This window comes from Actinomadura sp. NPDC049382, assembly GCF_040677125.1.
Taxonomy (GTDB): domain Bacteria; phylum Actinomycetota; class Actinomycetes; order Streptosporangiales; family Streptosporangiaceae; genus Spirillospora; species Spirillospora geliboluensis.
Genome location: NZ_JBFARO010000022.1, coordinates 1 through 99,980 on the forward strand (window position 1 = coordinate 1; position 99,980 = coordinate 99,980).

Genomic DNA, 99,980 nt, shown 5'->3' on the forward strand with positions numbered 1-99,980 from the left:
GCCGTCTAACAGGGGCTTCTTCGCTTCACCGGCCGAACGCCAGCATCGCGATCACTTCGTGATCACCATCTCCCCAGACCGATGAAAAAGGGTCACGGTAGTCTTCGAGGCGAAGGCCTCCAGGATCTCCCGGCGCACCCAATCGCTCTCGTCGCGCAGCCGGGGGTCGCGAGCCCAGTCGGGACCTATGATGGCCAGGAGGACCACGCTGTTGTATACGGCGTTGAGGAGTCTTTCCGGGTAAGCCTGGCCGGGCTGGATGGACGTGGTGGCGCGGAAGATCCGCTCCTTGCCGAACCGGTGGGACAGTCCCTGTTCCAGTATTGCGGCCGCCTCGTCGCCGTCGCCAGTGCGGTAGTTGATGAACACTCCCTGCATCGCGGTCTCCTCATTTGCGGGTGGTCGTCCCTAATGCGGTACCGAGTTCGGGTGCCAGTGCGCGCACCGATCGGTTCTTGGGGTGGCGAGACAGCGTGCGCGCGAGAGCACGCAGATCGGTGGCGACGGTCGCCGAGCCGATCGTGGTGGCCCTTGGCAGCAGTTCCTGGGTGAGCCGGCAAGCATGGTCGATCTCGCCGTCCGCTGCGTGGGCGAGCGCCCGCCGTAGGCCGAAGCGGACTTGCGTACGCACTGCCTGTTCGGGCACCTGTGCTAGCTGTGTTTCGATGATCTGCGCGGCGGCCCGTGGCCGCCCCAGGTCGTACAGGCACCAGCCCCTGACCATCTCGGCGGGATCGGTCAGGTTCGTGGTTCCGATGACCGGGGCGCCCGAGCCCTCCCCTGAGCAAGCGAGCAGGGCGCGGGCCTGCTCCAGGCTCCGCATGCAAGCGTGGTAATCGCCGGCGAGAGCGTGTCCTTGTGCTTCCCGTTGTGCCGCCAGGCCACGGATCCGCGGCGTCACATCGCTGCTCTGCGCCTGCCGGGCCAGCCCGATCGTTCGCCCGGGGTCGCCGCGGTAGAGCGTGACGAGTGCGCGCCGGACCAGTGAGTAGGCGGCGAGATGGTGATCACCACCGGCGTCGGCAAGGTCGACGGCGCGCTGGGTCCACCACAGCGCGCCATGCTCGTCGCCGGTTTCCTGCACCAGCCAGCCGATGTACTCGGCGTAACGGGACCCGAGCCGTAACAACGCCTGGCGCGTACGTGCACCGGCAGTCTTGGACAGTTCTTGGAGGGCGTGGGTCTGTGCGATGAGAACGGGTAGCAGCAGCCCGGGGCTGGTGGTCTGACCGAGCTGCCGATATTGATCGAACAAAGATCGGAATGTCCCGACAAGCGTCGTGTCCTCGACGTTGGTGGAAATAGCAGGCAGGCCGATGCTCACACCCGCGATTGACGCGGCGCCAGCCGCGACCGCCTGTCGTCGGCTCATGGGCTGGAACCGGCTTTGGCCTTGTGAGGACAACTGCATCAGCCACACCTCCTCATCACCATCTGCATCTACGGTGACTCCAATCCCGGAAGGGTTCTCGGGGACCAGCGCTGCGAGCGCTCCATCGGCGGCGAGCGCGGCATCGCAGAGGCGAGCCAACTCGCGGCTGGGCTTCTTGATGCCTCGCTCGACCTTGCTCAGCTGGGCCTTGCTGTAATGGACCCGCTGGGCCAGTCCCGTCAGCGTCATGTCGGATTCCAGGCGCCGTCGTCGAAGTTCTGCTCCGAAGTCAGTGGGCTGCTGGACCACATCAACCTCCGTCACCGCCTGTCCGAACAGCCGGGAGTCACCGCCAGTAAGACTGCGGGCCCTCGGGCCGGGAGGCAAGACGATACGGGCGTTTCCCGTTTCCTCTTCGAGGTAATAGGACGTAGCCGCCTTTGTCGATAAGTGGAGACCTGATCGGCGCTGATGTTGGTTCCGTCCGTGCCACACGGCCGGGCCGGGCGGCCATCAAGATGCGCGGGGGGTATCTCTCTTGGAGCGAGAGATACCCCGTTACTTTGTAATGCGCGAGTTCGCTGGGGTACAGCTACCGCGGCTACCGAGTGGCTGACCTGCTCCGAGTCTTAGCGGGGGCCTCTAGGGCTGTTTCGTCGGCGTCGGGGAGGGTGTGTAGGTAACGCTCGGTTGTTGAGATCGAGGCGTGGCCGAGGCGTTCCTTGACTACCTGGAGGTCGGCGCCGCCGTTGAGGAGCCAGGAGGCGTGGGCATGGCGCAGGTCGCGCATGGTGGGTCTGAAGTTGAGGCCGGCGGCGGCCCGGGCGGGGTACCAGATCTTGCGGCGAAACCAGTCGTTGGGGATGTGACCGTCGGTTTCGCGGACGCGTCGGGGGCGCGGGTTGTCCTTGCCGTTCGCGCGGCGGGCGGCTCGGTAGAGGGTGAAGGCGCCTCGGCAGTAGTCGCAGCGGCAGCGGCCGGCGGTGTGCCCGCTCAGGGTGCCGTGGTTGTAAGTGCGGCCCTTCTCGTTCGGTTCCGTGCGGCCGAGGGTGGGTGGGTCTGGGATCTCGGTGATGCGGGCTCGGGGCTTGTCCTGAGGTGGCATCTGGAAGAGGAGGTCGTCTTGGGTCAGGTTGGCTGCTCGGATGTGCTCCTCTAGCTTCTCGGTGGTCTGGGTGCTGAGTTTGAAGCGGCGGTACTCCTTGTCCTTCGGGTAGTCCTTGACCAGGAAGTGGCGGCCTTCCGGGTGGAACTTCGGGTTCAACTCGACGAGCGTGCGGCTGACCGTGAGGATGCGGGTTCTGAGGTTGACCGTCCTTCACTCGCAGCTCGCTGAGCTCGCCCCAGCGGAGGTCGCTCTCGATCTCGGTTTCGGCGAGGAGTCGGAAGGTGCCTTCGGGGAGGGCGTGGTAGACGTCGTCGAACTGCTCGGGAGTGATGATCTCGAGGGGCTTGCGGACGACCGGGGGCGTCCGTACTCCGCGGCAGGGGTGGATGAAGGTGACCTGGTCGTCCATCGCGGTGGTGAAGATGGCGCTGAGGATGATCTTCTGGTAGCGGATGGTCACCGGCTTCATGCCCTGGTTCTTGAGGGCCGTGATCCACGCGCGGACGTGCTCGGGGAGGACGTCGGCATGATGTGCTTGTAGATCGCGTACGTGTAGCCCTCACGGGTGGTGGCCTCGACCTGGTGGTTCGGGAGCTAGACCTGCTCGACGTAATCCTTGAACCGCTGCTTTCCGCGGCCTGGATCTCCCGTTCGGCCCCTGGAGACCTCGACCTCTGCTCGTTGCCATGCCTTGTCCGTGTCAACGGCGCGCGAATTCTGACCCCCTGCCGACGTCTGAAAGTTGACCCCCTGGTGGTGTTGTTTGCTGCGGGTTGTTACTGATGGTCGTTGTTGGTCTGGGCGGCGGGGACGCGGCCCAGGTCGCGGTTCTTGAGGCGGTAGCTGTCTCCCTTCAGGCTGATGACCTCGGCGTGGTGAACGAGGCGGTCGATCATGGCTGCGGCCACGATGTCGTCGCCGAACACCTCGCCCCAGCGTCCGAACGGCTTGTTGCTGGTCACGATCAGCGAGGCGCGTTCGTAGCGGCTGGAGACCAGTTGGAAGAACAGGTTCGCCGCTTCGGGCTCGAAGGGGATGTAGCCGACCTCATCGACCACCAGCACCGGGATGCGGGCGAGTTTGACCAGCTCTTCCTGCAGTTTCCCGGCGGTGTGGGCGTCGGCCAGGCGGGCGACCCATGCGGCCGCGGTGGCGAACGCGACGCGGTGCCCGGCCTGGCAGGCGCGCATCCCCCAGGCCGATCGACAGGTGGGTCTTGCCGGTGCCCGGCGGCCCCAGGAACACCACGTTCTCGCGGGCGGCGACGAAGTCCAGAGTGCCCAGATGGGCGATGACCTCACGCTTGAGGGACCGCTGGTGGTCGAAGTCGAAGTCCTCCAGTCCCTTGCGGGCAGGGAACCGCGCTGCACGGATGCGGGCCTCACCGCCGTGGGATTCGCGGGCGGCGACCTCGCGTTGCAGGCAGGCTGCCAGGAACTCCTCATGGCTCCAGGACTCGGCCCGTGCTCGTTCGGCGAGCCGCTCGACCGACGCGGCCAGGGACGGAGCCTTGAGCACCCGGGTCAGATAGGCCAGTTCGGCGGCGAGGTTGCGGCCACTGCCGGTCTTAGCAGAAGCCATCAGGCCACCACCCCGTCAACGCCCAGCAGTGCGTCGTAGTCACTGAGCCGGCGTTGCTCGACCTGGGTGTCGGCCGGAGCGGTCACGGCCTGGATCCTCGAGCGGCGCAGTGCGGCCGCGGCCTGGGCGTGGGCCGGGTCAGTGATGCTCTGATGAGCGGCCCAGCACCGCTCATGCCGGGCGACAAGTTGGCCGCCGCAGGTCACGGTGACCTGCTCGGGATCGGCGACCACCTCGACCAGTCGCCCGATCACCGACGGGTGCACCGAATAGTCGTTGGAGGCGATCCGGACGTAGTGGTCGCGGGCCAGCCGCGTCGAGGTCCGCCACCCGACCGCCGGAGCGACCGGCGGCAGCCCCACCATCGCTGCCCGATCGACCTCGATCCGGTCGGCCGGACGGCACCCGATCCGCCGATGGTGGCGGGTGTTGGCCCGCGCCAGCCACTGAGTGAGCTGGACGTTGAAGTCGCAGGGGCCGGTGAAGGCGCGGCCGGGCATGAAGGAGGTCTCCAGATACCCGTTCGCCCGCTCCACCAACCCCTTGGCCTCGGGGTCGGTCGGCCGGCACTGGCGGATCGCGATCCCCAGCATCCCGCGGAACGCGTTGGCCTCGGTGGTCAGCTGCGGGCGGCCGCCCCGCCACTGCCCGATCGCGCCCTTGTCACCGGGGGGAGAAGAGGAACGAGCTCGACTTCAACGCTCAGTGGGAGGGCAGAGCTGCCTGGCATGCAGAAGGGGCAGAAGCTGCGGAGCAAGAGCAGGGAGGGGTCGAGCAGTTTCACAGGACGCACCAGCTGAGTGCGAGCACGCCCAAGCTATGCGGGCAGCGCAGGGAACACGACCACTGAGCCGTCCTTGTCGCGGGCGATCTCGATCGCCACGTCCGTCGGGCGGCTGTTGAACGTAACGCCGTCGCTCAGCTTGCGAATCCTGTGCGCCGCGCGCATCAGGCGCTCGACTTCACTGGTCGTGAAAACGGGACGCAAACCGGACGGGCGTGCCAGCTCCAACGCCGACAGGCGGACGAGGACGCCGGCGATGCCCGACTCCAGGTCGTCGAGGCGCTGCTGGTGGTCCTTCAGGTTGCGAATGAAGTTCTCGAACGGATTGCCGGGGTCGCTCTGAGCATGCTCGACGGCCTGGAGGACGATGACCCGCCGCTCCAGCGCGATCGCCAGCGCGGCGAGTTCGAGGTGGGCGCGGAACATGCCGCCACGGTCGTCTGCGAGGCCGGGGAATGGCTTTCTCAGCGTGCTGATCTCGACGGGCGTGTCGTCGGGCAGCGTGTCGAGGGCGCTCCGCCATTTGACGAGGCGACGCTCGGCGGCGACCAGCGCCGTGCTGATGGCGTATGACGCGGAGTCCAACCCCAGCGAGACACCGAGCTTGCCCTGGTCGAGCAGGATGGCGGTGGCTTTGTCGATGGCGTCGCGGCAGCCGTCGAGTTGGCTGCGCTCTCTCTCGAAATTGTCTTCCTGCAGTTGCTCCAGCAGTTCTGTGATGTGCTCGATGGCCTGCTGGCGTTTGGAGTCGGCGTACGCGCTTACCCCCACCGCTACGGCCATGAGTACGAGCGGCGCGGCCACGGTGAGCGCCACGCTGCCCGCGGCCGCGACGCCGGCAGTGGTGCCGGCTCCACCGGCTGCGCCCGCTGCTGCCGCCTTACCGACTGGCACGAACGTCGCGCCGCCGACGATGCCCGTTGAGGTCACGAGGGGACCGCGGATTCCACCGGCCACCGTCTTCGCCGCCATCGGGCGAACGATGCCCTGACCGAACTGGGCGGCGAACTTCGCCGGAACCACCATGCGATACAAGCCTTCGCCGGAGGCGGTCGCCGTGGCCGCCGCAGAGGAACGCTGCGCTGATTGCGTGATGAGCTGCGACAGATGCTGTGCCAGGGGACTCGCTGCATCCAGTGGGATACCTGGGCTGCGGTCGAGTTTGTCGGGCAGTGGATGCACCTCGAGTGTGGCGATTGGCTCGTCGACCAGCACGGCCAGCACGCCGCGCAGTTCAGCCAGTCGCTCAGCCGTCATCGGCTCGTCCCCAGCCAGAGTGGGCACCCGGACGTCACCAGTCGCCAGCGTCCACACCGGAACTATTGCCGTGCTGTCGTCAGTCATCGTCTCCCCTTGTTCCAACGAGAGCCTAATGCCTGTTCCGCTTGCTTTCAGGCGAGTAACCTATCCGGGAAGATCGTTGGCACAAACAGGCCAGGCGGCAACTGTGGAGCGGTGAACAACCTCTGGCCTCCAGGCCGTTCGTTGGACCTGCTGCAATCAGCAGAGCATCACCCACGCCGCGAGTTCATGAGCCACGTCCACAGAACAAACAGAAGCCCCCGACAAGGGCGAGGGCTGCCAACGTCCAGTCAGGCTTTGATTGTCATTGTCAGCGAATGGTGACGGGTCCACCTCCGCCGCAGTCTCTCTTTTCTCCGTTTCAGAGCAGGTGGACTATGGCGTTTTTCGTTTGCGAGTTTGGGTCACAATCTTACTCTCCTGGCATTGCCCACACGCGAGCTGAAGGCCCGCTCCGAGAAGGGCAGCGCTCCACTCGGCCCGCAACAGCTATCACCGCATGCGCCCTTACGGTGTGCTCATAGCCGAGGGTTACCAGGTAGATCCGCTTGACGTCTATGCGCGTGACCGGTGGACCTGCCAGTTGGGGCATGTGGCGATCGACCCCGCCGTTGATTGGGCCCCATCCGTGGTTAGCAACCCTCGACCACATCAAGTCGGCCTCGCTGGCCGGCAAGCACGTGCTGGAGAACCGCCAAGCCGCCCACTGGATCTGCAACGTCCGCCAGGGAGACGCCTGGGGGCGGGGACGGCCACCCCTTGGTGCTGACGACGCGAAGCGCCGCTAGATCAGCGGTGTACTCGGCTCGGCTGCTCGCCGCGCTGCGAATCGTCATGTTGGGACAACGGCTCGAGGTAGATACGCCCAAGTCGGCTTCGATGTGTTTGACCGTTCTCGGCGTTCTGCAATCCGCTAGGTCTCGTGAGCCGGCAGACGAGTTCAACCGCGACCACGCCCTCAAATCGGGCATATCATACCCGTATGGATCTATCGGTGATCACGCGTGAGGCCGTCCTCGATTCGATCGCCGAGTTCGACCAGCTTGGACGTGGCCGCTTCCTGCAGAAGTACGGTTTCGACCAGGCCCGTCAATACTTCATGCACCACGATGGCGTGTACTACGACTCCAAAGCCATAGTCGGGGTTGCTTATGGCTACGTCACAGGCCGTCCACTGACTGCGGGCCAGTTCTCCGGCGGGCGGCAGACCATCGGCCGACTGCTCACACGTTTGGGGTTCGAGGTAGTCGTCGATGAGCCTGCCTCGCCTCGGCGGCGCCTGCTTGACCTTCTCGGCGATCTACGTGCCGCCAGCACACCCGATGGGCCCGCTCGGCATCAGCCCATAACCCTTCTCTGGGCGCTGGGCAGGGCAGCGCAGCGCCATCCAAGGCTGGCGCCCTGGCGAGCGGCCCATGCAGAGTTGTGCGGCCTCATGCGTGAGTACGGGCAACCCAGTTCCAGGCCGACGCCTGAGTTTCCCATAATCGCGCTGGCACATACCGATCTTTGGGAATTGACTGGACATGGCGGAGCCGTCCCGGCGGCGCATGGCAAGCCGATCACCTGGCTTGAAGAACAAGATCCTCACTGCGGCCTCACGGCTTGGGCGTATGAACTCGTCGCAACCAGCCGATCAGCGCGTTTCGAGGCCGTCACGATACTCGGCACGCGATTTTTCGGAGGTGCCACTCCCGAAAAATTGCTGGTGGAGGTTGGTCTGCAATCCGCGGGACCAACTGCTACATCGACGTCTCCCCACTCAAGCCCGCTGGAGCTTTACCGGCGTCTCTGCTGGACGGTCGAGACGGCCGAAGCGCGCGGCGACCACGACCGCACCTCGACCACCGTGCGAGAGGAGCCCGTACGCTCAGCAGCCGCCGTCGAAGCGGTGCTCGTCCGAAGCGCCGGGCACTGCGAGAACCCTCTGTGTACCGGTCAGCCCAACGACGTGACCAGGAACGGCGATCCGATTCTCGAGGTCGACCATGTCCAGGACCGCGCACGGTGGGGCCGCGACCACCCGGTTCAGATGATCGCTCTCTGCCCCAACTGCCACGCCGTCAAGACAAGGGGTCGAACTGGCGAGCAGCTGCGGAAGACCCTTCTGAAGGAAGCTCGGGCGAGACACATTACTTGGGTCGGGCAAGTCTGACTTCCCATTGTTCGCAACGGCCTTCCATCAGCAACTTCCTGACTTGCGTCGCACAGTTGGTCATGTGGACGGGTGCGGATGTGGTCGAGCAGCCGGCGCCTCGTCGCGCGGGCCCAGGGGTTACACATCCCTTTCTCCTGACGCAAAACGTCATCCATATGTGCAAAAATGGCGAATCGCGGCCGCTTTCGATCGAACGAAGTTCATTGACAGTAATTCGCTCGCGCTGCAAGCATTGCGGTTCTTGACGGGGGTCTTGGTTCGACAATTGCTTGGAGGTAGTGCATGGGACAGCAGCATCGGGGGTCCGCCGGAGGGCTGAGGCGGAAGCTGACCGTCGTGGGGGTCGTGGCCGTCATGGGTGTCGTCGGCAACGCGGTGACGGCGGAGGCTGCGGAGGCGTCTGCCCGTCCGCCGATACCGGGTAAGTCCACCGTCGACTTCTCGGCCCATTCCAAGGCTCACAGCGCCAGGGTCATCCACTGCGAGATCCGGTTCATCGGGGCACACGGCGGCATCCCGCACAAGTCCGGTCACGTGCACGGGACCATCAACGTCCGTACCGGTGTGACCTGCACTCAGCCGATCCGGATGATCCGGGGGAAGGTCGGCCTCTTCAGCAACCGCGGGAGCAAGATCAAGGCGTTCGGCAGCACCGGGGCACGTACGGCCAAGGGCAACGCGGCGCTCGTCTGCAGGACCGGCAGGTATCACGGCGAAGCGGTCGCAACGCTTTATGCGCCCCCTGGATACTCTCCTAGGGTCGTCACCGTCGGGAAGAAGACTCCGACGGTGTCCATCCACTGCTGACCCGTATTACCGGTTGACCTCGTCGCTGTCCGCCCACACCGGGTCGGTCACCTCGGCCGGGAGTGCCTCCAAGCGCTCGTCCGCCAGTATCTCGGCGATGAGCGCTGCGGTTCCTCCGAGGTAGGTGGAGTCCAGATCCGTTTCCGTCGTGACACACCAGGCTCGGTCATCGGGCCAGAACAGGTTGGGTGACTGCGGAAAGAGCGGCGTCGTGAGTTCCCCGGCAGCGTCAAGAGGGCCCTCGAGTAGGAGATATGCGCGTTCCGGCAACTCCACTCGGGGGCCTTCGGCGATCTCTGGCGGGATAGCCGGCGAAAGCACGTCGGGCTCCTCCCACTCCTCACCTGCGTCCGCGTCCGCGTCCGCCGTGAATGTAGCGGTCGCTCCCTCGTGCGCTGGTTCGTACACGTCCGAGACGCAGAACCAGCAGCGGCCAGGTGTTCTGGTGTGCCTGGCTAGGACGTCACAGAGCGCGGTCAAGAGCGTCGGAGTCAGCGATCCCGGGTCGGGTTCCTCCGCCCACGGACGTACGGTGCCCGAACGCGGTACGGGGCCGACAAGTGCCTGGAACTGCACGCGCGGGTGCACCGCCCCGCCCGACCATGCGGCCACCCGCGCCCACGTCACCGGGCTCCCGTCCGCCGCGTAGGCCGGGTGCAGGATCCGGGCGTACGCCTCGAAGCCGTGGGGCACCAGCCCGCCCACCCCGGACCCGAACGGCCCTACGCCCGCGACCACCCAATCGGCCGGCCGCACGTCACCGCACGGAGAAAGCCGTGAACGCCGAGCCATCACCTGGCCTCCGATCCAGCATCTCCCCGCCCCCGTCCCGCACACTACCCATGCGCGCGCAGCTTCTACCAGGAACGACGCCACCGCCTCCCACAGCTGCACCGGCGTAAAAGCCGGTCGCCGACAAAGAGCCCTTACGTAACAGCTTGCCCACGGACGCAGCCTGTTCGAGCTACCCCTACTTGAAGGCAGGCCTTCGGGAGCTACCTGGGAGGTCGGCGGAGCGGTACCGAACCCAGCGGACACGTGGTGCAGGTTGACCGGCTCAGTGAGATTCCGTGGGCGCCTTGCGGGCGGTTTCATGAGGCGGCCCAGGCTCGAATCGCTTGGGCGGTCTCGGGGGTGACGTCGGAGTCGGTCAGGTCGGTGGGGTGGAGCCATCGGTAGGCAGTGTGTTCTCTGCTCAGGGCGATGGGCTGGCCTTGGTGGGGTACGGCGAAGATGTATTGACGGGTTTTGCGGCCGGATCCGGAGATGTAGTCGAAGTGGGTAACGAAGCCTGGATCGAGGGTGAGTGCTCCGGACCAGGCGATTTCTTCTGTGAGTTCGCGTTCCAGCGCGGTGAGCAGGTTCTCGCCCGGCTCGACGGCGCCTGAGGGGAGTTCTTCGATGCCGGCCATGAAGTCGTCCTCGGCGGAGCGGCGCAGGACGAGCACTCGGCCATCGGCATGGAGGATGGCGCCGGCCACGAGCCTGGTGATGCCGTCGCGATCGGCGTCGTTGTGCAACTGCAGGATGTCGATGCTCGGTGGGGTGGTCACGCGCGCAGCGTAGTTCGTGGGGCGTGCGGCGGCCGTCTCGTGTCGCAGGTGGCGTTTTCGCCATATCCGAACTGCCGGACTGGTTGGGGTCTGGGGCGAAGAAGTCATTGGCCCCAAATTCCCTTCCTTCACCCACCACTTGCATCATGAGGCGGACCATGAGACTTGACGGGCGGGCGGTGAATCTGTCAGGTGATTTACATGCTTCTCACGATTCTGCTACCAGGTGATTACTGTCCGCCATAGACTGCGGGTGTGACGAACAGGCCAACTCCCGACCAGTTCTTTGATGGCGACATGTACCGGGCCATTTGGCCCATGGGGTCGGAGAAGATTGAACTCCTCTCCGGGCATCCCCTGTTCTACGGCTCGTTCAATCAGGCCGACGCCGAGGCTGCCGAGCGCGCGTTTCCAGGCCGTCGAGCCACGATCGAGCCCTGGTATGGCGAGCTCGGCAACCTCATCCTGCACGCTTCCACCTGCACTCCGGAAACCTGCTCCGAGTGGCCCGTCGAGGAAGTCTGACCCTCGGCGCCGTCCGACCCCCCTTGCTCGAATCCCGGCATCGTCCCAGGATCGAGCGGTTCTCCCTACTGCCCCACGTGACATGCGAGGACTCGTATGAGGTCGGTGCATGTTGATCGTCCTGGGGAGTGCTCGTGGCACAGTATGTGATCACGCGAACGGTCCGCGGGTGGACGGCACCGAGTACTTGGTCAGTTGGTTGGGAATGATTTGGCGACTGCGAGGCTGTCCTCGTACATGTGGTGGCGTGTGATGCGGACGTCTTCGATGGTGAGGCGTAGCGCGAAGGTCCTGGTGAAGCGGTTGCCGGTGTCCTTCAGGCGTTGCCTGCTTGTGCCGATCAGTACGGCGTCGGGTCCGTCGATTAGTGCTTCGTCGATCGATACGCGGCCCTCGGCAGGTAGGCAGTGCTCAGCGAATGTGCGGAAGTGGTCGGCGGCGTCGGCCCGGGTGGAGCGGGGGCGGATCCACGGCACTGCCGGGTGCTCCTCGACCGGCCAGTTCACTCGCCAGGAGACCTCGGGCGCGTAGAGGTCCGCGATGTGGTCGGGGTCGCCTTGCCGGCTCCTGCGCAGGAACTTGTGGACGACGGCTCGCGTCGTCGGCTGAGGCTGCTCGGGCACTACGGGAGGCGGCGGGTTTCCGAACTGGTAGTCCTTATGGATTCGCCCGTCATCGCCGAGTCGGGCGAAGACGAAGCCGGTCCAGGCTGCCTCAGCGCCTGCGGCGGGGGTCATGTAGGTGGTGAAGCGGACGGTGCCGTGGTGCCCTACGGCGTCTCTAGCGGCCCGGAAGGTGAAGCCGCCCTGCTTCACCAGGTGCTCGTGGGCTTCGGCGATCCGGGCCTCGATGGCTGGGAGCCCGCGGTATTCGGCGGAGTCGGTGAACTCCACGGCCTCGTCGTCCCAGAGGGCGGCGATCAGGTTGTGGCGGACGTCGGGGTCCGGCTCGTTCCACACGGCGATGTAGTGGTTGCCGAACTCGTCGATGTCGAAGTCCATGCCGGGACGGTAAGGACGGTCCACTGACATCGACTGTCAGTGGACTCTGGAGGTCTTTCCGGCATGCGCGCGAGCCGGCTGGTGTCGATTCTGCTGCTCCTGCAGACCCGTGAACGGATAACCGCGCGGGAACTGGCCGCGCGGTTGGAGGTCTCCGAGCGGACCGTCTACCGGGACGTCCAGTCGCTGAGCGCGGCCGGCATCCCGTTGTACGACGAGGCCGGTCATGAGGGCGGATATCGGCTGTTCGGCGGCTATCGCACCCGGCTGACCGGGTTGACCGCCGCCGAAGCCGAGTCGCTCGTCCTGACCGGGCTGCCCGTCGCCGCCGCGGATCTCGGCCTCGGCGAGGCCATAGCCATGGCCGAGGCGCAGTTGAAGTTGATGGCCGCACTGCCGCCCGAGTCGCGCGACAGGGCAGCTCGGCTGAGAGAGCGGGTCCGCCTCGACGCGCGGGCCTGGTATCAGGACGCCGACGCCGCTCCGCATCTGGCAGTGGTCGCCGAGGCGGTGTGGCATCAGCGTTGTGTGCGCCTTCGCTACCTGCGTTGGGAGGCCCCGCACGAGGTCACGCGGACGGTTGAGCCGTACGGCGTGGCGCTGAAGAGCGGCAGTTGGTATCTCGTGGCTCGCCGGGCTGGGCGGTCCCGCATCTACCGAATCTCGCGGATCCTCGCTGCGGACGTCGTCGACCAGGGCTTCGAGCGAGCGGCCGACTTTGACTTGAGCCGCTACTGGCAGGACTACCTCGACGACTATGACGCCCGACGAACCAAGGGCCGGGCTGTGCTGCGCCTGTCGCACGATGGCATGCATCGGCTGCCGCACCTGGCCGAGCCGGCCGTTGTGAGCGAAGTTCAGAAGACCGCGGTTACCGAGCCAGATAGCTGGACGCGCGTCACCGTGCCGGTCGAGTCCCACGACCAGGCGGTCCGGGAACTCCTGCGTCTGGGCGCGGACGTCCAGGTTCTCGCTGCGGCCGAGTTCCGCTCTCGAATGGCCGGAACTGTGGCCGCGATGAGCCGTCACTACAACCGGGGGAATGCGGTCGGGCGGGGCCAGGCGGCCCGAGGGCGGGGGACGGGGGGACGGCTGAACCAGAAATGATCTTGCGGGGCCGGACATCTCCTCCATGAGGCCCGTGTGGTGTGCGGGTTTGTTCTCATGGAGGGAGACCCCTTGGCGGGGAAGAGGAGCCTGGTCGTGGGCGCTACTGCGGTCACGGCCGTCGTGGCGGGGGCGCTGGGTGCAGGGGTGCTGAGCGGTCCGGAGCGGGTGAGCGCAGGTCAGGTCGCGGCTACCGCACAGGTGGCGTCGCAGATTTCGCAGGACGTTCGGGAGCGGTATCCGCACGGGCTGCGTGGTGAGGCCGTGAGCAAGGGGGTGCCCCGTCCGGCGAAGGCACGACGGCTGAACGCCGAAGCGGGGGTCCGGGTCACGTTCGATGTGCTTGATCGACATGGCAAGCCGGCCAGCGAGACGGGTGTTCTGCTGTACCCGCTCACCGGAGACGAGCCGTTCTACGCCGATCTGGTGGACGGCCACGCCGAAGGCGAGGTCCCGGCGGGTCAGTATGCCGTGCTCACCCGTATCGGCACGGTCGAAGCGAATGGTGAGACATCGTCGGCCCTCGTCTACCGGCCCAAGGTGACGATCAACGAGGCCACCGAGATCCTGCTCGACGCGCGCCACGCAAAGCCCATCACGGCAACGGTCGATCGCACCGATGCCGACCTCCTCGATGGGGACGTGCGGATCGTCCAGGACATCGCGGGCCAGCCCGTCGTCACGTCGGCGATGATGTCGATAAAGAACGCCTACATCACGCCTACCGGCTCCATGCCGGGATTGGCGCTCGATCTCCAAGCCGTCTTCACCCGTAAGGGCGCCGAGAGCGGCAGCCCGTACGTCTACAACGTGGCGAGCCGGATCTCGGACGGGGTGCCGCAGAAGCCGGCACTGAAAGTGCGCACCAAGGACATGGCCGCGGTGAAGACCGCGTACGGCACCGAGGGAAGTCCGGCATGCGTCGGCGGTCATGCCATGCCGTCCTGGCCGGACGGCGGCATCACCATGGGCTTCTTCACCGGAGTGGGTGCCGCACCCGGCACCCGTACCGAGTACTACTCGCCCGGCATCGCGTGGGACATCGACTGGATGAACACCGAGCCAGGCTGCGGCTTCGAGGAAGGCACCACGGAGATCTGGACGCGCGGTGAGCGCTTCGCTAAGCCGGGCTCGTACCAGCGTCGCCTGACCCCCGCCCCGTTCAGTCCCCGCAGCGGACGCGTCATTTGGGGCGAGTACGAGGGCGGGGAACCGGCGCTGACCATCGGGATGCATTCGACGGGCGCGGGCAGGAGCTTCATGGCGCCGTACCCCGGGGCGTCCGGTACCTCCGTCCTGCGGGACGCCAACGGGAAGACGGTCTACTCCTACGACGCCCCAGGCGCCGCCTGGGGATGGCCCGTGCCGAAGCCGGGCAAGTACAGCCTCACCGTGGATGAGAAGCGTGCCTCCCCCCTCTCGCCGCTCGCCGCTCGCCAGCACGCCGTCTGGCACTTCACCGTCCGGGACGACAAGGTCATCGCCTTGCCGTCCCTCAGTTTCCGCACTCCGCTCGACGCGCAGTCGAGGGCCAGGGCAGGGGCTCGCCAGCAGATCACCATGACGACCGACCACACGGGCACCGCCAAGCCGAAGCTGTGGGCTTCGTCCGATGACGGCAAGACCTGGAAGGCCATCGAGGTGACACGCAAGGGCAATGCATGGGCGGCGACCTTGACCAATCCGAAGGCGGGCTTCGTCTCTCTGCGGACGGCCGTCGCGGGTGTCGTCGACCAGACCGTGATCCGGGCCTACGCCGTCCACAGGTAGCGACGTCGCGCCAAAAGTCTCCGGTTCAGGACGGCTCGTGAGCCCTACCGCAACGGATTACGAGCCGTCCTGACGCTGGAGGACGGGCGGGTTGAAGCGGGAAGAAACGGCGTCGCTCCAACGAAGGGGAACGGCGCCGGCGATCTCGATGACGTCGGTGACGGTGAATTCGACCAGTCGTTCAGCGCCCGGCACGGCGGCGGCGTTCTCGGGATCCCAGTCGGTGCGGGCCGTGCCGGTCAGGTGCAGGACGGCACCCGTGCGCCAGTCGGGAAGCAGGAGCCCGGCCCGCGGATTGACCTCCAGATTGCCCAGCGTGTTGAACATGGCGTTGCCGACGTAGTCGGGCCAGCGCAGCACTGTCGGCGACACCACCTCGATGAATCCCGGGTTGCCGCCGCGGTGGGAGGCGTCGGCGTTGCCCTCTCCTTCGGAGGTGGCGATGAAGAACGTGTCCGCACCGCCGATCCACCGCTGCTGGTCGCTGGTGAGGGTTCCAGAACGTTGAGGACGCCCAGGGGCAGTGGCCGGCTCCCACTGGTGCTCCCGTTTCTGGATGTACTTGGGGCAGTTCGAGTACACCTGGTCGAGCTTGACGTGCAAGCCGTGCTCAGTAGGTACGGCCTGCCCGTTCAGCCGCATCCGGCGATGCCGGGACGGTTCGATCGCGAGCATCCCGACCGGCGCAGGCGTGCGAAGTCGTTCATAGAGCGGGTCGCCAACACCGGGGCGGGCATCGATGGTGAGCGTGCCGGCGTCCTCGGCGTGCAGGAAGCCGGGCTGCCCGGTGAGCAGCGTCGCCCATAGCCGTCCGTCGGTGTCGGCGGCGCCGAGCACCAGCATCGGCTGCTGGAGCAGGAACTTCCGCGCCACTTCAGGGATCTCTGAACGGATGGCGCGTGCGGAGAACCCGCCCTGGTCGAGCAGACCGGCGCGCCGCTGGGCGGCCCGTTCGCCCTCGTGGTAGACGTCGACCGCCACAGCGGCCTCCTTCCGGGTGAGTGGTTAGAAGAAACCGCAGGTCGGGGCGGCCCCGCTGGGCGCGGGGGCGGTGTCGGCGCCGGTGGGCGCGTAGATCTCCAGGCGCGTCCCGTCGGGGTCGGTGAAGAAGATCCCGCCGGACGAGACGCCCTCGCCGTGCGGGACGACGCCGTCGTGGACGAGTTCGGCGCCCAGGTCGCGCAGCACCCGTTCGGCGGCCTTCACCTCGTCGATCGTTTCGACCTGGAACGACAGGTGGTGCAGGCCCGCGGAGCGGGTCGCGAACGTGGTGTCGCTCTGCTCCCACAGGGTCAGGACCAGCCGGCCGTCCCGTCCGAGGAAGGCCCAGCGGCGGCTCGGGTCCTTGCTCTCCGCCTGGACCTCGAATCCGAAAACGCGCAGGTAGAAGGGCAGCGACCGGTCCAGGTCGTTCACGTTCAGCCCGACGTGTCCCGTTTGCAGCGCCTTGATGGCGGCTGTCTCCATGACGCACCTCACTAACCCCCGGGCGGCCACGCCCAGGCTCGACTAACTGTCTATCGGAACATAGACGGTTAGAAAATGATCGTCAACCGGCTAAGGCGCGTTAGGTGGGTAGAATCCGTACCGTGCAGCAGGAACGCGGTGTGCAGCGGCAGGAGAGCGCGGACCCTCGACTGCTGGTCGGGGAGCCGCTCAGCCTGGACCTCGTCAACACCCTGTGGGTGGACGATCGCGTCCATCGCGACCTGCTCGACTCCACCGACGGCCTGGCCATCTGGCTGCGTTCGGCAGGGCTGGACGATCGAGCTGTGGCCGACCGGGCGACGCTCGACGCCACGATGGAGACGCGCGAGATTCTTCACGCGCTCCTCGCCGAAAACCCGTCCCCGGAAACGGTGGACGCGTTCAACCGCGTCCTCGATCGCGGAGCCTTGCACTACCGGCTAGGCCCCAACGGACGGGAAGAGCATCCGCGGACCGACGACCCCGCATGGCTGCCGGCCTGGCTGGCCGCCACCGACTACCTCCGGCTCACGACCGAGGCCCCCGCACGCGTCAAGCACTGCGCGCATCCCGACTGCGTGCTGTACTTCTTCGACGCGACCAAGAGCGGCACCCGCCGCTGGTGCTCGATGGCCATCTGCGGCAACCGCGCCAAAGCCGCCCGCCACTACGAACGCGCCAAGACCAGCCGCTGACAGGCCGCTGACCCGGCCGGACGAATCACAAGGCCGCACTCAACCGACCAAAAACCGGCTTCTGATCGCCAGAGTGATGTCGAGGACGCCTGGGGCGCTCCGACCTACTCGGGAGGGCGCCGTCCGCCGACGGCCGACGGCCTCCACAACGCACCCGAACGGGGAAGGACCGACATGTCACGCAACACCGACACCGTCACCAGGTACATCGACGGCTTCCGCAAGAACGATCACGCGCAGATCCTGTCCTGCCTGACCGACGACATCGAGTGGACGGTCTTCGGCGGCTTCCACCTGACCGGAAAGGACGCCTACGACAAGGCCATCGACGGGCCGCCGGAGTTCGTCAACCCTCCGCACCTGGAGGTCGTGCGGATGGTCGAGCAGGACGACGTCGTCATGGCGGAGATGACCGGGACGGTGAAGCGGGCCGCGGGCGGCGAGATGCGCATGTCCATGGCGGAGGTGTTCGTCATGCGCGACGGCAAGATCGCCGAACGCCGCGCCTGGGTCGTCGAGCTGAAGGAGAACCACTACCGCTGACACGAGGGCGGCTCGGTCGACGGCAACGACGCCCGAGCCGTCCCACCGCTGACCTGCGGCGCTCAGAGGGTGGCGGCCCAGGCCAGAGCAAGGGTTGCGGTCGCCGCGATCAGCCAGGTCGTGTAGTCGCCGATGCTGCCGCTGTGGACGGTCTTCACCGCGATGATCGGTGGCCTGATACATGCCCGTAGCGGCTTTTGTAGGCGGGTCGGAAGGCGTTGCCACCAGAGACCGACCGCCGCGAGTAGGAAGGCCCCCGCGAAGGAGAGCGCCCCGTAAAGCCAGTCGCGCAAGGGGATGCCGTGTTCGGGGAGAGGACGAGGCGGCGGTGCGATGCCTTGGGTCACCAGGCGGGCATGGGACGCGTGGTCGTGCAGGTCGGCTGCCGCCTTTATCGCGTGAGCAGGCAGGTCGGGAGCGAAGGCCAGGAAGTAGCCGGTGGCTGCCAGGAGCAAGGGCGCGATCAAAGGCCATAGGCGGTGGTGGCCGTCGACACGATGGGGTTCGGTTTCCTGGCTGGTCAGGGTCGGATCCTCAGCGGGACCCCAGCCCAGGAAGATGCGGGCCGCCGCACGCAGTACCGCCGCCGCGCTGATCGCTATGCAGACGGCCAGAACGGGCGCCACCCACGCATAGCCGGCGCTTGCCAGCGCGTCGTAAACAAGAGTCGCGGATTGGAACGGCCCGAAGCCGGGAGGAGTGGCCAAGCCCGCGGCACAAATGGTCAGGAGCACTGCCAGCGCAAAAGGGCCCGCGCGGCCACGGCCATGCAAAACCGTTTCGTCCGACGAGCCCAGCCGCACGATCAGCATGCCCAGGCACAGCATCAGTGCGCCCCGCAACAGCCCGGCGGTGATGATGTACATGACCGAGCCCGCCAGCCCCTCAGCCGTAAGCGTCGCAATGCCCGCCAGGACCACACCCCCATTGCTGACGGTCATGAACGCCAACTGCCGTTTCAGGTCCGCTTCCAGGAAGCACATGACGGCACCCAGGACCGCGCTGAGCAGCGCCAGGCCCAGCAACGCGTGGCGTACGGCGTCGTCGTCGCCGAGCGTCGGGGCGAAGACGGTGGCGTGGACGCGGGAGTACACGTCGTACGCCAGGTCGCTCATCACGGCGGTGAAGATGGCGGCCGCCGGGGCGGTGGCCACGCTGTAGGCGTCCGTCAGCCAGAAGTGGAAGGGGACGGTCCCCGCCTTCACCAGGAATCCGACCGTGATGAAGGTGAGCGCAAGCACCAACAGCCCGGACGGGTGATGCTGCTCCAGCGCCGTGCCGATGCCGACCAGGTTGAGGTTGCCGGTCCGCCCGTAGAGGACGCCGATCCCCATCAGCAGGGTCAGCGTCCCGATGGTGTTGAGGATGGCGAAGTCCAGTGCGCCCTGCAGCACTTCCGGACGCTTCACGTGGTAGCCGCTGAGCGCGTACGCGGCGACGCTCATCAGCTCCAGGAACACGAAGATGTTGAACAGGTCCCCGGACAGGACGAACCCCACCATGCCGGCAAGGAAGGCCAACATCAGCGAGTAGAAGAGATGGCGGATGTTCTCGAAATGCCCCCACGAGAACACCAGCGCACCGAGGACGGCCGCCGCCGCCAGGGTCGCCTCCGCAGCGGCCAGCGGGTCGACGACGAAGCCGATCCCCCAGGGAAACCCGCCCTGGACCGGAGACCAGCCCCCGAACCAGTAGACGATCGTGCCGTCGGTCGAGTGCAGGGTGAGGACGAGGCTCAGGCCGGTCACGGCAGCGGCGCAGGCGATGGCGATCGCGTCCGGGAGCAGGCGGGGCAGGTGCTGCCCCACGGCGGCCAGTAGCGCGGCGCAGACCAGCGGCAGCGCGACGACGAGAGGAACGAACTGGTTCATCCGCGGGTCGGACGCATCTCTTCCGGGTCCACCGTCCCGGCGTGCCGGTGTGCCTGCAGGGCCAGGGACAGGACGAGCGCGAGGACGACGACGCTGACCACGATGTCGGTGAGGGTGAGGGCCTGGACCACCGGGTCGGTGAGCGGCGTGCCCGGTGCCTGCCCCTTGGTGACGGGCGGCGACGCCCCGCTGCGGTAGCCGACCGCCAGCAGCAGCAGGTACGTGGACGACTGCATGATGTTCAGGCACACGCCGAGGTGGATGTAGCTGCGGCTGGTCGCCACCCCGTACAGGCCGGCGACGAACAGCACCCCGGCGACCACGTACGGGTAATAGATCACTGGTCCGCCCTGGCGTCGGACGGCTGCGTGTACTCCTCGATGAACTCGCGGTAGATGAGGACGAAGGCGGCGGTGACCTCGACACCGGCGGCCCAGTTCAGCGCGGCGGTCGTACCGCCGGAGGCGAGGGTCCCGGCCGATCCCAGGGGGAGGGTGTTCGTCAGGAAGGCGGCGCCTGCGGTCAGCCCCAGGAAACCCAGTGCCACGTAGGCGGCGGCACCCAGCCCCTCGGTCGCGTCGAGCAGCGTGGTCGGCGCAAGGCGGCGGAAATGGCGGTGGCCGCCTGCCAGCCACAGCAGCAGCGCGCCGCCGGACGCGAGCACGCCGCCCTGGAACCCGCCGCCCGGAGTGATGTACCCGAAGCTGATCACCCACAGGCCGAACAGGAGCAGCACGGGAGCGAGCACACCGCCGACGGTGCGGACGGCGTCGCTGGTGACGTTGTCGGGGGGCGGACGTCCGGTGGCGGCTTCGCGGCTCGACCGCAGCAGCAGGACGAGGCCCATCACGGCCGTGAAGAGGATGAACTCCTCGATCATCGTGTCCATGCCGCGGTAGTCGAACATCACGGCGGTCACGAAGTTGGTGATGTGGCGCTGCCCCTGGGCGTTCTGGTTGATGAGACGGCCGTACTCCCCGATTCGGGCGCCGAAGTCCGGAAGGCCGGTGTAGCCCCAGATGAGGACGCTGAGGATCGCCGCGAGCGGGGGCAGCACCAGCACCCGCCGCCACCGCGCCTTCATCCCTTTCCCCCGCCATGGGTCTTGTAGATGACGGGCAGCAGCACCATCGGGACGCCGATCGACGACACCGCGATCTCCGCGATCGCCACGTCCGGCGCCATCAGCAGCGCGAACACCATGACGAGCGACAGCCCGAACAGGCTGAAGACGACGACCTGGCGCAGCGGGTCGCGGACCAGCACCGTCCCCACGGCCAGGACGCCGGCGAGGGTGAGCGCGATCGCCTGCAGGACGGTCGTGAGCGCCGCGGCGGTCATGAGCCGGCCTCGCGGTCGTGCAGCATGCGCCGCGCCGCTCGTCCGACCGCGTGGGTGACCACTGGGCTGAGCAGCAGGAGTACGGCGGCCGCGGTGACGACCTCGACCGTGCTGGACACCGATCCCGCGCCGCCGGTCACCACCACGGACGTGCCGATGAGCGCCGGTCCGACGGTGGCGGACGCGGCGGTGTAGTGCAGCCGGTCGAAGACGTCGCGCATCCACCAGACGCCGACGCAGCACGCGAGCTGGGCGGCCACCCCGGCCCAGAGCAGCACCTGCGCGGCGAGTTCGGCGGCGCTCACGGCAGCCGGTCCAGGAAGCGGGCGAAGACCAGGCCGCTGACGACGACGCAGACGGCGGTGATCAGCGCGAGGGAGGAGAAGGACGACTGCTGCAGCCCGGTGGTGAGGCAGATCAGCACCAGCGTCGCCTGCGCTCCGACCGTCTGGAGGGCGGCCACGCCGTCGATCGCCTTGGCGCGGAGGCCGACGACCAGCAGCGGCAGCCATCCGGCGAGGAGGACGGCCGCCGCGAGGAGGAACAGGGGCCGGGTCATGGTCACGACGGAAGCTCCGATCGCCGGTCCGGTCGCAGGTCGTGGAGCAATCGCCGTCCTGTTTCGGGTGAGATGTCGAGGACGTAGCAGTTCGGCGACCAGGTGGCCACGAGCTGCACCCAGGCCCGGCGTCCCGAGGGCACGGGGCCGTGGCCGGCCTCGCTCGCGTCCTCCCGGAAGGTGCCCACTTCGCGCCGTCCGGTGGCGACGGACGCGGCGAGCACGCGGACGACGATCGAGAAGTCCACGACCATCGCGACCGTGGCCGCGCCGAGCTCGCGGCACCAGGCCCAGCGTCCGCGCGCGTCCAGCAGCCCTTCCTCGGTGACCAGCAAGGCGCTTACCGCGGCTACGAGTGCCATGGCCGCTCCCCACACGGCGTTCAGCCAGGACCATTCACCGACGAACAGCGTCCAGAGGGCGAAGAGGGGCGGCCACCAGAGCAGTAGCCGGAGCACGCGAACCCTTGGCGTCGTCCCCTCCGACTGGCCGGCCATGTGGCGCCTCCCCGAAACCGGCGGCCGCCCGTCGCCGAGGCAGGCCGTCCTTCCCCACCTGCCCGCCCGACCCTCTTCGTAATCATCTGTTCACTGTTCGTACTCAAGAGGGCGCTCGCCCCCACACTTCCCGTCACGCCTGCTCCAAAGGCGTATCCAGCCGTTCCAGATGAAAGCCGGGGACAAGGGGCCTAGGCTCTCGTGTCACGTTCTGAATCCGTATGGAGGCCGACCGTGGACATCATCAGCCGGAAGGAGTGGGGAGCCCGCGCTCCGCGGTCCCGCTCGACGGTCTCGTGGGGGGCCCGCACCGAGTTCGTCGTCCATTACTCCGAAGGCCCCACCACGCAGACGGTGCGGTCCATCCAGGACTTCCACATGGACGGCAACGGCTGGGCCGACATCGGCTACAACTTCCTGGTCGACGTCAAGGGCCGGATCTACGAGGGGCGCGGCTGGCTGACGGTCGGCGCGCACGCGCCGGGCCACAACTCGTCCGGCATCGGCGTCTGCATGATCGGACGGGACGGCGACGCGACCGCGGCGGCCAAGCGGTCCATCCGGGCGGTCTACGACGAGGCGGTCCGCCGCAAGGGCGGCGGCCTGAAGAAGCTCGGGCACCGGGACGTGTACGCCACGAGCTGCCCCGGCGACCAGCTGTACGCGTGGGTGCGGGCCGGGATGCCCGCCTCCGGTTCCGGCGGCGGCTCCGGCGACGGCTCCGGCGACGGCGACGCGCCGGACTACGTGTCCGTCGGGATGGCCGCGGCGCAGGACCTGCCGCCCGGCGAGTGGGTGACGGTCCGCTGGGACGACGAGTACTCCGACTCGGCGCACCACCACCGGAACGCGGGCGGACCGTCCTTCATCGAAGGGCCCGCCCAGTACGCCCTCGTCGCGAACGTCCGCGTCGAGGGGCTGGCGCGGGGCACGCGGCTCCAGGCGCGGGTGATCGAGCGCGCCGACTCCGACGGCAGCGTCGAGGTCGGGTCGACCTCCGAGCACGTCGCCTTCGACGGGGCGACGTTCCTGCACCACGACGTGGCGGCGGACGTCGTGGGCAACGGCCGCCGGGTCCGGTTCCAGGTCATCCAGCACGGCACCGGCACGGGACGGGTCACCGGAGGCAGCGCCAAGGGCCTTATCTGGTCCATCTGAGACCTCGCCCAACGCCCGCCTGAGGTCACCCCGGAGAAGCGCGGCCGCCCCACCGGATCGGTCAAGGCCGGTGATTTCGCCGATGCGTGCGGCGCCGCGCCGGGTCACAGTTCAGGGGTTCGGTTCCCCCCACCCCTGGAGGCTTCATGAAACGGGTCCTCGGGTCGCTCATCGCGCTCTGCGCGGCGCTGGCGACGTTCGGGCTCGGCCTCGCGGCACCGGCCAACGCCGCCGGACCGCGGCCCGTCGTCTTCGTGCACGGCTACACCGGCAGTGCGTCCAACTGGGTCACGGCCATGTCGGTGTTCCGCGCCGCCGGCTACAGCAGCGACCAGCTGTTCGCCTACGAGTACAACTCCTACGGCGACAACAAGCAGAACGCCGCCGGGCTGGCGTCGTACGTGAACCAGGTGAAGTCGCGGACCGGCGCGTCGCAGGTCGACATCGTCAACCACTCCATGGGCGGCCTGGTCAGCCAGTACTACCTGAAGGTCCTGAACGGCAACCCGAACGTGGCGCACCTGGCGTCGATCGCGGGCGCCAACCACGGGACGACGTACGCCACCGCGTGCACCATCTTCGAGACGTGCCGCCAGATGCTCCCGGGCTCGTCCTTCATCCAGCAGATCAGCGCGGGGGACGAGACGCCCGGCAGCACGCAGTACGCCACCTGGTACTCGCCGTGCGACGGCATCATCATCCCCTACACCAGCACCCGCCTGGACGGCGCGAACAACCACTACGTCCCCTGCCAGACCCACATCGGCTTCCTCGCCGACGCGGTGGTCCTCGGCGCCATCGCCCAGTTCACCAAGAGCTAGCCGGCACCGACGAGCACACGTGGCGGGACGTCCTCGGGGGGACGTCCCGCTTCGTCGTCCCAAGCGCGCGCGAGCCGACACAGAACTGACCTGCCAATCCGGAACGAACCCGCACGGTTACTCTGAGTGCATCAGGGCGAGCAGGTCATCGGGGGAGGCGGGCTTGTGCGGTGGTTCGGGAGCGGCCTCGTGGCCGGGATGGCGCTGAGCGTCGGGTTGGTGCTGGCCGGGTGCGGCGGAGGGTCGGACAACGGGACGTCCGGCGAAGGAACGCCGGGGACCGGCACACCGACGGGCGGGACGCCGAAGACGAGCGCGCCCGGCACCCGTGCCGCGTCGCCGGTGAGCGGGAAGGTGATCGTGCTCGACCCCGGTCACAACGGCGGCAACGCGTCCCATCCGGAGGTGATCAACAAGCAGGTCTTCATCGGGAACGGCCGCAAGCCGTGCAACACGGTCGGGACGAGCACGCCCGATGGCTACGCCGAGCATGCCTTCACCTGGGACGTGGCGAACCGGCTCGCGCGCAGGCTGCGGGACGAGGGCGCGAAGGTCACGCTGACCCGCGAGAACGACACCGGCGTCGGGCCGTGCATCACGGAGCGCGCGGCGATCGCCAACCGGGCGCGCGCGGACGCGGCGCTGTCGATCCACGCCGACGGCGCCGCCGCGTCCGGGCACGGGTTCCATGTGATCGTTCCGGCGCCGGTCGGCGAGAACAAGGGCATCGTGGACGCGTCCCGCCGGCTGGGCCTGGACATCCGCGACGCCTTCCACGCCGGGACGGGCCTCCCCTTCGCCACCTACGTCGGGAAGGAGGGCCTGGACCGGCGCGACGACCTCGGCGGGCTGAACCTGTCCACGGTCCCGGCCGCGTTCATCGAGTGCGGCAACATGGCGAACGCGGGCGACGCGGCCAAGATGTCCAGTGCCTCGTTCCGGCAGCGCATGGCCGACTCCCTCGCGCAGGGTTTCGATAGGTACTTCCAGTGAGACGCGTACTTCCAGTGAGACACGCGCTTCCGGCGAGAAGGGTGCTGTTTGCCGTTCACTGGGCTTAAAGGGCCGCTTGTCCGGCTACACGAGCGGTCGACGGGGACGCCACCGGACGAACGGACGATGACCATGGCCCGTAGACGGGGACACAGCGCACCGCTCAACTGGGAGATGCTCCTGGGGTTGGCGGCGTTCGGATTCATCCTCTATGTGTGGGTGTGGGCGGCAACGCAGGGCGGCCCGCCCTGGTGACCGCCCTCGTTCGCGAAACTCTGGGCGCCGCCGGGTCTCCGGCGACGACCGGCACGGGCCGCGCCCGGCGCTGATCGTTCAGACCTGCACCGGGCGCGGCCCGTGCTCGACGTCCGGGCGCTGCGACGCCGCCCGGACGTCCTAGCGGGCCATCAGCGCGCGAAGGGACTTCGCGATCTCCGCCGGGTCCTCCTCGGCCATGAAGTGACCGCAGGTCACGGTGGCGTGGTGGAGGTCGGACGCCCAGGCGCGCCAGAGGGCCACGGCGTCGTAGCCGAGCGCGGCGCCCCAGTCCTGCTGGAGGACGGTGACGGGCATCCGCAGCCGGTTGCCGGCGTCGCGGTCGGCCGTGTCCTGGTCGACGTCGATCGTGGCGGACGCGCGGTAGTCGGCGACGATCGACGGGATCGCGGCGCGGCAGGCGTCCAGGTAGGCGGCGCGGACGTCCGGCGGGATCGCGGACGGGTCGTTCGCCCACAGGTCGAGGAAGTGGCCGAAGAACGCGTCCGGGGCGCCGGCGATCAGCTGCTCGGGGAGGCCGGGCGGCTGGGCCATCAGGTAGAGGTGGAAGCCGACGGCGGCGGTGGTGCCGTGCATGACGTCCCACATGTCCAGGGTGGGCAGGACGTCCAGGATGGCCAGGTGGGTGATGGTGTCGGGGTGGTCGAGACCGGCACGGAAGGCGACGAGGGCGCCGCGGTCGTGCCCGGCCAGCGCGAACCGCTCGTGGCCCAGGGCGCGGGCCAAGGCGACGATGTCGGCGGCCATGGTCCGCTTGGAGTAGTCGGCGTCGGCGCCTTCCGGCTTGTCGCTCTCCCCGTATCCACGGAGGTCGGGGACGATGACGGTGTGGTCGGCGGCAAGGTCGCGGGCGACGTGCCGCCACATCAGGTGGGTCTGCGGGAAGCCGTGCAGAAGGACGATAGGCGAGCCCGACCCGCCGACGGCCACGTTCAGGGAGACGCCGTCCGCGACGGGGACGCGCTTGTATTCGAATCCGTTGATGTTTGCCATGACCTCAGGTTGCCCGCCGCCAATGAGCATCCGATGAGCGCGCTATACGGTGGCTTGGGTGGACGTCCTGTTCGGGGTACTCGGGCCGGTCACGGCCTGGGACGGCGACGGGAACACCATCGCCTTGAAGGGGCCGCGGCACCGCGCCGTCCTGGCCCGGCTGATCATCGCGCGCGGACGCGTCGTCCCGGTGTCCCTTCTGGTGGACGACCTGTGGATCGATCCCCCTTCGGACGGGGTCGGGGCGGTCCGTACCTTCGTGGCGGCGCTGCGGCGCGTCCTGGAACCCGGCCGTCCGCCCCGGACGCCGTCCCGGCTGCTGGTGACCGAGGGCCCCGGGTACGCGCTGCGCCCCGGCCCGGACGGGGTGGACGCCTGGCGCTTCGAGGACGCCGTGACCGAGACCGGCCGTCCCGCGAACGGCCGATCCGCGAACGGCCGTCCCCCGGCCGACCGTCCCGCGTCCGAGTTGCTCGCCGCGCTGGACGAGGCGCTCGGCTGGTGGCGCGGCCCCGCCTACGCCGAGTTCGCCGAGGAGCCGTGGGCGCGCGCGGAGCGGTCCCGGCTGGCGGAGCTGCGGCTGCGCGCGGCCGAGCGGCGGGCGGAGGCGCTGCTGGCCCTGGGCCTCGCCGCCGACGCCGTCCCGGATCTTGACGCGCACGTCGCCGAGCACCCTTGGCGGGAGGACGCGTGGCGCCTGCTGGCCCTGGCCCTCTACCGCACCGGCCGTCAGGGCGACGCGCTCGCAGTGCTTCGCCGAGCGCGCGGCCTTCTCGTAGAGCAACTGGGGGTCGACCCAGGCCCGGAGTTGCGTCGCCTAGAGGAGGACATCCTCCGCCAGGCCGACCGCCTGGACCCCGCCCAGGACGCGGCGACGCGCGTATGGGCGAAGGCGGCCGAGACGTACGACCGCACGGTGGCGACCGGAGCGCGGGCCCGGCTGGAGTCGACCGTGGGCATCCTGCGCAACCTCGCGATGACCGGCGGCGGGGGCCTGGAGGCGGCGCGCGAGCAGCGGCTGCCGGCGATCCTGGCGGCGGAGGAGCTCGGCGACGCCGACCTCACGGCGCGGGTCATCGGTGCGTACGACGTCCCGGCGAACTGGACCCGGTCGGACGACCCGCGGCAGGCCGCCCAGGTCGCGGCGGCGGCCGAGCGGACCCTCGCCGCGCTCCCGCCGGGCCGCGCCGCCGCGCGGGCCCGGCTGCTGGCCACGATCGCGCTGGAGTCGCGCGGCACCGGCACGCCGCGGGCGCGCGAGGCGGCCCGGGAGGCGGAGGCGATCGCCCGCGGCCTGGACGACCCGGCGCTGCTCGCCTTCGCGCTCAACGGCGTCTACATGCAGACCTTCGAGCGCGCCAGCCTGGCTTCCCGGCGGGACGCGATCGGCGCCGAGCTGGTCGAGCTGTCCGCCCGGCACGACCTCGCGACCTACGAGGTCCTCGGGCACCTCATCCGGCTCCAGGCGCGCGGCGCGCTCGCCGACTTCGCCGCCGCCGACGAGCACGCGGCCACCGCCGGGCGGCTGGCCGAGCACCATGAACGTCCGCTGGTGGGCGTGTTCACCACCTGGTACCGGGCGATGCGGCTCGCCGCGTCCGGCGCCCCCATGGCCGAGGCCGAGGCGGCCTACCGGGACGCGGCCGAACGCATGCGGGGCTCCGGCATGCCCGGCCTGGAAGACGGTCTCCTGCCGCTGGCGCTCCTCTGCCTGCGCGTCCAGCACCGGCAGCCCGCCCAGACCGACCCGGCCGACTGGGGGCCTTACGAGCCGTGGGCCCGTCCCCTGGTGCTGCTGGCGCGCGGCCGTCCGGACGAGTCTGCGGCCGCACTCCGGGACGTCCCGGACCCGCCGCACGACCTGCTGTTCGAGGCCCTGTGGTGCCTGATCGCCACCGCCGCCCTCGCCGTGGACGACCATGAAACGATGCGGCGCGCCCACGACGCCCTGGCCCCTGCCGCCGGTGAACTGGCGGGCGCAGGCAGCGGCGTCATCACCCTCGGCCCGGTCTCCCGCTACCTGGACGACCTCACCGCCTCCCTCCGCGCCTGACCGGCCGGGCTCACGCGGGCGGCGGCCCCGGGTCGCCGCCCAGGACGACGGCGGTCCCCATCAGCGCGTAGCGGTCCACCATCACGTGGCTGGAGAAGGTCGCGAACCGCAGCCCGACAACGGCATGCGCACCTCGCGAGACCGCCGACATGGCGAGCGACTCAAGCCCCTGCCCGATGTCCGTCGCCACGGTCCAGACGGGCCAGGCATGCGTCACCGGCGGGCTCCCGTCGATGGGAACCGAGTCGGTCGTGTAAATGGGGATCACCGGCCACATCCTCGCCACGGCCCTGAGCCATGGCAAACCCCCTGGCACACCCCGGCCTGGGCCCGCTGTCGAGCGGGGACGGCGTGATCCCGGGGTTTACCTGTTACGGGCCGTTCAATTGCTCCTTTTCGGGTAGGTGCGCACCCGAAGCAGTGGTGGAGAGGAGAGAGCGCGTCGTGACGGACGTATCGAGCATGGGGCCGCAGCCGGGGGACGATCGTCCGGTACTGACCAACCGGCAGGGCCACCCGGTCTACGACAACCAGAACCAGCGGACGGTCGGATCCCGGGGCCCGGCCACGCTGGAGAACTACCAGTTCCTGGAGAAGATCAGCCACTTCGACCGGGAGCGGATCCCGGAAAGGGTCGTCCACGCGCGCGGCGTGACGTCCTACGGCTTCTTCGAGGCGTACGGGAAATGGGGCGATGAGCCCATCGAGACCTACACCCGCGCGAAGCTGTTCCAGGGCGCCGGGAAGCGCACCCCCATCGCGCTGCGCTTCTCCACGGTCATCGGCGGCCGGGACTCCGCGGAAACGGCCCGCGACCCGCGCGGATTCGCCATCAAGTTCTACACGGAGGACGGCAACTGGGACCTCGTCGGCAACAACCTGGCGGTGTTCTTCATCCGGGACGCCATCAAGTTCCCCGACGTCATCCACGCCCTCAAGCCGGACCCGGTGACGTTCCGGCAGGAGCCGGCGCGCATCTTCGACTTCATGTCGCAGACGCCCGAGTCGATGCACATGCTCGTCAACCTGTTCAGCCCGCGCGGCATCCCGGCCGACTACCGGCACATGCAGGGCTTCGGCGTGAACACCTACAAGTGGGTGAACGCGACGGGCGAGACGAAGCTCGTCAAGTACCACTGGATCCCGAAGCAGGGCGTGCGGAGCATGACCGGGGAGGACGCGGCCAACGTGCAGGCCGGCGACCTCGGGCACGCCACGAAGGACCTGCACGACGCCATCGACCGCGGCGACTTCCCGGAATGGGAGCTGGTCGTGCAGATGATGGACGACCACGAGCATCCGGAACTCGACTTCGACCCGCTCGACGACACCAAGGTGTGGCCGGAGAACGACTTCCCGCCGAAGCCGGTGGGCCGGATCGTCCTGGACCGGAACGTCGACAACAACTTCGCCGAGAACGAGCAGATCTCCTTCGGCACCGGGGTCCTGGTGGACGGCCTCGACTTCTCCGACGACAAGATGCTCGTCGGGCGGACGTTCTCCTACAGCGACACCCAGCGCCACCGCGTCGGCCCCAACTACCTGCAACTGCCCGTCAACCAGGCCAAGGGCGCGAAGGTGCGGACGAACCAGCGCGACGGCGAGATGGCGTACTACGTGGACGGCGGCGGGGAGAACCCGCACGTGAACTACGAGCCGTCCATCACGGGCGGGCTGCGCGAGGGCCAGTACCCGACCCATGACGAGCAGGGCCCGGAGATCCGGGGCCGGCTGACCCGCATGCGCATCGCGCGGGCGAACGACTACAAGCAGGCCGGCCAGCGCTACTGCCTCATGGAGGAATGGGAGCGCGACGACCTCGTCCACAATTTCGTGGATCTCATCTCGCAGTGCGCGCGTCCGGTCCAGGAGCGGATGGTGTGGCATTTCCTGCTCGTCGATGACGACCTCGGGCTGCGCGTCGGCGAGGGCCTCGGCATCAAGCCGGAGGACGTCGAGCACCTGGACCCGCTGCCCGGCCAGACCCTCACCGACGAGGACGGGCAGCGGCTCGCGAACCTCGGCAAGAACGGGTCCCGCGACGTCAGCGGCCTGAAGATGACCCACTGCGTCCCGAACGAGCGGGCCGTCGTGCACCGCTGACCGCGAAAGGACGACATCCCTGACTGGGCCGTGGCTCACACGCCCAGTCAGGGAGGTCGTCGCGCGGCTAGTTGTCGCTGAGCAGCGGGTAGAGGCGGCGCGCCACGGCGGGGCGCGTCGCGCGGCGGTGGCCGTCGATCGCGGCCTCGACAATCGCGCTCTCGGCGGTGAACGCGGTCCGCATGACCGCGATGAACTCGGCCGTCGGCGGGTAGAGGCGGGACGCCGCGCCGGCCGTCCGGCGGACGAGCACGCGCGCGGCGGTGCGCAGCGCCGACTCGAAGTGGCGGACGTCGTGCCCGGCGCACGCCTCGCCGGCGCCGAGCGCGCGGAACACCGGCAGCACGGCGCGCGCCTCGCGGGCGCCGGAGTAGACCGCGATGGCCTCCGTGACGAGGTTCGCGATCTCGTCCGGGCCCAGCCGGGTGTAGGCGGGGACGCGGGCGGCGACCTCGCCGGCCACCTCGGCGGTGATCTCGTCGGCCCGGTCGGCGAGGAACCGGTACAGCGCCGCCCGACCGTCGTTCGTCCCTGGCACCGTGCGACCCCCTCACGACTCGCTCCCAGTCCTGACTGGGACTGTTGGCCGAGAGTAACCAATCCCGCGGGGCTGCGGTAGGGGTATGTTACCGGCGCGTAGGCCGGATTCGCTGCCCGATTTCCGAAATGTCCTTGGTCAGCCGGCGGTCCATCGCGCGGGCGAGATGCTCGTCGGCGACGGTCCTGGCGATCGGGCGCAGCCGCGCCACGAGCTCGGCGAGCCGGTCCAGGTCCGCCGGGGACGGATCGCCGTCCCGCCGGTCCAGGAGATGCCCCCTGACCAGCTGGACGAAACCGAACGCCATCCGGTCGAACGCCGCCTCCAGCTCCCAGCTCATGGCGAGGATCGCGGGCAGCGGGATCCCGGCGCGCACCAGCTGGACGGCCGCGTCGAACAGCCGCGGGCTGTTGATCACGACCCGGTCCCCGGCCACTGTGAGGTGCCCCAGCTCGACCGCCTCCGCGATGTGCTCCGGCGCCAGCCGGCCCTCGAAGGCCGCGGTCAGCTCGTCCATGGCGATCTCGGCCCGCGCCCGGTCCGCCCAGGGGGTGGCGGCCGCCCACGCGAAGCCGAGCAGCTCGGTGACCCCGCGCCCCGCGTCCGCCGCGGCGAGCAGCTCCCCGATGCCGCTCAGCCGGTGCCCGCGGTCGAGCAGGTCCGCGATCAGGCGCAGCCGCTCCAGGTGGGAGTCGTCGTAGAGGGCGATCCGGCCCTGCCTGCGCGGCATGGGCAGCAGCCGCCGCTCCTGGTAGTAGCGCAGCGTCCGGACCGGCACGCCCGCCTCGGCCGCCAGCTCCTCGACCCGGTACTCGCGCCCGCGCCCGTCCGCCCGGCCGCGCCCGTCCTCGCCCATGTCGCGCTCACCTTAACAATCCGCACTGTAACCATCGGCACTGTCAGCATCGCTGCATCGTGAGGCGCTCGGGGGAGAACGTCTCTCGTCGGCACGGGACCCGGCATCTGGTCATCTCGATCGGATGCCGCCGCATCCGTCGCCTCGGGCGTCCCATGGACTCTGCTTCGTCCTCGAAACGCCCGAGCACCGTACGGATGCCTACGCGCGCCCGCTCGCCAACCGCTCAACGACAGAGCACGCTACAAAGGTCCAGGCCGACTCTCCAGGCCGACTCCGGACACCGGCTGGACGCCGGCCAGGCGCTGGTTAGATGCGGGCCAGGCGTCGCACCCTTCTGGGCACCAGTCTGTAGTCGTGCGCGGCGGGCCGGTGACGGTGTGCCCCGCGGTGGCGCCGGCCCCGATGCCGGCGGGATGCGGCGGCGGCCAGCCCGAGCGCGAGCGCCAGGACCAGCGCCCACCGCATGGGTGACCGCGCGACCTCGTCCGGGGGTTCGTGCTCCTTCCGAGCACGCCGAGATAGCCTCATGAGCAACGCCCTTCTCTTGCGTCGACTGCTGGGACGGGCCAGGGCGGCCTCCTGTCTGATCCACGGGAGGCCGCCCACATCTGTCTTGACGACCCTTCGGTCAGGGCCGTCGAATCGTCGCAATCCTCCTGCATCGTTCGTGCATCCGCAAGGCACTCTGCACGTGCATGCATTGCCCGATTGTTCAAATGCACGTGCATCTGCACGCGTGAAGCGGTTTCCGGCGTAGGATGCTCGGTGCGCGGCGCCCACGTCCGCCCTGGCAGCAGTCCGTCCGAGAGCTTGGAGCCGCATTGACCGCAGGGCAGGGCAGGGAGCCGCCGACCGGCCTCGTCCGGGGGCCGATGGCCCGCCGCCTGCTCCTCGGCACCGAACTGCGCAGGCTCCGCGTGCTGAGCGGCGTCACCCGCGAGGACGCCGGATACCTCATCCGGGGCAGCGCCTCGAAGATCAGCCGGATGGAGCTCGGGCGCGCGGCGGTCAAGGAGCGGGACGTCGCCGACCTGCTGGCCCTGTACGGCGTCGCCGAGGACGAGCGCGAACCCCTCCTCCGGCTCGCCCGGGAGGCCGCCGAGCGCGCGTCGTGGCGGCGCTACGGCGACATGGTCCCGTCCTGGCGGCACCGCTACCTGGACATGGAGGAGGACGCCGACCACGTTCGGGCGTACAGCCCCGGCGGCATCCCCGAAGCGCTGCAGACCGAGGAGTACGCGCGCGCCTGCCTGCGCAGCAGGAGCCAGCAGGCCGGCGCCTCCGAGATCGACGAGAGGCTCTACGTCCGCCTCATGAACCGCCGGTTCGACCGCGCCGTCCACCGGACGTTCACGGCCGTGGTCGACGAGGCGGCGCTGCGGCGGCTGACGGGCGACCGGGACACCGTCCGCGGCCAATTGGAACGCCTGGCGGCCGCGAACGAGCCGGCGGGGAGCAAGCTGAGGGTCATCCCCCTCGGCAGCCCGGCGGCGCCGATCGTCCAGCAGCCCTTCACCATGCTGCTGTTCGAGAAGGCGGAGATCCCGGACGTCGTCTACGTCGAGTTCCTGACGACCGCTCTCTACCTCTCCAGGGCCATAGAGACCGCCGCCTACGAGAACACCTGGGACCGCCTCCACGCAGCGTCCCTCTCCCCTGAGGACAGCCGAACCCTCGTAGACGGCCTACTGGAAAGAAGCTGACACCACGCACCTCCCATGCCCGGTCAGGGCAGGGAAGGGTTTGCGGCTCGCCCCTCGGTGTTCAGCAGGACGACGGTCTCGGTGTGCTCAGGGGCAAGGTGGCGGCGGTGGGGCGAGGCTAGGGCGATACGGGTTCCTGCTAGGGAAGCTGCGCCGCACGGGCCCGCAGACAGGCCGAGGGCAGCGAGGTCCTGCGCGGCGCGGGCCGTTTCCGGGTCAGTGACGGTCACAGCCGCGTCCAAGCCCGACCGTAGGACGGGCCAGGCCAGGCTGGACGGCGTCGCACAGTTGAGGCCCGCCATGGCGGTCGAGCCCGTCTCGATGGTCAGCGGCCCGCCGTGGTGAAGGCTCGTCAGGACGCAGGGCGCGGCGTCGGGCTCCACGGAGAGGACGGTGGGCCGGGCCGGGCCCGACCTGTAGTGGGTCACGGCCGCCTGTGCCAGCGAGCCAACGCCCACTGGAACGGCCACCAGGCCCGCCGGTGCGGCGCCCACCTCGGCCAGTTGCTCGTCGATCTCGGTGAACAGCGTGGAGTAGCCCTCGACGATCCACCCGGGTACGCGTTCGTAGCCCGGCCAGGCCGTGTCCTGGACGAGCAGGGCCGACGGGTCGGCGGCGGCCTCCTCAGCGGCGACCCGCACCGCCTCGTCGTAGGGGCCGGGGACCTCGGTCAGGCCCGCGCCCGCCGCCTTGATCGCGGCCATCGCCGCGGGGTGCACGCCGTACGGGACGTAGACGTCGGCCGGCGCGCCGAGGAGCCGCGCCATCTCGGCCACGGCGCGGCCGTGGTTGCCGTCCGTCGCCGTGATGAGCCGGACGGGCCCCTGCGCGCGCAGCCGCTCCAGCGAGGCGTCCGGGAGCCGGTGCCTGTCGCGGAGCGCCCGCGCGATCCCCCACGAGGCGCCGAGGATCTTGAAGGCGGGGAGGCCGAGGCGGGACGACTCGTCCTTCACGAAGAGCCGGCGGACGCCCAGGGCGGCGGCCAGCGACGGCAGTTCCACGAGCGGCGTCGGAGCATGGCCGGGGAGCGTCCGGTGGAAGGCGGCTACGCCGTGCGGCGCGGGCGGGCAGGTCCAGGCGCGGGCGGCGGGACGGGTGAACCGGCGGGCCGGGGCGGGAGCGGTGACCATGGGACCCACGCTTCCGCAGCGGTCTATGGTCGGTCCAGCGAATGTTTTCGAGCGATATTCATCAGTCAAGTCGATGAATGGGGCTGCCTTGCTGGATCTGCACCGGCTGCGCCTGCTGCGCGAGCTGAAGCACCGGGGGACGCTCGCCGCCGTGGCGGAGGCCCTGTCGTACAGCCCGTCGTCGATCTCGCAGCAGCTCTCCGTCCTGGAGCGGGAGGCGGGGGTGCGGCTACTGGAGCCGGTGGGACGCCGGGTCCGGCTGACCGCGCAGGCGGAGATCCTCGTCGCGCACACCGAGGCGGTGCTGGAGCGGCTCGAACGCGCGGAGGCCGACCTCGCGGCGTCGCTGGAGGGCCTCACGGGCGTGCTGCGGGTCGCCGCGTTCCAGACCGCGGCGCTCGCGCTCGTCCCGGACGCGCTGACCCGGCTCCGCGCCGCCCACCCGCGGCTGCGCATCGAGATCACCCAGCGGGAGCCGGAGAGCGCGCTCCCCGCCCTGCTCGCACGGGACTTCGATCTCGTGCTCACCGAGGAGTACCCGGGGGAGCCGGGACCGCGCCCGGCGGGCGTCGAGTACGAGGAGCTCGGCGAGGACGAGATCCACCTCGCCCTCCCCGCCGACGGCGCCGGAGCGGGAGACGGCGGGTTGCGGGAGGCGGCGGGGGTGCCGTGGGTCCTGGAGCCGCCCGGGACGGCGTCGCGGCACTGGGCGACGCGGCTGTGCCGGGAGGCCGGTTTCGAGCCGGACGTACGGTTCGAGTCGACCGACCTGCTGCTCCACCTGCGGCTGGTGGAGCACGGCCACGCGGCGGCGCTGCTGCCCGGACTGGTGTGGGCGGGGCATCCGCCGACGGTGCCGGTCGTCCGGCTGCCGGCGCGGCAGCGGACCCGGCGGCTGTTCACCGCGTCCCGGCGGGGCGGCGGCGGCCACCCGGCCGTGCGCGCGTTCCGGACGGCACTCGGCCGCGGATTCGCGGACCGGAACCCCCGGATCGGGGGATGACCCCACCGCGGTTAGGGGTTTTCCCCTATGGCGATTACTTCGCGCTGGAGGCAGAGTCGTATCCGGCAGCAGGGGACCGAGGCTCCTCCCCGGGAAGAAGGCACACGATGTCGAACACGCCGACCCTCACCTCGATGACCACCTCCGACCTGGCCGAAGTCCTGTTCTGCTGCGGGCTGCAGGAGTCCGACCGCCCCACCGCCGAGCAGGTCCGCGCGGCGATCCGCGACCGGATCGGCGCCTGCGGCGGGGACAGCTCCGGCTGCGTCGCCCTCGTCGCGCAGGAGGCGGGCGACCACCCCGAGATCTACCGCGCCCGGATGCGCTGGGCGCTCAGCACCGTGTCCCGGGCGTACCGGGGGCTCGGCACCGCCGCGGCCTGATCCCGGACGGCAACCGCTCACCAGGGAGATTCCGATGCGTTCACCGCTCATCGACCGGCGCAGGGACACCCTTCCCCGATCGGACATCCTGCCGCGTTCGCTGCGCGACCTGATCGCCGCCGAGGCGGGCGCCCAGGTCGCGGACGAGAGGCGGCGGCACCGGCAGCGCAGGGTCAGGGCCGCCCGGCGGGCCCCCTAGCCCTCGACAAGGCCGATGTGTGCCCGGCCCTCAGCAGGCTTCTAGCGAGGAATCCCGGTCCTTTGGGCTGGGAGGAATCACTCCCCTCGCGCGCGGCGCGTCCAGCGCCGCCAGGGTCCACCCCACACCAACCGATAGACTGTAATGATACAGTCACAGACTGTGAAATTGGTGGTGCAGGTCAAGCTCCTGCCGACGCCCGAGCAGGCGACGGTGCTGGCCGACACCCTCCACCTGGTCAACACCGCCGCCAACCACGTGGCGGTCGTGGCTTTCGAGGAGTTCGGGCTGCGCGGCCGTGAACTGCCCTTGCGGAGGCTGTGCTACGGCGACCTCAAAGCCGCCGGGCTCGGCGCCCAGGCCGCCCAGCACGTGATCAAACGAGTCGTGGACGCCTACACCACCCTCCGGGCCACCATCCGCAACGGCCGCCTCGGCAGCCCGGCATCCGCGCGGCGCCGCAAGGCCGAGTCCAAACCGATCGTGTTCCGCCCGGACGCCGCGCACACCTTCGATGACCGGTGCCTGTCGTGGCAGTTGGACGCGGGCACCGTCAGCATCTGGACGGTGGCCGGGCGGTGCAAGAACCTCAGGTTCGCCTGCTCCCCCGACCAGGCCAAGATGCTGGCCGCGCACCGCAAAGGCGAGTCGGACCTGGTCCACCGGGACGGGAAGTGGTTTCTGCTCGCCACCTGCGAGGTTCCCGAACCGGACGTCTACGAGCCCGCCGACTGGATCGGGGTGGACCGCGGCATCGTCAACCTGGCCACCACCAGCGACGGCGACAACCACCAGGGCCGCCGCCTTTCCCGGTACCGGCGCTGGCAGGCCCGCAAACGCGCCGAACTCCAGGCCAAACGCACCCGCGCGGCGGCCCGGCTGCTGAAGAAACGAGCCCGCCGGGAGTCCAGGCACGCCCGGCACGTCAACCACACCATCGCGAAACAGGTCGTCGCCGTCGCGGCACGCACCGGACGCGGCATCGCACTCGAAGAACTGAGTGGGATCCGCGCACGGGTCACGGTTCCACGCGACCAGCGGGCACGCCTGTCGTCCTGGCCCTTCCACCAACTCGGCGAGTTCATCGCCTACAAGGCACGCCGACACGGGGTGCCGTTCATCGCGGTGGATCCGGCCTACACCTCCCAGCGCTGCCCCCGCTGCGGCCACACCGACCGCGGCAACCGCCGTAGCCGGGACCACTTCACATGTCGCCGGTGCGGCCTCGCTGGGCCCGCCGACATCGTCGCCGGGATCAACGTGCGCGACCGCGCACGCTCGGCGTGGGTATTCGTCAACATGCCCCAACCCGCCCCCGCATAGCGTGCGGGGCTGGTGGATGCGACCCGTGACCGCCCCGCCGTAACGGGCAGTCGGGAGCGCAAACGAAGTCCGAAGGACCGAACCGGCAAGCCCGGTCCTCTCAGGGCCAAGTAGTTGACTGGCGGGTCTTGGTCTTGCTCGTCTTCTTGTGCTTGGACTTGTGCTTGGAGCCGCCGCCCGACTCCCACTCGTAGCCGGGCGTGTTGCTCTTGCAGTAGCTGTCGCTGACCTTGGTGTCGGTCGCGTCGTGCTCGCACCACCGGTTCTGGCCGCCGCACGCGGTCAGCCCGAAGGCGGCGACCAGGACGGTCAGCGCGAGTGCGGTGGAACGGCTCTTGGGCATGGTCGGCCTCTCTCTGCCGGAATGAAACGCAGGTCAGACGCGAGCGGCGGGGATCGCGTTCCGCCGCCGGGCGGCACCGGATTGTCCGTCTCCGGCCGCGAACTATGCTGACGCCCGTGAACGAAGAGGCGACGGACGAGCAGACCGGCGACGGCGTCCGCGAGTACCGCATCGGCGAGCTCGCGGCGGCGGCCGGCGTCCCCGTGCGGACGCTGCGCTACTACCAGGAGCGCAAGCTGCTGCCGCCGCCCCGCCGGGAGGGGCGCATCGGCCTCTACTCCGAGGACCATCTGGCCCGCCTCCGCATGATCGGGAACCTGCTCGAACGCGGGCACACCCTGGAGGGCATCCGCGAGCTGCTGTCGGCGTGGGAGCAGGGCCGCGACATCGGCACCGTCCTCGGCGTGGAGAAGGCCGTCACGACGCCGTGGTCGAACGAGGTCCCGGTCACGATGACGCTGGCGGAGCTGGCGGCGCTGTTCCCCGGCGAGGCCGTCGGCCCCGACGCCGTCGAGCGGGCGGTCGCCCTCGGCCACATCGAGGTGGACGGCGACCGCGTCACCCACTGGAGCCGCCGCCAGCTGGACGCGACCGTCGCGCTCGTCCGGGCCGGGGTGCCGCTGGACGCGGTGCTGTCGGTGGCCAAGGAGCTCCAGCGCAGCATGGACGACCTCGCCGCGATGTTCGTCGGGCTGATCGCCGCGCACGTCGTCAAGAACGTCGGCGACCAGGACCTCGGCGAGCTCACCGAGACCCTCGCCCAGCTGCGTCCGGGCGCGCAGGTGTCGGTCGAGGCGGGGTTCGCGCGCGCGATGGACCGGCAGGTCCGCGCCGCCATCGACGAGCTGCTCGGCCGCCTGTCCGGCTCCTGACCGTCCCGTGCCGCGGCCTGCCCCGGTGCCGCTGATCGGCGGCGATACTGGTGGGCATGGTCGATGACGAGCGATGGAAGGCGCGGTTCCGCGCCGCCCGGATGAGCCTGCCCCGCTGGGCGCGTGACGCCCCGGACCGGAGCCTCTACCGGTCGAACGTGACCGGGACGTGGGAGATCTACAGCTGGGACCGGGGCACCGGCGCGCAGCGCCAGGTGACCGACCGCCCCAACGGCACGTGGATGGGCACCATCGACCCGGCCGGCGAGTGGGTGTGGTGGTTCGCCGACACCGACGGGGACGAGTTCGGCGTCTGGAACCGCGCACGCTTCGGGGAGGCGGAGAGCGCCCCGGCCGTTCCCGGGCTGGAGCCGTCGTACCCGTCCGGGCTGTCCCTGGGCCGCAGCGGCCTCGCCGTCATCGGACGGACGACCGAGGACGGCAACACCGTCCACCTGTGCCGCCCTGACGCGGAGCCCGAGGTGCTCTACCACCACGCGGAGGACGCGCACATCGCCGCTCTGTCCCGCGACGAGAGCCTCATCGCGATCGGGCACAGCGAGCACGGCGACAGCCGCCACATGGCGCTGCGCGTGCTGCGCCCCGACGGGACCGTGGTCGCCGACCTCTGGGACGGCCCCGGCAAGGGCGTCTACGGCGCCGGCTTCGCCCCGGTCGACGGCGATTCGCGGCTGCTGGTCAACCATGAGCGTCGCGGCCGCGACGAGATGCTCATCTGGGATCCGGTCGCCGGGACCGAGCGGGAGATCGTCCTCGACCTGCCCGGCGAGATCGGCGCCGACTGGTACCCCGACGGCACCGCGCTGCTGGTCTCCCACTCGCACGAGGCGCGCGACGAGCTGTACCGCTACGACCTGGACGGCGGCTCGCTGACCAGGATCGACACTCCGCGCGGCGTGATCGGCGGGGCCGCCGTCCGGCCGGACGGGACGGTCGAGTTCTCCTGGTCGTCGGCCGCCGAGCCGCCGGTGATCCGCTCCACCTCCGGCGCGGTCGTGCTCACCCCGCCCGGACCGGCCGCGCCGCCGTCCGTGCCGGTCGAGGACGTGTGGGTGGACGGCCCCGGCGGCCGCATCCACGCGCTGGTCAGCAAGCCGGACGGCGACCGCCCGTACCCGACGGTGTTCGACGTCCACGGCGGGCCGACCGCGCAGGACGACGACTCGTTCACGCCGGTCGCCGCCGCCTGGGTCGACCACGGGTTCGCGGTCGTCCGCGTCAACTACCGGGGCTCCACCGGGTACGGCTCGCAGTGGCGGGACGCGATCGAGGGCCGCGTCGGGCTCACCGAGCTGGAGGACATCAAGGCCGTCCGCGACTGGGCGGTCGGGTCGGGCCTCGCGGACCCGGCCCGGCTCGTCCTGACGGGCGGCTCGTGGGGCGGCTTCCTCACCCTGCTCGGCATCGGCACGCAGCCGGACGACTGGAGCGTCGCCGTCGCCGCCGTCCCCGTCGCCGACTACGTCGCCGCGTACGAGGACGAGATGGAGGGCCTCCAGGCGTTCGACCGCTCCCTGTTCGGCGGCTCGCCGGACGAGGTCCCGGACCGCTACCGCGAGTCGTCCCCGATCACCTACGTCGAGGCGGTCAAGGCGCCGGTGCTGGTGCTGGCCGGGGAGAACGACCCGCGCTGCCCGATCCGGCAGATCGACAACTACCTCGGCCGCCTCGCCGAGCTGGGCCTCCCGCACGAGGTGTACCGGTACGACGCGGGGCACGGCTCCCTCGTCGTCGAGGAGCGGATCACCCAGATGGCCGCCGAGATCGGCTTCGCCCGCAAGCATCTCGGTATGTCGTGATCTATCCCGGGGGTGGGCGGCGCGGGCCGCCCGCCCCCGGTTTACAAGATCGAACCTCGGGCATCCCTCCGAGCGGCCGGCGGCCGCCAGGCAGGCCCCGGCCCGCCCCCCGGTACAGGAGAACACCGATCGGGGGGATCCCAGTGACATGTCTTCGGCACGCCCATGCGCTCGTCCGGCACGCCTTCGGTGAACGAATACCGAGGCCGCACGGCCCCGCCTTCCGCCTGACCGCGCTGGTCATGGCCTTGGGCGCCGCCGCTACGGCCCTCACCCCCGTCCCGTCCGCCGCCGCCGCGTCGGCGAGCGACGACCCGCCTCGCGCCCGGCGGGCCGCAGCGGCCGAGGCTCCCCCGCACGCGATTCTGCTGTCCGCACCGGCATCGCGGGTTCCCGGCGGCGTTCCCGCGAACGCGCGCAGGGCGCCCGAACCGGTGGAGCGGCAGGCCGCGCCCACCGAACCGCCGCCACCGACCGCGCCCCAGCCGCCCACCGAACCGGAGCCGCTCATCGCACCGCCGCCGCTCACCGCACCGCAACTGCCCACCTCGCCGTCATCGACCGCCACGGCGGAGGAGGAGCCCGCGACACCGGCGTCCGCGCAGGACGCCTCGCAGGCGGACGCCCCGAAGGCTCCGAAGCAGGACGCCCCGCAGGAGAGCGCCCTGCCTGACCTGCCCGACTCGCTGCGGCTGGAGCAGCGGTTCGCCGAGTACACGCTGCGCGGCAACGGCATCCGGTGGCGCTCGACCGGGGGCTGCTCCGACCGGACGGTCCGCACCTGCACCTCCTTCGAGGGCGTCCGGTGGGGGACGGTCAAGGGCCTGATCCGCTTCGCCAGGTCGAGCGGCTGCGAGATCACCGTGACCGGCGGCACCGAGCACGGCCACGCGAGCGGCACCTACAGCCATGCCAACGGCTACAAGCTGGACATCTCCCCCACCCGCTGCGTGGACGCCGCGATCAAGCGCCACCCGTACGCCGGCCGGCGGGGCGACGGCGCCCGCCTCTACCGGTCACCGGACGGCACGCTCTTCGCCCGCGAGAAGGACCACTGGGACATCACCTTCCGCTGACCCGCAGCCCCCGTGCCGCCCGGGTCAGGCGCGGACCTCGCGGATGATGCCCACGAGCTCCCGCGTCACCGACTTGAACCCCGGCAGCCGGGACATCGCCACCATGCGGTTGACGAGCGGGACCGTCCGCTCCACGAGGAGGTAGGTCTTGCGGCAGCCGGGGGAGCTGTCGTGCACCCAGTACAGGACGATGCCCATCGAGTAGATCCACAGGAGTTCGGGCAGCTCGGCCCGGAACTCCTTGTCGATCTTCAGATCGGAGCCCTCCACGACCTCGCGGTAGATCGCGACCGCCGACTCGCGGGCCGGGCCCGACTCGGCGCTGAACGGGTTGAGCGGGCTGGTCGGCTCGGCGGCGAACTTGAAGAACTTCCCGGCGAACTCGTGGTACGGCACCATCGTGTCGACCCGGGCCCGCAGCACGCCCAGCAGCCGGGCCGCGAACTCCGTCTCGGTGTCCAGGACGGCCCGGCAGGCGGCGACGTGCTCGTCCTGCAGCTCGTCGTAGTACGCCTGGATCAGCTCTTCCTTGGACCCGAAGTAGTAGTAGGCGTTGCCGACCGAGACGCCCGCCTCCTTGGCGATCGCCCGCATCGTCGTCGCGTCGTATCCGCGCTCCCGGAACAGGCGCAGCGCCGTCTGGACGATCACGGCCCGCGTCTGCTCGGACTTCACGGCCTTCGTCTCGGTCACGCATGCCACCTTAAATCCCTGCCGCGGCGTCCGCTCATGCCCCGGCCGCCGTCCGGCCCGGTCCGGATGCCGCCCGCCGGGGCGGAACCGGGGTCAGGCGGTCAGTTCGGCGGCGACCAGTTCGGCCGTCTGGACGGTGTTGAGCGCGGCGCCCTTGCGGAGGTTGTCCCCGGACAGGAACAGGTCGAGCGCGTGCGGGTCGTCGAGCGAGCGGCGGACGCGGCCCGCCCAGACCGGGTCGGTGCCGGCGGCGTCGGACGGCGTCGGGAACTCGTGCGTGTCCGGGTTGTCGCACAGCACGACGCCGGGCGAGCGGGCGAGGATCCCCTGCGCCTCCCGCTGGTCGACGCGCTCCTCGAACACGGCGTGCACGGCCATCGAGTGCCCGATGACGACGGGGACGCGGACGCAGGTCGCCGACACCTTGAGGTCGGGCAGGCCGAGGACGCGGCGGGTCTCGTCGCGGAGCGCGATCTCGTCGGACGTCCAGCCGCCGTCCTCGCCCGTCCCCGCCCAGGGCACGACGTTCAGCGCGAGCGGCGCCGGGAACGGGCCGAGATCGCCGACCGCGCCGCGCATCGCGCCGGGGCGGTGGCCGAGCGTGCGGTCGCCGCCGACCTTCTCCAGCTGCGCGTACAGGGTGTCGACGCCGTCCCGGCCGGCGCCGGACGCCGCCTGGTAGGACGCGACGACCAGCTCCCGGAGCCCGTACCGGGCGTGCAGCGCGCCGACGGCGGCGATCATGGTGAGGGTCGCGCAGCCGGGGCCCGCGACGATGCCGCGCGGCCGGTCCCGGACCCGCTCGGGGTTCACCTCCGGGACGACGAGCGGGACGTCCGCGGCGGTCCGGAACGCGCGCGACGCATCGACCGCCACGGCGCCGCGGGCCGCCGCGACCGGCGCCCATTCGGCGGCCACCGCGTCCGGCACGGCGAAGATCGCGACGTCGGCGCCCGCGAAGACCCCGGGCGCGAGCGGCACGACCTCGGCCGGCGCGCCGCGCACCTGGAGCACGCGCCCGGCGGACCGCGCCGACCCGGCGAGGCGGATCTCCCCGTAGACGTCACGGCGGATGGACAGCAGGTCGAGCAGCACCGCACCGACCGTCCCGGTGGCGCCGGCGACCGCGAGGGTCGGCAGCCCGGAGGCGGAGCCCGTCGTCGCACTCACATCCACAGAACTACCGCCGTCCACCCCCGGTTCCCAAAACGGCCCACACCCGCTGGAATCACGGCGAAACAGCCCGGCTCGCGGACATGCGAAAGGCCGCGCCGGCCCCGGTACGGGACGGCGCGGCCCGCGCGGTGTCAGCGGCCGGTGCCGCCGTAGACGACGGCCTCGACCTGGTCGGAGTCCAGGTCGAAGGCGTGGTGCGCGGCGGCGACCGCGGTGTCGATGTCGTCCTGCGCGACGACGACCGAGATCCGGATCTCCGAGGTGGAGATCATCTCGATGTTCACCCCGGCCTCGGCGATCGCGCTGAACAGCTTCGCGGTCACGCCGGGGTGCGAGCGCATCCCGGCGCCGATCAGCGACACCTTGCCGATGCGGTCGTCGTAGCGCAGCGACTCGAAGCCGATCCGCTCCTTCAGCTTGTTCAGCGCGGTCAGCGCGCTCTGCCCGTCGGTGGACGGCAGGGTGAACGAGATGTCGGTGCGCCCGGTGGACGCCGCCGACACGTTCTGCACGATCATGTCGATGTTGATCTCGGCCTCGGACAGCACCGAGAAGATCGTGGCGGCCTCACCCACCTTGTCGGGGACCCCGACCACGGTGATCTTGGCTTCGCTCCGGTCGTGCGCGACGCCGGAGATGATCGCCTGCTCCATGTCCTGTCCTTCGATCTCGCTGCTGTCGACGACCCACGTGCCCTCCTTCTGACTGAACGAGGACCGCACATGGATCGGGATGTTGTAGCGGCGCGCGTACTCCACGCAGCGCAGGTGCAGGATCTTCGCACCGCTCGCCGCCATCTCCAGCATCTCCTCGTAGGAGATCTTCGGGATCTTACGGGCGGCGGGCACGATGCGCGGGTCGGCGGTGAAGACGCCGTCGACGTCGGAGTAGATCTCGCAGACGTCGCCGTCCAGCGCGGCGGCGAGCGCCACCGCGGTGGTGTCGGAACCGCCGCGGCCGAGCGTGGTGATGTCCTTGGTGCCCTGCGAGACGCCCTGGAAGCCGGCCACGATGCAGATCGAGCCCTCGTCCAGCGCGGTCCTTATCCGGCCCGGCGTCACGTCGATGATCTTGGCTTTGCCATGCGAGCCGTCGGTGATCACGCCGGCCTGGGAGCCGGTGAACGAGCGGGCCTCGTGGCCCAGGTTCGCGATGGCCATGGCCAGCAGCGCCATCGAGATCCGCTCGCCGGCGGTGAGCAGCATGTCCAGCTCACGGCCCGGCGGCAGGGGGCTGACCTGCTTGGCCATATCGATGAGATCATCCGTCGTGTCGCCCATGGCGGAGACGACGACGACCACGTCGTTGCCCGCCTTCTTCGTTGCGACGATGCGCTGGGCGACCCGCTTGACGCCATCGGCGTCGGCGACGGAGGAGCCACCGTACTTCTGCACGACAAGAGCCACGAGTGGGCGCTCCTCGGATCGGGGTCAGGCGTACCGGACGTCGAGTCTACCGAGCCCGCTCCGATGGATCACGACCAGGTAACTGCCGGAGGCCGCCGGGGGTCCGCGCGAGGCGAATGTTCCCGGCGGACCACCACAAGGTAGGGCAAAGCGTCTATGTAGCGGCGGGGTGTGGGCGGCGCGCCCGGTTCGTGCCGCCCGCCGGTGATCCGGCGCGTCCGCGGCCTGGGCCGGGCGCGGGCGCGCGCCGTGGTGTCCGAGCTGATGGGAGAGCCGATGGGCGCGTTCGACGAGCTGCCGAGGGTGCGCAGGGGGCCGCTGCATGCGCTGTACGCGGCACTGCGGCGGCGCGCGCCGCAGATGTCCGCGGCGCGTCCGGACGGCGGCGTCCTGAACGTCGGCTACCGGGGCCGCACCGCCCAGGTCGTCTGGGACGGCGACCTCGGCGTGTTCGCCTGGGACGAGCCCGACGGCGGGCGGATCGGACCCGACGTCGAGAAGGCGGCCGAGGTCGTCGCGGCGGCGCTGGACGCGCCGGTGAGCCCCGGCGCGTCCGGCTAGACGGGCGCAGCCTCCCGCCGGGCGCGCGCGGCTAGGCGGGCGCGGCCTCCGCCTCGGCCTCCGGAGCGACGTCCAGGCGGGCGTTCGCGACGAACGCGTGCAGGGCCCGCAGCGCGGCGCCGGCGTGGTTGCCCCAGTGGTTGAAGTAGGAGTACTGCCACCACCACAGGGCCTCCAGGGGACGGTCCTGGTTGTAGTGCCGCAGCCCGTGGACGAGGTCGCTGGCGACGTCGACCAGGTCGTCCGACAGGCGGTAGGCGGTGGTCTCGGTGTCCTTGTACGGGTCGAAGACCTCGGCGTACTCGTCCAGCGCGACGAGGCGCTCCGACAGGCCCTGCCGGACGGCGTCCAGGTCCGGGTCGTCGCCGACCTCGGGCTCCCAGTTGTCCGGGAGGATGACGTCGGCGCTGGCGCCGAGCTGCGCGCCGGCCAGGATGACCTGCGACACCTCGAGGAGGAGGAGCGGGATCGTGTGCCGCCCGCCGTCGCCGCGGGCGACCGCCTCCAGTCCGTTCAGGTAGTTGTCGACATGGCACGCCACGCGCTCGGCGAGGGCGTTCCAGTCCTGCGGGCTGTTGGTGTCAGACATCGAGCAGCCTCCGTCCTTCGAATGCACGGCCCAGCGTCACCTCGTCCGCGTACTCGAGGTCGCCACCCACCGGCAGGCCGCTGGCCAGACGGGTGACGGTAAGGCCCATGGGCTTGACGAGCCGGGCGAGGTACGTCGCGGTCGCCTCGCCCTCCAGGTTGGGGTCGGTGGCGAGGATCAGCTCGGTGACCGTCCCGTCCGCGAGCCGCTGCATCAGCTCGCGGATGCGCAGGTCGTCCGGGCCGACGCCCTCGATCGGGCTGATCGCGCCGCCGAGCACGTGGTAGGTGCCGCGGAACTCGCGGGTCTTCTCGATCGCGACGACGTCCTTGGACTCCTCCACCACGCAGATGACGTGCGGATCGCGGCGGGCGTCCCGGCAGATCCGGCACTCCTCCTCCTCCGCGACGTTCCCGCACGTCTTGCAGAAGCGGACCTTGTCCTTGACCTCCTTGAGCGCCTTCCCGAGCCGTTCGACGTCGGCCGGGTCGGCGGCGAGCAGGTGGAAGGCGATCCGCTGCGCGCTCTTGGGGCCGACGCCGGGCAGCCTGCCCAGCTCGTCGATGAGGTTCTGGACCACCCCTTCGTACAACGGACCCCTCCTTTCCTAGTCGTCCGCTTTCCTGGTCGCTCGCGCTCAGGCGCCCTGGCCGCCACCGCCGCCGAGGCCCGGGAAGCCGCCGGGCAGGCCGCCTCCGGGAAGACCGCCGCCGGGCATGCCGCCGCCGAGCCCCTGCGCGAGCGGCCCCATCTTCTCCTGCTGGAGTTCCTGCACCGCGCGTCCGGCGTCGCGGATCGCGGCCAGGACGAGATCGGCGATCGTCTCCGCCGTGTCGGCCGGGTCGTCGGCGTCGATCGCCTTCGGATCGATCGCCAGGCCCGTGACCTCGCCCTGCCCGTTGACCGTCGCCGTGACGAGCCCGCCGCCCGCGGTGCCCTGCACCTCGGCCTCCGCGAGCTCGCGCTGCGCGGTGAAGAGCTGCTGCTGCATGGCCTGGGCCTGCTGCAAAAGCTCCTGCATGTTCAACTGACCACCGGGTTCCACGGTGCACTCCCTACTTCCGGCCCCCGAGGGCCTGCTCTCTGGCGCTCCGCCAGCCGCCGGACGTCCGTCCCACGAGACTACGGGTTCGCGCCATGATGCGGTAAGTACGCCGGTCACGATCTTGGCCAGAGTGCTCCCACGCTTGATCCGCGCCAAACCCGGGGCGGGGGCCCGGCTAGGCTCGCGCCGATGACCGACTTCTTCGCCGGGGACCCGCGCAGCAACCGCGAGCGGATGCTGGCCGGTGACCTCTACATCGCCGACGACCCCGACCTGGAGGCGGCGTCCAGGCGGGCCGTCGCCCTGGCCCACCGGTACGGCGAGGTCTACGCCACCGACCCGGACGCGGCCCGCCCCATCCTGGAGGACCTCCTCGGCTCGATCGCGCCGGACGCCCATATCCGTCCGCCCCTGTACGTCGACTACGGCTCCTACATCACCGTCGGTTCCGGCACATTCGCCAACTTCGGCCTGACCGCGCTGGACGTCGCGCCCATCACGATCGGCAGCGATGTCCAGATCGGCCCGAACGTGCAGTTGCTCACGCCGACGCACCCTCTCGACCCGGAGCGGCGGCGGGCGAAGCTGGAGGCCGCCGAGCCGATCGTGATCGAGGACAACGTCTGGCTGGGCGGCGGCGCCATCGTCCTGCCCGGGGTGACCATCGGCGAGAACAGCGTCATCGGCGCGGGCGCCGTGGTGACGAAGGACGTCCCCGCGAACGTCGTGGCCGTGGGCAACCCGGCCCGGGTGATCCGCTCCCTCTGAGGTCGCGGCGACCTCACCGCCGCTCTCGGCCGACTCAACGGTCTCCTCGACGGCGACACAGCCTGCGACGTGGTCTCGCTCACACACTGTCACATTGCGCGACAGGGCGGCGTCTTGTGCTCGAACCGCTCGAAGCGAGGGAGGCATCATGACCGAGAACACCGATGTGGTCGTGGTCGGCGGCGGATACGCCGGTGTCATGGCGGCCAACCGTCTGACGCGGCGCGGCGACGTGACCGTGACGCTGATCAACCCGCGCCCGTCCTTCGTCCACCGGGTCCGCCTGCACCAGCTGGTCGGCGGGACCGGCTCCGCCGTCGTCGACTACCGGGAGGTCCTGGCGGAGGGCGTCCGGCTGGTGGTCGACAGCGTGACGCGGATCGACGCGGCCGGACGCGGCGTGGAGCTGGCGAGCGGCGGCGCGGTCGGCTACGACTACCTGGTCTACGCGGCGGGCAGCGGCAGCACCGGTGCGCGGGTGCCCGGCGCGGCCGAGTTCGCGTACCCGATCGCCTGCCTGGAGGAGGCGCAGCGGCTGCTGCCGGTCCTCGACGCCGCGCCCGCGTCGGCCGCGGTGACGGTGGTCGGAGCCGGTCCGGCGGGCATCGAGACGGCCGCCGAACTGGCGGAGCAGGGCCGCGACGTGACCCTGGTCTGCGGCGGGGTGCTCGGCCCGTACCTGCACCCGCGCGGGCGGCGTTCGGTGGCCGGGCGGCTGGCGGAACTCGGCGTGACGGTCGTGGAGGGCCCCGGCACCACGGTGACGGCGGTGACGTCCGATACGGTGCGGCTCGCCGACGGCCGGGAGCTGCCGAGCACGGTGACCATCTGGGCCGCCGGCTTCGGCATCCCCGACCTCGCCGCGCGCAGCGGGCTGAGCACCGATGCCCTGGGACGGCTGCTCACGGACGAGACACTGACCAGCGTGGACGACGAGCGCATCGTCGCGGCCGGGGACTCGGCGGCGCCGTCGGGCCTGCCGCTCCGGATGAGCTGCCAGGCCGCAATGCCGCTGGGCGCGCGGGCCGCCGACACGGTGCTCAGCCGGTTGGCGGGGGAGCGGCCCGAGCCCCTCAACCAATCGTTCGGAGCGCAGTGCATCAGCCTCGGCCAGCACACCGGCATCTTCCAGTTCGGCAACCGGTCCGACGTCGCGGTGTGGCTCCACATCGACGGCCGCCTCGGAGCGAAGATGAAGGAGACCGTGTGCAAGGGCATCGTGAAGCACCTGGCCGATGAGGCCCACAAGCCCGGCGGGTACAAACTGCACCGCGTCAAGGGAGGCGCCGGACGCCGCAAGGCCCTGGAGGCCCTGCGCACCGAGGCACCGGCCGTCCTCGAAAGGGTCGGCTAGGCCCGATCGGGCCGCCTGCAGCGGAAATGGTCAAGGCATGAGCGCCGTCTCGGCGGTCAGGAGTTGTCGATCTCGCGGATGATCTGGCCGCCGAGTTCGCGCTGGATGAGGGCCATGCCGTTCATCTCGGCCTCGGTGCCGTCGGCGTCGGCGTCGCCTTCGGGGTCGACCTCGTCGCTCTCGTCCATGGGCGCGGGCTCGGGAGGCGGCGGGGGCTCGTCCGGCGGCGGGGGCAGGGGGCCCGGATCCGCCTGGCGTGCCGCGCTCTCGCCGTCCGCCGGGCGCGGGACGGGGTTGGGCCGGGCCTGGGGCGCGGACTGCGGTGCCGACTGCGCCGCGTTGCCGAAGCCCCCGGACGGGGCGGATCCGCCGAAACCGGATGACTGCGCGTTGCCGAAGCCCCCGCCCGGCCGCCCGCCGCCGCCGGGCCCTGGGTTCGAGGGGCGGCCGCCACCACCGCCGCCACCGCCTCCGACGACGGTCTCGATGCGCCAGTCGACGCCCATCCGCTCCTTGAAGACCTCGCGGAGGACGGTCTCGCGGCCGCCGTTGACGAAGCCCAGCCGGCGCCCCTCCGCGTCGAAGCCCAGGGTCAGGACCTTGCCGTCCAGCGACACCGGCTGGACCCCGGACATGATCGTCATCCAGGTGGCGCGGCTCTTCTGCTTGACCGCCTCGACCACGTCGGGCCAGAGCCGCTGGACGGTCCCGAAGTCCATCCCCCCACCGGCAGCCGGAGCCTGACTCGGCTGCGCCGCCGGCGGCGGAGCCGGTCGGGCCTCCGGCTGCGGGGCCGGGCGGGGCTGTTCCTGCGGGGCCGGGCGAGGCTCCGCGGGCGGGGCCGGGCGGGATTCGGCCGGACGCTCAGGCGCGGCGGGCGGCGGTGCGGGCCGCTCGGCCTGGGGCGGCGCGGGGGCCGGAGCCGGGGCGGGCGGCGGCGTGAACGCCGGAGCCATGCCCTCGGACGGTGCGGCGAGGGCGCCCTGGGAGGCTTGGCGCTCCAGGCGGTCGAGGCGGGCGAACATGGACGCCTCGTCCTCGTAGGCGGCGGGCAGCAGGATGCGGGCGCAGATCAGTTCCAGCAGCAGCCGCGGGGACGTGGCGCCGCGCATCTCGGTGAGGCCGGTGTGCAGCAGGTCGGCGGCGCGGGTCAGCTCCCCCGGGCCCATGGAGGACGCCTGGCGCCGCATCGCCTCCAGCTCGTCCGGCGGGACGTTCAGCAGGCCCGTCCCGCCCGCCTCGGGGACGTTCGACAGGATCACCAGGTCGCGGACGCGTTCCAGCAGGTCGGCGGTGAAGCGGCGCGGGTCCTGGCCGCTCTCGACGACGCGGTCGATCGCGGCGAAGACGGCGGCGCCGTCGCGGGCCGCGAAGGCCGCGATGACCTCGTCCAGCAGGGCGGAGTCGGTGTAGCCGAGCAGCGAGACGGCCCGCGCGTAGGTGATGCCCTTCTCGTCCGACCCGGCGAGGAGCTGGTCCAGGATCGACAGCGTGTCGCGGGCGGAGCCGGCGCCCGCGCGCACCGCCAGCGGCAGCGCGGACGTCTCGTAGGGGACGTCCTCCGCCTTCAGGATCTCCTCGACGAGCTCTTGCAGCACGCCGGGCGGGATCAGCCGGAACGGGTAGTGGTGGGTCCGGGAGCGGATCGTCCCGATGACCTTCTCGGGCTCGGTCGTCGCGAACACGAACTTCAGGTGCGGCGGCGGCTCCTCGACGAGCTTCAGCAGCGCGTTGAAGCCCTCGCGGGTGACCATGTGCGCCTCGTCGATGATGTACACCTTGAAGCGCGCCGAGACCGGCGCGAAGAACGCGCGCTCCCGCAGGTCGCGGGCGTCGTCGACACCGCCGTGGGACGCGGCGTCGATCTCGATGACGTCGATGTGCCCCGTCCCGGACGGGCCGAGCGCGACGCACGAGTCGCATTTGCCGCACGGGTCGGGCGTCGGCCCCTGTTCGCAGTTCAGGGAGCGGGCGAGGATCCGGGCGCTGGACGTCTTGCCGCACCCGCGCGGACCGCTGAACAGGTACGCGTGGTTGATCCGGCCGTTGCGCAGGGCCTGCTGCAGCGGCTCCGCGACGTGCTCCTGTCCCTTCAGCTCGGCGAACGTCGCTGGCCGGTACTTGCGGTACAGCGCCAGACTCATCGGGGGTCCGCCCTCCTGGAGAAGCAGAGCGTCAGAAGCGAAAGGACCCCCCGCACACCCGCCAGAGCCTGTTTATCCTTGCTGCCTTCCGGCCCTGGGGAGGTTCACAGGGTGACGCCATGCGAGGGGTCTACCCAGAGTCTATGGCATCCCCGGCCGTGGATTGCCACGGTTCCCGCGTAGTCTCCGCCTCATGCCCGCCGCATCCGAGGACACCCTCCTGCACATCGCCGAACGGACCCACTGGGAATCCGCCCGCGCCGCCGGTGTGTCGTACACCATGTCCACGCTGGGCCGGACGCTGGACGACGAGGGTTTCATCCACTGCTCGTCCGACATGTCCCAGGTGGACGGCGTCCTCGCCCGCTTCTATGGCGGTATCGACCGGGAAGATCTGGTTCTGCTGGTCATCGACGTGTCCCGCCTGGACGCTCCCGTCCGCCACGAGCCCGTCGGGGACGCGGTCTTCCCGCACGTCTACGGACCGATCCCGGTCTCCGCCGTAATCGATGTCAGGTCACTGCCCGAGACCCGGTAGGCTTCCCCGTGGAGGATTCGCCTAGTGGCCTAGGGCGCACGCTTGGAAAGCGTGTTGCGTGCAAGCGCTCGCGAGTTCGAATCTCGCATCCTCCGCCGCACCGAGGCCGGTGCCCGACACGGGCACCGGCCTTTCGCATGCCCGGCCCCAAGCGGCTCCGCATGTGCCCGGCCAGCAGGGCGGCGACTGGAGGGAACTTAGTGACGGGCCGGTTGACCTGCACGGTAACTGGTTTACTGAGTCCGTAAGTCGAGTGACGCATGTTGTTGCGTTGCCTTCTCCGGGTGGGGCCGACGCCGTAGACTCGAAGTGTGATCTTCAAGGCGGTCGGTGATGGCAGGCCCTACCCGGACCACGGGCTCTCGTCCCGGGACTGGGCCAAGATCCCGCCCCGCCAGGTCCGCCTCGACCAGCTCGTCAGCACCAAGCGGGAGATGGACCTCCAGTCGCTGCTCTCCAAGGACTCCACGTTCTACGGCGACCTGTTCCCGCACGTCGTCCAGTGGCACGGTGAGCTCTACCTGGAGGACGGCCTGCACCGGGCACTGCGGGCCGCACTGCACCAGCGGCAGGTCCTGCACGCGCGCGTCCTGGACCTGGACGCCGTCGACATGAGCTGACGCCGGTCAGCGGGTCCGGGCGGCGGGCTCCAGAGCGCGGGCGTGCTTCGGGCCGGTGCGCTGACGCGCCGGCTGGACGAACCCGGGGCGCGCCGCCAGCAGCCCGAACACGACCTCCGGCACGACCAGCGCGAGCAGCAGCACCAGCGGGACGTTCCAGCCGCCCGTGGCGTCGTGCAGCACCCCGACCGCGAGCGGGCCGGCGCCCGCGAGGAGATAGCCGCCCGTCTGCGCCATCCCGGACAGCGCCGCCGCCACGTGCGGGCTCGGCGAGCGCAGGCTGAGCAGCGTGTACGCCAGCGGGAACGCGCTGCCGGTGCCGAGGCCGAGGACGATCACCCAGGTCCAGCCGGCGGACGGAGCGAGCATCAGCCCGCCGACGCCCACCACCATGGTCGCGGCGACGGCGACGACGAGGGGGCGCTGGTCGCGCAGCCGCGCCGCGAACACCGGGACGACGAACCCCAGCGGGATCCCGACGATCAGCATCGCGGAGACCATCATCCCGGCGGCCGCGGGCGCGAACCCGGCGTCCTGCATGATCTCCGGCAGCCACGACATCAGCACGTAGAACATCAGCGACGCCAGCCCCATGAAGGCCGCGACGTGCCAGGCGGTCGGGGAGCGCAGCAGCGATCCCTCGCCGCGCGGGGCGGCGGCGGCCGGTGCCGCGGCGCGCGGCTCGCGGCGGACGCGGAGCGCGAGCGGCCCCCAGACCAGCACGGCGATCAGGGACGGGACGGCCCAGATGGCGAGCGCGAGCCGCCAGCCGCCCGCCTCGTCCAGCGGGACCGCGAGCCCGGCCGCGATGGCGCCGCTGGCCGCCATGAGCATCATGGCGAGGCCGGTGAGCGAGCCCACGCGGGTCGGGAACGCGCGCTTGATGACGGCCGGCATGAGGACGTTGCCCATCGCGATCCCCGCGCCCGCCAGGATCGTTCCAACGAACAGCGACACCGGGGACTGCACCACGCGGAGCACGATCCCCGCGGTGATCATGACGAGGGAGCCGGCGATGGCGGTCTCGGCGCCGAACCGGCGCGCCGCGAGCGGCGCCACGGCCGCGAAGACGCCCAGGCACAGCACCGGCAGCGTGGTGAGGACGCCCACTTCGGCGCCCGACAGCCCGAAGACGTCCCGCAGCTCGCCGAGCACGGGGGCGATGCCGGTGATCGCCGCCCGCAGGTTGACCGTCAGCAGGACCAGCCCGACCAGCGACCAGACGGCCGTGGCGCGGGAAACCGGAGTCGTCGCAGAACTGTTCATCTCACCTTGCTCATCGTCTGTCCGCACCGGCGGGGGCCGGGCACGTCTTCTTCGTCGTCGTCGTTCGCCTTCGCGGCACGGCCGGGAACGATCGGGCGCGGCATGCGCACTGATCCCGTCGTCGGGGCGGGAGACGGCCGCAGGAGCGGCGTTCTCCCCTGCTCAGGGCGAGAAGTCTTCGGTGGGCCGCGCGTCCGGGTGACGCGCGGTGTGTTGGTCCGGCCCGCTCACGGGCCTCGGTGTCGGACGCTCGTCAGGCGGTCGCGGCGCGGCAAGGGGGCCGCATCACGTCGCCGTCGCGGCGCTCCGGATCGCGGGGGTCAGGGCTCATGCACGGCCTCGCGTCCCGGCCGGGGGCCGGCGAGTGCGGTGGCGAGGATCTGGTCCAGACACGCGTGGGTGGCGCGGGTCGCGGCGTCCGCGTCGCCGCCCTCGACGGCGGCGGCGATGGGGCCGTGCGGGACGTCGGTGTGTTCGAGGAGGGCGCCGGCGGTCCCGATGCTGGCCCGCAGCGCGGCGCTGAAGTCGCGGTACAGGTCCGTCAGGACGCGGTTGTGGGTGGCCTCGACCACGGCCATGTGGAAGGCGAGGTCCGCTTCGACGAACGTCTCGTGAGCGCCGGCGGCCAGCGCGGCGTCGCGGCGGCCGAGGGCGACCGCGATGGCGGCGATGTCGGCCTCGGTGCGGCGGGTCGCGGCGAGCCGCGCGGCCTCCACCTCCAGCCCGCGCCGGACCTCCAGGATCTCGATGAGCTCCGCCCGCTCCAGGCGCCGCCGGACGGCCCCGGACAGCTCGCTCGTCGCGCGCACGTACGTCCCGTCGCCCTGCCTGCTTTCGAGGAGGCCCGCGTGGGTGAGCGCGCGGACGGCCTCGCGGACGGTGTTGCGGCCGACGCCCAGCGACTCCGCCAGCACGGGCTCCGGCGGGATCTTGGCACCGACCGGCCAGTTCCCGCCGACGATCTCGTCCCTGAGCTGGGCGATCACCTGGTCGACCAGGGAGGACCGCCGAGCCGTGCGCAACGTCATCGTCCAACCTCCGGTCAACCAGTCATCCTACGTTTAAGGGTAAAGCGTGATCAGGCTGGATTTGTTCCCGTTCGACGGGAGATGCCTCACACCGGCCTCGCGCCCGCAGGCGTGCACGGGTCAGCGGTGGCGGTCCTCGGACGGTGTGCCGGTGTCAGAGGGCGGGGTCGTCGTGCTGGCCGTGGAAGGACGGAGCCCGCGCACCGGACGCCGACATGAGCTGGGACGCGGAGAGACCCGCCGCCTGGAGCGCCTGACGGTAGGCGGTGGCCGCGCTCTCGCTGTCCTGGACGAGTTCGAAGAGCTCGCCCAGTTCCCTGTAGAGATGTGCCGCCGGACGGCCCGAAGCCAGCATCGCGAGCTGCTCGGACGCGGCGCGCAGCACCACCTGGGCGGCCGTGTGGTCGCCCTGGGCGACACGGGCCCGCGCTAGGACGAGCCTGGCCAGCACGCTCTTCTGCGTGCGGACGGCGAGGTCGCTGCCGGGCTGCGGCGTCACGCTGTGGGTGCTCGTCGGAGGAGCGAGGGCCAGGCCGGTGTTGAGGAACTGCTCCAGCGTGGCGATCGCGTCGTCCAGCTCGCCCATGAGGACCAGCGCGCGCGCCTTGGCGATGGTGCTCTCGGTGAACTCGTCTCCTTCGAGGTCCCCCGTGGCCTGGAGGAGAGCCAGGGCCTCCTGCGCGGCCTCACGGGACCCTTCGGCGCGCGGACGCTCGACGCCGAACTCACCGGACGGCATGGCACCCGGCGCCGCGACGACCGAGAACGGCAGGACGCCCCTGAGCAGTGCTTTGGCGCCGGCAAGGGCCAGACGGGCCTGGCTCTGCACAGGCGTGGCATCCGTACGTGCCGCGAGCGCCTGGTCGGCGAAGTAGAGGGAATCGCCGACGGTGCCCTCTTCCAGGGCCCGCATGCTCGCCCGCTGGTAGTGGACGCTCACCGGCTCGGCCTCGGCGGAGTCGTCGGGGTGGAGGAGCCGCCTGCCGAGGTCGTGCGCGCGCGCCGGGTCAGAACGGTCCACGTAGGCGAGCAGCAGGATGCGCCCGGCCTCGGTGAACTCGTTGCCGACGCCGAGCCCGAGCTGTTCGAGCCGTTCGACGGCGCGCTCGCCGAGCGCGATGGCCTGCCCCAGGTCGCCGACGGTGTGGTAGCACCGGGCAAGCGCGATCACGGGCGGCAGCCAGCTGGCCCGGCCCGGGTCGCGTTCGGCCTGCTCGCGCAGCTCCTCGAACAGCGCGATCGCGGCGTCCGTCCGGCCCAGCTCCTCCAGGGCGCGGGCGCGCCCCCAGCGGGCGCGGGACGTGAGGTCCGGGTCGTCGCTGCGGGCGATCACCTCGTCGAAGCCGGCCTCGGCGGTGGCGGCGTCGCCGCGCAGCAGCGCGAGGTGGGCGTGCCGCTCCCGCACCTCCAGGTGCGCGCGCTGCTCCGGCTCCACCCCCTCCGCGAGGTACTCCGGGGTGCAGCCGAGGCGCTCGGCGAGCATGCGCAGCACCGTCGGGGTCGGTGTGCGCTTACCCGACTCGATGAGGGAGATGTAGCTGTCGGAAAGGTCGTGACCGGCGAGCTGTGCCTGCGACAAGCGTCTGGTCAGCCGCAGGTTGCGGACACGTTCGCCGACATTGCCTGGACCCGGCATGTGGACTCACTTAGCGGAAGTAAACAGGCGGCTGGGGTGCCGACATGATTGCACATTGCGCGTTATCGCACATCGAGAGCAAGGAAGCGGGGATGGAAGAGGCCCGCCGGCGCGGACCCGTCCGGCGCCCGCGCGCACGCTGCTGGAACGCGGTGGTGCGCCGGTTCGTACCGGCCGGTCGTCCGGCGGTCGCGACGTCTGTCACCTCCCCGACGGTATCCGAACGGGCGGACAAGATCTCGGTCACCGCCGATATTGACCAGTCCGCCGCGCTTTCCGGCCATCGCGCCACCGGGGGCGTCTACCGCGCGCTCGCCCCCGACCAGGCCACGGGCGATCGACGCGGCCCGTCGTGCGGTTGCGCGCGGGCCGCCATCCTGAGCGGTGGGGTCACGCCTCGGGGTCGGCGCCGTCCTTGGGGCCGGGGGCGGCGGGGACGTCCTCGGTCTTCTTCGGCCGGCGCGGCGGCGGGGGCGGCGGGAGGGTCTTCTCCACCGGCTCCGGGTTCTTGTTCGGGAAGATCATCTCGCAGACTTCGAGGTACAGCTGCTCGGGGTAGGGCAGGTAGTCCACGTTGGTGAGCGCCTGGTCCTGGCCGGCGGACTCCAGGATGAACTCGCCGTAGCCGAGCATGCGGCCCGCGATCGTCCGCTTGAAGCTCATGTCGGTGACCTTGGCCAGCGGCATCATCGCGACCTTGCGGGTGATCAGGCCCGTGGTCAGCAGCATCCGCTGGTTGGTGATGACGAAGTAGTCGACCGACCATTCCGCGACGCGCCAGACGAACCAGGCGAGCAGGAGCAGCCAGCCCCACCAGATCCAGCTGATCACCTTGCCCGCGTCGCTGGCGACGGTGTTGCTCAGCACGCCCGCGATGATCAGGCCGCCGAGGACGAGCCCGACTGGGACCATCAGCACGGCCGGGTGGCGCCGCACCGTGATCACCTGGTTCTCGTGCGGGAGCAGGTACTTGTTGACCGACGCGGGCGCCGAGTCGCCGGGGGTGACGAGTCTCATCCCGGCCTCAGGCGAGCGCGTTGACGAAGGTGGCCAGGGAGCCGGCTGCGGACGCGAGGCCGTTGGCCGCCGTCTCCACGGTCTGCGCCGCGCCGTCCGGCTGCTGGATGACGTAGAAGGCCACAAAGGCCACCGCGGCCCATGTCATGTACTTCTTTGCGGGCACGGCTGCCTCCCGGAGCGTCGACTCACGGACCCCGGTTCAGTTTCGCACAGCGTGTCCGACCGGCAAAGCAAGGGATGTAGCGCGTTGCCGCCACCGAAGGCCCCCGCGGAGCCCGGCCGGTGGCACGTGCGCGGCCGGCTATGGCGCGTTGTCCAGCGACGACCGGCTCGCCTTGCGGCGCTTCTCGGCCGCGACCGTCGCGAGCACCTCCAGGTGGCGGCGCGCGATGCGCTCCACGAGATCGGGCGGCGCCGACCCCGTCACCTCTTCGGCTCCGTAACGCGCGGCGGAGACGCACCGCTCCACCGTGTCGGCGCCGTGCACCCCGTCGAACTCCTCGGTGAGCCGCTCGCCGATCGCGGCGTAGCGCGGCCGATCGTCCCCTTGGTGAGCCATCGTGTGACCTCGACTCGAAATCGCTCGCGCCGCCCGGTCCGTTGACGGTCCCCTGTGCCGGGACGGCGGAGGGAACGCGCACGGCGTTCCGTAGCCGTGTGGTACCCCCTGGGCCCGGGAACGAACATCGCAGGTCACGTCGGGTCTCGGGGGGGGGGTGGGGGCGGGAGGCGGCGGCGCGGCCGGGCCGGGTCAGACGACGCCGTACAGGCGGTCCCCCGCGTCCCCGAGGCCGGGCATGATGAAGCCCTGCTCGTCCAGGTGCGAGTCGATCGCCGCGGTGACCACCCGGACCGGCGCCGAGATGTCGGCGAACGCCCGCTCCAGGTACTCCAGCCCCTCGGGGGCGGCGAGCAGGCAGATCGCGGTGACGTGGTCGGCGCCGCGGTCGATCAGCAGCCGGATCGCGGCGGCGAGCGTCCCGCCGGTGGCGAGCATCGGGTCGAGGACGTAGCACTGCCGCCCGGACAGGTCGTCCGGCAGGCGGGTCGCGTACGTCTGGGCCTGCAGCGTGCCCTCGTCCCGGATCATGCCGAGGAAGCCGACCTCGGCGGTGGGGAGCAGCCGCGTCATCCCGTCCAGCATCCCGAGGCCGGCGCGCAGGATCGGCACGACGAGCGGCTTCGGGCTCGCCAGCTGGACGCCGTGCGTCTCGACGAGGGGGGTCCGGACGGTCGCCTCCGCGACCCGGACGTCGCGCGTGGCCTCGTAGGCGAGCAGGGTGACCAGCTCGTCCGCCAGGCGCCGGAAGGTGGGGGAGTCGGTGCGGACGTCCCGCAGCGTGGTGAGCTTGTGCGCGACGAGGGGGTGGTCGACGGCGAGGGTCTGCATGGGGTCACCGTAGCCCACCCGGGCCGCCCGGCCGGACCTTGCCGATCTAGGATAGGACGCCGCTGAGCTGGGCAGTATGGCGGTATGAACAGCGAGAGCGAGCACCAGCCGAGAGGACCTGCGGGGCCGCGCGAATCCGCGTCCGGCGCGCCCGGCCCGCCCGCCTCCCCCCGTCCGGCCGGACCGCCGGGCCCGTCGCGGGAGGCCGCGCCCCCGCCGGCCACCGCTCCAGGACCCTCCGAACCCGCCACTCCCGCCTCCGCCTCAGACGCCGCCTCCGAGGCCGCTCTCCCCGCGGCGGGCGCCCCGGTGACCGAAGTCACAGGCGAGGAGCCCGCGCCGCGCCCCGGCCCGCAGGGCGACATCTCCCCCGAGCAGGTGCGCGAGCATCTGCGCCGCAGAGCCGTCTTCCTGCGCGAGCTGGCGGAGGCCCGCGAGCTGCGCGCCCGGGTGACGCCGCACCGGTCCCGCCGCGCGCGGATCCACGCGGCCCTGCGGCGCCGCACCTTCCGCATCAATTGATGGGGATTGGATAGGTTCTTGGCGCCAGGTACCAGTACGTGGTGCCGACTCCCGGTCTGACCGCCGGGTGCGGCGCCGAGTTTGACGGTGGGGCACGCGTCTGCGCGCCGCATCTGCGACCATGCCCTGGCAGGAGACGCGCCGGTGGGGTGGAAATGACGGATGTGGACGCGACGGACTTCGCCGTCGTGGTGTACCGGGAAGACGAGCGCTGGGAGGCCGAGATCCTCCCGGTGGCGCTGACCGAGGACCTCGCGGGGCTGATCCATGCCCTGCGCCAGCAGCCGAGCCTCGGCGGCACGGTCGGGCTGGTCTCGGTCGGCGACGACTTCTTCGTCGCGATCCGGCTCCTCGGCGACGACGTCATGGTGTTCCTGTCGGACGTCACGGCCTCGGTCGACTGGCCGCTGGCCGGCCAGGTGCTCGACTACCTCGACATCCCGATCCCGGAGGACGAGGAGCTCGACCAGGTCCTCCCGGTCGGCGACATGTCGATCTTCGCCGACCTGGGGCTGGACGAGATGGAGCTCGGCGCGATCTCCGGCGACCTGGAGCTGTACCCGGACGAGATGCTGCTCAGCATCGCCGGCCGCGTCGGTTTCGCGCCGGCCTTCGAGCGCGCCCTCGACGCCGTCCCCTGATCCCCTGTTCTCTCGGCCCCTGCGCGCCTGACGTCGTAGGCCGCGTCCGGCAGTCCCTGATCAGGCGGATGTCGGGAAACCGTGGGTTCGGGCGTAATCGTGCAGGCCGGCCCAGTCGTCGCCCGTGTGGCTGTGGGCGGGGTCCAGGCAGCCGAGGCTGATGGGGCGCCTGGCGTCATAGCGGGGCGCGCGCGTGTCCGGCGGGTCGGTGAAGTCGAGGACCTCGGCGATGTTGCGGGCGGCGGCGTCCCGCACGGTCAGCGGCTCCAGGCCCCAGCGCCACTCGATCGCCTTCAGCACGGACGTGTGGTCGTACACCTCGTGCGCGACGGCGCCGCGCCGGGCCCGCGGCGAGATCAGCAGGCACGGGACGCGGAAGCCGCGCAGCCCGGTGCCGAGGTCGGGGCGCGGGTCGGGGCCGGTGGGCGGCGGGACGTGGTCGAAGAACCCGCCCCACTCATCGTAGTTGATCATGAAGAGGGTGCGCGGCCAGTTCGGCGACGTGACGAGCGCCGTGTAGACCTCGTTCAGGAACGCCTGCCCGAACCGGATGTCGGCGAGCGGGTGCTCGTCCTCGGACATGCCGGGCAGGAAGATCTCGCCGAGGAAGCCGGGCTCGACGAAGCTGACCGCGGGCAGCCGCCCGGCGAGGGCGTCGGCGCGGAACTCCCAGATGCTCCGGCTGATGTCGAGGTGGCGGAGCCCCCACAGCGCGGTGAACGGGACGTCGCTGAAGTAGTAGCGGCAGGAGACGCCCTTGGCCTTCAGCCGGTCCCAGATGGTGGTGGTCTCGGAGATCGTCAGCGAGTTGGAGATCCGGTCGGTCTGCGCCGCGTGCTGGTAGATCCGGTTGGGGAACGTGGACGACATGATCGCGGGGAAGTAGCGGTCGCAGACCGTCCAGTCGAGCGCGGCGTGACCGTGGAAGCCCAGGTCGGGGCCCTCGTAGTAGCCGATGGAGAACACGTCGTTGTTCCCGGCGCGCAGCCATCCGTCGCACTTGCCGTCGTTGTACTCGACGCGTCCGCCCGCGTAGGAGTGGTCGGGGTCCTGGAAGCCGCAGCCCCACGGCACCTTCAGATGGTGGGTGCCGTGCTCGTTGCCGTCGGCGTCGGTGAAGGTGAGGCCGGCCTGGCGGCCGTCCGCGCCTGGGAGCCAGCCGAGATAGTGGTCGAAGGACCGGTTCTCCATCATCACGACCACGATGTGGTCGATGCCGGACTCCGCCGGATCGGGGAGTTCGGCGACCGGTGCCCGTTTCGTCGCGGCGAGCTGGGCGGCGTGGGCCTCGGTGGACGACCCGCCGGCGGCGCCCGCCGCCAGGATCGCCGCGGCGCCCGCCGTCCCCGCCAGAAACCCGCGCCTGCTCAGTTCGTCCGCGCTCATGGCGTTCCTCCCGGATGGGGACCGCTGTGCAGTATCCGGACTTCCGGGACGCGGGGGAAGGACGGCAGCCGTCCGCCACCGGACAGAACCTGAAGTTTATTCACAACCGTGGCCGGGGAGCGGTGTCCGGATTCGACCGCGCACGAGGGGTGTGACCGCGACATCCCCGTGGGTCACAATGAGCACGTGTCCTACTTCGCCGCCGTGTTCGCGCGGACCCCGCAGGGCTGGGTCGGCGCCGAGGCCGTGCTCGCCGAGGCCGACCACGTCGACGACGTCGCCGACCTGATGCGCGAGGCCGCCGTCGAGTCCTACGGCGACCCGGTGCTGCTGCTGATCGAGCAGGACGACGACTGGTTCGCGGTCGTCCGGCTGGACGGGGAGGACGAGCCCCGCGCCTTCGTGTCCACCATCCGCGAGGACGGGCTCGGCGCGCTGTTCCAGCAGCTCGTCGGCGAGGTCCCGGACGGCGACTCCGGCGGCGACCCGGCCCTGCTGGAAGACCTCGGCGTCGAGGCCAAGCGGCTCGCCGACCTCGGCGAGCGCGCGCTGCCCGGCGACGCGCTCCTCGCGGTCGCCGAGCAGGCCGGCTTCGGCGAGGAATTCGACCGCCTCCGTGACTGAGCCCCGCCGTCCCGCGAACGCCTCCGATCCGGCGGGCGGTGTGACCGATCCCGTCCTCGCGCGGTACGTCCCGGCGATGCTGCGGGCGCTGGACGAGGCGCGCGCCGCCGCCGAGGCGGGGGAGATCCCCGTCGGGGCGGTCGTGCTGGACGCGTCCCGCGAGGTCATCGGCACCGGCCGCAACGACCGCGAGGCGTCCGCCGACCCCACCGGGCACGCGGAGATCGTCGCGCTGCGGGAGGCGGCGGCGTCCCTCGGCACGTGGCGGCTGTCCGGCTGCACGCTGGTCGTCACGCTGGAGCCCTGCACGATGTGCGCGGGGGCGTCCGTCCAGGCGCGCGTCGACCGGATCGTGTACGGGGCGGTCGACCCGAAGGCGGGCGCGATCGGGTCGCTGTGGGACGTCGTCCGGGACCGGCGCCTCAACCACCGGCCCGAGGTGATCGCCGAACTGATGGCCGACGAGTGCGCCGCACCGCTTATCGAGTTCTTCGCGCGCCGCAGAGTCGGGTAGGCTCTCCCGCGGTGGTGTCGCCTAGTGGACGAGGGCGCACGCCTCGAAAGCGTGTGAAGGGCAACCTTCCGTGGGTTCGAATCCCACCACCACCGCTCACAACGAGGGCCGCGACGGAGTCGCGGCCCTTTCTCGTGCCCTTTGCTCTGGGTGGCTCAGCCGACCGTGACCAGGGCCACACCGGCCGCGGCCACGAGGAGGCCCACGCGTTGGACGGCGCGCAGGCGCTCGCTGTAGGCGATCCGCGCTAACAGCACCGTGATCGCCGGGTAGAGCGAGGTGAGGACGGCGGCCAGGCTCAGCAGGCCGTCGTGCACCGCGAGGAAGTACAGGACGTTCGCGCCCGCGTCCAGGCTCCCGGACAGCAGCGCGAGCCCGATCAGCGTCCGTCCGGACACCCGCGGGCCGAGGCCGCGGCCGCGCGCGAGCAGGAACACCACCGCCGCGACCACGACGAGCAGGTTGCCGACGCGGGCGCCGACGATCGGCCACAGGCCGCTGCGGTCCCCCGCCGCCTCCAGCAGGACGAAGAAGACGCCGAAGCAGATGCCGGAGACGGCGGCCATGATCGGGCCGGAGTCCAGCCGGCGGCCTGCGGCGGCCTCGCCGCCGTCGCCGGCCTCCATGCTGACCAGGCCGATCGCGACGAGGCACAGCAGCACTCCGACGAGCACGGACGCGTCCAGCCGCTCGCCCTTCGCGATGCCCACGGCGACCGGCAGCACCGCCGCCGCCAGCGCGGACACCGGCGCCACCACGCTCATCGGCCCTCGCGCCAGCGCCCGGTAGAACGCGATCAGGCCGGCGCCGCCGCTCATCCCCGCCGCGAACCCCCACGCCAGCGGCCCGGGGCTCGCGCTCCCGCCGCCGAGCAGTGCGGCCACCAGCACCACCACGAGCCCGATCGGGACGCACCAGGTCAGCGCCTTCAACGCCGTGGACTTGCGCGCCACGGCGCCGCCGAGGAAGTCGGCGACCCCGTAGGCGAGCGCGGCGCTCAGCGCGAGGACGGTGACCATCACCGCCCGCCGAGCAGCCGACTTCCGATCCGGACGTCCGGCGAGATCGCGCGCAGCAGCTCCGCCAGGCGGTCGCCCGCCTCGGTCAGCCGCTCCATCGGGTAGGGCGCGAGGCTCTCCAGCAGGAACAGGCCGTTCTTCGTGTCCTCCGTCAGCCGCGTCCGGACGCACTGGCGCCAGTTCCACCGCCGGCACGTCACGCCGGCGTCGTCGCGCCACACGACCTCGCCCGCGTTCGGGTGCTCGACGGCGGGCTCCCCGCCCGCGATGACGTCGAACGGCTCGTCCCCCGAGGCCCGGACCAGGCGCGCCGGTCCCCGGTAGGCGTCGAGGTCCTCGCCGCCGATCGGCAGCGCGTACGCGACGCTCACCGCGTTGTAGGCGTCCACGACCTTGTTGATGGTCGGCAGCGCGTCCGCGCGCCGGAGCAGCGCGTCGACCGACGGTCGCGTCCGCTGCGGCTTGGCGCCGAACGCCCGGTACGCCTCGCGCCACGCCTCGACGTGCGGGTCCTCGGCGTCCGCCGTCGCCGCCGCCTCGGCCAGCCACCCCTCCGACTCCGCGTCCCCGGGCCCGTTCGCCAGCCCCTCCGCGGTCATCACGAGCACGGCGAAGTCGGGACGCAGTTCCCGCACGGCCTCGTCCACGACGACCTGCTCCAACATCCTCGAACCCTCCATACGGTCACTTTAATGAAACGCCGATACCACTATACCGACCGACCGCGGCCTCGTCCGAACAACGACCGGTGGGGATCCCTGTCTAGGCGGGGTCCGTCAGGTGGCGGTCAAGCGCCGCTGGACTTGAGCCAGTTCGTCGGGTTCCGCCTCCGTCGCGTGCCACATCAGGCGTAGGTCGTCACCGTGCCAACGGGGAACGAGGTGGACATGGAGGTGGAACACCTCCTGCCAGGCCGCCTCACCGTTGGCCTGGACGATGTTGAGGCCGTCCGGTGCGAGGGTCGCGCTCAGCAAGGCAGCGACCTTGTGGACCATCTGCGCCACCTGACCGTAGGCGGCTGCGGGGATGTCCCAGATGTTCGCCGCGTGCGCGCGCGGTACGACGAGGGTGTGCCCTGGGTTGGCAGGTGCGATGTCCAGGAATGCGACCGTGTGCTCGTCCTCGGCCACGCGGTAGGACGGCAGCCGGCCGGCGATGATCTCGCAGAAGGTGCAGGGGTTCATCCGCCTGATGATTCACCGGCGCCTTCGCATCCGCCATAACGCGCACGGGCGGCGGGGCGGAGAGCGTGTGCCGCCGGTTCGGGGCCGGGTGGTGCTGCGGGAGACTGGTCGTGCGGAGACGATGGGGCCGGGAGGGCGCTTGAGCGGGCAGGAGGCGATCGGGGAGGCCGTCGCGCGGACCGTGCGGGCGCTGCGGGCCGGTCACGGATGGAGCCTGGACGAGCTGGCCGGACGCGCCGGGGTGAGCAAGGGCGTGCTGGTCGGGCTGGAGCAGGGGCGCGGCAACCCGAACCTGGGCACGCTCATCCGCATCTCGGACGCGCTCGGTGTGCCGCTGACGCGGCTCGTGCAGGTGGAGGAGGAGCCGCCGGTGCGGATGTTCCGGCCGGAGCGGCACGTCGTCCTGTGGGAGGGCGAGCGCGGCGGGACGGGGACGCTGCTGGCCGGGAGCGACCCGAGGCCGTCGCTGGAGCTGTGGAACTGGGTGCTGCAACCCGGGGAGACGCGGGAGAGCGACGCGCATGTGCCCGGCACCAAGGAGATCGTCTACGTGGAGCAGGGCACGCTGACGCTCGGGGTGGACGGCCGGACGGATCTCGTCGAGGAGGGGGCCGCGGCCGTGTTCGTCGGCGACCGTCCTCACTCGTACGGGAATGCCGGCGACGACGAGGTCCGCTTCATCCTCGCCGTGCTGGACCTCTAAGTCCCGTCTTGCTTCCCCCGTACGGGGGAGTGGATCTGCCGCATTTCCTTCCGTGGCGGGTGCTTCGGGACGGACGGCTCCGGGAGGCTCGCCGTTGTCGGTCGGGTCTCAAGCGGGGAGAGTCCGAGGTGGAGGGTTCGGCAAGGCTTCCAGCAGTGGACGCGCGGTGGAGCGCCGTGGGTCGGTTCGCCGGATATGGCGCAGCGCTCAGCATGGCGCTGTATCTCGTCGTCAAGGTCGTGTGGGTCGCGGCGGCCTTACTCGGGCACCGTCCGGACGACTTCGGCACCGCGGACTGGGTGGCGCTCAACTCCGTCACCGTGGTGATGGCGGTGACCGGGGTCGTGCTGGGGCTGGCGCTGGCCCGGCCCTGGGGGCGCCGGCTGCCCGCCGCACCGGTCGTTTTCTTCTCGTGGGTGGGGTCGGGCTTCCTGGTTCCGATGCTTCCGTACGCGCTGGTCAGCGGGGTGATCGGCGCGTTCGGGGGCGGCTCGGGCGGGGGCGGTTCGGGATCGGATGACTCCGGCTCGGTTCCGCAGTGGGAGACGGTCTTCCTCACGATCGGCTTCATCGGGATGGCCGCCGGGCTGGCCGTGGCCGTGCCGGTCTACCTGCGGGAGCGATGGCCGAGGGCGTTCGCCGGCCGGGTCGGGGACGGGCCTGGCCGTCCGTCGCCGGTGGTCGCGGTGGCGGGGGCGGCGGCCGTCGCGCTGGGGCTGCTCTGGACGTACTGGGCGCTGGGCGGGACGGTCGGCCTCGACCCGGCCCACCGCGATCACTGGGATCTGAACGGGCGGCTGCTGAACGGGAGTTCGGCGCTGTGGGCCCTGCTCGGCGCGTGGAGCGTGTGGGCGCTCACGCTCGGTCGGCCCGCCCGGCTGCCGCGGTGGGTTCCCATGACGCTGGCCTTCGCGGCTTCGGGCTCGCTGTTCGCGTGGAGCGGCTGGAAGCTGCCGATGGCGATCCTCCGGCCCGGGGGCTTCGTGACCGCCGAGTACACGTCGGTGGCCGTCGTGCAGCACCTGGTGAGCATCGCGGTCGGCTTGACGCTGATGGCCGCCGTCCTGCGGTCCGTGCCCCGGCCGATGCGTGGGGCGGGTCAGGAGGTCAGGCGGACGGGCATGGCCAGGTAGCGGTAGCCGGTGTCGGTTTCTTCGGGGGCTTCCTCGTCGTCCTTCTTGTCGGGGATGGCGGTGAGGAGGGCGGCCTTGGTGGGGCCGGCGCATTCGAGGCGGGCGTACTCGGTGTCGATACCGGCGAGGCCGTCCAGGAGGAACTGGGGGGCGAACGCGATGTCGATGTCCTCGCCGGTGAGGGACGCGGGCAGGGCCTCGTTGGCGCGGGCGGAGTCGCCCGTGGCGGCGCGGATGCGGACCTCGTCGGCGGTGAAGGCCAGCCGGATCGGGGTGCCGCGCTCGGTGACGAGGGCGGCGCGCTTGATCGCCTCGACGAACGGCGCGACGCGGATCTCGGCGACGGACGTCCAGGTGCCGGTGAGCCGCGACCGGTAGTTGATGTACTGGTCGTCCAGCAGGCGGCTGGTCATGCGGCGGCCGCCGCCGGAGACGCCGATGAGGGTGTCGCCGGCGCCGCCGAGGTCGATCGCGACCTCCGCGCCGCGCTTGATCGCCTTGGCGGTGTCGGCGAGGGTGCGGGCGGGCACGACGACGCCGGCGGTGAAGGCGGGGTCGTCGGGCGACCAGGTCAGCTCGCGGGCGGCGATGCGGTAGCGGTCGGTGCAGGCCAGCCACATCGTGTCGCCCTCGATGTCGACGCGGACGCCGGTGAGCATGGGCAGCGTGTCGTCGCGCCCGGCGGCCGGGGTGACCTGGGCGACGGCGGCGGCGAACAGGTCGCCGGGGACGGTGCCGGCGCGGGCGGGCGGCTCGGGGAGGGTGGGGTAGTCCTCGACGGGCAGCGTCAGCAGGCCGAACTCGGCGGGGCCGCAGCGGACCACCACCTCGGAGCCCTTGGTGAACACCTCCACGGGGTGCGGCGGGAGGTTCCGGACGATGTCCGCGAGGAGCCGGCCCGGGACGAGCGCCCGGCCCGGCTCGGCGACGTCGGCGTCCTCACGGGCGTGGGCCGACACCTCGTAGTCGAACCCGGCGAGCGTGAGCTCGCCCTCGTCGGTCACCTCGATGAGCATGCCCGCGAGGACGGGGAGGGCGGGACGCGCCGGGAGCGTCCGCGCCGCCCATGCGACGGCGTCGGCGAGCGTCTGCCGGTCGACTCGGAACTCCACCTCGGTCAGCCTTCCATCGGTGAGCGTCTACGCCCTGCACGGTAGCCGCCGGGTCTGACAGAACGCGTCAGAAGAGAGTCGCCTCCTCGGCCGCGGTGCGCGTCCTGCGCTCGAAGTCGAGCAGGTAGCGCTTGCGGTCGAGGCCGCCTCCGTAGCCGGTGAGGGAGCCGGTGGAGCCGACGACGCGGTGGCAGGGGACGATGACGCTGACCGGATTGCGCCCGTTCGCGAGGCCGACCGCGCGGGACGCGGACGGGCTGCCGATCTCGACGGCGAGTTCGCCGTACGTCGTGGTCCGGCCGTAGGGGATCTCCTGGAGCGCCGCCCAGACGCGCTGCTGGAAGGGCGTCCCGCGAAGGTTGAGCGGGACGTCGAATTCGGTCAGTTCCCCTGCGAAGTACGCGGTGAGCTGCTTGGCGACGGTCGCGAAGGGTTCGGCGTCAGGGTCACCGGGTGCGCCGAAGGTCTCTTCAGGCGGAAGGTGGCGCTGCTTCTCCATGTAGAGCCCGGCCAGGCCACCGTCTACGGCCACCACGGTGAGGGGGCCGACGGGGCTGTCCAGGACGACGTGTGAAGTCATGAGGTTCCTCAGTGTGCTGGAAGCAGGTTGATGGGATGGTCGCTCGTCGCCCACAGGTACTGGACGGCGTAGGCGCGCCAAGGACGCCATGGAGCGGCGCGCTTGGCGAGGGCGGCCGGTGTCGAGGGAAGGTCCAGATACTTGGCGGCGGCCCGGACCCCCAGGTCGCTGGGGATGAACGCGTCCGGGTCACCGAGAGCACGCATCGCGATGGTCTCGATGGTCCACGGGCCGAAGCCGGGTAGCTCGGCCAAGCGCGCGCGGGCCTCTTCCCAGTCGCTCCCTACGCCCAGGTCGATCTCGCCGCTCGCGAGCGCACTGACAAGGTTTGTGAGGGTGGTGCGCCGGGTCTTGGGGAAGGCGAGCGTCTCCGGGTCTAGTTGCGCCAGTGCGGCCGGTGTCGGGAACAGGTGCGTGAGGCCACCGCCCGGATCGTCTATGGGGTCGCCGTAGGCGGTGACTAGGCGGCCCGCATGGGTGCGGGCGGCGGCCGTGGAGACCTGCTGCCCCAGGACGGCCCGCACGGCGAACTCGGGCCCGTCCACGGTCCTGGGGACGCGCCGTCCGGGGGCCTTGTCGACCAGCGGGGCCAGGACGGGGTCGGCGCGGAGCAGGTCGTCCACGGCGACGGGGTCGGCGTCCAGGTCGAGCATCCAGCGGCAGCGGCTGATCGCGATGGTCAGGTCGCGGAGGTCGCTGAGGCTGAGCGTGCAGGCGACATGGTCGGGCTGGGGCCGGAGGGTCGCGATGCCGTGCCCGTGGGGCAGGCGCATGGCGCGGCGGAACGCGCCGTCCCGCCATTCCTCGACGCCTGGCACCGCGGTGGCGGTGAGATGGCCGAACAGGTTGTCCGGGCAGAGCGGCGTACGGAACGGCAACCGCAGAGCGAGAACGCCTGACCCGCCAGGAGGATGTCCCTTGGCGACACGGTCGCGCAGTGCGGTGGGCGTAAGCGCGAACACCTCGCGCACGGTGTCGTTGAAGGCGCGGATACTCGCGAACCCCGCCGCGAAAGCGACGTCCCCCATCGGCAGGGGTGTCGTTTCGATGAGCAGCCGTGCCGTCTGGGCGCGCTGGGCTCGTGCCAGAGCGAGCGGGCCCGCGCCCAGTTCCGCGTTGAGCTGCCGCTCTATCTGGCGCGTGCTGTAGCCGAGGCGTCCGGCAAGGCCCGGCACGCCCTCCCGGTCGACGACACCGTCCGCGATGAGGCGCATGGCCCGTGCGACGACGTCCGCCCTGTGGTTCCACTCGGGCGAGCCGGGGGAGGTGTCGGGCCGGCAGCGCTTGCAGGCCCGGAAACCGGCCTGCTGGGCCGCGGCCGCACTGGGGTAGAAGCGCATGTTCTCGGGCTTGGGCGGGACGACCGGGCAGCTTGGCCGGCAGTAGATCCCGGTGGTCACCACCCCGGTGAAGAACCACCCGTCGAAGCGGGCGTCCTTCGACTGGACGGCCCGCACGCACCTCTCCACGTCATCGTGCATGCCTCCAGCATCACCGATGGCGATACGCCCTCACTAGCGAGAAAACGACATCATCATCACCGGTACTACGATCGTCCCCCGACCGGCACCGGCGAGGGGAACCCATGGAGAACCAGCCCGACGGCGGCTTGTTACCGTCCCACGACGCCGACGGATCAGCGGGATCCGCCGCATCCGGCGAGGTGGTGCTGAGGCCGCCGCGCACGCTCCGCTACGCGGCCCGTGCGCTGATCGTGTTCGGCGCCCTGCTCGTCGGCATCGCGGTATATCTGTTCACGATCGAGGTTTTCGTCCCCAGCCTGTGCATCGCCTTCATGGGACTGGCCGCCGCCGGGCGCGCGATACCGCTCGCGGTGGGCCGGGTGACGCTCGATCCGCGCGGGCTGCGCAGCAAGGACGACCCGGTCGGGGAGAAGTCACTGACCTGGGACGGCATCGAGCGGCTTGAGCTGCGCCGCCGCCTGTGGACGGAGTCGGTGGTGGCGGCCGACGGCTCCACCGAGGTGACCCTGGCGGCGCCCGTCCGGCTGCGCTTCGGGCATGATCGCGAGTTCGACGCCGCCCTGGCCGACCTGTCCCGCCGGGCCGGGACCGGCGCGGTGCGCGGACGGTCGCTCCTGACGTGGCGCTACGCCTTCACCCATCTGGCGATTCTCGCGGCATGGACGGCCCTCTTCGTGGCCTTCGATCCGGTCTGGCACCACTCCTCCTGGCCCGGACGCGAGGAGGCGGTGCGCCTTCCCAACGCGTGCCACGTGATCGAGCCCACCGCCAAGGTGATGTTCCCCAAGCAGGCACCTCAGCGGCTTCCGAACGACGACGAAGAGAAGTGCCGGTTCGGCGATTCGCTGTCGCTCAAGTACACGCTCTTCAGGTACGCCATTGGCATGGACGGCGGGATAGAGCGCGCCGAGGAGCGGTTCCGTGAAGGACCTGGCGGGCCCACGCTCGACGATGAGGGCGCCCGCAAACTGCCGGGCATCGGCGACGAGGCCACGATCGTCACGGCCGCCTACCAGGACGGCACCCGCGTCCACCAGATCCAGGTCTCCGCGCGCAAAGCCAACGTCGTCGCTTGGCTCGTCTACGCGCCCCCGGAGAAGCGGGACTCCCGTGACGAGGCCGTCCAGGAGGCCGAGCGCCTCGCCCGCGCCGCCGTCGCCGCGATCACCGTCGAGTGAGGGACGGGGCGCCGGACGGGCATGACGTCGCAGGTACATGACGTCCCAAGTAATCGATCTTCCGCCGGGGCGCTGGCAGCGTGAGGGGCACCGGGAGACGAACCCGGTCGATCAGACGGGAGTCATGACATGAACGACGTTCAGCAGCGGGTCGAGCGGTACCTGGCGATCTGGAACGAGAAGGACCCGGCCGCGCGCCGCGCCGCGATCGACGAACTGTGGACGGAGAACCCGGTCTACGTGGACCCGCTCGGCGCGGCCGAGGGCCGGGACGCCATCGACGCGTTCATCGGCGCCGCGCAGCAGCAGTTCCCCGGCCTGGTGTTCCGTCCGGCTGGCACCGTGGACGCCCACCACAACGTGGCCCGCTTCACCTGGGAGCTCGGCCCCGAGGGCGGGGAGGCGATCGCCGCCGGCTTCGACGTGGCGGTCTTCGGGGACGACGGCCGGTTCGAGCGGGTGACCGGGTTCCTCGACATGGTCCCGGCCTGAAGGCGAGTGAGCGGGGAGGTGCCGGACGCCTGCGCGGCGTCCGGCACGCGGTATCTGGCCCCTCAGATCTGGCGTAGTGCTCCTCCGTCCACCGTCCATTCGGCGCCCGTGACCTGAACGGCCAGTGGGGACAGCAGGTAGGCGATGACACGGGCGACGTCCTGGGGCGTGCCAAGACGTCCTGTTGGGAGCCGCCGTTCCTCGTGGACGAACCGCTCGATCGCCTCCTCCACCGGAAGGTCGTACTGGGCGGCCAGTTGCTCGGCGAACCCTCCGGGCTCGTCCCACAACCGTGTCCGTGTGGGGCCGGGCGTGACGACGTTGGAGCGGATGCCACAGCGGCCGAACTCCCCCGCCAGCGTCTTGGACACCGACAGAAGGGCCGTCTTGGACGCGGCGTAGTCCACCAGCGGCGTGTCAGGGAACCGCCCGGCTTCGCTGGAAACGTGCACGATGCTCCCCGCTCCCTGGTCGATCAAGGCCGGCAGCGCGGCGCGGGCCATGCGCACGGCGGCATGGAAGTTCAGCTCGAACGTCGCGTGCCACTGATCGTCGGTCACGTCGAGGAAGCCGATCCGGGATTCGAGGGCGCCGGCGTTGTTGACCAGGCCGTCCAGCCGCCCGTGGCGCGCCAGGGCGGCGTCGACGACGCGCTGCGCGGCGGCGGGGTCGGTGAGGTCGGCGGCCACGTCGGCGGACGAGCGCGCGACGCCGACGACATGCGCGCCCTCCTCGGCGAGCAGCCGGGCGGCGGCCGCGCCGATCCCGGCGGACGCGCCCGTCACGATGTACACCCTGCCGTCGAGTTCGAGGTCCATGGCGGTCTCCTTCACCGGTCGCCGGAGCGGCGCAGGAACGACCCGACGAGGGCCGCGCCCGCGAGGGCGATCAGGGCGTTCACCGCGGTCGCGAGGTGGAGCCCGCCGAGGACGGACGCGTTCGCCGTGGCCACCGCGCTCATCACCGGGATGCCGAGGGTGATGGCGACCTGCTGCGTCATCGTGGCGAGGCCGGTCGCGAGGCCCTGCTCGCCGTCCGGCAGCCCGGACGTCGCGGTCCCCATGAACGCGACGATCGCGACGAGATTCCCGAAACCGCCGATCGCGGTCGCGGCGAGCAGCAGCCCGAGGGAGCCGCGCGACTCCCCGAGGCCGAGCAGCGCGGCGGTCGCGGCGGCCTGCAGGACGAGCCCGGCGACCAGCGTCCCCCGGCCGCCGAGCCGGCCCATGATCCGGGGCGCGGCGACGCCGCCGGCGAACGTCCCGGCGCCGAGGACGCCGAGCGCGAGCCCGGTCGTGAGTGCCGTGAAGTCCAGGACCTTCTGCAGGTACAGGGTCATCAGGAACACCAGCGACGTCTCGGTGGCGAACGCGACGAACCCGGCCACGTTGCCCCAGGCGACCGTCCGGCGGGTCAGCACGCGCAGCGGCGCGAGCGGGGCGGGTGAGCGCCGCTCGACCAGCACGAACGCGGCCAGCAGCAGCACGGCGGCGGCGAGGGCGCCGAGCGCGGGCGGCGAACTCCAGCCGGCCGACCCGGCGGAGGTGATCCCGTAGACCAGGGCGAGCAGCCCGCCGGTCACGGTCACCGCGCCCGGAACGTCCAGGCTCGCCCCGTCCCGGGAGCGGCTCTCCGCAATGACGGCGGGCGTGACCGCGAGGATCAGCACCGCCACCGGGACGTTGACCAGGAACGCCCAGCGCCAGCTCAGCAGGTCGGTGAGGACGCCGCCGAGGATCGCGCCGACCGTGAACCCGGCGGACATGAGGGCGCCGCTGAGCCCGAGCGCGCGGGTCCGGAGCGGGCCCTCCGGGAAGGACGTCGTGATCAGTGACAGGGCCGCCGGTGTGGCGATCGCCGTGGCGAGCCCCTGCAGAACCCGGCCCGTGAGCAGCATCGCCGGTGACGTGGCCATCCCGCCGATCAGCGACCCTCCGGCCAAGAGCGCCATGCCCGCGAGCAGCATCCGGCGGCGTCCGAACAGGTCGGCCACACGGCCGAACAGCAGCGTGAATCCGGCGGCGGGAAGGGCGAACGCCGTGGCGATCCACTGCAGCTCGTCCAGCCCGAAGCCCAGGCCCTTGCCGACGACCGGCAGCGCCACGTTGAGGATGGAGAAGTCGATGGCGAGCATGAACTGCGCGCCGAGAAGAAGAGTCAGGATCAGCTTGTGCCGCGACGACATCCGCTCAGGAGCGGACACGGCGGTGGTCAATGCGGTCATGCAGGAGACCATCGCTGCGTTGGGCGCGCCTACCCAGACCCCGCTCGTTCGTACCACTCCCAGTAGCAGGCTCCGGGCTGGATAGCCTCTGCGGCATGGCACGGAACGGCGAGCTGGGCGAGTTCCTCAAGTCGCGGCGTGCGCGGCTGCGCCCCGAGGACGCCGGCCTGCCCTCCTACGGGACACGGCGCCGCGTGCCCGGCCTGCGGCGCGAGGAGCTGGCGCAGCTCGCCGGCGTCAGCGTCGCGTACTACATCCGGCTGGAGCAGGGGACGGCCGACGGCGTGTCCACCGACGTCCTGGACGCGATCTCCCGGGCGCTGCGGCTCGACGGTGACGAGCACGACCACCTGCACCGCCTCGCGCACCCGCCGCGCCGCGCGCCCATCACCGCGCCGCCGCGCCTGCGGGCTCCCCTGCAGCACCTGCTCGACTCGTTCACCCACGCGCCCGCGTACGTGGTCGGGCACTACACGAACGTGGTCGCGTGGAACCGGCTCACCGCCGCCGTGTTCGTCGACCTGGCGAGCGTCCCGCCGGACGAGCGGACCTGGTCGCACCAGATCCACCTCAACCCCGACTACAAGGCGCGGCTGGGCGACAACTGGCCGACCGTTGCCCGGCGCAACGCCGCCTACCTTCGGTTCCGTTCCGGCCAGGACCCGGACGACCCGAACCTGCGCGCGGTCATCGAGTGCCTGCGGGAGCGGAGCCCTGATTTCCACCAGATGTGGTCGGCGCACCACGTATCGGACCTGACGCACGGCGAGGCCCGTATCGACCACCCGGAGGTCGGACGGCTCGTCCTGCCGTTCGAGACCTTGCACCTGCCGGGCGACCCGGACCTGAGCCGCCTGATGCTCTACGCGGCCGAACCGGGGTCGCCGTCGGAGGCCGCCCTGCACAGGCTCGCCGAGAGGTCCACCTGCCGCTCCAGCGCCGACCTCGCCTAGGCGTCGCCTAGGAGCCTTGATCGGCCGCCGTACGGAAGTGGGCTTCGCGGTCCAGCGTGGCCAGCACGGTGTTGAGGACGGCTATAACGGCGAACACGATGGCCAACGTCGCATGGTCCACGCCATAGAACGCCAGGGCACCCGCACCGAAGACGATGGCCTTGACCAGAAGGACAAACGGCAGCGCGACCTTGAACCGGGCGCGCGGCGCAGCAAACAAGCCCCACAGGACCATCGCGCCCACCGGCGTCCCGATTCCCAAGGCGATGTTGACGACGACGTTGCCGCCCGTGGTGAAACCCCACCAGGCCAGCGCGACGATGGCCGCGACCTCCAGGACGAAGGCGAGCCCCTCGTTCAGCACATGAAATGGCCCAGGAAGACGCACGCCGATACCGTACAGGTGTGGACGAGATCTCCTGGCGGGAGGACGGCCGGGACCATCGCGTCCGCTGGCGGTCGGAGAGCGGCGCGCCGCCGCCGCGCCGCGTCGTGGTCGCGGACGACGAGACCCGCGCGGACGACGCCTACCGGCTGGCCTGCGAAGGCACCGCCCTGCTGTGGCGCGGCGACTTCCAGAACGCGCGGCAGCTCCTCACCGCGATGGCGCGCCGGATCGACCGGCCGCCGCGCCGGGCCAGGCGCAAGCCGGAACCGTCCCAGGTCCAGGCATTTCACCTGTACCGCCAGGCACGGGCCCAGCGCGCGCGGACGCTGGGCATGCTGCTCATACCGTTCGACCCGGGACACGTGATCCCGCTGCGTCGCGCACCGTCCGTCCAGGACGCCTGTACGGAGGCGTACGGGCCGGACGACCAGTCCTACGTGACGTCACTGCGCGAGTTGCTCGGGCTGATCGGCGCACATGAATGGCGTGTGAAGGGCGTGCCCATCCCAGCGCTGGGCGGCGACCGGATACACCCGCACTACGGCGTCTTCTCACCGGTCAGAGGGGAGTACGTCGACCTCGTCAACGAAGCGCCGCTCCCGTCCACCAAGACGGCGTTCGACATAGGCACCGGCACAGGTGTCCTGGCGGCGGTTCTAGCCCGTCGCGGTGTGGAGCACGTCGTCGCCACTGACCTCGACCCGCGCGCGCTTGCCTGCGCCCAGGAGAACGTCGACCGTCTGGACGTCGGGAAGCAGGTCGAGGTCGTCCGAGCCGACCTTTTCCCGGCAGGACGGGCCGGGCTCATCGTGTGCAACCCGCCCTGGGTGCCCGCCAAGCCCAGCTCGCCCCTGGAACACGCCGTCTACGACCCGGGCGGGCGGATGCTGCGCGGCTTCCTCACCGGCCTCGCCGGCCATCTCGAACCCGGCGGCGAAGGCTGGCTGATCCTGTCCGACCTGGCCGAACACCTCGGGCTCCGCACCCGCGACGACCTCCGCGCGCTGTTCGACGCGTCCGGTCTGGAGGTGGCCGGGAAGCTCGACACCAGGCCCGTCCATCCGCGCGCCGCCGACCCCGACGACCCGCTCCACGCGGCCCGCGCCGCCGAGACGACGTCCCTCTGGCGGCTGCGCCGCGCCCCCGCGTGACCCGCCCACCGCGGCCTCAGATGTGGCTGCGGTGGGCGGTCTCGGGGCCGATGACGCGCAGCAGCGCGAGGGCGTCGGCCGTGGAACTGCCGGGCGGCGGGGTGAAGGCGACGAGGCGCTGGTCCTCGGCCGGCGTGAGCAGGACCTCCGCGTCGAACTCGATCGGCCCGACCTGCGGATGCACCACCCTCATCCGGCTCGTGCGGCGGACGGCGACCTCGTGCAGATCCCACAGCCCGGCGAACTCGTCGCTGGCCGCGCGGAGCCGCCGCACGACGGCCCGCGCCGCCTCGTCGGCGCCGCGCCGCGCGACGGCGGCCCGCAGGTCGGCGACGTGCAGGCGGCTGTAGTGGTCGCGCTCCTCCGGCGGGTACGCCTCCCGGACGAACGGGTCGGTGAACCACCGCCAGACGATGTTGCGGTCGGGCCCGTCCACGGTGCAGACGCAGCCGAACAGGGCCTCGGACAGGGCGTTCTGCGCGAGCAGGTCGCCGAGGTCGCCGAGGATCTGCGCGGGCGTCTCGGTCAGCCGGTCGAGGAGGTACAGCAGGCCCGGCCGGACGTGCTCGCCGGCGAAGGGCCCGGCGGGCGGCCGGTGCCCGGCGAGGACGTACAGGTGGTCGCGCTCGTCCGCGGTCAGCCGCAGCGCGCGGGCGAGCGCGGCGAGGAGCTGGGTGGACGGCTGCGGGCTGCGGGCCTGCTCAAGGCGCATGTAGTAGTCCGCGGACATGCCCGCGAGCTGCGACACCTCCTCGCGGCGCAGCCCCGGCGTGCGCCGCCGCGGCCCCTCCGCCAGGCCGACGTCCCGCGGCCGCAGCCGCTCCCGGGAGCGGCGGAGGAAGTCGGCGAGGTCGCGCCGGTTCATGTCCATGCCTCCATGGTCCCCGCTCGGCCCCGCCCGAGCCTGGGACCGCTTGTCCTAGTCAGAACGGTCCGCTCCTCATCCGGGCCGTACGGCGGCAGGGTCGGGGGCATGACGAACCTGACCGTTGGAAACGCTCGCATCGCCTACCGCACGGAGGGCTCCGGCCCCGCCCTCGTCCTCGTCCACGGCGTGGGCCCCGGCTCGGCCATGTGGGACATGCTCACCGACCGCTTCACCGGCGGGCGCACCGTGGTCCTGCCCGACCTGGCCGGGTCCGATCCCGCCGAAGACGACGGCTCGCCGATCACCATCGAGGCGCTCGCGCACCAGGTCATCGCCGTGATCGAGGATCTCGGCACCGGCCCGGTGGACCTGCTGGGCTTCTCGCTGGGCGCGCCGACGGCCGCCGCCGCGGCCGCGCTGCGCCCCGACCTCGTCCGGCGGCTGATCCCCGTCGCGGGGTTCGCGCACAGCGAGGACGAGTACGTCCGGCAGCTGATCACGCTGTGGCTCACGCTCACCGGCAGCCCCGAGGGCTTCGCCAGGCTCGGGACGGTCACCTCCGCGAGCCGCGCCTTCCTGAACGCGATCGGGACGGAGGGGGCCGAGCAGCTCCACGGCTTCATGCGCCCCACGGACGGCATGCTGCGCCAGCTGGACCTCGTCCGGCGGGTCGACATCCGGGAGCTGCTCCCGAAGATCGAGGCGCCGACGCTGGTGATCGGCTGCACCGCGGACCAGACGATTCCGGTCGAGAACCACCGGGAACTGGCGGCCGGCATCGCGGGCAGCGAGTACACCGAGCTGGACACCGGGCACGTCGTCATGATGGAGCGGCCGCACGAGTTCGTGAAGCTCGTCCAGGACTTCCTCGACCGCCCCTAACGGGATTGCCGCCCCGCTCCACCGAGCACGATGGGGAACATGCGTCCCATCGATCAGCAGACCATCCTCATCACGGGCGCGACCGACGGCCTCGGTCGCGCCCTGGCCGCCCGGCTGGCCGCCGAAGGCGCGACGGTGCTCGTCCACGGGCGGGACGACCAGCGCGGCAAGGCGACCCTGCAGGAGATCGGCGGCCGGGCGTCCTGGTACCGGGCGGACCTGTCGTCGCTCGCCGAGACGCGCGCGCTCGCCGAGGCCGTCCGCGCCGACCACCCGCGCCTGGACGTGCTGGTCAACAACGCGGGCATCGGCGGGCCCGACTCGTGGCAGGCGAGCGCGGACGGCCACGAGCTGACGTTCGCGGTGAACTACCTGTCCGGCTACCTGCTGACCCGGCTGCTGCTGCCGACCCTGGTCGCGTCGGCGCCGGCCCGCGTCGTGAACGTCAGCAGCATCGGCCAGCAGGCGATCGACTTCGACGACGTCATGCTCACCCGCCGCTACCGGAGCTTCGGGGCGTACTGCCAGAGCAAGCTCGCCCAGGTCCTGTTCACCATCGACCTCGCCGACGAGCTGGCCGGGACGGGCGTCACCGCGAACGCCCTGCACCCGGCCACGTTCATGCCGACCAAGATGGTCCCGTCTCCGGTCAGCACGCTGGAGGAGGGCGTGGAGGCGACGCATCGCCTCGTCACCGATCCGGCACTGGACGGCGTCTCCGGCCGCTTCTTCGACGGCCTCCAAGAGGCTCGCGCGGACGAGCAGGCATACGACCCCGAAGCCCGCGCCCGCCTACGCGCCCTCTCAGACGACCTCACGTCCCCCTAGCTCGGGGACAGGGCGTGCTCGATCTCCCAGATCGGACGGACCTGGACGCGGGAGATGCGCCAGCCGTCCCGCGTCCGGACGGCCTCCAGCTCGTAGCGCTCGCCCAGCATGCGCGGCCCGTTCTCGCGAACGAAGACGACGAGGAGGTTCGCGCTGACCGTTGCGCAGTCTCCGTCGAGGTCGACGAGCGGATCGGTGATGAAGTGCTGGGTCGGCACCTCGTGGTTGCGGCGCGCCTGCGCGACGAGGGCGTCGATGCCCTTGGAGACGCCGCCGAGGGTGTGCGCCTCCGCGTCCTCGGTGAAGAGGGCGCGCCCGTCGCCGGGGCTCTTGTCGTCCAGCCACCGCCCGAGGCGGCTGACCAGCGTGGCGAGCTGCTGACGGTCGTCCATGACCCCTCCATTGATTGGTTACTCCAACATTGGTTAAGCCAACAATAGCGATCGTTGGCGCCCCCAACAACCCGCTAGACTGGACGGCATGACGACGGCCGACGCCCGGACGCCCGCCCGCCTCCGGCACGCCCCGAGCTGGCTGATCAGCCTGGTCGCCGCGCAGAGCCACCGCCTGGTCGGCGCCGGCTTCGCCCGCGCCGGCGCCCGCGGCTACCACTACCGGCTGCTCGCCGCCCTCGACGAATACGGCCCGGCCAGCCAGGCCGCCCTCGGCCGCCACACCGGCATCGACCGCAGCGACGTCGTCGCCGCGCTGAACGAACTCGCCGCCAAGGACCTGGTCGACCGCTCCCCCGACCCGTCCGACCGGCGCCGCAACGTCATCACGCTCACCGCGGCCGGCGCCCGCCACCTCCGCGAGCTGGACGAGGTGCTCACCGGCATCCAGGACGACCTCCTCGCCCCGCTGTCCCCGGCCGAACGCGAGCAGTTCACCGGCCTGCTCACCCGCCTCGCCGACCACCACGTGCCGGGCCGGTAAATCAGTCGCGACCGGCCGAAACCCGGCCGTAGGCTTGGCGCCTCCCCGCTCAAGGAGGCGCCTATGCCACCCGTGATCCGGCTCGTCGAACTGCCGGCCGCCGCGATGACCGCACTGCTCGACGGAGACCTCGCGAAGGCGAGCGCCGCCGCCGGCATCGCCCTCACCGGCTACTTCACGACCGACGAGGCGAAGGCGCTCTGGCGCTTCCGCCTCGACCAGATCGCGCGCGACCCGTCCCACGCCCCGTGGATCGTGCGCGCCGCCGTCGCCGAACCGGACGGGGACGTCGTCGGCCACGCCGGATTCCACGGCGCGCCCGAGAACGGCACGGTCACGATCGCCTACTCCGTCGACCCGGCGCACCGCCGCAAGGGCTACGCGCGCGCCATGCTCGCCGCCCTCCAGGAGCGTGCCGCCGCCGACCCGTCCGTCACCACCGTCCGCGCCACGATCAGCCCCGACAACCAGGCGTCCCTCGCCACGATCGCGGGCCGGGGCTTCACCTTCATCGGCGAGCAGTGGGACGAAGAGGACGGCCGCGAACTCATCTTCGACCGGCCCGCCCGTTGACCCCCGCCGCGCTCGATCTGCCGCGCTGGCAGTTCGACCTGACCTGGTCGCTGTTCGAGTACCACCTGGAGCGCCTCGTCCCCGAGGACTTCCTGTGGGAACCCGCCTCCACCTGCTGGACGATGCGTCAAGCCGCCGACGGAATGTGGACGGCGGACTGGGCCGACACCGAACCCGACCCCGTCCCCGTGCCCACCATCGCCTGGCTGAGCTGGCACATCGGCTGGTGGTGGGGCGTCACCACCGACCATCTCCAGGGCCGGACGCCGCGCGAACGCACGGAGATCGCATGGCCGGGCGCGAGCGAAGCCGTCGAATGGCTGCGGACCCTGCGCGGCGAATGGCTGACCGTCCTCGACCACCTCACCGACGCCGACCTGGACGCCCCCGCGCCCTTCCCCTGGCCGGACGACTCCGGATTCACCGTCGCCCACACCCTCGCCTGGGTGAACGCCGAACTGATGAAGAACGCCGCCGAGATCGGCCAACTCCGGATGCTCCGCGCCGTGTCACCCCGCTAGGACGCCCCGGCCGGATGGTCGCGCAGCCACTTCTGCGCCCGCGTCCGCGAAGCCCGCGAGAGCCACGCGTCCTGGACGACCTCGGTGAGCTCCCGCAATGTGAGCTCACCGATCCGGCTTCCCCGCAGCAGCACCGAGGGGTGGCCGTCGAAGTGCGGGGTCGTGAAGAACGGCGACGCCTCGTCCTGGACGAGCGCCAGCTTGTCGGACTCGGACGGCACCCAGAACACGATCACGTCCGGGTACCGCTCGCCCGTGCCCGGGTCCACCGCGTCGGGGCGCGGGTTGCGGAAGAACACGAACGACCTGCCCCCGACCTGGTAGACGGGGTTGCCGCCCGCCGCATGGGCGATCGTGACATGGGGCATTCCCGCGGCCAGCTCGTGCACGTCCTCGACCCGGGCGGGACGCTCGTCTGCGCGCATGCCCGCAGCGTAACCCCGGCCGCCGACTTCCTACGGCGACTCCACGGCCTGCGCGCCGAGGGCCTCCTGTTGGATCCGGTCGAACTGGGCGCCCATCGCCTCGGCCAGCGCGGTCGCCGCCGACAGCGGCCGCACCATCACGGTGAGATCGTCGATCAGCCCGTCCTCGTCGAGGTGCAGGAAGTCGCATCCGTGCACCTGGAGCCCGTTCACCGTCGCCTGGAACACCAGCGCGTGGTCGCGGCCGTCCGCGCTGACGATCTCCCGCACGTAGCGGATGTCCTGGAACACCCGCGCCGCGCCCCGCACGATCGCCGCGGTGATCGCCTTCCCCGCGTACGGCTTGAACACGACCGGACTCGTGAACACGGCGTCCTCCGCGAACAACGACTCCAGCGCGGCGATGTCACCGGCCTCCACGGCCCGGCGGAACGGATGCATGGGAGCGCCCCCCGATAGGAAACTAGTTGACTAGGTGCGGATGACACTAATCGCGCACTCGACCACTCGTCCAGAGCCCGCACCGATGACGCAGATCACAGCGCGTCCCGGCCATGCCCCCCGGCGAGCACACCCGCGACCACCGGAAACCCGCGCTCCGCGCCGCCGCTACGCTCGGACCCATGTCGCTGCGCAACGCGGTCCTGGCCACGCTCCTGGAGGGCGAGGCATCGGGATATGACCTGGCGAAGAGCTTCGACGCCGGGGTGGCCAACTTCTGGATGGCCACCCCGCAGCAGCTCTACCGGGAACTGGACAAGATGGCGGGCGAGGGCCTGATCCGGGCGCGCGTCGTCCAGCAGGAGCGCCGCCCCAACAAGCGCCTCTACTCCCTCACCGCCGCCGGCCGCCGCGCGCTCCACGACTTCACCGCCACCCCGCCGCGCCCCGGCGCGATCCGCGAGGAGCTGATGGTCCAGGTGCAGGCGGTGGACGCGGGCGACGTCCGCGCCGTCATGAACGCCATCCGCGAACGCATGACCTGGGCCGAATCCAAGGTCGCCCGCTTCGAACGCCTCCGCGCCCGCCTCCTGGACGGCCGCACCGAGGAAGAGCACCTCGCCACCGCCGACCGCATCGGCCCCTATCTCACCCTGATGCGCGGCCTGGCCTTCGAACGCGAGAACCTCCGCTGGTGCGAACAGGCCCTCGCCATCCTCACCCGCCGCACCCCCGCGCCCTGCCCGTCCGGCCTCGACACCTAGCGCGCGGCGGCGGCCCCGCCCGGCGGCGGGGCCGCGCCGAGTGTCAGGGGCGCTCGCCCGACTTCCCGACGACCCCGATGGCGACGCGCACCATGAGGCGCTGCAGCGTCCCCGCCTTCACCGTGACCGCGGGCCCGCCCTCCGACGCGAACGTTCGGGTCTTGACGGCGATCGCGCGTTCCCCGAGGTAGGCGTACGTCTTCGGATCGAGCAGCACCTCTTCGTGCAGCCACCCTTCGACCGTCAGGCCCAAGGCGATCGCCGGGCGGCCGGCGATCTCGACCTCGCCCTCCACCGGCGTCACCCCCGGGATCAGCTTGATCGCCCGGAAGATCGCCGCCTCGGTCTCCGGGGAGTGGGAGCTGTCGCGCAGGATCGTGACCAGCGTTTCGAAGGCCATCTGGTCGCCGCCCTCGCCACGGACCTTCCGCAGCAGCGCAGCGGGATCGCCGGGCAGCGGCTCGAACCTGCTCGCGACGGCCGAGGACACCAGCTCGTGCCCGGCCCTCAGCCTGCCGTCCTGGTAGGCGGCGTACTGCTTGCCGTCTCCGCGGCGCCACACCTCCCAGGTGTCGGTCTTGTACGGGCCCCCGATGACGATCCCCGCGGGCTTCGCCGACGACGTCAGCCGCATCTTCGTGTAGACCCACTGGCGCGGCGCGGCCTCCGCGGACGGCCTGGTCACGGCGACGGCCGCGGCCCGGTCGAGGACGTGCGCCGCCTCGGCCGGAGTACCGAGCGCGATCCGCGCGGGCGGCGCACCCTGCCCTCCGGGGTCGTCCGCCCCGCGCAGGGTGACCCCGGCCACGGCGACCGCCGCCAGCGCCCCGACCGCGGCGAGCCGCGCGCCCATCCGGAAGCGCGCCGGCTTCACCGCCCTCGGCTGCGGGCCGGTCTCGGCACGGATGACGTCCTCCATCAGGCTCCGCGCGGCCGGCCGGTCGGCGACCCCCGCCAGGGACTCGTCGCGGACGCGCGCCATCGACCGGACCAGCTCGTCGGTGGAGTGGAGCTTCATGTCAGAGACCTCCGTTCGGTGATGGGACGCGGCGCGGCCGCGGGCCTGGCATCGGAGCGCAGCGCGCGATCGAAGCGTTTGCGCGCCCGATGCAGCCGGACGCGCGCGGCGCCCGCCGAGCAGCCGAGGACCGCCGCGATGGCGGCATGGTCCAGCCCCTCCCAAGCGACGAGCCCGAGCAGCTCGCGGTCGTCGTCGGACAGCCGGCGGAACGCCGCGGCGATCGCCGACGCCTCCACCGGATCGGTCTCGACCGCCGCGATCTCGTCGCGCAGGCCCGTGGTCCGGCGGCGTCGCTGCGCCTCGCCCCGCCGGTGGTTGGCCAGCACCCGGCGCGCGACTCCGTACAGCCACAACCGCGCCCTGCCGCCGGACGGGATCTCGTCCAGCCGCCTCCAGGCGATCGTGAACGTTTCCGCCACCACGTCGGCGGCGTCGTCGGGGGACGCGCAGCGGCGCAGCACGTATCCCAGGATCGGCTCGTAGGTCGCGGCGTAGATCGCCTCGAACCTGGCCTCGCGGTCATCCATCGAAGCCCCGAGGACGGGGGCACCCACAGCGCACGTGTCTCTCCTTCACTACGGTGACACCCCGTACTTGTCGAGACCCCCGCCACCGTTACCGCGACAGTGGCATCGGAACCGCAGTGCTCTCAGTACGCGCTATGGCGCACGCCGCCCCTGCCTCGGCCAGGGCACGCCGCCGCCGGTTCGCCGCTACTGGGCCATGTCGACGAAGCGGCTGTAGTGGCCCTGGAACGCGACGGTGACCGTGGCGGTCGGGCCGTTGCGGTGCTTGGCGACGATCAGGTCGGCCTCACCGGCGCGCGGCGACTCCTTCTCATAGGCGTCCTCGCGATGCAGCAGGATCACCATGTCGGCGTCCTGCTCGATAGATCCCGATTCGCGTAGGTCGGACACCATGGGCTTTTTGTCCGTTCGCTGCTCGGGACCTCGGTTGAGCTGCGACAGCGCGATGACCGGGACGCCGAGTTCCTTGGCGAGGAGCTTCAGCGAGCGGGAGAACTCCGAGACCTCGACCTGGCGGCTCTCCACCCGCTTGCCGGACGTCATCAGCTGCAGGTAGTCGATGATGACGAGCCGCAGGTCGTGCTGCTGCTTGAGGCGGCGGCACTTCGCGCGGATCTCCATCATCGACATGTTGGGCGAGTCGTCGATGAACAGCGGCGCCTCGGCGACCTCGCTCATGCGGCGGGCGAGGCGCGTCCAGTCCTCGTCTTGCATGGTGCCGGACCGCATCGCGTGTAGCGCCACCCGCGCCTCGGCGGACAGCAGCCGCATCGTGATCTCGTTGCGGCCCATCTCCAGGCTGAAGAACGCCGAGGTCAGGCCGTGCTTGATGGACGCGGCGCGGGCGAAGTCGAGCGCGAGCGTCGAGTTGTGCGTCGGGACGCAGTGCCGCCCGGCCAGGTACATGTGGTCGTCGTTGTCGACCTGCACGCACCGCACGGGCACGCTCTCCACGGGGCGGACGTCCACGATGTACCGCACCCGGGCCTCGGGGGAGACGGTCTTCGGCTGCCGTGCCGCCTTGCGCGGCAGCCTGAACACCGTCTCGGCGGGCGTGAAGCCGATCTCGTGAACGGCCTCCTCTGCCGGGCCGGTCGTCGTCAGCTCGGCGCGGTGGCCCAGGCTGAGGATGAGTTCGTGCACCTCTGCGGCGAGCTCGGCGGAGGAGAAGGCGAGGTCGACGCGCCCGTCAGCGGCCACGTGGCCCCGGACGTCGAGCAGCCCGGCGAGCAGCGCCCGCCGCTGCGCCGCGGACGCCCGCATGTACCGGGCGGGGATGTGCCTGCCGTCGGACGGGCCGAGGCGGCGGTGCGTCCCGGGGAGCAGGTAGCAGCCGGGGACGGCCTCCTCGACGACCTGCGCGCCGGTCGCCTCCAGTTGAGCGACGACCTCGCGGTCAAGGCAGGTGATGCCGTCGGTTCCGGCCTCCCCGGCGCCGAGCAGCACGCCCAGGACGTACGGGTCGACGGGCAGTTCGGCCTCCGGGAGGTCGAAGGCGCCGGCGACCTCCACGGTGTGGGCGGGACGGCCCGCGTGCCGGAGCGACGCGAACACCTGCTCGGTCGTCCGGATCCGCGAGTGGATGCGCCCGGCCCGCATGTCCTGCGGCGGGACGGCGATGGCGCGGTGACGGCGATGGGCCGCCTTGCGCGTCTCGGTGTCCGCACTGGTGATCTCGGATGGCTGCGCGAAGCCCCTGTCGAGGCGGCCGCGACGTCGGGCCGTCCACTTCGGGGAGCATTCGCTCGGCCCACCGCACCGGGCGTTCCCCTTCGACCGGTCGCGGCCGGAGGCGCGACTTCCGGTGGCGGCGAGGAGACCGAGGGCATGTGGGACTGACCCGACCCCGGTTCCGAAGCGTCCGATCGAGCCACCGCGCTCCCCGGAGAGGACCATGGGGAAGATCGTTCCGATGTCCATCGGTTCGCTGCTCGAGACCACGTCTTCACGGACGTGGCCGGCGCGAGCCGCTCCGGCATCGGCGGCGACCCAGCCCCCGCTCGCGAGCTGCGGCGCGGCATCGGACGAGGATGGAGCGTCGCCGCCCATGACCGTCGACGTGCGCCACTGGTGCTGGGCGTCGGCGACGATGACTTCCCCGTCGGAGAACTCGACCTCGTAGCAGGGACGGCCGTACATCACGTCCGTCGCGGCGACCACGCGGGTCGGTTTGCCGTCGGCTCCGATCAGATGGTCACCGACGGACACTTGCCCCATGGTCGTCCACCCGGAAGGGGTGGGAAGTGGGGCATTCACGCTCAAAGCCTTGCCCATGGCGGGGCGTGCCGCCACGACGATCATCTGGCCGGGGTGGAGGCCGTTGGTGAGGGCGTCGAGGTCGGCGAAGCCGGTGGGGCAGCCGACCATCTGGCCGCCGCGGCTGCCGATGGCCTCGATCTCGTCCAGGGCGCCGGGCATGATCTCCGACAGGGCGACGTAGTCCTCGCCGGCGCGCTTCTCGGCGATGGCGAAGACCTCGGCCTGGGCGCGGTCGAGGACCTCGTCGGCGTCGGCGCCGTCCGCCGCGTAGCCCATCTGGACGATGCGGGTGCCGGTCTCCACCAGGCGGCGCAGGATCGCCCGCTCGTGGACGATCTTGGCGTAGTACCCGGCGTTGGCCGCGGTGGGTACCAGGGAGATCAGGGTGTGCAGGTAGGGGGCGCCGCCGATCCGGGCGATCTCGCCGTTCTTGGTGAGCTCGCCGGCGACGGTGACGGCGTCGGCCGGGTCGCCGCGGCCGTAGAGGTCGAGGATGACGTCGTAGATGATCTGGTGCGCGGGCCGGTAGAAGTCGGGGGTGCGCAGCAGCTCGACGACCTCGGCGATGGCGTCCTGGGAGAGCAGCATGCCGCCGAGGACGCCCTGCTCCGCCGAGATGTCGTGCGGCGGGGTGCGTTCGAACTCGTGCTCCTGCGGTCCGATGTCGGCCACGCTCACCGTCGCACCCCCTTCATCTCGGCCGCCGGCGGCCCCGTCCGCCCATCGCCGACCGTTCATCTCACGTCTACCTGACGCGTCGGACATTCTCGCGAGGCCGCGCGGCCGGGGGCAAAGCAGCCTGTGGACAACCCTGTGGACTGCCTGTGCAGACACGCCGTTAGGGTTGTGCACTACCTGTGGACAACTTTGTGGATTTCCCGTGGACGACTCCCGGTCCATATGGCTGACCTGCGGCAACGTCATCCACCGGCTGTGCGGGAAAGAAAGTCGGCCGTCCCCGCCCATGTAAGGCTTGAAGTTCTTAGGAGAGTTACCCCGGTGGTAACCTCGGCGCGGTGACGACTTCCCGGCGGCTCGCGACCGCGCACGACCGCGAGATCCTGCGCCTCGCCGTGCCGGCCTTCGGCGCGCTCGTGGCCGAGCCGCTGTTCCTGCTCTCGGACTCGGCGATCGTCGGGCATCTCGGCACCGCCCAGCTCGGCGGGCTCGGAGTCGCCGGCCAGGCCCTCAACACCCTCGTCTACCTCTGCGTCTTCCTCGCCTACGGCACCACCGCCGGGGTCGCGCGGCAGGTCGGCGCCGGCGACATGCGCGCCGCGATCAGGCAGGGCATCGACGGCATGTGGCTGGCGGTCGCCATCGGCGCGGTGCTGATCGTCGCCGGCTGGCCGCTCGTCCCATGGATCGTGGACGCGTTCGGTGCGTCCCCCTCTGTGACGCCGTACGCCGTGACCTACCTCAGGGTTAGCCTCTTCGGCATCCCCTCCATGCTGCTGGTCCTCGCCGGTACCGGCGTCCTGCGCGGCCTCCAGGACACGCGCACGCCGCTCGCCGTCTCCATCGGCGGGTTCACGGCGAACCTGCTGCTCAACGTGCTGTTCGTGATCGTCCTGGGCTGGGGGATCGCCGGGTCGGCCTGGGGCACCGTCCTCGCCCAGACGGGCAGCGCGGTCGTCTACACGGCCGTCGTCCTGCGCGCGGCACGCCGCCATGGGGCCTCCGTCCGCCCCGACCTGGACGGGCTGCGGACGTCCGCCACGGCGGGCTTCGGCCTCCTGGTGCGGACGGCGGCGCTCCGCATCGTCCTCATCGTGGGCACGTCGATCGCCGCCCGGATGGGGGACGAGGAGATCGCCGCCTACCAGGTCGGCTTCCAGGTGTGGACGCTGCTGGCGTTCGCGCTCGACGCCATCGCGATCGCCGGGCAGGCCATCACCGGGCGCTACCTGGGCGCGTCCGACGTCCAGGGCACCCGGGCGATCACGCGCCGGATGGTCTGGTGGGGCGTCGGCTGCGGCATCGTGTTCGGCCTGCTCATCCTCGCCGTGCGCCCGTGGCTCCCCGGCCTGTTCACCGGGGACGGCGACGTCCGCGACCTACTGCTCGCCTCGCTGCTCCTGGTCGCGCTGCTGCAGCCGGTGGCGGGCGTGGTGTTCGTTCTGGACGGCATCCTGATCGGCGCCGGCGACGGCGCCTACCTCGCCGCGACCACGCTGATCGCGACGATCGTCTTCCTCCCCGCCGCGATCGTCCTGTTCCGGGCGGACGCGGGCATCATCGGGCTGTGGCTCGCGATCGGGCTGTGGATGCTGACCCGGATGATCACCCTCGGCCTGCGCGCACGCGGCGACCGCTGGATGGTCACCGGAGCCGTCCGCTGACCGCCCAGGCAAAATCCTGGGAATCGCACCCGCACCACCGACCCCACCCGCTACGATTCGAACATGTGTTCCACACACGGCGAGCGGATGGCCCGGCTGACGCAGGCGATCGACGACCTGGCGGCCGAGGGCCTGGCCGGGCTGCCTCCGGAGACCCTGGTGGAACGCGTCGCGGGCATCTGGTCCCTGATCGAGGGCATCGACCCCGAGATAGCCCGCCGCCGAACCCGCTACACGACCCCCGACACATGACCACAGCCCGCCCCTGACAAGCCCACCTCGTGCCCGATAAGCCAGAACCGCCGCCCGACACCCGTCCCGCACCATCACCCTGAGCCACAGTCGCGCCCAGTCGGCATCGCCCCGACGGACGTTTCGCCTGAGGGAAGGGTCAGGTCAGGTCGTCGATGGACGGCAGCACCGACAGGATGGAGCCGTCGTTGGCGTTGCTCTGGCTCGGGTTGGACGTCTCCAGGCGTTCGGCGACCGCACGCCGTAGTTCGGGCAGCCGCGCGTAGAGCCTGTCGCCCGGGCATGACGTCTTGTTGTAGTCGCGGTGCCCGACGATTGCCTCGGCCGGGTCCAGGTTGTACTGTCGGCACAGCCACACGCACACCTCCACCAGCGAACCCCACAGCTTGCCGGGAACCGCCCGCGACGTGTACGTCCCCTCGTTCTCGATGCCGATCGTGTGCTGGTTGTGGTGCAGGACCTGCGCCCCCACCGCGAGTTCGCCGTCGCGGATCGCCTTCAGGCTGCGGTTGCGGCCCTCCATCACGATGCCGCCACGGCTGATGGTGAGCTGCTGGCCGGCGTCGTCCCAGCCGTTCTTGTCCATGTGGAAGTTCTGGATGTACCGCGACAGGTTGAACGCGTGGGACAGCGACAGGTCGCTGGTGTTGGCCGTGGCGGTGTGGTGCACGATGATGTGGTCCGGCGCCCGCTTCAGGACCTTGGCCCCCCGCTTCGGCGATCTCGCGTTCCACTGCGCGCGCGTGTAGATGTGCGGGGTCTCCGCCCTGAAGTGGCCGGGGGCCATGATCCCCTCGTCCGCCATGGCCCCGTTCCGGAGTGGCGACGCCATGGAGAGCATCTCCAGCAGGCCGGCCCCCGCCAGGCCGCCGATGATCGCCCGCCGCGTCACCGGCAGGCCGCGCCGGTCCCGGTCGTCCGCGCCGTCCCCCGAATGCGCGATCACACCGTCCCCCTCATTCCGGATCAACTGATCACGGAACGTCATGGCCGCTCTGACGATCACCCAAACACAGGGCGGTTCAGGGACGTTTCACATGAAACCCAGCGCACGATCCCTCCCTTTGGACCGCGTTCGCCCTGCTCTTGTGCAAGAGATTGCGGGATCCAAAGCCGCCCCGCCCACGGAGTCAGCGGGAGGCGGGAGACGATGAGCTGCGCACAGGCGAGCGGAGGGTGGACGCGAAACGGCCCCCGAGCCTGTGTGGGCTCGGGGGCCGTTCGGTGGTGCGGTGGAGCGTCAGCCCTCGACGACGTTGACGTCGATCGTGGCGCTGACGTCGCTGTGCAGGCGCACGCTGACCCGGTGGGTGCCGACGGTCTTGATCGGGTTGCCGATCTCGATGCGGCGGCGGTCCAGGTCGGGGCCGTCGGCGGCGCGGACCGCGGCGGCGATGTCGGCGGCGGTCACCGCGCCGAACAGGCGGCCGTTGCTGCCGGTCCGGGTGCGCAGCGTGACGCGCAGGCCGCCGAGCTGGTCGGCGACCTCCTTGGCGTGCTCGACGGTCGCGATCTCGCGAGCCGAACGCGCCTTCTTGATGGAGTCGATCTCCTTCTCCGCGCCCCGGGTCCACTTGATCGCGAACCCGCGCGGGACGAGGTAGTTGCGGCCGTAGCCGTCGCGGACCTCGATGACGTCACCGGGCTCGCCGAGCCCGGAGACCTGCTGGGTCAGGATGAGCTTCATGATCTTTCCCCCTGCCTCAGCGCGCGGTGCTGGTGTACGGCAGCAGCGCCATCTCGCGGGCGTTCTTGATCGCCGTGGCGACGTCCCGCTGGTGCTGGGTGCAGTTGCCGGTCACCCGCCGAGCACGGATCTTGCCGCGGTCGGAGATGAACTTCCGCAGCAGGACCGTGTCCTTGTAGTCGACGTAGGAGATCTTCTCCTGGCAGAAAACGCAAACCTTCTTCTTCGGCTTGCGGGGAGGTGGCTTCGCCATCGTGGTGCTCCTTTGGGAGAGCCCCGCTCACGCGGGAATGGACGTGTACTGGATGGTGTCGTGGTCGCGCCGGAGCGTCGGGTCCTAGAACGGCGGGTCGTCGGAGTAGCCGCCGCCACCGCCGCCGGTGGCCCACGGGTCCGCCGGGGCGCCGCCCTGCTGGCCGCCTCCGAAGCCGCCGCCGCCCTGCTGGCCGCCGCCGCCTCCGAAGCCGCCGTCCTGGCCGCCGCCGCCGAATCCGCCGCCGCCCTGGCCGCCACCGCCGCCGAAGCCGCCGCCACCGCCCTGCCGCTGGGTCTTGTTGACCTTGGCGGTGGCGTTGCGCAGCGACGGGCCGACCTCGTCGACCTCGATCTCGAAGACGGTGCGCTTCTCACCCTCGCGGGTCTCGTACGACCGCTGCTTGAGGCGTCCCTGGACGATGACCCGCATGCCGCGCTGCAGGGTCTCGGCGACGTTCTCGGCGGCCTGCCGCCAGACGTTGCAGGTCAGGAACAGGGCTTCGCCGTCCTTCCAGTCGCCCGACTGGCGGTCGAAGAACCGCGGGGTCGAGGCGATGCGGAAGGACGCGACGGCCTGGCCGCTCGGGGTGAAGCGGAGATTCGGGTCCTCGACGAGGTTCCCGACGATCGTGATTACGGTGTCGCCTGCCATGGGGCTCGCTCCGGCTGATGAGAGGGCTGAGCCTGGCTCAGTGGACCTCGGGGCGGATGACCTTGGTGCGGAGGATCGACTCGCTCAGGTTGAGCTGCCGGTCGAGCTCCTTGACCGTGGCAGGCTCGGCCGAAAGGTCGATCACCGCGTAGATGCCTTCGGACTTCTTCTGGATCTCGTACGCCAGGCGCTTGCGGCCCCAGACGTCGACGTTCTCGACGCTGCCGCCGCCGTCCCGGACGACCTTCAGGAACGGCTCGAGCGCCGCGTTCGCGGTGCGCTCGTCGATGGCGGGGTCGAGGATGGTCATGAGTTCGTAACGACGCATGCTGTGTCCCTACCTCCTCTGGACTGGTGCGGTCACGGTCTCTCCGTGACAGGAGGGCTCTTGCGTCCGCCGCGGCGGTGCCGGACCCCGGATTGCCGGGCGCACCTGCCGCGAGACCGATACAGGCTACCAACAGTCGGCAGCGTACGAGCCGGTTCCCGTAGTGGAGCGCCAGCGGAACGAAGGGAGCCGGCTCGTACCGCCCTTGTCGGGGGTGTGGGGGTCGCCCCCCACAGGCCGGCTGCGCGCCGGTTCCCGCCTTCAGTGGCGTTGGTGGGCCGGGTGGGTGGGTCTGGTGCAGCGGCGGCGTTCCAGTTCGGCCATGATGTCGGCCATGCGGGCGCGCATGCGGGCGGTCTGGGTCGTCAGCAGGGACAGCTCCTCGACGAGCTCCGCGTCGCCAATGAGCCCCAACTCCGCTTTCGTCACGGTGTGCAACCTCCTGCTCTCCCCCGCTTCCCCTCGGGGGCCGGACCGAGCCGGTGTTCTCGAATCCATGTTCGACAGTACCGGGTGCCGCCGACATTTTCCGACCGCCCACACCGGTTGATCTTTGCTCGGGCTGGGAATTCCTTTATGGGCATGGTCCGTCCGGTCCCGCGTTCACCATGCGCCCCAAGCGCGGGAGCACCACCTGAGGAGGATCCGATGCCACAGGAGGCAACCGACGCCCGGCGGACGCCGGCCCGCGCCGGCACCAAGCAGGAGCCCCGCCGGCTGCAGGGCGTCCTGGCGGTGGCGGCCATCACCATCGGCGTCGCCGCCCTGTTCCTGGGGTGGTTCCCCGAGACGCACTTCCCCGGTGCCGTGCTGGGCGTGATCGGGCTGCCGCTCTCGCTGTACTCGCAGCTGATCTCGGCGACGACCAACGAGCGGTGGCTGAACGTGATCGGCATGATCACCGCGTTCGTCGGCACCGGCTTCGCGCTGAGCAACGGGGGCTTCTCGCTCTGACGCGTCCCGGGTGTCGGAGGGCGCGGATAGGCTCGTCGGCATGCGCATCGGAGCCCACGTCGACCAGCAGCACCCGCTCGACAACGCCCGCGCGGTCGGGGCGGACGTCGTCCAGTTCTTCCTGGGCGACCCGCAGGGCTGGAAGAAGCCCGTCCTGCCGGAGGGCGTCGAGGCGCTGGCGGGTTCCGGCGTGGACGTGTACGTGCACGCTCCGTACACGATCAACGTCGCGACGTCCAACAACCGGATCCGCATCCCGAGCCGCAAGAACCTCACGCAGCAGCTGGAGGCGGCCGCGTCCATCGGGGCGAAGGCGCTGATCGTGCACGGCGGGCACGTGCTGAAGGACGACGACCCCGAGACGGGCTTCGAGAACTGGCGGAAGGTGTTCGAGCGGGTCGAGTGTCCGATTCCGGTCTACATCGAGAACACCGCGGGCGGCGGGAACGCCATGGCGCGCAAGTTCGACCGCATCGCCCGGCTGTGGGAGGTGCTGTCCGGGGTTCCGGGGCTGGACGGCAAGCTCGGCTTCTGCCTCGACACCTGCCACGCGCACGCGGCCGGCGAGGAACTGGTGGACGCCGTCGACAGGATCAAGGCCATAACCGGCCGCGTCGACCTGGTGCACTGCAACGACAGCCGGGACGCGTTCGGGTCGGGCGCCGACCGGCACGCCAACCTCGGCAGCGGCAGCATCGACCCCGAGCTGATCCTCACCGTGGTAAGGGCCGCGGGCGCCCCGGTGGTGGTGGAGACGCCCGCCGCGGGGCAGGCCGACGACATCGCCTGGCTGCGTTCCAAGCTCTGAGGGGCGGAGTCGCTGGAACCCGCGCAGCGTGCGCGGCATCTAACCCGGGTGCAACCAGCCTGACGACAAAATCCGAAGGTCACGTCACACTGGCATAATCCGGAATCCAGCCCTCAGCGCACGCGCGTCCTCTCCGGCGGCGGGCGCGCGAACCGATCGGGAAGCACATGGCACAGCCCCCTTACGACCCCTACGGCTACGGGTCGCAGGACCCCTACGCGCAGTCCTACTCCCAGCCCCCGGCCGTGCAGCACCACTACTACGGGGCTTCGATGCCGGTCGCCCCGCCGACCAACGGGATGGCGACGGCGTCGCTGGTGTGCGGGCTGATCGGGTTCTTCGCGTGCGGTGTCACGTCCGTCCTGGCGGTCATCTTCGGGCACGTGTCGCTGAGCCAGATCAAGCGGACCGGCGAGGGCGGCCACGGCATGGCCGTCACCGGCCTGATCCTCGGCTACCTGATCAGCGCCGGCTGGCTGCTGATCCTGCTCTTCTACATCCTCGGCATCGCGATGTTCGCCGCGAGCACCAGCAGCACGTACTGACCGCTCAGGCCAGCCGAGGGACGCCCGCCACCTCCACCCCTACGCTGGACATCAGCACCGTCATGGGGGTGGACGTGGCGCGCCACGCCTTGACCGCGTCGCCGAACACGTCGAGGACCATCCGCAGCGACTTGTGGTCGGTGTCGGCCAGTTCGGCCCAGGACTCGTACAGCACCAGGTAGCCGTGCTTCGCGGGCGCCCACGACAGGTCCTTGAGGACGGCGGAGAGGTCGTCCCAGTCGCCGCCGGCCAGCGCCGGCGCCTCGAACACCGCGGCGCACACCCGGAGGAACCCGGCCTTGTCGCGGGCGCGGCGGCCGTCGAGGTGGAACCCGCGCCAGCCGGCCTCCTCGGCCCGCTCCGTCCAGCCGGTGTCGCCGACCGCGCCCGGTACCGGGGCCGTCCGCCACTGGTAGACGCCCGGCTCCAGCCGTCCCGCGAGCAGCTCGTTCAGTGCTTGGTTCGCGTCCACGTCCTCTCCCCGGCTGTTCCCGCGTCCCCGCGATCCGTCCACGGGGGGCCGGGCCGACCCCCGCCCGCCGCGAGCAGTTCCCCGGCATACGGCAGAAAATCCCCCCATACAGGCAGATTCCGGCCACGAAACGTCCCGCGCGACGCCCGCGATCGTCGCACACCGCCCTCGTGCCGCCGATGCGACGCGCTGACCAGGAACGATGCGGTGGCGGAGTACCCGGCGGACGTACCGTGACGCCCGGTGACCCGGAGTATCCACCGGCCGGGGAGAGTATTGGGCTTGAGTCTCCAGCGGGTGGAGGGCACAGGGTGAGGGGCATGGACGGCGACGCCTTGTACACGATCGGGGAGCTGGCGCGGCGCACCGGGCTCTCGGTGCGGACGATCCGGTTCTACTCCGACGAAGGCGTCGTGCCGCCCACCTGCCGTACCGAAGCCGGCTACCGGCTCTACGACGCGGAGGCCGCCGCGCGCCTCGACCTGGTGCGGACGCTGCGCGACCTCGGCGTCGACCTCGGCACGATCCAGCGGGTGCTGGCCCGCGAGATCGGGGTCGGGGAGGTCGCGGCGGCGCACGCGGAGGCGCTGGACGTGCAGATCCGGACGCTCCGGCTGCGCCGGGCCGTGCTGCGGGCGGTGGCGAAACGCGGATCCACCCCGGAGGAGATCGAGATCATGAACAAGCTGGCCCGGCTGTCCGACGAGGAGCGCCGGCGGATCATCACCGACTTCATCGACGAGTCGTTCGCCGGGCTCGACGTGAACCCCGACTTCGAGGCGAAGATGCGGTCCGGGCTGCCCGAGCTGCCGGACGACCCCGCGCCCGAGCAGGTCGACGCCTGGGTCGAGCTGGCCGAGCTGGTCGGCGACCCGGGGTTCCGGGCGTCGGTGCGGCGGATGGCCGAGTACCAGGCCGCCCAGATCGAGAGGGGCGGCTACCCGGAGGACCCGGAGGGCCTCGGCCGGGTGACGGGGGAGAAGATCGCGGCGGCGATCGCGGACGGGATCGAGCCCGCCTCGGACGCGGCCCGTCCGGTCGTCGACGAGCTGGTGGCCGCCTACGCGGCTGCCTACGGCGCCGCGGACGGCGCCGAGTTCCGGCGGGAGCTGCTGCAGCAGATCGAGATCGGTACCGACCCGCGCGCGGAGCGGTACTGGCAGCTGATCGCCGTCATCAACGGCTGGCCGAGCTGGCCCGCGATGACTCCGTCGTTCGAGTGGTTCGCCGAGGCGCTGCGCAACCGGCTCACCTGAGCCGAGCGAGCGTCACCGGCGGGTCAGGACGGTGCTGGGACGCCGGCGCGGTGGTGAGCGCCGCGCCAGCGTCCCAGCGACACCACGTCCGCGGCGCCGTCGAGGACGCCGCCCGCCGGGTCGTCCACACCGTTCGCCCGGACGATGTCACCGGACGGCCGCAAGATGTCCCAGACCACAAGGGCTGCCAACACCAGGACGGTCACGAACCGGGCCAGCAGAGCCAGCGAGTACACGTCCTGGCTGATGCCGCCTTCGGGTGCGTCCATGCTCAGCACAGCCGACATGGTGTCGGACAGGTTCGCGCCCTGCGTCTGCCCGGACACCGACAGCAGGAACCACCAGATGCCGAAGAAGTAGATGATTTCGCCGATCTGCCATGCGACGAACGCGGGCAGCTTAGGACGAGCCAACACCGCGAGCGGCAGCAGCCAAAGGACGTACTGCGGCGACCAGACCTTGTTCGGCAGCATGAACGCGACGAGGACCAGGAACAGCAGTTGCGCGAGCCGCGGGCGGCGCGGCGCGGCGAGCGCGAGGACGGCGATACCGGCGGCGAGGACGAGGAACGTCCCGGTGCCGAGCAGGTTGAGCAGGTCGGTGTCGCCGGCGGGTTCCGGCAGCCCGTGGTCCTGCAGGACGAAGAAGATCGAGCCCCAGTCGACGCCGCGCTTCTGGCTGAAGGTGTAGAACTCCAGCCAGCCGTCCCACGCGAAGACCATCACCGGCAGGTTGACCAGCAGCCACGCGCCCGCGGTGCCGGCGAGGAGCCGACCCATCGCGCGCCACTGACCGGCGCGGACGCACAGCAGGACGAGCGGGCCGAGGAACAGCAGCGGGTAGAACTTCGCGGCGATCGCCAGCCCGAGCAGCGCGCCCGCGAGCGCCGGGCGGCGCGCCGACCAGGCGGCGACCGCGAGCGCCGACAGCGCGACCGCGAGCAGGTCCCAGTTGATGTAGGCGGTGAGCAGGAGCGCGGGGGACAGCGCCACCATCAGGCCGACGCGCAGCGAGCGGCGCCCCGCCGCGTACGCCGTGGCGAGGACGGCCACGACCGCGAGGACGGCGAGGAGGAGCGCCGTGACGTTGTAGAACGCCATCCCGCGCCCGTCCTCCCCGAAGGGACGGACGAGCCACGCCACCAGCTGCATGAAGCCGCCGCTGAGCACCGGGTACTCGACGTAGTGGATGTCGGACCCTTGCAACGCGTCGAAGTAGGGGAGCTTGCCGTCGTTCAGCCCGCGCACGTAGTAGAGCGGGTAGATGTCGGTGTAGCAGGCGTTCGTCGTCGTCTTGAGGAAGTCGAACCGCGCCGACGCACAGGGCTGCTTCTGCAGCCAGCCGAGGAGGCACACCAGGGCGGTGAGGCCCGTCAGCACCGGCGCGAGCCGCATCAGCCGGCCGGGCGGGTGCGATCCGGGGCGGCCGTCCGCCGCGTCGCTGCCGGCGGACATCGCGAGCCCCTCAGAAGACGACGACATGGACAGCAAGACTATTCGTCCCGGACGGCACCGGCGATCACGCGACCGGATGCCGGCCGGAGAAAGGCCGGAGGCCGGCCGGAGAAAAAGGGGACGGCCCGGAGCCGCGAGGGCTCCGGGCCGTCCGCCCGGTGTCGGGCCGTGCTATGCGCCGCTCTCGGTCTCCGGGTTCGGGGGTTCCTGATCCCGGCAGGCCGGGTGGTTGCGGTTCTGCGGTTTCGCGCACCACCAGCCCTTGTCGCCCTCGGGCGGCAGGTTCGGGTTGCAGCCGTCCGGCCTGCCGAACATGTCGCAGGGCTGGTTCTCGGGCGCCGGCGGCGTCGGCGACGTCGGCGTGGACGGCGTGGACGACGGGCAGCCCGGCTGCTGGTTCGGCTGCCCGGGCCGGCAGCTCGGCGAGGTCGTCGGGCTCGGCGAGTTCGTCGGGGACGGAGCCGGCTTCGCCTTCGCCCACGGGGCGAGCTGGCCCACGTTGGCGGGCGGCGGGAACTGGCTGATCTCCTTGCCCTCGAGCGCCTTCAGCATGAAGCGCTTGAACAGCTCGGCCGGGACCGTACCACCGTAGACCTGGTTGTAGCCGCCGACGCCGATCAGCGACTTGCGGTTGCCGTTCTTGTCCTGCCGCCACATCGCCGCCGACGTCGCCAACTCCGGCGTGTAGCCGACGAACCAGGCGGACTTGTTCTCGTCCGTAGTACCGGTCTTACCGGCGACCGGGCGGGAGCCGAGGCTCGCCCGGGTACCGGTACCGCCGGTCTGGACGACCGCCTGCATCGCGGACGTGGCGTCCGCGGCCACACCCTCGGAGAAGGCCCGCGTCGGCTTCTGCCAGGGCAGCTTGTCGAGCGGCTTGTTCTCGTTGTTCACGACCGTGTGGCCCTTGGCGTCCGTGATCTTCGCGATCACGTGCGCGGCGCGGTGCTCGCCGCCGGACGCGAACGTCGCGTAGACCGACGCCATCGTGACCGCGCTGGCGTCGATGACGCCGAGCGGCAGCGAGGTGTAGGTCGGGTCGAGGCTCGGGGTCTTCTCCGGGATGCCCATCTTCTTGGCCATGTCGACCACGTTCGACAGCTGGACCTTCTGCCCCAGCTCGACGTACGCGGTGTTGATCGACATCGCGGTCATCTGCTTGAGGTTGTAGATGCCGTTCTCGGACGTGCTGTCGTTCGTGAACGTCGCGCCGTTGATCGTCCGCTTGTAGCGGCCGTCCATCGTCGTCTTCAGGCTGATGCCCTGGTCGAGCGCGGTCGCCAGCACGATCGGCTTGAACGACGAACCCGGCTGCACCTTGCCCTGGAAGGAGTTGTCGAACGCCTGCTTGCGGAAGTCGGGACCGCCGTAGGCGGCGACCACGCCGCCCGTCTTCGGGTCGACCGACGCGAGCCCGAACCAGATGTCCGACTTAAGGTTGTTCTCCTTCTTGATCTGCTTGACGAGCTTGTTGGTGTAGTCCTGCAGTTCCTTGTCGAACGTGGTCTTGATCCGGAGGCCGCCGGTCGCGAGCCGCTGCCGGTCGATGCCGAGCGACTCCAGCTCGTTGACCACGCGCGCCTGGAGGTAGCCGGCGTTCGGGTCGTCCGGCGCGTCGCTCCACTCCTTCTGCGTCTGCGGGAACTTCGCCGCGGAGCGCTTGGTCTGGTCGAGCCAGCCCTTCTCGACCATCCCGTCGAGGACGTAGTTCCAGCGGTTGACCAGCGCCTGCTTGGCCGGGTTGGACGTCGGGCCGTAGGTGGCGAAGTAGCCGGGCCGCTGGATCAGCGCGGCGAGCATCGCCGCCTGGTACTCGTTGATCTCGGTGACGGGCTTGTGGAAGTAGGCGCGGGACGCCGCCTGGATGCCGTACGAGTCGCGCCCGAACGGGACGACGTTGAGGTACAGCTCAAGGATCTTCTTCTTGTCCATCTCCTTGCCCATCCGGATGGAGATGAGGATTTCCTTGAGCTTGCGGCTGACCGTGCGGTCCTGGCTGAGGTTCGCCCAGTAGTTGCGGGCCAGCTGCTGGGTGATCGTCGAGGCGCCGGCGACCTCGCCGCCGGTCGCGGCGCGGAACACCGCGCCCGCGATGCCGGTCGGGGAGATGCCCGGCTCGCTCCAGAAGTTGCGGTCCTCCGCGGCGAGCACCGCGTTCACCACGAAGTCGGGCACCTTGTCGAGCGCTATGTCCTCGCGGTGGGTGCCGATCCGGGCGAGCGTCGACCCGTCGCTGTAGGTGATCACCGATTCCTGGCGGAGCGCGTCCTGCTGCGCCTTGGTCGGGAGCGGCGTGTTGGCGTAGGCGACCACGACGAGGACGGCCATGCCGAGGATCATCACGCTGACGACCGCGACCATGATCTTCCAGGACGGGACGTAGCGCCGCCAGCCGGTCTTCTCCGGTTCGCCCGGGCGCTTCTCGCGCCGGGGACGGCCGCGGCCGCGGCCGCGCTCCTCGTCGTCCCAGAAGCCGCCGGGGCCGCCCGGACCGCCGGGCCCACCGGGACCGCGCCCGCCGGGACCGCCGGGGCCACCCGGCCCACCGGGACCGCCGGGACCGCCCGGGCCGCCGGGACCGCGGCGCACCGGCGGCGGACCGCCGGGCCCCGACCGCGACGCCGCCGGCGCCCCGCGGCGCCGCCCGCCGCCGGGCGCGCCCGTCCGGGGAGGCCCGCCGCGCTGCCCGCCCGACCTGCCACCGGGACGCGGCGTCCTGCC

Annotated in this window: 112 protein-coding genes, 2 tRNA genes, 1 other RNA gene and 2 pseudogenes; 51 read left to right on the forward strand and 66 right to left on the reverse strand. The window is 71.0% G+C overall.

The genetic code is table 11. From position 1 onward, the window contains the following. Positions 1-51 precede the first annotated feature (51 nt). The 3 genes from AB0K34_RS16110 to AB0K34_RS16120 all read right to left on the reverse strand — a co-directional run bounded on the left by AB0K34_RS16110 (position 52) and on the right by AB0K34_RS16120 (position 2,477). Complete coding sequence (locus AB0K34_RS16110) at positions 52-378, reverse strand: hypothetical protein (RefSeq protein ID WP_364549262.1); 327 nt, start codon at positions 376-378, stop codon at positions 52-54. Positions 379-388: 10 nt separating this feature from the next. Further along, a complete protein-coding gene (locus tag AB0K34_RS16115) occupies positions 389-1,696 on the reverse strand; it encodes a helix-turn-helix transcriptional regulator (protein ID WP_364549265.1) in 1,308 nt (435 codons plus the stop codon). 277 nt (positions 1,697-1,973) lie between these two features. Continuing rightward, positions 1,974-2,477, reverse strand: coding sequence for a tyrosine-type recombinase/integrase (locus tag AB0K34_RS16120; RefSeq protein ID WP_356948709.1), 504 nt, complete (start codon positions 2,475-2,477; stop codon positions 1,974-1,976). A 169-nt stretch (positions 2,478-2,646) separates the two neighbouring features. Here AB0K34_RS16120 and AB0K34_RS16125 point away from each other — a divergent pair, with 169 nt between their 5' ends. Further along, entirely contained in the window at positions 2,647-3,021 is a 375-nt protein-coding gene (locus tag AB0K34_RS16125; RefSeq protein ID WP_138641233.1) for a hypothetical protein, read from the forward strand. Between the two features lie 235 nt (positions 3,022-3,256). Here AB0K34_RS16125 and AB0K34_RS16130 read toward each other — a convergent pair whose 3' ends face one another. From AB0K34_RS16130 to AB0K34_RS16145, 4 genes and pseudogenes are all read right to left on the reverse strand, one after another. Then, positions 3,257-3,607: an ATP-binding protein gene (locus AB0K34_RS16130; RefSeq protein ID WP_364549428.1), complete on the reverse strand. Its 351-nt coding sequence runs from the start codon at positions 3,605-3,607 to the stop codon at positions 3,257-3,259. Continuing rightward, the gene (locus AB0K34_RS16135) at positions 3,528-4,061 is read right to left on the reverse strand and encodes an ATP-binding protein (RefSeq protein ID WP_364549268.1); all 534 of its coding nucleotides are present in this window, start codon (positions 4,059-4,061) and stop codon (positions 3,528-3,530) included. The genes AB0K34_RS16130 and AB0K34_RS16135 overlap by 80 nt, the downstream gene beginning before the upstream one ends. After that, positions 4,061-4,723, reverse strand: a pseudogene (locus tag AB0K34_RS16140) (IS21 family transposase); the annotation flags it as partial. The gene AB0K34_RS16135 and the pseudogene AB0K34_RS16140, both read right to left, overlap by 1 nt. A gap of 155 nt (positions 4,724-4,878) precedes the next feature. Then, complete coding sequence (locus AB0K34_RS16145; protein ID WP_138641231.1) at positions 4,879-6,189, reverse strand: hypothetical protein; 1,311 nt, start codon at positions 6,187-6,189, stop codon at positions 4,879-4,881. 548 nt (positions 6,190-6,737) lie between these two features. Here AB0K34_RS16145 and AB0K34_RS16150 point away from each other — a divergent pair. From AB0K34_RS16150 to AB0K34_RS16160, 3 genes are all read left to right on the forward strand, one after another. Beyond that, on the forward strand, positions 6,738-6,935 hold the full coding sequence (locus AB0K34_RS16150; RefSeq protein ID WP_364549272.1) for an HNH endonuclease: 198 nt from the start codon (positions 6,738-6,740) through the stop codon (positions 6,933-6,935). A gap of 194 nt (positions 6,936-7,129) precedes the next feature. Next, on the forward strand, positions 7,130-8,302 hold the full coding sequence (locus AB0K34_RS16155; protein WP_138641229.1) for an HNH endonuclease signature motif containing protein: 1,173 nt from the start codon (positions 7,130-7,132) through the stop codon (positions 8,300-8,302). Between the two features lie 285 nt (positions 8,303-8,587). Then, positions 8,588-9,112: a hypothetical protein gene (locus AB0K34_RS16160; RefSeq protein ID WP_301173880.1), complete on the forward strand. Its 525-nt coding sequence runs from the start codon at positions 8,588-8,590 to the stop codon at positions 9,110-9,112. Positions 9,113-9,118: 6 nt separating this feature from the next. Here AB0K34_RS16160 and AB0K34_RS16165 read toward each other — a convergent pair whose 3' ends face one another. Further along, positions 9,119-9,520, reverse strand: coding sequence for a hypothetical protein (locus AB0K34_RS16165; RefSeq protein WP_364549277.1), 402 nt, complete (start codon positions 9,518-9,520; stop codon positions 9,119-9,121). Between the two features lie 683 nt (positions 9,521-10,203). Continuing rightward, positions 10,204-10,665: an NUDIX domain-containing protein gene (locus AB0K34_RS16170; protein WP_364549280.1), complete on the reverse strand. Its 462-nt coding sequence runs from the start codon at positions 10,663-10,665 to the stop codon at positions 10,204-10,206. A 255-nt stretch (positions 10,666-10,920) separates the two neighbouring features. Here AB0K34_RS16170 and AB0K34_RS16175 point away from each other — a divergent pair, with 255 nt between their 5' ends. Next, positions 10,921-11,190, forward strand: coding sequence for a hypothetical protein (locus AB0K34_RS16175; RefSeq protein ID WP_138642173.1), 270 nt, complete (start codon positions 10,921-10,923; stop codon positions 11,188-11,190). A gap of 191 nt (positions 11,191-11,381) precedes the next feature. On the opposite strand, the gene AB0K34_RS16180 is transcribed toward AB0K34_RS16175, so the two are convergent. After that, positions 11,382-12,191, reverse strand: a complete 810-nt coding sequence (locus tag AB0K34_RS16180; protein ID WP_301173876.1) for a nuclear transport factor 2 family protein — start codon at positions 12,189-12,191, stop codon at positions 11,382-11,384. A gap of 63 nt (positions 12,192-12,254) precedes the next feature. Here AB0K34_RS16180 and AB0K34_RS16185 point away from each other — a divergent pair, with 63 nt between their 5' ends. Then, a complete protein-coding gene (locus tag AB0K34_RS16185; RefSeq protein ID WP_364549285.1) occupies positions 12,255-13,298 on the forward strand; it encodes a YafY family protein in 1,044 nt (347 codons plus the stop codon). 96 nt (positions 13,299-13,394) lie between these two features. Then, positions 13,395-15,068, forward strand: a complete 1,674-nt coding sequence (locus AB0K34_RS16190) for a hypothetical protein (RefSeq protein WP_364549288.1) — start codon at positions 13,395-13,397, stop codon at positions 15,066-15,068. A gap of 57 nt (positions 15,069-15,125) precedes the next feature. Here AB0K34_RS16190 and AB0K34_RS16195 read toward each other — a convergent pair whose 3' ends face one another. Next, on the reverse strand, positions 15,126-16,049 hold the full coding sequence (locus AB0K34_RS16195; RefSeq protein WP_364549291.1) for a pyridoxamine 5'-phosphate oxidase family protein: 924 nt from the start codon (positions 16,047-16,049) through the stop codon (positions 15,126-15,128). Between the two features lie 24 nt (positions 16,050-16,073). Then, positions 16,074-16,535, reverse strand: coding sequence for a VOC family protein (locus AB0K34_RS16200; RefSeq protein WP_364549294.1), 462 nt, complete (start codon positions 16,533-16,535; stop codon positions 16,074-16,076). Between the two features lie 122 nt (positions 16,536-16,657). On the opposite strand from AB0K34_RS16200, the gene AB0K34_RS16205 reads away from it, so the two are divergent. Continuing rightward, positions 16,658-17,230, forward strand: a complete 573-nt coding sequence (locus AB0K34_RS16205; RefSeq protein WP_364549297.1) for a CGNR zinc finger domain-containing protein — start codon at positions 16,658-16,660, stop codon at positions 17,228-17,230. A 174-nt stretch (positions 17,231-17,404) separates the two neighbouring features. Further along, on the forward strand, positions 17,405-17,773 hold the full coding sequence (locus tag AB0K34_RS16210) for a nuclear transport factor 2 family protein (protein WP_364549300.1): 369 nt from the start codon (positions 17,405-17,407) through the stop codon (positions 17,771-17,773). A 62-nt stretch (positions 17,774-17,835) separates the two neighbouring features. Here AB0K34_RS16210 and AB0K34_RS16215 read toward each other — a convergent pair whose 3' ends face one another. Genes AB0K34_RS16215 through AB0K34_RS16245 form a run of 7 tightly spaced genes read right to left on the reverse strand, consistent with a single transcriptional unit; the run spans position 17,836 to position 21,906 of the window. Beyond that, the gene (locus tag AB0K34_RS16215) at positions 17,836-19,644 is read right to left on the reverse strand and encodes a complex I subunit 5 family protein (RefSeq protein ID WP_364549303.1); all 1,809 of its coding nucleotides are present in this window, start codon (positions 19,642-19,644) and stop codon (positions 17,836-17,838) included. Continuing rightward, positions 19,641-19,985: a sodium:proton antiporter gene (locus AB0K34_RS16220; protein ID WP_138635522.1), complete on the reverse strand. Its 345-nt coding sequence runs from the start codon at positions 19,983-19,985 to the stop codon at positions 19,641-19,643. Before AB0K34_RS16220 ends, AB0K34_RS16215 begins: the two co-directional genes overlap by 4 nt. Continuing rightward, positions 19,982-20,728: an MnhB domain-containing protein gene (locus AB0K34_RS16225; protein ID WP_364549306.1), complete on the reverse strand. Its 747-nt coding sequence runs from the start codon at positions 20,726-20,728 to the stop codon at positions 19,982-19,984. Before AB0K34_RS16225 ends, AB0K34_RS16220 begins: the two co-directional genes overlap by 4 nt. Further along, positions 20,725-20,985, reverse strand: coding sequence for a DUF4040 domain-containing protein (locus AB0K34_RS16230; protein ID WP_138635524.1), 261 nt, complete (start codon positions 20,983-20,985; stop codon positions 20,725-20,727). The genes AB0K34_RS16225 and AB0K34_RS16230 overlap by 4 nt, the downstream gene beginning before the upstream one ends. Further along, entirely contained in the window at positions 20,982-21,290 is a 309-nt protein-coding gene (locus tag AB0K34_RS16235) for a monovalent cation/H(+) antiporter subunit G (RefSeq protein ID WP_364549309.1), read from the reverse strand. Before AB0K34_RS16235 ends, AB0K34_RS16230 begins: the two co-directional genes overlap by 4 nt. Beyond that, on the reverse strand, positions 21,287-21,544 hold the full coding sequence (locus AB0K34_RS16240) for a monovalent cation/H+ antiporter complex subunit F (protein WP_364549312.1): 258 nt from the start codon (positions 21,542-21,544) through the stop codon (positions 21,287-21,289). The genes AB0K34_RS16235 and AB0K34_RS16240 overlap by 4 nt, the downstream gene beginning before the upstream one ends. A gap of 2 nt (positions 21,545-21,546) precedes the next feature. Beyond that, complete coding sequence (locus AB0K34_RS16245) at positions 21,547-21,906, reverse strand: hypothetical protein (RefSeq protein ID WP_364549315.1); 360 nt, start codon at positions 21,904-21,906, stop codon at positions 21,547-21,549. Between the two features lie 369 nt (positions 21,907-22,275). Between AB0K34_RS16245 and AB0K34_RS16250 the strand changes: the two genes are divergently transcribed. From AB0K34_RS16250 to AB0K34_RS16260, 3 genes are all read left to right on the forward strand, one after another. Then, positions 22,276-23,199, forward strand: a complete 924-nt coding sequence (locus tag AB0K34_RS16250) for an N-acetylmuramoyl-L-alanine amidase (protein ID WP_364549318.1) — start codon at positions 22,276-22,278, stop codon at positions 23,197-23,199. 146 nt (positions 23,200-23,345) lie between these two features. Next, the gene (locus AB0K34_RS16255; protein WP_364549321.1) at positions 23,346-24,020 is read left to right on the forward strand and encodes an alpha/beta fold hydrolase; all 675 of its coding nucleotides are present in this window, start codon (positions 23,346-23,348) and stop codon (positions 24,018-24,020) included. Between the two features lie 126 nt (positions 24,021-24,146). Further along, positions 24,147-25,013, forward strand: a complete 867-nt coding sequence (locus AB0K34_RS16260; protein WP_364549324.1) for an N-acetylmuramoyl-L-alanine amidase — start codon at positions 24,147-24,149, stop codon at positions 25,011-25,013. A 396-nt stretch (positions 25,014-25,409) separates the two neighbouring features. Here AB0K34_RS16260 and AB0K34_RS16265 read toward each other — a convergent pair whose 3' ends face one another. Beyond that, positions 25,410-26,282: an alpha/beta hydrolase gene (locus tag AB0K34_RS16265; protein WP_138635529.1), complete on the reverse strand. Its 873-nt coding sequence runs from the start codon at positions 26,280-26,282 to the stop codon at positions 25,410-25,412. Between the two features lie 58 nt (positions 26,283-26,340). On the opposite strand from AB0K34_RS16265, the gene AB0K34_RS16270 reads away from it, so the two are divergent. Further along, the gene (locus AB0K34_RS16270; RefSeq protein ID WP_364549327.1) at positions 26,341-28,335 is read left to right on the forward strand and encodes a BTAD domain-containing putative transcriptional regulator; all 1,995 of its coding nucleotides are present in this window, start codon (positions 26,341-26,343) and stop codon (positions 28,333-28,335) included. Positions 28,336-28,345: 10 nt separating this feature from the next. Here AB0K34_RS16270 and AB0K34_RS16275 read toward each other — a convergent pair whose 3' ends face one another. Next, entirely contained in the window at positions 28,346-28,603 is a 258-nt protein-coding gene (locus AB0K34_RS16275; RefSeq protein ID WP_364549330.1) for a hypothetical protein, read from the reverse strand. A gap of 176 nt (positions 28,604-28,779) precedes the next feature. Between AB0K34_RS16275 and AB0K34_RS16280 the strand changes: the two genes are divergently transcribed. After that, a complete protein-coding gene (locus tag AB0K34_RS16280; RefSeq protein ID WP_301173862.1) occupies positions 28,780-30,438 on the forward strand; it encodes a catalase in 1,659 nt (552 codons plus the stop codon). A gap of 67 nt (positions 30,439-30,505) precedes the next feature. Here AB0K34_RS16280 and AB0K34_RS16285 read toward each other — a convergent pair whose 3' ends face one another. Further along, positions 30,506-30,976, reverse strand: coding sequence for a hypothetical protein (locus AB0K34_RS16285; protein ID WP_138635533.1), 471 nt, complete (start codon positions 30,974-30,976; stop codon positions 30,506-30,508). An 88-nt stretch (positions 30,977-31,064) separates the two neighbouring features. Further along, positions 31,065-31,832 (reverse strand): MerR family transcriptional regulator, encoded by a 768-nt coding sequence (locus AB0K34_RS16290; RefSeq protein WP_138635534.1) that lies wholly within the window; start codon positions 31,830-31,832, stop codon positions 31,065-31,067. 824 nt (positions 31,833-32,656) lie between these two features. Between AB0K34_RS16290 and AB0K34_RS16295 the strand changes: the two genes are divergently transcribed. Next, positions 32,657-33,538 (forward strand): helix-turn-helix transcriptional regulator, encoded by an 882-nt coding sequence (locus AB0K34_RS16295; RefSeq protein ID WP_364549334.1) that lies wholly within the window; start codon positions 32,657-32,659, stop codon positions 33,536-33,538. Positions 33,539-33,561: 23 nt separating this feature from the next. Here AB0K34_RS16295 and AB0K34_RS16300 read toward each other — a convergent pair whose 3' ends face one another. Continuing rightward, a complete protein-coding gene (locus AB0K34_RS16300) occupies positions 33,562-34,668 on the reverse strand; it encodes a pyridoxal-phosphate dependent enzyme (RefSeq protein WP_364549337.1) in 1,107 nt (368 codons plus the stop codon). 88 nt (positions 34,669-34,756) lie between these two features. On the opposite strand from AB0K34_RS16300, the gene AB0K34_RS16305 reads away from it, so the two are divergent. The 4 genes from AB0K34_RS16305 to AB0K34_RS16320 all read left to right on the forward strand — a co-directional run bounded on the left by AB0K34_RS16305 (position 34,757) and on the right by AB0K34_RS16320 (position 37,576). Further along, positions 34,757-35,671: a LysR substrate-binding domain-containing protein gene (locus tag AB0K34_RS16305; protein ID WP_301173859.1), complete on the forward strand. Its 915-nt coding sequence runs from the start codon at positions 34,757-34,759 to the stop codon at positions 35,669-35,671. Between the two features lie 107 nt (positions 35,672-35,778). Beyond that, positions 35,779-36,054 carry a hypothetical protein gene (locus AB0K34_RS16310; RefSeq protein ID WP_138635539.1) on the forward strand — a complete coding sequence of 92 codons (276 nt, stop codon included), beginning with the start codon at positions 35,779-35,781 and terminating at the stop codon, positions 36,052-36,054. Between the two features lie 34 nt (positions 36,055-36,088). Then, a complete protein-coding gene (locus tag AB0K34_RS16315) occupies positions 36,089-36,253 on the forward strand; it encodes a hypothetical protein (protein WP_364549340.1) in 165 nt (54 codons plus the stop codon). 162 nt (positions 36,254-36,415) lie between these two features. After that, a complete protein-coding gene (locus tag AB0K34_RS16320) occupies positions 36,416-37,576 on the forward strand; it encodes a transposase (RefSeq protein ID WP_364549343.1) in 1,161 nt (386 codons plus the stop codon). A gap of 100 nt (positions 37,577-37,676) precedes the next feature. Here AB0K34_RS16320 and AB0K34_RS16325 read toward each other — a convergent pair whose 3' ends face one another. Next, on the reverse strand, positions 37,677-37,919 hold the full coding sequence (locus tag AB0K34_RS16325; protein ID WP_364549347.1) for a hypothetical protein: 243 nt from the start codon (positions 37,917-37,919) through the stop codon (positions 37,677-37,679). Between the two features lie 116 nt (positions 37,920-38,035). Here AB0K34_RS16325 and AB0K34_RS16330 point away from each other — a divergent pair, with 116 nt between their 5' ends. From AB0K34_RS16330 to AB0K34_RS16340, 3 genes are all read left to right on the forward strand, one after another. Continuing rightward, the gene (locus AB0K34_RS16330; RefSeq protein WP_364549351.1) at positions 38,036-38,791 is read left to right on the forward strand and encodes a MerR family transcriptional regulator; all 756 of its coding nucleotides are present in this window, start codon (positions 38,036-38,038) and stop codon (positions 38,789-38,791) included. A 56-nt stretch (positions 38,792-38,847) separates the two neighbouring features. Further along, positions 38,848-40,611: a prolyl oligopeptidase family serine peptidase gene (locus AB0K34_RS16335; RefSeq protein ID WP_138635542.1), complete on the forward strand. Its 1,764-nt coding sequence runs from the start codon at positions 38,848-38,850 to the stop codon at positions 40,609-40,611. Between the two features lie 242 nt (positions 40,612-40,853). Further along, positions 40,854-41,687: a hypothetical protein gene (locus tag AB0K34_RS16340; RefSeq protein WP_364549355.1), complete on the forward strand. Its 834-nt coding sequence runs from the start codon at positions 40,854-40,856 to the stop codon at positions 41,685-41,687. A 24-nt stretch (positions 41,688-41,711) separates the two neighbouring features. On the opposite strand, the gene AB0K34_RS16345 is transcribed toward AB0K34_RS16340, so the two are convergent. The 3 genes from AB0K34_RS16345 to AB0K34_RS16355 form a co-directional block, all read right to left on the reverse strand. Next, positions 41,712-42,380 carry a TetR family transcriptional regulator gene (locus AB0K34_RS16345; protein ID WP_138635543.1) on the reverse strand — a complete coding sequence of 223 codons (669 nt, stop codon included), beginning with the start codon at positions 42,378-42,380 and terminating at the stop codon, positions 41,712-41,714. Between the two features lie 93 nt (positions 42,381-42,473). Beyond that, positions 42,474-43,550, reverse strand: a complete 1,077-nt coding sequence (locus tag AB0K34_RS16350; RefSeq protein ID WP_364549359.1) for an aspartate-semialdehyde dehydrogenase — start codon at positions 43,548-43,550, stop codon at positions 42,474-42,476. 137 nt (positions 43,551-43,687) lie between these two features. Next, entirely contained in the window at positions 43,688-44,962 is a 1,275-nt protein-coding gene (locus AB0K34_RS16355) for an aspartate kinase (RefSeq protein ID WP_138635545.1), read from the reverse strand. A 204-nt stretch (positions 44,963-45,166) separates the two neighbouring features. On the opposite strand from AB0K34_RS16355, the gene AB0K34_RS16360 reads away from it, so the two are divergent. Continuing rightward, positions 45,167-45,523 (forward strand): hypothetical protein, encoded by a 357-nt coding sequence (locus tag AB0K34_RS16360; protein WP_138635546.1) that lies wholly within the window; start codon positions 45,167-45,169, stop codon positions 45,521-45,523. A gap of 31 nt (positions 45,524-45,554) precedes the next feature. Here AB0K34_RS16360 and AB0K34_RS16365 read toward each other — a convergent pair whose 3' ends face one another. Genes AB0K34_RS16365 through AB0K34_RS16375 form a run of 3 tightly spaced genes read right to left on the reverse strand, consistent with a single transcriptional unit; the run spans position 45,555 to position 47,157 of the window. Beyond that, positions 45,555-46,112: a DUF5063 domain-containing protein gene (locus AB0K34_RS16365; RefSeq protein ID WP_138635547.1), complete on the reverse strand. Its 558-nt coding sequence runs from the start codon at positions 46,110-46,112 to the stop codon at positions 45,555-45,557. After that, positions 46,105-46,704 (reverse strand): recombination mediator RecR, encoded by a 600-nt coding sequence (gene recR, locus AB0K34_RS16370; protein ID WP_131936043.1) that lies wholly within the window; start codon positions 46,702-46,704, stop codon positions 46,105-46,107. Before recR ends, AB0K34_RS16365 begins: the two co-directional genes overlap by 8 nt. 45 nt (positions 46,705-46,749) lie before the next feature. Continuing rightward, positions 46,750-47,157 (reverse strand): YbaB/EbfC family nucleoid-associated protein, encoded by a 408-nt coding sequence (locus AB0K34_RS16375; RefSeq protein ID WP_138635548.1) that lies wholly within the window; start codon positions 47,155-47,157, stop codon positions 46,750-46,752. Between the two features lie 189 nt (positions 47,158-47,346). Here AB0K34_RS16375 and AB0K34_RS16380 point away from each other — a divergent pair, with 189 nt between their 5' ends. Both AB0K34_RS16380 and AB0K34_RS16385 read left to right on the forward strand, forming a co-directional pair. Beyond that, positions 47,347-47,925: a sugar O-acetyltransferase gene (locus AB0K34_RS16380; RefSeq protein WP_364549364.1), complete on the forward strand. Its 579-nt coding sequence runs from the start codon at positions 47,347-47,349 to the stop codon at positions 47,923-47,925. 148 nt (positions 47,926-48,073) lie between these two features. Further along, positions 48,074-49,279, forward strand: a complete 1,206-nt coding sequence (locus AB0K34_RS16385) for an FAD-dependent oxidoreductase (RefSeq protein WP_364549366.1) — start codon at positions 48,074-48,076, stop codon at positions 49,277-49,279. Between the two features lie 56 nt (positions 49,280-49,335). On the opposite strand, the gene AB0K34_RS16390 is transcribed toward AB0K34_RS16385, so the two are convergent. Beyond that, positions 49,336-51,423, reverse strand: coding sequence for a DNA polymerase III subunit gamma and tau (locus AB0K34_RS16390; protein ID WP_364549369.1), 2,088 nt, complete (start codon positions 51,421-51,423; stop codon positions 49,336-49,338). 38 nt (positions 51,424-51,461) lie between these two features. Next, an RNA gene (gene ffs / locus AB0K34_RS16395) (signal recognition particle sRNA small type) lies at positions 51,462-51,557 on the reverse strand. A gap of 59 nt (positions 51,558-51,616) precedes the next feature. On the opposite strand from ffs, the gene AB0K34_RS16400 reads away from it, so the two are divergent. The 3 genes from AB0K34_RS16400 to AB0K34_RS16410 all read left to right on the forward strand — a co-directional run bounded on the left by AB0K34_RS16400 (position 51,617) and on the right by AB0K34_RS16410 (position 52,581). Then, positions 51,617-51,961: a DUF952 domain-containing protein gene (locus AB0K34_RS16400; RefSeq protein WP_364549371.1), complete on the forward strand. Its 345-nt coding sequence runs from the start codon at positions 51,617-51,619 to the stop codon at positions 51,959-51,961. A gap of 10 nt (positions 51,962-51,971) precedes the next feature. Beyond that, positions 51,972-52,056 (forward strand) — tRNA-Ser (locus AB0K34_RS16405). Positions 52,057-52,272: 216 nt separating this feature from the next. Beyond that, positions 52,273-52,581, forward strand: a complete 309-nt coding sequence (locus AB0K34_RS16410; protein ID WP_138641450.1) for a type II toxin-antitoxin system VapB family antitoxin — start codon at positions 52,273-52,275, stop codon at positions 52,579-52,581. Positions 52,582-52,587: 6 nt separating this feature from the next. On the opposite strand, the gene AB0K34_RS16415 is transcribed toward AB0K34_RS16410, so the two are convergent. The 7 genes and pseudogenes from AB0K34_RS16415 to upp form a co-directional block, all read right to left on the reverse strand. After that, positions 52,588-53,847 (reverse strand): MFS transporter, encoded by a 1,260-nt coding sequence (locus AB0K34_RS16415; protein ID WP_138641451.1) that lies wholly within the window; start codon positions 53,845-53,847, stop codon positions 52,588-52,590. Positions 53,848-54,167: 320 nt separating this feature from the next. Next, positions 54,168-54,875, reverse strand: coding sequence for a FadR/GntR family transcriptional regulator (locus AB0K34_RS16420; RefSeq protein WP_138641452.1), 708 nt, complete (start codon positions 54,873-54,875; stop codon positions 54,168-54,170). A 154-nt stretch (positions 54,876-55,029) separates the two neighbouring features. Beyond that, positions 55,030-56,511 carry a helix-turn-helix transcriptional regulator gene (locus tag AB0K34_RS16425; RefSeq protein ID WP_301173849.1) on the reverse strand — a complete coding sequence of 494 codons (1,482 nt, stop codon included), beginning with the start codon at positions 56,509-56,511 and terminating at the stop codon, positions 55,030-55,032. 507 nt (positions 56,512-57,018) lie between these two features. After that, positions 57,019-57,528: pseudogene (locus tag AB0K34_RS16430) on the reverse strand (PH domain-containing protein); the annotation flags it as partial. A gap of 7 nt (positions 57,529-57,535) precedes the next feature. Then, positions 57,536-57,694: a hypothetical protein gene (locus AB0K34_RS16435; protein WP_171069554.1), complete on the reverse strand. Its 159-nt coding sequence runs from the start codon at positions 57,692-57,694 to the stop codon at positions 57,536-57,538. A gap of 138 nt (positions 57,695-57,832) precedes the next feature. Further along, positions 57,833-58,090 (reverse strand): hypothetical protein, encoded by a 258-nt coding sequence (locus AB0K34_RS16440; RefSeq protein ID WP_138642380.1) that lies wholly within the window; start codon positions 58,088-58,090, stop codon positions 57,833-57,835. 192 nt (positions 58,091-58,282) lie between these two features. After that, complete coding sequence (gene upp / locus AB0K34_RS16445) at positions 58,283-58,921, reverse strand: uracil phosphoribosyltransferase (RefSeq protein ID WP_301173848.1); 639 nt, start codon at positions 58,919-58,921, stop codon at positions 58,283-58,285. Positions 58,922-59,230: 309 nt separating this feature from the next. On the opposite strand from upp, the gene AB0K34_RS16450 reads away from it, so the two are divergent. Both AB0K34_RS16450 and AB0K34_RS16455 read left to right on the forward strand, forming a co-directional pair. Next, positions 59,231-59,443 carry a hypothetical protein gene (locus AB0K34_RS16450; protein ID WP_138641692.1) on the forward strand — a complete coding sequence of 71 codons (213 nt, stop codon included), beginning with the start codon at positions 59,231-59,233 and terminating at the stop codon, positions 59,441-59,443. Between the two features lie 155 nt (positions 59,444-59,598). Next, a complete protein-coding gene (locus AB0K34_RS16455) occupies positions 59,599-60,084 on the forward strand; it encodes a tRNA adenosine deaminase-associated protein (RefSeq protein WP_138641691.1) in 486 nt (161 codons plus the stop codon). Between the two features lie 60 nt (positions 60,085-60,144). On the opposite strand, the gene AB0K34_RS16460 is transcribed toward AB0K34_RS16455, so the two are convergent. Beyond that, positions 60,145-61,470, reverse strand: coding sequence for an alkaline phosphatase family protein (locus tag AB0K34_RS16460; protein WP_364549379.1), 1,326 nt, complete (start codon positions 61,468-61,470; stop codon positions 60,145-60,147). A gap of 186 nt (positions 61,471-61,656) precedes the next feature. Here AB0K34_RS16460 and AB0K34_RS16465 point away from each other — a divergent pair, with 186 nt between their 5' ends. The 3 genes from AB0K34_RS16465 (at position 61,657) to AB0K34_RS16475 (ending at position 62,703) form a co-directional block, all read left to right on the forward strand. Then, positions 61,657-62,094, forward strand: coding sequence for a hypothetical protein (locus AB0K34_RS16465; RefSeq protein WP_138641689.1), 438 nt, complete (start codon positions 61,657-61,659; stop codon positions 62,092-62,094). A 76-nt stretch (positions 62,095-62,170) separates the two neighbouring features. Beyond that, positions 62,171-62,608, forward strand: a complete 438-nt coding sequence (gene tadA / locus AB0K34_RS16470; RefSeq protein WP_138641694.1) for a tRNA adenosine(34) deaminase TadA — start codon at positions 62,171-62,173, stop codon at positions 62,606-62,608. Between the two features lie 10 nt (positions 62,609-62,618). Further along, positions 62,619-62,703: transfer RNA gene (locus AB0K34_RS16475), tRNA-Ser, on the forward strand. Between the two features lie 60 nt (positions 62,704-62,763). Here the strand turns inward: AB0K34_RS16475 and AB0K34_RS16480 are convergent. The 3 genes from AB0K34_RS16480 to AB0K34_RS16490 all read right to left on the reverse strand — a co-directional run bounded on the left by AB0K34_RS16480 (position 62,764) and on the right by AB0K34_RS16490 (position 64,811). Then, entirely contained in the window at positions 62,764-63,627 is an 864-nt protein-coding gene (locus AB0K34_RS16480; protein ID WP_364549381.1) for an EamA family transporter, read from the reverse strand. Further along, entirely contained in the window at positions 63,627-64,307 is a 681-nt protein-coding gene (locus tag AB0K34_RS16485) for a phenylalanine--tRNA ligase beta subunit-related protein (RefSeq protein ID WP_364549384.1), read from the reverse strand. Before AB0K34_RS16485 ends, AB0K34_RS16480 begins: the two co-directional genes overlap by 1 nt. A 96-nt stretch (positions 64,308-64,403) precedes the next feature. After that, positions 64,404-64,811 (reverse strand): HIT family protein, encoded by a 408-nt coding sequence (locus AB0K34_RS16490; RefSeq protein ID WP_301173845.1) that lies wholly within the window; start codon positions 64,809-64,811, stop codon positions 64,404-64,406. Positions 64,812-64,950: 139 nt separating this feature from the next. Here AB0K34_RS16490 and AB0K34_RS16495 point away from each other — a divergent pair, with 139 nt between their 5' ends. Both AB0K34_RS16495 and AB0K34_RS16500 read left to right on the forward strand, forming a co-directional pair. Next, a complete protein-coding gene (locus AB0K34_RS16495; RefSeq protein ID WP_301173844.1) occupies positions 64,951-65,514 on the forward strand; it encodes an XRE family transcriptional regulator in 564 nt (187 codons plus the stop codon). A gap of 212 nt (positions 65,515-65,726) precedes the next feature. After that, complete coding sequence (locus tag AB0K34_RS16500; protein WP_364549387.1) at positions 65,727-66,647, forward strand: hypothetical protein; 921 nt, start codon at positions 65,727-65,729, stop codon at positions 66,645-66,647. Here AB0K34_RS16500 and dnaN read toward each other — a convergent pair. The 3 genes from dnaN to AB0K34_RS16515 all read right to left on the reverse strand — a co-directional run bounded on the left by dnaN (position 66,614) and on the right by AB0K34_RS16515 (position 69,820). Further along, positions 66,614-67,759, reverse strand: coding sequence for a DNA polymerase III subunit beta (gene dnaN / locus AB0K34_RS16505; RefSeq protein WP_364549389.1), 1,146 nt, complete (start codon positions 67,757-67,759; stop codon positions 66,614-66,616). The two genes, AB0K34_RS16500 and dnaN, sit on opposite strands and share 34 nt — an antisense overlap. Positions 67,760-67,826: 67 nt before the next feature. Then, positions 67,827-68,339, reverse strand: coding sequence for a methylated-DNA--[protein]-cysteine S-methyltransferase (locus tag AB0K34_RS16510; RefSeq protein ID WP_301173841.1), 513 nt, complete (start codon positions 68,337-68,339; stop codon positions 67,827-67,829). An 8-nt stretch (positions 68,340-68,347) separates the two neighbouring features. Continuing rightward, positions 68,348-69,820 carry a DNA-3-methyladenine glycosylase 2 family protein gene (locus AB0K34_RS16515; RefSeq protein WP_364549393.1) on the reverse strand — a complete coding sequence of 491 codons (1,473 nt, stop codon included), beginning with the start codon at positions 69,818-69,820 and terminating at the stop codon, positions 68,348-68,350. 104 nt (positions 69,821-69,924) lie between these two features. On the opposite strand from AB0K34_RS16515, the gene AB0K34_RS16520 reads away from it, so the two are divergent. Further along, positions 69,925-71,001, forward strand: coding sequence for a hypothetical protein (locus tag AB0K34_RS16520; RefSeq protein ID WP_364549396.1), 1,077 nt, complete (start codon positions 69,925-69,927; stop codon positions 70,999-71,001). A gap of 129 nt (positions 71,002-71,130) precedes the next feature. Then, positions 71,131-71,493 (forward strand): nuclear transport factor 2 family protein, encoded by a 363-nt coding sequence (locus AB0K34_RS16525; RefSeq protein ID WP_138636767.1) that lies wholly within the window; start codon positions 71,131-71,133, stop codon positions 71,491-71,493. A 62-nt stretch (positions 71,494-71,555) separates the two neighbouring features. On the opposite strand, the gene AB0K34_RS16530 is transcribed toward AB0K34_RS16525, so the two are convergent. Continuing rightward, positions 71,556-72,311, reverse strand: a complete 756-nt coding sequence (locus AB0K34_RS16530; protein WP_301173838.1) for an SDR family oxidoreductase — start codon at positions 72,309-72,311, stop codon at positions 71,556-71,558. An 11-nt stretch (positions 72,312-72,322) separates the two neighbouring features. Beyond that, positions 72,323-73,717 carry an MFS transporter gene (locus tag AB0K34_RS16535; protein ID WP_301173837.1) on the reverse strand — a complete coding sequence of 465 codons (1,395 nt, stop codon included), beginning with the start codon at positions 73,715-73,717 and terminating at the stop codon, positions 72,323-72,325. Positions 73,718-73,812: 95 nt separating this feature from the next. On the opposite strand from AB0K34_RS16535, the gene AB0K34_RS16540 reads away from it, so the two are divergent. Further along, on the forward strand, positions 73,813-74,670 hold the full coding sequence (locus tag AB0K34_RS16540; protein WP_301173836.1) for a helix-turn-helix transcriptional regulator: 858 nt from the start codon (positions 73,813-73,815) through the stop codon (positions 74,668-74,670). 7 nt (positions 74,671-74,677) lie between these two features. Here AB0K34_RS16540 and AB0K34_RS16545 read toward each other — a convergent pair whose 3' ends face one another. After that, the gene (locus tag AB0K34_RS16545; RefSeq protein WP_301173835.1) at positions 74,678-75,058 is read right to left on the reverse strand and encodes a YrdB family protein; all 381 of its coding nucleotides are present in this window, start codon (positions 75,056-75,058) and stop codon (positions 74,678-74,680) included. A gap of 17 nt (positions 75,059-75,075) precedes the next feature. Between AB0K34_RS16545 and AB0K34_RS16550 the strand changes: the two genes are divergently transcribed. Next, on the forward strand, positions 75,076-76,209 hold the full coding sequence (locus AB0K34_RS16550) for a class I SAM-dependent methyltransferase (protein WP_301173834.1): 1,134 nt from the start codon (positions 75,076-75,078) through the stop codon (positions 76,207-76,209). Positions 76,210-76,225: 16 nt separating this feature from the next. On the opposite strand, the gene AB0K34_RS16555 is transcribed toward AB0K34_RS16550, so the two are convergent. Continuing rightward, positions 76,226-77,080: a helix-turn-helix domain-containing protein gene (locus AB0K34_RS16555; RefSeq protein ID WP_138636761.1), complete on the reverse strand. Its 855-nt coding sequence runs from the start codon at positions 77,078-77,080 to the stop codon at positions 76,226-76,228. A gap of 102 nt (positions 77,081-77,182) precedes the next feature. Between AB0K34_RS16555 and AB0K34_RS16560 the strand changes: the two genes are divergently transcribed. Then, positions 77,183-77,959 carry an alpha/beta hydrolase gene (locus AB0K34_RS16560; RefSeq protein ID WP_301173833.1) on the forward strand — a complete coding sequence of 259 codons (777 nt, stop codon included), beginning with the start codon at positions 77,183-77,185 and terminating at the stop codon, positions 77,957-77,959. A 39-nt stretch (positions 77,960-77,998) separates the two neighbouring features. Next, the gene (locus AB0K34_RS16565) at positions 77,999-78,787 is read left to right on the forward strand and encodes an SDR family NAD(P)-dependent oxidoreductase (RefSeq protein WP_301173832.1); all 789 of its coding nucleotides are present in this window, start codon (positions 77,999-78,001) and stop codon (positions 78,785-78,787) included. Here the strand turns inward: AB0K34_RS16565 and AB0K34_RS16570 are convergent. Further along, entirely contained in the window at positions 78,784-79,179 is a 396-nt protein-coding gene (locus AB0K34_RS16570) for a nuclear transport factor 2 family protein (protein WP_301173831.1), read from the reverse strand. The genes AB0K34_RS16565 and AB0K34_RS16570 overlap by 4 nt on opposite strands. A gap of 88 nt (positions 79,180-79,267) precedes the next feature. On the opposite strand from AB0K34_RS16570, the gene AB0K34_RS16575 reads away from it, so the two are divergent. The 3 genes from AB0K34_RS16575 (at position 79,268) to AB0K34_RS16585 (ending at position 80,817) form a co-directional block, all read left to right on the forward strand. After that, positions 79,268-79,723 (forward strand): MarR family transcriptional regulator, encoded by a 456-nt coding sequence (locus AB0K34_RS16575; RefSeq protein ID WP_301173830.1) that lies wholly within the window; start codon positions 79,268-79,270, stop codon positions 79,721-79,723. 63 nt (positions 79,724-79,786) lie between these two features. Beyond that, positions 79,787-80,296, forward strand: a complete 510-nt coding sequence (locus AB0K34_RS16580) for a GNAT family protein (RefSeq protein WP_301173829.1) — start codon at positions 79,787-79,789, stop codon at positions 80,294-80,296. Next, a complete protein-coding gene (locus AB0K34_RS16585) occupies positions 80,293-80,817 on the forward strand; it encodes a DinB family protein (RefSeq protein ID WP_301173828.1) in 525 nt (174 codons plus the stop codon). Before AB0K34_RS16580 ends, AB0K34_RS16585 begins: the two co-directional genes overlap by 4 nt. Here AB0K34_RS16585 and AB0K34_RS16590 read toward each other — a convergent pair. Next, on the reverse strand, positions 80,814-81,242 hold the full coding sequence (locus AB0K34_RS16590) for a hypothetical protein (RefSeq protein WP_138636755.1): 429 nt from the start codon (positions 81,240-81,242) through the stop codon (positions 80,814-80,816). The genes AB0K34_RS16585 and AB0K34_RS16590 overlap by 4 nt on opposite strands. A gap of 30 nt (positions 81,243-81,272) precedes the next feature. Beyond that, on the reverse strand, positions 81,273-81,683 hold the full coding sequence (locus tag AB0K34_RS16595; protein WP_364549408.1) for a nuclear transport factor 2 family protein: 411 nt from the start codon (positions 81,681-81,683) through the stop codon (positions 81,273-81,275). Positions 81,684-81,865: 182 nt separating this feature from the next. On the opposite strand from AB0K34_RS16595, the gene AB0K34_RS16600 reads away from it, so the two are divergent. Further along, the gene (locus AB0K34_RS16600; RefSeq protein ID WP_171069021.1) at positions 81,866-82,447 is read left to right on the forward strand and encodes a PadR family transcriptional regulator; all 582 of its coding nucleotides are present in this window, start codon (positions 81,866-81,868) and stop codon (positions 82,445-82,447) included. Between the two features lie 43 nt (positions 82,448-82,490). On the opposite strand, the gene AB0K34_RS16605 is transcribed toward AB0K34_RS16600, so the two are convergent. The 3 genes from AB0K34_RS16605 to dnaB form a co-directional block, all read right to left on the reverse strand. Further along, positions 82,491-83,465, reverse strand: coding sequence for a CU044_5270 family protein (locus AB0K34_RS16605; RefSeq protein WP_364549411.1), 975 nt, complete (start codon positions 83,463-83,465; stop codon positions 82,491-82,493). Further along, on the reverse strand, positions 83,462-83,995 hold the full coding sequence (locus tag AB0K34_RS16610) for a sigma-70 family RNA polymerase sigma factor (RefSeq protein WP_364549414.1): 534 nt from the start codon (positions 83,993-83,995) through the stop codon (positions 83,462-83,464). Before AB0K34_RS16610 ends, AB0K34_RS16605 begins: the two co-directional genes overlap by 4 nt. Positions 83,996-84,181: 186 nt before the next feature. Continuing rightward, a complete protein-coding gene (gene dnaB / locus AB0K34_RS16615; protein WP_301173820.1) occupies positions 84,182-86,932 on the reverse strand; it encodes a replicative DNA helicase in 2,751 nt (916 codons plus the stop codon). A 338-nt stretch (positions 86,933-87,270) separates the two neighbouring features. Between dnaB and AB0K34_RS16620 the strand changes: the two genes are divergently transcribed. Next, positions 87,271-88,596: an MATE family efflux transporter gene (locus tag AB0K34_RS16620; RefSeq protein WP_301173819.1), complete on the forward strand. Its 1,326-nt coding sequence runs from the start codon at positions 87,271-87,273 to the stop codon at positions 88,594-88,596. Positions 88,597-88,659: 63 nt separating this feature from the next. After that, positions 88,660-88,848 carry a hypothetical protein gene (locus AB0K34_RS16625; RefSeq protein WP_131944373.1) on the forward strand — a complete coding sequence of 63 codons (189 nt, stop codon included), beginning with the start codon at positions 88,660-88,662 and terminating at the stop codon, positions 88,846-88,848. Positions 88,849-88,987: 139 nt separating this feature from the next. Here AB0K34_RS16625 and AB0K34_RS16630 read toward each other — a convergent pair whose 3' ends face one another. The 6 genes from AB0K34_RS16630 to AB0K34_RS16655 all read right to left on the reverse strand — a co-directional run bounded on the left by AB0K34_RS16630 (position 88,988) and on the right by AB0K34_RS16655 (position 92,199). Beyond that, positions 88,988-89,653: a peptidoglycan recognition family protein gene (locus AB0K34_RS16630; RefSeq protein WP_301173915.1), complete on the reverse strand. Its 666-nt coding sequence runs from the start codon at positions 89,651-89,653 to the stop codon at positions 88,988-88,990. Positions 89,654-90,088: 435 nt separating this feature from the next. Next, on the reverse strand, positions 90,089-90,535 hold the full coding sequence (gene rplI, locus AB0K34_RS16635) for a 50S ribosomal protein L9 (protein WP_138636749.1): 447 nt from the start codon (positions 90,533-90,535) through the stop codon (positions 90,089-90,091). Between the two features lie 16 nt (positions 90,536-90,551). After that, on the reverse strand, positions 90,552-90,788 hold the full coding sequence (rpsR, locus tag AB0K34_RS16640) for a 30S ribosomal protein S18 (protein WP_026403973.1): 237 nt from the start codon (positions 90,786-90,788) through the stop codon (positions 90,552-90,554). 84 nt (positions 90,789-90,872) lie between these two features. Then, entirely contained in the window at positions 90,873-91,442 is a 570-nt protein-coding gene (locus AB0K34_RS16645; protein WP_138636748.1) for a single-stranded DNA-binding protein, read from the reverse strand. A 37-nt stretch (positions 91,443-91,479) separates the two neighbouring features. After that, positions 91,480-91,770 (reverse strand): 30S ribosomal protein S6, encoded by a 291-nt coding sequence (gene rpsF, locus AB0K34_RS16650; RefSeq protein WP_138636747.1) that lies wholly within the window; start codon positions 91,768-91,770, stop codon positions 91,480-91,482. 261 nt (positions 91,771-92,031) lie between these two features. Then, complete coding sequence (locus AB0K34_RS16655) at positions 92,032-92,199, reverse strand: hypothetical protein (RefSeq protein WP_301173818.1); 168 nt, start codon at positions 92,197-92,199, stop codon at positions 92,032-92,034. 219 nt (positions 92,200-92,418) lie between these two features. Between AB0K34_RS16655 and AB0K34_RS16660 the strand changes: the two genes are divergently transcribed. The 3 genes from AB0K34_RS16660 to AB0K34_RS16670 all read left to right on the forward strand — a co-directional run bounded on the left by AB0K34_RS16660 (position 92,419) and on the right by AB0K34_RS16670 (position 94,077). Then, positions 92,419-92,724 carry a hypothetical protein gene (locus AB0K34_RS16660; RefSeq protein ID WP_301173817.1) on the forward strand — a complete coding sequence of 102 codons (306 nt, stop codon included), beginning with the start codon at positions 92,419-92,421 and terminating at the stop codon, positions 92,722-92,724. Between the two features lie 40 nt (positions 92,725-92,764). Beyond that, entirely contained in the window at positions 92,765-93,532 is a 768-nt protein-coding gene (locus AB0K34_RS16665) for a deoxyribonuclease IV (RefSeq protein WP_301173816.1), read from the forward strand. 167 nt (positions 93,533-93,699) lie between these two features. After that, complete coding sequence (locus AB0K34_RS16670) at positions 93,700-94,077, forward strand: DUF4190 domain-containing protein (protein ID WP_301173815.1); 378 nt, start codon at positions 93,700-93,702, stop codon at positions 94,075-94,077. 4 nt (positions 94,078-94,081) lie between these two features. Here AB0K34_RS16670 and AB0K34_RS16675 read toward each other — a convergent pair whose 3' ends face one another. Beyond that, entirely contained in the window at positions 94,082-94,549 is a 468-nt protein-coding gene (locus AB0K34_RS16675) for a barstar family protein (protein ID WP_171068972.1), read from the reverse strand. A gap of 320 nt (positions 94,550-94,869) precedes the next feature. Here AB0K34_RS16675 and AB0K34_RS16680 point away from each other — a divergent pair, with 320 nt between their 5' ends. Beyond that, on the forward strand, positions 94,870-95,805 hold the full coding sequence (locus AB0K34_RS16680; protein WP_138636276.1) for a MerR family transcriptional regulator: 936 nt from the start codon (positions 94,870-94,872) through the stop codon (positions 95,803-95,805). A gap of 23 nt (positions 95,806-95,828) precedes the next feature. Here the strand turns inward: AB0K34_RS16680 and AB0K34_RS16685 are convergent, their stop codons facing one another. Both AB0K34_RS16685 and AB0K34_RS16690 read right to left on the reverse strand, forming a co-directional pair. Next, positions 95,829-97,286: a glycosyltransferase 87 family protein gene (locus tag AB0K34_RS16685; protein ID WP_301173814.1), complete on the reverse strand. Its 1,458-nt coding sequence runs from the start codon at positions 97,284-97,286 to the stop codon at positions 95,829-95,831. Between the two features lie 144 nt (positions 97,287-97,430). Beyond that, positions 97,431-99,980 (reverse strand): transglycosylase domain-containing protein (locus tag AB0K34_RS16690; protein WP_364549425.1); only part of this gene is annotated, 2,550 nt, incomplete at its 5' end.

Coding starts and splice junctions, on each gene's coding strand:
- AB0K34_RS16600 (WP_171069021.1), top strand. CDS start 81,866: ATGTCGCTGCGCAACGCGGTCCTGGCCACGCTCCTGGAGGGCGAGGCA.
- AB0K34_RS16535 (WP_301173837.1), bottom strand. CDS start 73,717: ATGACCGCATTGACCACCGCCGTGTCCGCTCCTGAGCGGATGTCGTCG.
- AB0K34_RS16580 (WP_301173829.1), top strand. CDS start 79,787: ATGCCACCCGTGATCCGGCTCGTCGAACTGCCGGCCGCCGCGATGACC.
- AB0K34_RS16390 (WP_364549369.1), bottom strand. CDS start 51,423: ATGAGTCTGGCGCTGTACCGCAAGTACCGGCCAGCGACGTTCGCCGAG.
- AB0K34_RS16135 (WP_364549268.1), bottom strand. CDS start 4,061: ATGGCTTCTGCTAAGACCGGCAGTGGCCGCAACCTCGCCGCCGAACTG.
- AB0K34_RS16225 (WP_364549306.1), bottom strand. CDS start 20,728: ATGAAGGCGCGGTGGCGGCGGGTGCTGGTGCTGCCCCCGCTCGCGGCG.
- AB0K34_RS16200 (WP_364549294.1), bottom strand. CDS start 16,535: ATGGAGACAGCCGCCATCAAGGCGCTGCAAACGGGACACGTCGGGCTG.
- AB0K34_RS16415 (WP_138641451.1), bottom strand. CDS start 53,847: ATGAACAGTTCTGCGACGACTCCGGTTTCCCGCGCCACGGCCGTCTGG.
- AB0K34_RS16210 (WP_364549300.1), top strand. CDS start 17,405: ATGTCACGCAACACCGACACCGTCACCAGGTACATCGACGGCTTCCGC.
- AB0K34_RS16340 (WP_364549355.1), top strand. CDS start 40,854: ATGGCCTTGGGCGCCGCCGCTACGGCCCTCACCCCCGTCCCGTCCGCC.
- AB0K34_RS16575 (WP_301173830.1), top strand. CDS start 79,268: ATGACGACGGCCGACGCCCGGACGCCCGCCCGCCTCCGGCACGCCCCG.
- AB0K34_RS16525 (WP_138636767.1), top strand. CDS start 71,131: ATGAACGACGTTCAGCAGCGGGTCGAGCGGTACCTGGCGATCTGGAAC.
- AB0K34_RS16500 (WP_364549387.1), top strand. CDS start 65,727: ATGGCGCTGTATCTCGTCGTCAAGGTCGTGTGGGTCGCGGCGGCCTTA.
- AB0K34_RS16180 (WP_301173876.1), bottom strand. CDS start 12,191: ATGGACTTCGACATCGACGAGTTCGGCAACCACTACATCGCCGTGTGG.
- AB0K34_RS16515 (WP_364549393.1), bottom strand. CDS start 69,820: ATGCACGATGACGTGGAGAGGTGCGTGCGGGCCGTCCAGTCGAAGGAC.
- AB0K34_RS16455 (WP_138641691.1), top strand. CDS start 59,599: ATGACGGATGTGGACGCGACGGACTTCGCCGTCGTGGTGTACCGGGAA.
- AB0K34_RS16240 (WP_364549312.1), bottom strand. CDS start 21,544: ATGACCCGGCCCCTGTTCCTCCTCGCGGCGGCCGTCCTCCTCGCCGGA.
- AB0K34_RS16425 (WP_301173849.1), bottom strand. CDS start 56,511: ATGCCGGGTCCAGGCAATGTCGGCGAACGTGTCCGCAACCTGCGGCTG.
- AB0K34_RS16155 (WP_138641229.1), top strand. CDS start 7,130: ATGGATCTATCGGTGATCACGCGTGAGGCCGTCCTCGATTCGATCGCC.
- rpsF (WP_138636747.1), bottom strand. CDS start 91,770: ATGCGTCGTTACGAACTCATGACCATCCTCGACCCCGCCATCGACGAG.
- rpsR (WP_026403973.1), bottom strand. CDS start 90,788: ATGGCGAAGCCACCTCCCCGCAAGCCGAAGAAGAAGGTTTGCGTTTTC.
- AB0K34_RS16565 (WP_301173832.1), top strand. CDS start 77,999: ATGCGTCCCATCGATCAGCAGACCATCCTCATCACGGGCGCGACCGAC.
- AB0K34_RS16510 (WP_301173841.1), bottom strand. CDS start 68,339: ATGACTTCACACGTCGTCCTGGACAGCCCCGTCGGCCCCCTCACCGTG.
- AB0K34_RS16325 (WP_364549347.1), bottom strand. CDS start 37,919: ATGCCCAAGAGCCGTTCCACCGCACTCGCGCTGACCGTCCTGGTCGCC.
- tadA (WP_138641694.1), top strand. CDS start 62,171: ATGCTGCGGGCGCTGGACGAGGCGCGCGCCGCCGCCGAGGCGGGGGAG.
- AB0K34_RS16335 (WP_138635542.1), top strand. CDS start 38,848: ATGGTCGATGACGAGCGATGGAAGGCGCGGTTCCGCGCCGCCCGGATG.
- AB0K34_RS16230 (WP_138635524.1), bottom strand. CDS start 20,985: ATGACCGCCGCGGCGCTCACGACCGTCCTGCAGGCGATCGCGCTCACC.
- AB0K34_RS16570 (WP_301173831.1), bottom strand. CDS start 79,179: ATGGACGACCGTCAGCAGCTCGCCACGCTGGTCAGCCGCCTCGGGCGG.
- AB0K34_RS16310 (WP_138635539.1), top strand. CDS start 35,779: ATGTCGAACACGCCGACCCTCACCTCGATGACCACCTCCGACCTGGCC.
- AB0K34_RS16380 (WP_364549364.1), top strand. CDS start 47,347: ATGACCGACTTCTTCGCCGGGGACCCGCGCAGCAACCGCGAGCGGATG.
- AB0K34_RS16530 (WP_301173838.1), bottom strand. CDS start 72,311: ATGGACCTCGAACTCGACGGCAGGGTGTACATCGTGACGGGCGCGTCC.
- AB0K34_RS16365 (WP_138635547.1), bottom strand. CDS start 46,112: ATGTCTGACACCAACAGCCCGCAGGACTGGAACGCCCTCGCCGAGCGC.
- AB0K34_RS16160 (WP_301173880.1), top strand. CDS start 8,588: ATGGGACAGCAGCATCGGGGGTCCGCCGGAGGGCTGAGGCGGAAGCTG.
- AB0K34_RS16540 (WP_301173836.1), top strand. CDS start 73,813: ATGGCACGGAACGGCGAGCTGGGCGAGTTCCTCAAGTCGCGGCGTGCG.
- AB0K34_RS16215 (WP_364549303.1), bottom strand. CDS start 19,644: ATGAACCAGTTCGTTCCTCTCGTCGTCGCGCTGCCGCTGGTCTGCGCC.
- AB0K34_RS16630 (WP_301173915.1), bottom strand. CDS start 89,653: ATGGCGGACGAGGGGATCATGGCCCCCGGCCACTTCAGGGCGGAGACC.
- AB0K34_RS16680 (WP_138636276.1), top strand. CDS start 94,870: ATGGACGGCGACGCCTTGTACACGATCGGGGAGCTGGCGCGGCGCACC.
- AB0K34_RS16520 (WP_364549396.1), top strand. CDS start 69,925: ATGGAGAACCAGCCCGACGGCGGCTTGTTACCGTCCCACGACGCCGAC.
- AB0K34_RS16610 (WP_364549414.1), bottom strand. CDS start 83,995: ATGGATGACCGCGAGGCCAGGTTCGAGGCGATCTACGCCGCGACCTAC.
- AB0K34_RS16120 (WP_356948709.1), bottom strand. CDS start 2,477: ATGCCACCTCAGGACAAGCCCCGAGCCCGCATCACCGAGATCCCAGAC.
- AB0K34_RS16265 (WP_138635529.1), bottom strand. CDS start 26,282: ATGGCAAACATCAACGGATTCGAATACAAGCGCGTCCCCGTCGCGGAC.
- AB0K34_RS16480 (WP_364549381.1), bottom strand. CDS start 63,627: ATGGTCACCGTCCTCGCGCTGAGCGCCGCGCTCGCCTACGGGGTCGCC.
- AB0K34_RS16665 (WP_301173816.1), top strand. CDS start 92,765: ATGCGCATCGGAGCCCACGTCGACCAGCAGCACCCGCTCGACAACGCC.
- AB0K34_RS16485 (WP_364549384.1), bottom strand. CDS start 64,307: ATGGAGGGTTCGAGGATGTTGGAGCAGGTCGTCGTGGACGAGGCCGTG.
- AB0K34_RS16670 (WP_301173815.1), top strand. CDS start 93,700: ATGGCACAGCCCCCTTACGACCCCTACGGCTACGGGTCGCAGGACCCC.
- AB0K34_RS16145 (WP_138641231.1), bottom strand. CDS start 6,189: ATGACTGACGACAGCACGGCAATAGTTCCGGTGTGGACGCTGGCGACT.
- AB0K34_RS16245 (WP_364549315.1), bottom strand. CDS start 21,906: ATGGCACTCGTAGCCGCGGTAAGCGCCTTGCTGGTCACCGAGGAAGGG.
- AB0K34_RS16440 (WP_138642380.1), bottom strand. CDS start 58,090: ATGGCTCACCAAGGGGACGATCGGCCGCGCTACGCCGCGATCGGCGAG.
- AB0K34_RS16150 (WP_364549272.1), top strand. CDS start 6,738: ATGTGGCGATCGACCCCGCCGTTGATTGGGCCCCATCCGTGGTTAGCA.
- AB0K34_RS16300 (WP_364549337.1), bottom strand. CDS start 34,668: ATGGTCACCGCTCCCGCCCCGGCCCGCCGGTTCACCCGTCCCGCCGCC.
- upp (WP_301173848.1), bottom strand. CDS start 58,921: ATGCAGACCCTCGCCGTCGACCACCCCCTCGTCGCGCACAAGCTCACC.
- AB0K34_RS16560 (WP_301173833.1), top strand. CDS start 77,183: ATGACGAACCTGACCGTTGGAAACGCTCGCATCGCCTACCGCACGGAG.
- AB0K34_RS16185 (WP_364549285.1), top strand. CDS start 12,255: ATGCGCGCGAGCCGGCTGGTGTCGATTCTGCTGCTCCTGCAGACCCGT.
- AB0K34_RS16590 (WP_138636755.1), bottom strand. CDS start 81,242: ATGCGCGCAGACGAGCGTCCCGCCCGGGTCGAGGACGTGCACGAGCTG.
- AB0K34_RS16460 (WP_364549379.1), bottom strand. CDS start 61,470: ATGAGCGCGGACGAACTGAGCAGGCGCGGGTTTCTGGCGGGGACGGCG.
- rplI (WP_138636749.1), bottom strand. CDS start 90,535: ATGAAGCTCATCCTGACCCAGCAGGTCTCCGGGCTCGGCGAGCCCGGT.
- AB0K34_RS16385 (WP_364549366.1), top strand. CDS start 48,074: ATGACCGAGAACACCGATGTGGTCGTGGTCGGCGGCGGATACGCCGGT.
- AB0K34_RS16595 (WP_364549408.1), bottom strand. CDS start 81,683: ATGCATCCGTTCCGCCGGGCCGTGGAGGCCGGTGACATCGCCGCGCTG.
- AB0K34_RS16660 (WP_301173817.1), top strand. CDS start 92,419: ATGCCACAGGAGGCAACCGACGCCCGGCGGACGCCGGCCCGCGCCGGC.
- AB0K34_RS16400 (WP_364549371.1), top strand. CDS start 51,617: ATGCCCGCCGCATCCGAGGACACCCTCCTGCACATCGCCGAACGGACC.
- AB0K34_RS16110 (WP_364549262.1), bottom strand. CDS start 378: ATGCAGGGAGTGTTCATCAACTACCGCACTGGCGACGGCGACGAGGCG.
- AB0K34_RS16420 (WP_138641452.1), bottom strand. CDS start 54,875: ATGACGTTGCGCACGGCTCGGCGGTCCTCCCTGGTCGACCAGGTGATC.
- AB0K34_RS16490 (WP_301173845.1), bottom strand. CDS start 64,811: ATGAACCCCTGCACCTTCTGCGAGATCATCGCCGGCCGGCTGCCGTCC.
- AB0K34_RS16555 (WP_138636761.1), bottom strand. CDS start 77,080: ATGGACATGAACCGGCGCGACCTCGCCGACTTCCTCCGCCGCTCCCGG.
- AB0K34_RS16290 (WP_138635534.1), bottom strand. CDS start 31,832: ATGGGCGAGGACGGGCGCGGCCGGGCGGACGGGCGCGGGCGCGAGTAC.
- AB0K34_RS16625 (WP_131944373.1), top strand. CDS start 88,660: ATGTGTTCCACACACGGCGAGCGGATGGCCCGGCTGACGCAGGCGATC.
- AB0K34_RS16605 (WP_364549411.1), bottom strand. CDS start 83,465: ATGAAGCTCCACTCCACCGACGAGCTGGTCCGGTCGATGGCGCGCGTC.
- AB0K34_RS16685 (WP_301173814.1), bottom strand. CDS start 97,286: ATGTCGTCGTCTTCTGAGGGGCTCGCGATGTCCGCCGGCAGCGACGCG.
- AB0K34_RS16315 (WP_364549340.1), top strand. CDS start 36,089: ATGCGTTCACCGCTCATCGACCGGCGCAGGGACACCCTTCCCCGATCG.
- AB0K34_RS16645 (WP_138636748.1), bottom strand. CDS start 91,442: ATGGCAGGCGACACCGTAATCACGATCGTCGGGAACCTCGTCGAGGAC.
- AB0K34_RS16255 (WP_364549321.1), top strand. CDS start 23,346: ATGAAACGGGTCCTCGGGTCGCTCATCGCGCTCTGCGCGGCGCTGGCG.